Source organism: Streptomyces sp. NPDC039736 (assembly GCF_055596485.1).
The window spans coordinates 114617-228464 of record NZ_JBVIUQ010000008.1; the positions used below are offsets into that span (position 1 = coordinate 114617).

The window sequence follows — 113848 nt, forward strand, 5'->3', positions numbered from 1 at the left end:
CTGAGCCCGGAGAAGAACAAGCAGGTCCGCGCCGAACGCCGCCGCTACCACGAACGCTTCCGGGCCCTGGTGGAGGAGGGGCAGCACACCGGCGTCTTCTCCACCGCCACCCCCGCCGACCTGGTGGTGGACTACCACTTCGGCTCCGTGCACCACCTCTCCACGTGGTACCGCCCCGACGGCCCGCTGACCCCCCAGCAGGTCGCCGACCACCTGGCGGACCTCCTGCTGCGGGCCCTGCGCCCCTGAGGGGGCGCGGCGTCAGCCGAGCGGGAGGACCTTCCGGCCCCAGGTCTCGTTCGTGACCGTCGCGAACGACGTGTACCAGGCGCACACCGCGCACACCAGGCCCAGCCAGCCGCCGACGTGCCCCAGCGTCACGTTCTGCGCCAGGTCCCCGAGCGCCAGGAACAGGAAGGTCAGGGTCAGGGTGACGAAGACGGCCCGGTGCGCGAGGTCCAGCTTCAGCGCCGCCACCGTCATGTACAGCGTGAAGACGAACCACGCGATCAGGAACAGTCCCGTCGCCAGGTGCGCGTCCTCCTTCGGCAGCCCCGGCACGACGAACTTCACGTAACCGGCGAACGCCATCCAGAAGGCCCCGTACGACACGAACGCCGTCGCCCCGAAGGTGTTCCCGCGCCGGAACTCGAACAGCCCGGCCGCGAACTGCGCCAGCCCGCCGTAGAACAGCGCCAGCGGCAGTACCACCGCGCTCAGGGCGGTGTTCGAGACCAGGCCCGAGTTGAACGCGCTGAGCACGAACGTGGTCAGCGCGAACGCGGCCAGCCCGAGCGGACCGGGGTTGGCGACCGCGACGGCCGCGGGGGTGGTCACGGGGACGGCGGAAGCCGTGGGGGCATGAGACATGGGACGGAACCTTCGCGTGGACGGCCTCGCGGAAGGCTTCAGATGCGAGGCCGAACGAGGAATGAGCCATCGAATTTACCGGTCGATTCAGGCTCAAACCGACGAAAAGCGGCCCCTGTGGCCGGGATCTCAGTCCCGCCCCGCAGGGGCCGCCCGACCCTGCCGCCGCGCCACAGGTCCTCGGGTATGACCCGGGCCGAAGGACCCCGGCGGACTCCGGCGGGCCCCGGTCGGCCGGGGCCCGCCGAGGGAAGCCCGCTCGGCGGCCCCCGGCGCGGAGCCCTACAGGTACTTCTTCAGCTCCCGCCGCGCCAGCGACCTCTGGTGGACCTCGTCCGGCCCGTCCGCCAGCCGCAGGGTCCGCGCCGCCGCCCACAGCTCCGCCAGCGGGAAGTCCTGGCTGACGCCCCCGGCCCCGTACAGCTGCACCGCGTCGTCGATGATCCGGAGCACCGCACGCGGCGTCGCGATCTTGATCGCCTGGATCTCGGTGTGCGCGCCCCGGTTGCCGACCGTGTCCATCAGCCAGGCGGTCTTCAGCACCAGCAGCCGCAGTTGCTCGACGCTCACCCGCGCGTCCGCGATCCAGTTCTGCACGACGCCCTGCTGCGCCAGCGGCTTGCCGAAGGCGGAACGGGCCACCGCCCGGCGGCACATCAGCTCGACGGCCCGCTCGGCCATGCCGATCAGGCGCATGCAGTGGTGGATGCGCCCCGGGCCCAGCCGCGCCTGCGCGATCGCGAAGCCGCCGCCCTCCTCGCCGACCAGGTTCGCGGCGGGCACCCGTACGCCGTCGAAGACGACCTCCGCATGACCCCCGTGGGAGTGGTCCTCGTACCCGTACACCTGCATCGCCCGGCGGACCTCGACGCCCGGGGCGTCGCGCGGCACCAGGACCATCGACTGCTGACGGCGTACGTCGGCGCCGTCCGGGTCGGTCTTGCCCATCACGACGAAGACCGCGCAGTCGGGGTTCATCGCCCCGGAGATGTACCACTTGCGCCCGGTGACGACGTACTCGTCCCCGTCCCGCTCGATCCGCGTCTCGATGTTCGTCGCGTCCGACGACGCCACCTCGGGCTCCGTCATCGCGAAGGCCGACCGGATCTCCCCGGCCAGCAGCGGCTCCAGCCACTGCTTCTTCTGCCGCTCGGTGGCGAACTGCGCCAACAGCTCCATGTTCCCCGTGTCGGGCGCAGCGCAGTTCAGGGCCGTCGGCGCCAACTGCGGCGAGCGGCCGGTGATCTCGGCGAGCGGCGCGTACTGGAGATTGGTCAGCCCGGCCCCGTACCGCGCGTCCGGCAGGAAGAGGTTCCAGAGCCCCTGCCGCCGCGCCTTGGCCTTCAGCTCCGCCACCACCGCGGGGGTCTCCCAGGGCGAGTCGAGCCGTGCCCGCTGCTCGTGGGCCACCGCCTCCGCCGGGTACACGTGCTCGTCCATGAAGGCGAGCAGCCTGCCGCGCAGCTCCTCGGTCCGTGCGTCGTACGCGAAGTCCATGAATTCCTCAGCCCTTCCGCAGGGTCGACAGGCCGTGCTGGATGAAGACGGGGACGAGTTCGCCGATCCGGTCGAAACCGGCGCCGACCGTCTGCCCGAGCGTGTAGCGGCAGTGGATGCCTTCGAGGATCACCGCGAGCTTGAACCAGGCGAACGCCGTGTACCAGTGCACCGCCGACACGTCCCGGCCGGACGCGGCCGCGTAGCGCGCGACGATCTCGTCGGTCGTCGGGTGCCCGGCCGCCGAGGCGGTGGTGGAGACGGGGGAGCCGGGAATGCCCAGCTCCGTCCCGTACATCACCAGCAGTCCCAGATCCGTCAACGGGTCGCCCAGCGTGGACATCTCCCAGTCGAGGACCGCCCGGATCTCGTCGTCGGGACCGCCGATGAGGACGTTGTCGAGCCGGTAGTCGCCGTGCACGACGGTGGGCGCGGGGGAGTCGGGCAGCTCGCGCCCGAGTGCGGCGTGCAGTTCGTCGATGCCGGGCAGGTCGCGGTTGCGGGAGGCGTCCAACTGCTTCCCCCAGCGCCGCAGTTGCCGGTCGAGGAAGCCCTCGGGCCGGCCGAAGTCGCCGAGCCCGACCGCGCCGGGGTCCACGGCGTGCAGCTCCACCAGGGTGTCCACCAGACGGAGCACGGCGGCGTGCGTCCGCGCGGGGCCCAGGGACGCCAGCTCCTCCGCGGTCCGGAACGGCGTGCCCGCCACGAACTCCATCACGTAGAACGGCGCCCCGAGCACCTCCTCGTCCTCGCACAGCAGCACCGGCGCCGGTACGGGCACGCGCGTCGGATGGAGCCCGCTGATCACCCGGAACTCGCGCTTCATGTCGTGCGCCGTCGCCAGTACGTGGCCGAGCGGCGGCCGGCGCACCACCCAGCGGGCCTGCCCGTCCGTGACGTCGTACGTCAGGTTGGAGCGCCCTCCCTCGATCAGCCGCGCGGTCAACGGGCCACCGGCCAACCCGGGCCGCTCCCGGTCCAGGTACGCACGCAGCCGCACTGGGTCGAGGCCCGGGGGGCCGGGGGGGACGGTGCTCATGGGAGGTACCTCCAGCGCGTGCGGCGATCGGTCCCGCCCATGATGCCGACCAGTCGGTATGCCGTCTACCCCCGCCCCCGCCCCGCCCCCACCGGCCGCGCGCCACCGCCCCGGCTGCGCGCCGCACCCCGCCCCGGCGCACGCGCCACCCCGGCCCCGCCCTCGACGCTCACCACACCACCGCCACCCCGAACCCCGCCAGCGCCACCCCGCACCCCACCACCACCCACGCCCGCCCCACCCCCAGCCCCACCGGCCGCGCCTCCCCCAACTCCCGCATCCGCCCCTGCGCGACCACCAGGAACCCGATCCAGGCCAACGCGCTCAGCGCCGCCCCGAGCAGCGCCGCCCCCGTCGCCCCGTCCCGCACCGCCTGCTTCGCCGCCAGCACCGCCACCACCGTCGCCGACAGTGTCGTCCGCCGCCATGCCAGCCGTGTCCGCTCCGGCTGGAGCCCCGGATCCCGCGCTGCCCCGCCCGGCGACGACGCGCTCACCCCGCCCACCCGAACACCACGACCACCACCATCGCCACCGCGACCACCCCCACCAGCAGGCTCAGCACCGTCGGGAAGCGCGTCACCGGCAGGTCCTCGCCCCGCCGCATCGCCCGCTCGCACCGCACCCAGTGGTTCACCGCCCGCAGCGCGCACAGCGCCCCCGCCCCCAGCAGGGCGAGGGCGAGCCCGACCCGCACCCCCCACCGCAGGTCCGGCAGGAACTGGTCCACCGCGAACCCGGCCCCCACCAACGCCAGCGCCGTCCGTACCCAGGCCAGGAAGGTCCGCTCATTGGCCAGCGAGAACCGGTAGTCGGGCGTCTCGCCCTCCTCCTGCACCCGCCGCGGCGCCACCCACAGCCGCAACCCGTCCCACAGCCCGTCCCTCAGCCCGTCCTTCGGTCCGCCCCGGGGCCCGCTCACCGGCGCGCGAGGAGTTCGTACGCGGCCAGCCCGTCCGGTACCCACTCCCAGCCGTCGGCGCCCCCGCCGGTCCGCCGGGCCAGCTCCTCCTCCGTCAGGAAGGCGTACCAGGCGACCTCCTCGGCCTGCGGGTCCACCGGCAGCTCGCACCGCACGTCGTACACGGCGCTCCACCAGCTCTGCCCGTCGGCGCCCTCGTACAGGAACTTCGTCAGCGGCACGGGCTGCGCGAGCCCGGACACCCCGAGCTCCTCCTGCGCCTCGCGCAGCGCCGCCGCGTCGTAGGACTCGCCCGCGCCCACCACACCGCCCACGAACATGTCGTACAGCGACGGATAGACCAGCTTCGTGGCCGTCCTGCGGTGCACGAAGATCCGGCCGTCGGCGTCCCGCACCCGGACGAAGGTGCAGCGATGACGCAGGCCCCGCGCGTACACCTCACCGCGCGGGGCCTGCCCGACGACCTCGTCGCGTTCGTCGACGACGTCCAGGATCTCTTCACTGGGGTTCATGGACCCCATCCAACAACAAGCAGTGGATCACTGACCCATGACGTACTTCACGGTCGGACCGGTCGTCCAGCCGCCGTCCACCGCCAGCTCCGCGCCCGTGACGTAGGACGCCGCGTCCGACAGCAGGAAGACGACCGCGCCCGCGATCTCGTCCGCCTCACCCACCCGGCCCATCGGCGTGTTCGGGTAGTTGCCCTCACCCTGCCGGATGCCGACGGAGGCCGTCATCGGGGTGTACGTCATGCCCGGGTGCACCGAGTTCACACGGATCCTCTGGGTGCCCAGCTCCACGGCGCCGATCTTCGTCAGGCCGCGCACACCCCACTTGGACGCGCCGTACCCGGCGGTCAGCGCCAGGCCCATCAGGCCGGCCGCGGAGGAGATGTTGACGATCGAGCCGCCGCCGCTGTCCCGCATCGCCGGGATGACGGCCTTCATGCCGATGAAGACACCGGTCAGGTTGATGTCGAGGACCTTGCGGAAGTGCTCGACCGACTCGTCCGCGAGGAACTGGCCGGTGGATATCCCCGCGTTGTTCACCAGGCCGTCGATGCCGCCGAACTCGGCGACCGCGTACGCCGCCACCCGCGCCCAGTCCTCCTCGCTCGTCACGTCGTGGTGCTGGAACCGGGCCCGCTCGCCCAGCTCGGCAGCGGTCGCCGCGCCCTCCTCGTCGAGCACGTCGGTGATCACGACGTTCGCGCCCGCGGCGACGGCTTGCCGGGCGGCCGCCGCGCCCAGGCCCCGGGCGCCGCCGGTGATGACGACGGTCTTGCCGGTGAGGTCGTTGTTGCTCATGGTGTGTTCTTCTCTCACGAGTGTGCGGTTCAGGAGTGTTCCGGTACGTGGGTGTGGGGCGCCCGGAGCAGGGCCGTCGTCGTCTCCACGAGGTCGGCGAGGAACACGTTCACCGAGGTCAGCGGCTTCCGGTCGGTCAGCAGTTGGCGGGCCCGGTCGGCGAGGGCCGCTCCGACGAGCGTGAGGGCCAGGTCCAGGCGCTCCAGCCGCAGCGGTTCGGGCAGCCCGTCGCGTACGAGCGCGGCCTCGATCCGTTCGATCAGCCGCCAGTACGCGGTGCCCGCCAGCGTCGGGTGCGGAGTCCTGGTGCGCACCCCGCTCTCGTGGCTGAGCTGCGCCGAGATCCGCAGGCAGCGCAGCCCGCGCGGGTCGGCCAGCTCGGAGGCCTCCGCCGCGACGAGCGCGGTCAGCAGGTCCCGTACGGGAGCGGCTTCGGGAACCTGCGCCAGCAGCGGCGCGAGCACCTGCTCGGTGCGCGCCTGCCGGCCGGCCATGACGGCGTCCAGGAGCCCGGCGCGCGAGCCGAAGTGGTACTGCACGGCCGACGGGTTCGCCTGCCCGGCCCGCTGCACCACGTCCCGCAGTTGCGCGCCGTCCACGCCCTGCGCGGCGAAGACCTCCTCTGCCGCGCGGACGAGCTTCTCGCGGGTCTCGGGTCCTGATGTCCTTGCCATGCGACCACTGTAATACTGGCCATTATTAAATGGCAATGCCGGACATCAATCGATCAATGTCCGGCATCAGAGCGGCCGACCGAGGGTGCGGGGGCGGCGCGGAGGGGAAGCGGGCGCGGGCCGGCCGTCCGCTCGGCGGCCGGCCGACACCTTCTGGGCGGCGGCCGTGCCCACCGCCTCGGCCGCCCCGCCCGGCATCGCCGGACGCCGGTTCGGCAGCGCCGTGCCCGCGGCCGGGAAGCGTACGGCCGAACGGTTGACTAGTTACTGCCGCGTACCGAAGATCGGGCCATGGATGCCAAGGGGAACGACGCCACCGGCCAGGACGTCACGGGCGGCTCGGGCGAGGCGGGCCGTGCCGGCCGTGCGGGCGACTCCGGTGGCCCGGGCCGCCCGGGCGACCCGCACCGCGCCGGTTACGACGCGGACGTCATCGTCATCGGCGCGGGCCTCGCCGGTCTCGTCGCCACCGCCGAACTGGTGGACGCCGGCCGCACGGTGATCCTCCTGGACCAGGAGCCCGAGCAGTCCATCGGCGGCCAGGCGCACTGGTCCTTCGGCGGTCTCTTCCTCGTCGACTCGTCCGAGCAGCGCCGGATGCGCGTCAAGGACAGCCGCGACCTCGCCCTCCAGGACTGGCTGGGCACCGCGGGCTTCGACCGCGCGGAGGACGCCTGGCCCCGCAAGTGGGCCGAGGCGTACGTCGACTTCGCGGCGGGGGAGAAGCGCTCCTGGCTGCACCAGCAGGGCGTCCGCTTCTTCCCGGTGGTCGGCTGGGCGGAACGCGGCGGCTACGACGCGAACGGCCACGGCAACTCCGTGCCCCGCTTCCACATCACCTGGGGCACCGGCCCCGGTCTCGTCGCCCCCTTCGAGCGCAAGGTCCGCGAGGGCGTCGCCCGGGGGCTCGTGACCTTCCGCTTCCGGCACCGGGTGACGGGCCTGGCCCGTACCGGGGGAGCGGTCGACACCGTCACCGGGGAGGTCCTGGAGGCGTCCTCCGCCGAGCGCGGCACGGCCAGCTCCCGCACCGTCACTGGTGACTTCTCGCTGCGCGCCCAGGCGGTGATCGTCACCTCCGGCGGCATCGGCGGCAACCACGACCTGGTCCGCGCCCAGTGGCCCGAGCGCCTGGGCGCCCCGCCCGAGCACCTGCTCTCCGGCGTTCCCGCGCACGTCGACGGCCTGATGCTCGGCATCACGGAGGCAGCCGGGGCCAGCCACATCAACCGCGACCGGATGTGGCACTACACCGAGGGCATCCAGAACTGGAACCCGATCTGGGCCAAGCACGGCATCCGCATCCTGCCGGGCCCCTCCTCCCTGTGGCTGGACGCGCGCGGCAGGCGGCTGCCCGTCCCCCTCTTCCCGGGCTTCGACACGCTCGGCACGCTCGACCACATCATGAAGACCGGCTACGACTACACCTGGTTCGTGCTCGACCAGAAGATCATCGGCAAGGAGTTCGCCCTCTCCGGCTCCGAGCAGAACCCCGACCTGACGGGCAAGTCCGTGCGCGGCGTACTCGACCGGGCCAGGACCGCCGTCCCCGCCCCGGTCAAGGCGTTCATGGACCACGGCGCCGACTTCGTCGTCGAGAAGGACCTCGCCTCCCTGGTACGCGGCATGAACGCCCTCACCAAGGAACCCCTCATCGACGAGGCCGGCCTGCGCCGCCAACTCGTCGCCCGCGACCGCGAGATGGCCAACCCCTTCACCAAGGACCTCCAGGTCACGGCGATCCACGGGGCGCGCAAGTACCTCGGCGACAAGCTCATCCGCACGGCCGCCCCACACCGCGTCCTGGACCCGAAGGCGGGCCCGCTGATCGCGGTACGCCTGCACATCCTGACCCGCAAGTCCCTCGGCGGCCTGGAGACCGACCTCTCCTCCCGCGTCCTGACCCCGGACGGCACTCCGCTGCCCGGCGTGTACGCGGCGGGCGAGGCGGCGGGGTTCGGCGGCGGCGGCGTCCACGGCTACCGCTCGCTGGAGGGCACGTTCCTCGGCGGCTGCATCTTCTCCGGGCGGGCGGCGGGACGGGCGGCGGCCCGCGAGGTCGTGTAGCCCTGGGGGGCGTGCCCGCCCCTCGGCGCCGGGGGCGGCCGGTCCCGTCCCGTCCGGGCCCGCCCGCTCCCTAGGTGCCCAGCACCTCCACCACCCGGAACCTCTCCGCCACCACCATCGTGTCGTCGTCCACGACGAAGTCCGGGTCCCCCAGGGCCTCCCGCATCTCCTCGCCGTGCCAGAACGCCTCGTGCCCCGCCCGCCACTCGGCCACCGACGTGTGCCCCTCACCCTCGTCCAGCGCGTGCTGGAGGTCCACGTCGCCCAGCCTCAGCACCCGCACCTCCGTGATCTCCAGCACCGCCACCTCCCGCCCCGCCGAGTCGATCAGTGCCGAGCGCTCGCCCACCGGCGGCAGTTCCTCGTCCTCCGCCTCGAACTCGCACAGCAGGCCCGTCGTCGACACCTTCCGGCCCGCGAGCACCGCCGCCACCAACTGGTCCCGCAGCGGCCCCGGCATGGCCAGCAGATACGGCGGGAGCGGCGCGCGGACGCCGGCGGCACCGGCGGAATTCTGATGGTCGTCCATGCGCCCAGACTAGCCACGGCGACCGTGCGACGAGCCCCCTGCCTGGCCCGATGTCACCGACCGTCACCCCAACCGCCCTGCCGTCGCCGCCAGTTCGACATCGACCCGACATGATCCGGCTTGACGCGGAGCAACCCCTACCGCTTTGCTGTGCGTGATCAAAGGCTCACTTGTCGCGCGTCGTGGAGGTACCCCGCGGATGGCCCCTCCTCCGCCCCTTCTCCGTCGCCGTCGCGGCGAACAGCCGCCCGACCCTGCCCTCGACGACACCGAACTCATCGAAGCGCGCGAGCAGTTGGGTCAGGGCAGATGGACCCGGGTGCGCTCCCTCCTCGCCCGTACCGGCGACGACTGGGACCGCCGCGGCCACCGCCTCCTCGTCCTCGCCGCCCCCAAGGGCACCCTGGCCTGGGCGAAGGACTGGCTCATCGCCGAGCCCGAGAGCGCCGACGCCGCAGCCCTGCTGGCCTGTGCCGAAACCCAGGCCGCCCTGCTCGGCAAGGGCTGCCCCGACCGCGCCCGGCAGTCCTGCCGCAAGGCCGCCGGGCTGGTCCCCGAAGACCCCACGCCCTGGCTCGCCCAGCTCCTCCTCGCCCGCCACCTCGGCACCGAGGACGAGGTCACCCAGCTCTACGACCAGGTCAGACTGCGCCACCCCGACCACCACCACGCCCACCACCTGATCATCGCCCGCCTCGCCGAGCGCCGCCCCGACATAGGGCAGGACCCCCTCCACGAGGTGTACGACTTCGCCGCCTGGGCCGCCGAACAGGCCCCCGCCGACTCCCCGCTGGCCGTGCTGCCCGTGATCGCGCACGCCGAGCGCTACCGCGCGCTCGCCGTCGCCGGGCAGATCCCGGCGGAGCCGGAGCTGTCGGGGCACTGGTCGGGCCGCCGCGCCCGGCAGGCCATGAAGGCGGCCTTCGACTGGTGGCTGGAGTGGGAGCGCGAGGACCACCCCCGTTCCCGCGTCGACCTCAACTACCTGGCCCACGCGAAGTTCTGCGAGGGCCGCCACGCCGAGGCCGCCGCCCTGTTCCACCGGATCGGCCCGCACCGTACGGCCGCCCCGTGGTCCTACCCCGACCGGGACCCCTACCAGGCCTTCCGCGCCGCGCGCGGCGTCGTACTCGGAGACGCCTGACCCACCAGACGCACGTCCAGCACCACCGCACCCCCTCCACCCGCCTATCCCGAAGGGAAGACCCCGCGATGGCCACGGGCAGTTCACCCACCCGCACGACCCGAGAGACCGCCAGCGGCGACGCCGGAATCAACACCTACAAGGGCGAGGAGGGCGCCCTGCGCGCCGGCCGCCTCGGCACCCTCGGCCTCCTGCTGTCCGTCCTCGCCGCCAGCGCGCCCCTCATGGTCGTCGCCGGTGTCATGCCCACGATCTTCGGCGTGATGGGCGTGGTCGGCCAGCCGCTGCTCTTCCTGATCCTCGGCGCGGTACTCCTGCTCTTCAGCGTCGGGTACGCCGAGATGAGCCGCCACGTCCACAACGCCGGCGCGTTCTACGCCTACATAGCCCGCGGCCTCGGCGCCACCGCCGGCGCCGGAGCCTCCCTGGTCGCCCTCGTCGCGTACAGCGCGATGCAGGTCGGCATCTTCGGCATCCTCGGCTTCGAGCTCTCCGGCATCTTCGCCACCTACCTCGGCCTCAAGGTCTCCTGGTGGGTCTTCGCCGTGGTCTGCGTCCTCCTCATCGGCTTCCTCGGCTGGCTGAAGATCGACCTCAACGCCAAGGTCCTCGGCGTGCTCCTGCTCATCGAGTGCCTGCTCGTCGTCGTCTTCGACATCGCCGCCGTCGCCGAGCCCGCCAAGGCCACCGGCCTGTCCTTCGCGGCCTTCGACCCGTCCACCCTCACCGGCCCCGGCGTCGCGCTCGGCACCGCGCTCTGCTTCTCCATCGCCGCGTTCGTCGGCTTCGAGCAGGCCCCGGTGTACGCCGAGGAGACCCAGCGCCCGCACGTCATCGTCTCCCGGGTGATGTTCCTCGGCGTCGCCTACTCGGCGATCTTCCTGGCCCTCAGCTCCTGGGCCGTCAGCGTCGCCGCCGGACCCGACAAGGTCTCGAAGCTGGCCACCGACCAGGGGCCGGGCATGCTCTTCACCCTGGTCCAGGAACGCCTCGGCACCACCTTCACCGACGTCCTGCACATCCTCTTCGTCACCGGCATGTTCGCCGCGCTGCTCAGCTTCCACAACGTCGTCGCCCGCTACTCCTTCGCGATGGGCCGCGAAGGCCTCCTCCCGGCCGCCTTCGGCCGTACCAGCAAGACCAGCGGCGCCCCCGCCACCGGCTCCGTCCTCCAGTCCGTGATCTCCCTGATCGTGGTGCTGGCCTTCGCGCTCACCGACGACAAGCCGATCGACGACCCCACCACCCCCGTCCTCCACCTGTTCACCTGGATGGGCAACGTGGGCGCCCTCGGCGTGATCCTCCTCATGGCGGTCGCCTCGTTCGCCGTGATCGCCTTCTTCGTACGACGCGGGGCGGGCGCGGCCCAGAAGTGGCGGCTCCTGTGCTCCGGCCTCGCCGGAACCGCCCTGCTCGGCATCGCGGCCTACACGGTCAAGGACTTCGCCAAGCTGGTCGGCGCCGAGTCCGGCTCCGCGCTGACCTGGATCCTGCCCGCCATCATCGGCGTCACCGCGCTCGGCGGCCTCGCCTACGGAGCCGTCCTCAAGGCCAGGAAGCCCGAGGTGCACGCCCGCATCGGACTGGGCAACGAGGCCTTCCAGCTCGACAAGGCCGCCGGCACGGCCCCGGGGACCACGGGCCGCTGAGCCCACCGGGGCGGGGGCGGCGGCCCGCACACCGCCGCCCCCGCCGCGTCCGCCCGTCATGACGAAAGTCTGACGTCCGCGCGCGAACCTTTGCGCCCGGGACCCGCGAGTGCTCGAATCGAGGGGTGACCCCCCAACCACCGGACCGGCCCGCCCCGTTGCCACGGCCCGCACCCGGACCGCCCGCCGAGCCCGCGTCGCCCCCGACCGCACCGCCCGCGCCCGAGCCGTCCCGCGGCGCGCCCGTCGGCCGCCGCCTGGTCCTCGGCATGCTGGGCCTCGGCGCGGCGGGAGTGGCGGCTGCCCCGTACGTCCAGGAGGGCGTCGACTCCTTCCTCGGCGCGGCGGCGGGCAAGGACCCCACCGGCATCACCGGCCTCCTCCCGAACAGCAGCGGCTTCCGCTACTACTCGGTCGCCGACTCCGTCCCGAAGAAGACCCCCGCCACCTACCGCCTCGACATCGGCGGCCTGGTGGACCGCCCGGCCGCCTACACGCTGGCCCAGCTCCGCGCCCTGCCGCAGACCCGCGTCGTCCGCGACGTCCAGTGCGTCACCGGCTGGCGGGTCCCCGACACCCCCTTCGAAGGCGTACGCCTCTCCCACCTGCTGGACCTCGCCGGAGTCAAACCGGCCGGCCGGGCCCTGCGCTTCCTGTGTTTCGACGGCACGTACAGCGAGAGCCTCACCCTGGACCAGGTCCGCCGCGACGACGTACTGGTGGCCCTGAAGATGCAGGACAGGGACCTCCCGCACAGCCACGGCGGCCCGGTCCGCCTCTACGTCGCCCCCATGTACTTCTACAAGTCGGCGAAGTGGCTCTCCGGCATCAACGTCACCGACCGGGTGCTGCCCGGCTACTGGGAGGAGCTGGGCTATGACGTCGACGCCTGGGTCGGCAGGTCCAACGGACGCACCGACACCCCGACCGTCTGAACCCCCCGCCCGCGTACGGCGCTTCACCCGCGCCGAACGCCTCGTCCACCGCGCGACCGCCACCCTGGCCCTGCTGTGCGTCGCCACCGCCGCCTGCCTCTACCTCCCCTCCCTCGCGGAACTGGTGGGCCGCCGCCACCTGGTGGTCACCGTCCACATCTGGACCGGCCTGCTGCTCCCGGCCCCCTACCTGCTGGGCCTGGCCTCGCGCGCGTTCCGGGCCGACCTTGCGCTGCTGGCGCGCTTCACCGCGTACGACAGGGAGTGGCTGCGCGCGGTGCGCGGACGCCGCGGCCACCGGCCGGCGGGCAAGTTCAACGCGGGCCAGAAGCTGTACGCGGGCTGGATGGCGGGCGCGGGGCTGGTGATGCTCGGCACCGGGCTGCTGATGTGGTTCACCGGCCTGGCGCCGCTGAGCTGGCGCACCGGAGCCACCTTCGTCCACGACTGGCTCGCCCTCGCCGCGGGCGTCGTGATCGCCGGGCACCTGTGGATGGCCCTGACCCACCCCGAAGCCCGCACCGGCATGCGCACCGGCACGGTCGACCGATCCTGGGCCGAGGACGAACACCCGCACTGGGACCCCTGAGCCCACGGGGCCCGGCAGCCCCCCGCCCACCGGCGCCCCTCCCGCCCACCGGCGGCCCCCCTACAACTCCCGCAGCGCCTTCACCGCCCGCTCCACGACCTCCTCCGGCGTCCCCTCCACGCCCACCGTCACCCCGTACTCGTCGCGCCCGAGCCCCTCCAGCGCCGCGAACTGCGAATCCAGCAGCGCCACCGGCATGAAGTGCCCCCTGCGCTCCCGCATCCGCGCCCCGATCAGCTCCCGCGACCCCTCCAGATGGACGAACGCCACTCCCGGCGCCGCCCCCCGCAGCCGGTCCCGGTACGCCCGCTTCAACGCCGAACAGGTCACCACACCGCCCGCCGCGCCCCGTTCCCGGGCCCAGGCCCCCACCCGGTCGAGCCAGGGGAGGCGGTCCGCGTCCGCCAGGGGCACCCCGGCGGCCATCTTCGAGACGTTCGCCGCCGGATGGAAGTCATCACCCTCCGCGTACGCGACGCCCATCCTTTCCGCCAGTAATGTCCCGATTGTGGTCTTCCCTGTACCCGCCACACCCATGACCACTACCGCGTGTGAGAAATTCATCAGCGAGCCTCTTCCTGTCTGTTCACTCTTGACGCACCAGTAACAAGGTCCGAGCATTCTCCGCATGGTCTTGTCAGACAGCCGGACAACCCCCGGCGGAGTCCCCGCGGGCGGCGCCGCTGCCGACGGCGACCCCCTGCAAGGGCTTGTGCCCCGACGCGTCAGCGCCACCGACGTCGTCCTGGCGCAGTTGCGCGCCGCCATCGAGTCCGGCGAACTGGCCGTGGGCGACAAACTCCCCACGGAGGCGGAGATCGGCCGGCGCCACGACGTCAGCCGCTCCGTCGTCCGCGAGGCCCTGCGCACCCTCCAGGCCCTCGGCCTGACGGTCTCCCGCGCGGGCAAGGGCACCTACGTCCGCTCGTCCGGGCCGAACCCGGTCTTCGGCTCGTACTCGGCCCGTGACCTGCTGGAAGTACGCCGACATGTGGAGATCCCCGTGGCGGGGTACGCTGCTTCGCGCCGCACCCGGGACGACATCGACCAGCTGCTGAGGCTGGTCGAGAGCATGGAGCGCGAGACCGACCCCACCGCCTGGGTGGCGCTGGACTCCCTGTTCCACCTCACCGTCGCCGGAGCCTCGGGCAACCCCGTCTTCCAGAAGGTCATCGAAGAGATACGGGACGCCCTGGCGCGGCAGTCCAGCTTCCTCAACCAACTCGGAGACCGACGACGCCAGTCGGACGCCGAGCACCGGGCCCTGGTCGAAGCGATCGTCGAGGGGTCCGAGGGGGCAGCCGTGCACGCCATGGCCGCCCACCTCGAACGCGTCGAGTCCGCACTGCATTCGATCGTGCGCCCCGGTACCGCACATCCCCCACACGAAGGCGAAGCGATACATGAGTGACCGCACCCGCACTGCGGCAGTCGACACCGCCCCGCCGTCCCCTCCCTCGACGTCACGCCACGTCGACCCGGGTGACGAGGGTTACAGCAAGGACCTCAAGTCCCGGCACATCAACATGATCGCCATCGGCGGCGCCATCGGCACCGGCCTGTTCCTGGGCGCCGGCGGCCGCATGGCGGGCGCGGGCCCCTCCCTGGCCATCGCCTACGCCGTCTGCGGCGTCTTCGCGTTCTTCGTCGTCCGCGCCCTCGGCGAGCTGGTCCTCTACCGGCCGTCCTCCGGCGCGTTCGTCTCCTACGCCCGCGAGTTCATGGGCGAGAAGGGGGCGTACACGGCCGGCTGGATGTACTTCCTGAACTGGTCGACCACCGCCGTCGCCGACATCACCGCCGCCGCGACCTACGCGCACTTCTGGGCGATGTTCAGCGACATCCCGCAGTGGATCCTCGCCCTGATCGCCCTGTCCATCGTGCTGACCGCCAACCTCATCTCGGTGAAGTACTTCGGCGAGATGGAGTTCTGGTTCGCGATCGTCAAGGTCGCCGCCCTCGTGGTCTTCATGCTGATCGGCATCTACCTGGTGGTCACCCAGACTCCGGTCGACGGCCACACCCCGGGCTTCTCCACCATCTCCGACGGCGGCGGCATCTTCCCGATGGGCGTCCTGCCGATGCTGATCGTCATCCAGGGCGTCGTCTTCGCGTACGCCTCGGTGGAGCTGTGCGGCGTCGCCGCGGGCGAGACCGAGGAGCCGCACAAGGTGCTCCCCAAGGCGATCAACTCCATCATGTGGCGCGTCGGCATCTTCTACGTCGGCTCGGTCGCCCTGCTCGCCCTGCTGCTGCCGTACACGGCCTACAGCGACAAGCAGAGCCCCTTCGTCACCGTCATGGACAAGATCGGCGTGCCGGGCGCGGCGGGAATCATGAACCTCGTGGTCCTCACCGCCGCCCTCTCCAGCCTGAACTCCGGCCTGTACTCCACCGGCCGCATCCTGCGCTCGATGTCCCTGGCGGGCTCGGCCCCGAAGTTCACCGGCCGGATGAACAAGGGCCAGGTCCCCTACGGCGGCATCCTGCTCACCGCGGGCTTCGGCGTCATGGGCGTCGCGCTGAACTTCTTCGTCCCCAAGAACGCCTTCGAGATCGTCCTGAACTTCGCCTCGATCGGCATCCTCGGCACCTGGGCGATGATCATGATCTGCTCGCTGCTGTTCTACCGCCGCTCGAAGGAGGGCCTGGTCGAGCGCCCCTCGTACAAGCTGCCCTGGGCCCCGTACACCCAGATCGTCACGCTGGTCTTCCTCGCCTGCGTCCTGTTCCTGATGTGGTACGGCGGCGGGGACGGCCGCAAGACCGTGTACTGCCTGCCGGTCATCGCGGCGGCCCTGGTCGGCGGCTGGTTCGTCGTACGCCGCCGGGTCACGGCGATCGCGGCACAGCGCACCGAGGAGTCCGTGCCGCTGTCCGGGAAGCCCTGACCCCCACCCCTCGCCCCGCAGTCGGCCGTCTCTCCCCGGGGAGGCGGCCGATCCGCGTATCGTCGGACGTATTACGAGGTCAGCAGCCCAGAGGTCAGAAAGGACCCCAGATGCCACAGCAGGTGCGCGGCGTGATCGCCCCCGGCAGGAACGAGCCGGTGCGCGTCGAGACGATCGTCGTCCCCGACCCCGGCCCCGGCGAGGCCGTGGTGCGGATCCAGGCCTGTGGCGTCTGCCACACGGACCTCCACTACAAGCAGGGCGGCATCAACGACGACTTCCCCTTCCTCCTCGGCCACGAGGCGGCGGGCGTCGTCGAGTCCGTCGGCCCGGACGTCACCGACGTCGCCCCCGGCGACTTCGTCGTCCTCAACTGGCGCGCGGTCTGCGGCCAGTGCCGGGCCTGTCTGCGCGGCCGCCCCCAGTACTGCTTCGCCACCCACAACGCGAAGCAGCGGATGACCCTGCTCGACGGCACCGAGCTGTCCCCGGCGCTGGGCATCGGCGCCTTCGCCGAGAAGACCCTCGTCGCCGCCGGCCAGTGCACCAAGGTCGACCCCTCGGTCTCCCCGGCCGTCGCGGGCCTCCTGGGCTGCGGCGTCATGGCGGGCATCGGCGCCGCGATCAACACCGGCCAGGTCGGCCGCGGCGACTCGGTCGCCGTCATCGGCTGCGGGGGAGTGGGCGACGCCGCGATCGTCGGCGCCCGCCTCGCCGGCGCGGCGAAGATCATCGCCGTCGACATCGACGACCGCAAGCTCGCCACCGCGAAGTCCATGGGCGCCACCCACACGGTCAACTCGACCTCCGCCGACCCGGTCGAGGCCGTCCGCGAGCTGACCGGCGGCAACGGCGCCGACGTCGTCATCGAGGCGGTCGGCCGCCCCGAGACGTACAAGCAGGCGTTCTACGCCCGCGACCTCGCCGGCACGGTCGTCCTGGTCGGCGTCCCCACCCCCGAGATGACCCTCGAACTGCCCCTCCTGGACGTCTTCGGCCGCGGCGGCGCGCTCAAGTCCTCCTGGTACGGCGACTGCCTGCCCTCCCGCGACTTCCCGATGCTGATCGACCTGCACCAGCAGGGCCGCATCGACCTGGCCGCGTTCGTCACCGAGACCATCGGCCTCGGCGACGTGGAGAAGGCCTTCGCGCGCATGCACGAGGGCGACGTCCTGCGCTCGGTGGTGACCTTCTGATGGCCGTGCGCATCGACCACCTCACCACCTCGGGCACCTTCTCCCTGGACGGCGGCACCTGGGACGTCGACAACAACGTCTGGATCGTCGGCGACGACACCGAGGCGATCGTCATCGACGCCGCCCACGACGCGGACGCCATCCGCGCCGCCCTCGGCGGCCGCACCCTGCGCGCCATCGTCTGCACCCACGCGCACAACGACCACATCGACGCCGCCCCGGCCCTCGCCGAGGCCACCGGAGCGCCGATCCTCCTCCACGAGGACGACCTCCCGCTCTGGAAGCAGACCCACCCCGACCGCGCCCCGGACGGCTTCCTCACCGACGGCCAGGAACTCACCGTCGCGGGCGCCGCCCTCACGGTCCTGCACACCCCCGGCCACGCCCCGGGCGCGGTCTGCCTCTACTCCGAGCCCCTGGCCACGGTCTTCACCGGCGACACGCTCTTCCAGGGCGGCCCGGGAGCCACCGGCCGCTCCTTCTCCCACTTCCCGACCATCATCGACTCGATCCGCGACCGCCTCCTCACCCTCCCCGGGGAGACCGCCGTCCGCACCGGCCACGGCGACCCCACCACCATCGGCGCGGAAGCCCCGCAACTCGCCGACTGGATCGCCCGCGGCCACTGACGCCCGCACCCCACGACGGGGACCCGCCCACCCCGGCCGGCCCCCGTCGTGCCCCCGGCGCCCTCCGCGCCACGGCAACGCAAAAGGACCCCAGATCTCTCTGGGGTCCTTCGCTGGTGTCCGAGGGGGGACTTGAACCCCCACGCCCGATAAAGGGCACTAGCACCTCAAGCTAGCGCGTCTGCCATTCCGCCACCCGGACAAGGTGTCTGCCGTTCGGGGCCGTTCTGCGCTGTCCCGTTCCGACGTGGAAAACAATACCAGGGGTTTCGGGTGCTCGATCACCACCCCTCGCGACCCCTCCCACCTGCATGAACGCCGCATTGCGGGAGAGGACCCCCCTTGGGCGCGCGGGCCCGGGGCGGGAGGATGAGGGGGACCACCAGCAACGCAGTGGGAGGAAGCAGCGTGAGCGAGTCGAACACGACCCGGAAGGTGACCGGCGAGGACGAGGTCGTCGACCTCTGCCGGGATCTCATCCGCATCGACACCAGCAACTACGGCGACCACTCGGGGCCCGGCGAGCGCAAGGCCGCCGAATACGTGGCGGAGAAGCTCGCCGAGGTGGGCCTCGACCCCCAGATCCTCGAGTCGCACCAGGGGCGGGCCTCCACCGTCGCCCGCATCGAGGGCGAGGACCCGTCCCGGCCCGCGCTCCTCATCCACGGCCACACCGACGTCGTGCCGGCGAACGCGGCGGACTGGACGCACGACCCGTTCTCCGGCGAGATCGCCGACGGCTGCGTGTGGGGGCGCGGCGCGGTCGACATGAAGGACATGGACGCGATGACCCTCGCGGTCGTACGGGACAGGCTGCGCAGCGGCCGCAAGCCCCCGCGGGACATCGTGCTGGCCTTCCTCGCCGACGAGGAGGCCGGCGGCACCTACGGGGCCCGGCACCTCGTCGACAACCACCCGGACCTCTTCGAGGGGGTGACCGAGGCCATCGGCGAGGTCGGCGGCTTCTCCTTCACGGTGAACGAGAATCTGCGCCTGTACCTCGTGGAGACCGCCCAGAAGGGCATGAACTGGATGCGGCTCACCGTGGACGGCACCGCCGGCCACGGCTCCATGACCAACAAGGACAACGCCATCACCGAGCTCTGCGAGGCGGTGGGGCGCCTCGGCCGCTACGAGTGGCCGGTGAGGGTGACCAAGACCGTACGGTCCTTCCTGGACGAGCTCTCCGACGCCCTCGGCACCGAGCTCGACCCCGAGAACATGGACGAGACCCTGGCCAAGCTCGGCGGCATCGCCAAGATGGTCGGCGCCACCCTGCGCAACTCGGCCGCGCCGACGATGCTCGACGCCGGGTACAAGGTGAACGTCATCCCGGGACAGGCCAGTGCCCACGTCGACGGCCGCTTCCTGCCGGGGTACGAGGAGGAGTTCCACGCCGACCTCGCCCGCATCCTGGGCCCCCGCGTGAGGATCGACGAGGAGCGCTCGCACCGCGACAAGGCCCTGGAGACGGACTTCGACGGCAAGCTCGTGGACGCGATGCAGGTCGCGCTGCGCGCCGAGGACCCGATCGCCCGCGCCATTCCGTACATGCTCTCCGGCGGCACCGACGCCAAGCACTTCGACGACCTCGGCATCCGCTGTTTCGGCTTCGCGCCGCTCCAGCTGCCCCCGGAGTTGGACTTCGCGGGCATGTTCCACGGCGTCGACGAGCGGGTCCCGGTCGAGGGGCTGCGGTTCGGCGCCCGCGTCCTGGACCGGTTCATCGACCACTGCTGAACGGCATCGCCCAACTGGTCTCCCAACTATTCGCCCACGTGTACGAGGTGAATGAAAAGAGTGAATGGGCTCCTCGGGTCGTAGCCCCGCCGGTTTCTCTTCGTTACAGGTGGTGCGGTCCGCGGCTGGGATCGCACCTTTCAACTAGGAGGAACAATGATCAAGAAGGTCGTCGCTGCTGCGGCTGCTACGGGTGGCCTCGTTCTCGCGGGTGCGGGCATGGCTGTCGCCGACTCGGGTGCCCAGGGTGCTGCGCTGCAGTCCCCCGGTGTCCTCTCGGGCAATGTCGTCCAGGCTCCGATTCACATCCCCGTGAACGCCTGCGGCAACACGGTCTCCGTGATCGGTCTGCTGAACCCCACCTTCGGCAACACCTGCGTCAACCACTGAAGTTGAGCTTCAGGACCCCCTGAGGGTTTGAATTTCCCGGGCGGCCCCGGAGTGCGCGCCATGCACTCCGGGGCCGCTTGGGCTTTCGGCCCGCGGGCAAGCACGCCCGCGGGCTCTTCGGTAGGCAGAGGCAAGGAAATGATCCAATGCGTCAGGTCACCAAAAAAGGTCTGATCACCATGGCGGCCGCCGGTGGCGTGCTCGCTCTGAGCGGCGGTTCCGCGCACGCCGACTCGGGTGCGGAAGGGAACGCGTCGAACTCCCCGGGCGTGCTGTCCGGAAACTCGGTGCAGGTCCCGGTGCACGTCCCGGTCAACGCGTGCGGCAACGCCGTCAGCGTGGTGGGTGTCCTCAACCCCGCGTTCGGCAACGCCTGCGCCAACGCGTCCCGTCCGGCCGCGCCCGGCAAGCCCGGCCGTTCCGGCCCCGACAGGTCCGGCAAGCCCGGCACGCCCGGCAAGCCCGGCACGCGGACCGGCGGCGGTGCGACCGCCGACGGCGACACGAGCAATTCCCCCGGCGTCGGCTCCGGGAACAACGTCAAGGTGCCGGTGCACGTCCCGGTCAACGCGTGCGGCAACGGCGTCAGCGTCATCGGGCTCCTGAACCCGGTGTTCGGGAACGACTGCGCCAACGAGTCCACGCCCGTCACCCCGGAGAAGCCGCCGGTCACGCCCCCCACCCCGGTCGTGCCGCCCACTCCGGTCACCCCCGGCCAGCCGCACACCCCGGGCCGGCCGCACACCCCGCCGCCCGTCCGGACCGTCCCGAACACGCCCGTGCCCCAGCACGTCGCGCAGCCGGTGGCCTCCGAGGCGCTGGCGCAGACCGGTGCCTCCGACGCGCTCGGCACGGTGATCCCGGCGGGTGCGGGCCTGCTCGTCGCGGGCACGATGCTCTACCGCAGGGCACGCTCCCGGGCGTGACCCCGCGGCTGTACGACGCCGGAACGGGACCCGAGGTCCAGGGGCCCGTTCCGCCGGCGAACGCGCGGGAAGCGCGTGCACGCCGAAGACGCCCGGGACGGGGTTTCCCGCTGCCCGGCGTACGCGCCGGGCACCCGGTGACTCACGCGGTGACGCTCACCACGTGGCGCGCAGTTGACGGATGATCCGCCTGCGCAGCCGCACCCGACGACTGCCATCGCGGTGCAGGCTCAGACGGTCCAGCTCCCAGTGTCCGTACTCGGCATGGTCGGTCAGCAGACGGGTCGCTTCCGTGCGGGACACCCCGCGCGGAACGTACACGTCGACAAATTCGTATTCCGGCATCGCATCTATTGTGCGGGCAGAGGTCGTCTACGGATAGCGTCTGCACTATGTCTGATGCCGCTCAGCCCACCGCTGCCGAGGTACGCGCCGCCGCCGAGGCGGTGAAAACCGCGCTGGACCGCCACCTTGAGGCGGTCGAGCGCCGTTCCGGAGACGACGATCCCGCCGTCTACGACGCCTTCAACGAACTGGCCGCAGCCGCGGAGGACTACGACGAGCTGCTCTACGAGCGCTACGACGAGGTCACCCCCTTCGAGATCCCCAGCCCCGAGGACGCCGTGCCCACGCACAAGGGCCCGGTCGACGCGTTCAGCGTGCTGATCCGCCGCGACTACTCCGTCGCCCAGCCGCAGCGCCTGCTCGCCCAGGCCCAGCGGCTCGCCGACCTCGACCCCGACGTCACCGCCAACGGGCTGCCCGCCTCCGCCGGAGTCGTCGGGAGCAGCGCGCAGGCCGCGCTCGGGGTCCTCTTCGGCGAGTACGAACCCGACGAGATCGCCTCCCGGCACAAGGAGTTCGGCCTGGAGGAGGGCGACTCCACCCTGTGGGTGGCCGCCGTGGAGGAACTGCCCGAACCGGGGGAGTGGCTGAACGCCCCCTTCGACAGCGCCGACCAGCGCGACGTCGTGTGCCGCTTCGACGTCAGCTCGGTCTTCGACGACGACGAGATGGACGACTTCGAAGAGGTCTGAGCCCGTTGCGGCACGGCCGAGGGGGCGGACCGCACCGGTCCGCCCCCTCGGCCATGCCCGTGACGCCGTCCCCGTTACGCCGTCTCCTCGGCCGGAGCCGGGCGCAGCAGCTCCGCCAGGCGGGTCGTGCGCGGCTGCGGCACCGCCTCCGCGACGGCGCGCGGCAGCGCCGCGTCCACCCCGTGCACCACCGACAGATGCCGCTCGCCGCGCCCGAACGCCGTGTACACCCACGGCCTGGTCAGCGCCTGCGCCGCGTCGCCCGGCAGCACCACGACCACCGCAGGCCAGCGCATCCCGGCCGCCTGGTGCGCGGTCAGCGCCCACGCGTGCCGTACGGACGCCTCCACCCGCTCCTTCGGCACGACCACGGGCTCCCCGGCGCAGTCCAGGTGCAGCCCGTCCGCGTCCGCGCCCTGCACGACGCCCGGCACCGTGCGGCCCGGGAGGGGGACGTACGCGATCCGGTCGCCCGCGTCGAAGCCGCCGAAGCGGCCGGGGCCGGGGTTGAGACGCTGCTTGAGCGCCGCGTTCAGCGCCCGCGTCCCGGCCGAGCCGCCGTGGCCCGGGGTGATGACCTGGGTGTGCCCGGCCTCGATCCCGAAGGCGCGCGGCACCGAGTCCGCGACCAGCTGCACCGTGCGGTGCACGGCCTCGCCCGCGTCGCGCACCGGCACGATCACGACCTCCTTGCCGGGGGCCGCCACCTGGTTCAGCTCACCGATGCCGATGCCGGAGACCAGCTCGCCGATCGGGCCCGGGTCGGGCGTGCGGGAGGCCACCTGCGGGCAGGCGCGGGCGCTCAGTACGTCCGCGAAGACCTGCCCGGCACCGGCCGACGGCAGCACGTTCGGGTCGCCGCTGAGGACCAGACGGGCCCCGTCGGGCAGTGCCTCGACGAGCACCGCGCCGGTCTCCACGTCGAGCTGGGGCGCGTCGAACACCACCAGCAGGTCCAGGTCGAGCGCCCCGTCGGCGTCCCGGCCCGGCCCCTCCGCGCCGGACAGCAGACCGGCGAGGGTGACCGCCCAGGCGGTGTCCGCGCCCCCGTCCGCCTCGCGGGCGTGCAGCGCGGCGGCCACCCGGTCGCGGCCGTCGCGGCTGTGCGTGGCGGCGTAGGCCCGCAGACCCAGCCGGTGGGCGGCGCTCAGCAGGGCGGCGGCCTCGGCGCGGGACGCCTCGCCGCCGGTGTGGGCGACCAGGCCGTGGCCGGCCACCGCGCGCACCAGGTCACCGGCGGAGCCCGGCACCTGCTCCCACTCCCCGGCGTCCTCCACGGGGGAGTTCACCAGACGGGCCAGGCCGTCGGCGAGGCTCTCCTCGGCCATCGCGTACCGGTCGAGGCCGAGCAGGGCCGGGGCGGGCTCCGCCGGCTCCTCCGCCGGTTCGGGGGAGTCCTCGTCGTGCTCCGCCTCCGGTTCCTCCGCGGTCCCGTCCTGGAGGGCGAGCGCGACGCCCTCGGCGAGCGCGTGCGCCACCGCCTCCTCGGGGTCCGGCACCGAGAACCCGGCGAGGGCCTTGCACACCTGCTCCGCCGTGACCGCCGTGTGGCCCTTGAGCGCGGCCCGCTCCAGCAGCCAGCCCACCAGCGCGGCGGCCCGGCGCCCGTCGGCGGGACCGCACTCCGCGCCGAGCAGCGCCCGGGCGAACCCGTCGGCCTGCTCGGGCGCCGTCCCGGGCACCGACAGCAACTGCCAGGGATCGGCGCGCAGCACCTGCGCGGCCTGTTCGCCGAGCACCCGGGCGACCTCGCCCGCGAGCGCCTCGGGGGCACCGCCCGCGGTCAGGACCTCCGTCACGTCCGCGACCGTCTCCGGCGCGGCGGCGGCCTGCGACGGCACGGCCGAGGGGGCGGCCGGGGCGGGGGCGGCGACCGGAGCGGAAACGGCACGCGGCGGCGCGGGCGCGGGCTCCGGCACGAACGCGGTGGCCGGCCTGGCGCCGCTCTCCACCGCCTTGACGGCAGCCATCAGATCGGCCGCCGTGCCGCTGAGCTTGGCCCCGGCGGAGATGGCGGCCTTCTCCGCCTTGCGCTGCTCGATCTTCGCCCGGAGCTCGCGCTGCGCGGCCAGTTCGGCCTCGGCCTCGGAGAGCTGCGGCGCGGCCGGGGCGTCCCCGGCATCGGCCTGCGCGTCGTTCGCGGTGTCTGCCCGCGCGTCATTCGTGGTGTCGGCCTGCGCGTCGCTCGCGGCTTCTGCCCGTGCGTCGGCCGACGCGTCGTCCGCGGCGTCCTCCGTCTCGGGGTGGTCGTCCGCCGTGTCCGTCTGCTCCACCGGCCCGGTGTCCTCGTGCTCCTCGGCCCGTGCGGCCGGTGTCGTGGCGGCTGTGTCGTCGTCCGGTGTCCCGGCCGCCGGGTCGGCGGCGGGGTCGGCCGGGGGGACGGGGGTCTCCCCCCGGGGGTGCGCGGTCACAGCGTGCTCCAGTCCTGGTCGGGATAGCGGTGCACGGGCGCGGACACGTCGTCCAGCGCTCGGCAGATCTCGTCAGGAAGACTAAGCGCCTCCACTGACAACGCCGCCGCGAGCTGCTGCGCGTTGCGCGGCCCGATGATCGGCGCGACCACCCCGGGCCGGTCCCTGACCCAGGCCAGCGCCACCTGGAGCGAGGTCGTGGCCAGCCCGTCGGCGGCGATGGCGACGGCGTCGACGATCCGGTCCGCCGCGTCGTCGAGGTAGGGGGCGACGAACCCCGAGAGGTGGTCGCAGGCCCCGCGCGAGCCGGGCGGCAGCCCGTGCCGGTACTTGCCGGTCAGCACGCCCCGGCCGAGCGGCGAGGAGGGCAGCAGTCCGATCCCGAGGTCCATCGCGGCGGGCAGCACCTCGCGCTCCACGCCCCGCTGGAGCAGGGAGTACTCCATCTGCGTGCTGGCCAGCCGGGTCCGTGTCCCGGGAGCCGCCAACTGCCAGGTGCCCGCCTTCGCCAACTGCCAGCCGCAGAAGTTGGACACCCCCGCGTAGCGCGCGCGGCCGCTGGAAACAGCGAGGTCCAAGGCCTGGAGCGTCTCGTCGAGCGGGGTGCCGGGATCGAAGGCGTGGACCTGCCAGATGTCCACGTGGTCGGTTCCCAGCCGCTCCAGCGAGGCGTCCAGGGCGGCCAGCAGGTGCCCGCGCGAGCAGTCGAAACGGCGGTCCGGGTCGAGCACGCTGCCCGCCTTGGTCGCGATCACCAGGTCCCGGCGCGGAACCAGACGTTCCAGGAGCCGCCCGACCACGTACTCGGCGTCGCCGTCCCCGTACACGTCGGCGGTGTCGACGAGCGTGCCGCCCGCGTCCCAGAAGGCCTTCAACAGACCGGCGGCGTCGTGCTCGTCGGTGTCCCGGCCCCAGGTGAGGGTGCCCAGCCCGATTCTCGATACGCGCAGGCCCGTGCGGCCGAGGTGCCTCTGCTCCATGGCCGCGAGATTACTGGTCCCCCCGCCCGCTCGAAGGAGGCCTGTGGACAACCCGCCGACGGCGTGGCGCGGGACCCCGGGGACAACCCGCCGAACGATACGCCGCGAGGCCCGGCGGACGACCCGCACTGACGTATCGCCCGCCGGCGCGCTAGAGTCCGCCCCACCACAACGTTACCGGTGAGTAAGGGAGCGACGCATGCAGCTCGGGATCAACCTCGGCTACTGGGGAGCGGGCATGGACGGCGACAACCTCGCCGTCGCCAAGGAGGCCGACCGCCTCGGCTACGCGGTCTGCTGGGCCGCCGAGGCCTACGGCTCGGACGCCCCCACCGTGCTCTCCTGGGTCGCCGCCCGGACCGAGCGCATCGACATCGGCTCCGCGATCATGCAGATCCCGGCCCGCCAGCCCGCCATGACCGCGATGACCGCCGCCACCCTCGACTCGCTCTCCGGCGGCCGCTTCCGGCTCGGTCTCGGCGTGTCGGGGCCGCAGGTCTCCGAGGGCTGGTACGGCGTGAAGTTTGACAAGCCGCTCGCCCGCACCCGCGAGTACGTGGAGATCGTCCGCCGGGCCATGTCCCGCGAGCGCCTGACGTACGAGGGACAGCACTGGACCCTGCCGCTGCCCGACGGTCCCGGCAAGCCCATCAAGCTGACCGTGCACCCCGAGCGCGAGACCATCCCGCTCTACATCGCCGCCATCGGCCCCAAGAACCTGGAGCAGACCGGCGAGATCGCCGACGGCGCCCTGCTGATCTTCCCCTCCGCCGAGCACCTCGAGGAGACCGCGATCGCCCCGCTGCGCGCGGGCCGCGAGAAGGCCGGGAAGACGATGGACGGCTTCGACGTCTGCCCCACCCTGCCGCTCGCCGTCGGCGACGACGTGGACGCGCTGGCCGACATGTTCCGCCCGTACACCGCGCTCTACGTCGGCGGCATGGGCAGCCGCAGGCAGAACTTCTACAACAGCCTCGCCCGGCGCATGGGATACGAGAAGGAGGCCGCCGAGATCCAGGACAAGTACCTGGGCGGCGACAAGGACGGCGCGGCCGCCGCCGTGCCGCACCGGCTCATCGACCAGACCACCCTGCTCGGCCCGGTCGAGCGGATCGCCGAGCGGATGCAGGCGTACGCCGCCGCCGGAGTCACCACGCTGACGCTGGCGCCCGCCGGGTTCACGCTGGAGGAGCGGATCACCGCACTGCGGGCGGGCACCGAGGCGCTGGAGCGCGCCGGACTGGCCTAGTCCGTGAGGAACTGAACGGGCCTGGTGCACAAGGGAGTTGAGAAGTCCGCGGCCGTGGTGGGGGCTCGGGGGTCTTCCCCGCCACGGCCGTCACGGAGCACAACGCGCCGACGTCCGCTCGGTTACGCCCCGCGGGGGGATTCGGCGGGATCGCCCGCCCCCGCACGCGGACGACGCGGGGGAGCGCCCGCCGCTCCCGCCGCCCCCACGGCCCTCACAGCCAGCCGCGCCGCTTGAACAGCCGGTACAGACCCAGCTCGGCGACCACCATCACGATCAGCACCGCGTAGTAGCCCCACGCCCACTTCAGCTCCGGCATGTGCTCGAAGTTCATGCCGTAGACACCCGCCACCATCGTCGGCACGGCCGCCATTGCCGCCCACGCCGAGATCTTGCGCATGTCGTCGTTCTGCCGCACCCCCATCTGCGCCAGATGCGCCGACAGGATGTCCGACAGCAACCGGTCCAAACCCTCCACCTGCTCGTTCACCCGGGTCAGGTGGTCGCTGACATCGCGGAAGAAGGGCTGCGCGTGCTCGTGCACGAACGGCAGCCCGGGGCTGGTGAGCCGCAGCATCGGCTGTGCCAGCGGCCCCGTCGCCCGCCGGAACTCCAGCACCTGCCGCTTGAAGGTGTAGATGCGCCCCGCCGTGCCCTTCGCCTGGCCGCTCTGCGGCTGGAAGACCTCCGCCTCCAGCTCCTCCAGGTCCGTCTGGAGCTCCGCCGCGACCAGCAGGTAGTGGTCCACGACCACGTCGCTGATCGCGTACAGCACCGACGTCGGACCGTGCGCCAGCAGCTCCGGATTGGCCTCCAGGCGCTTGCGCACGTCCTTCAGCGGGGTGCTCGCCCCGTGCCGCACGGTCACCACGAAGGAGTCACCGACGAAGACCATCAGCTCGTCCGTGCTCACCGCGTCGCTCTCCGGCTCGTAGAGCACCGGCTTGAGCACGGCGAACAGGGAGTCCTCGTACACCTCCAGCTTCGGCCGCTGATGCGCCGACAGGGAGTCCTCCACGGCCAGCGGATGCAGCCCGAACTCGGAGGTGACCATGTCGAACTCCTTCTCCGTCGGCTCGTGCAGCCCGATCCACAGGAACCGGTCCTGGGAGGAGCGCGCCTCCTCGAGCGCCTCGGAGAAGTCGGTGGGGCCCTCGGTCCTGCGGCCCTCGCGGTAAATGGCGCAATCGACGATCACGGCGTGCATTCTCCTTGCATACGGGGTCCCACGCACCCGGAAGCGGTCGTCGGCCTAGGCTGAGGGGCATGGCCACGCTGATCCTCGTACGGCACGGACGTTCCACCGCCAACACTGCCGGGCTCCTCGCCGGGCGCACCCCCGGGGTCGCGCTCGACGAACGCGGCGCCGAACAGGCCGCGGCGCTGCCCGGACGGCTCGCCGCCCTGCCGCTCGCGGCGGCCGTCACCAGCCCGCTGCAACGCTGCGACGAGACCCTGCGCCCGCTCCTCGCCGCCCGCCCCGAGCTGCCCCTGCACACCGAGGAGCGCATCAACGAGTGCGACTACGGCGACTGGTCGGGGCGCAAGCTCGGCGAACTCACCGACCACCCCCTCATGGACGTGGTGCAGCGGCACGCGTCGGCCGCCGCGTTCCCCGGCGGCGAGTCGATGCGCGCCATGCAGGCCCGCGCCGTGGACGCCGTACGCGACTGGAACGCGCGCATCGAGGCCGAGCACGGCCCCGACGCCCTGTACGTGATGTGCTCGCACGGCGACATCATCAAGTCCCTCGTCGCGGACGCGCTCGGCCTGCATCTCGACCTCTTCCAGCGCATTCACGTCGATCCGTGTTCCCTGACGGTGATCCGTTACACGAGGCTGCGGCCCTTCCTCGTACGCCTGGGCGACACCGGCGACCTCTCAGGACTCGCACCGGCCCCGGGCGACGCGGGCGCCCGCAGCGGAGACGACGCAGCCGTGGGGGGCGGAGCGGGAGCACCGTGATCTCCGCGCGCAGTAGGGTGGTCGCGCCGTAAACCATTTACGCCGCTGCACCCCCAGCCCCTCGAACCGATGGAGATCAGGACGTGTCCCGTCAGGTGTTCCTCTACGACCCGCCGGAGCGTTTCGTGGCCGGTACGGTCGGGCTGCCTGGCCGCCGTACCTTCTTCCTCCAGGCCTCGGCGGCCGGCCGTGTCACCAGCGTCTCCCTGGAGAAGGCCCAGGTCGAGGCGCTGGCCGAACGCATCGACGAGCTCCTGGACGAGGTCGTGCGCCGCACCGGCGGCAACGCCCCCGTCCCCGCCGTCGCCCCCGCCGACGTGCACGACACCGCCCCCCTGGACGCCCCCGTCGAGGAGGAGTTCCGGGTCGGCACCATGGCGCTCGCCTGGGACGGCGACGACCAGCGCATGATCGTCGAGGCGCAGGCCCTCGTGGAGCTCGACGTCGACACCGACGAGGACCTCGCCGAGGCCGAGGAGCGCATGCTCCAGGACGAGGAGAACGGGCCGCCCATGCTGCGCGTGCGCCTCAGCGGAGCCCAGGCCCGCGCCTTCGCCAAGCGCGCCCTGGACGTCGTGAACGCGGGCCGCCCGCCGTGCCCGCTGTGCAGCCTGCCGCTCGACCCGGAGGGACACGTATGCCCGCGCCAGAACGGATACCGGCGGGCCCTGTGACGGACCCCGCGACGCTGCTGGCCAAGGGCGACCTCAAGGTGCTCGGCCAGGTCCGCGAGGCCTCCAACGCGGTCCTGTACTGCGAGATCGCCTCCGAGGGCGAGACGGCCACCTGCGTCTACAAGCCGGTCGCCGGCGAGCAGCCCCTGTGGGACTTCCCCGACGGCAACCTGGCCCGCCGGGAGGTCGCCGCGTACGAGATCTCCGAGGCGACCGGGTGGGGCCTGATCCCGCCGACCGTGCTGCGCGACGGCCCGTACGGCGAGGGCATGTGCCAGCTGTGGATCGAGGGCGACCCGGAGGCGGGCGGCGCGCTGCTGGCCCTCGTCGAGGACGAGGAGGCGGCGGACGGCTGGAAACCGGTGGTCCTCGCCGAGGTCGAGGAGGGCCGCACGGCCCTGCTCGTGCACGCCGACGACGCCCGCCTGCGCCGCCTCGCGGTCCTGGACGCGGTGATCAACAACGGTGACCGCAAGGGCGGCCACCTGCTGCCCTCGGGCGACGGCCGCCTCTACGGCATCGACCACGGCGTCTCCTTCCACGTCGAGGACAAGCTGCGCACGCTCCTGTGGGGCTGGGCGGGCGAACCCCTGACGCCGGAAGCCCTGGACGTGCTGGAGGAACTGTCCGCGCGGCTCGCCGACGGCACCCCGCTGGCCACCCGGATGGCCGAACTGATCACACCGGCGGAACTGGCCGCACTGCGGGAACGGGTCGCCGCCCTGCGCACGTCCGGCGTGCACCCCGCCCCGAGCGGCCAGTGGCCCGCGATCCCGTGGCCGCCGGTGTGAGCGCCTGCCGCACGGGCGCGGGAGGGCACAAGACGGCGTAATCGGTCAAGATCCCGATCCGGCTCGTAACCGGAACATGCGTCCGGTTACGCTCGTGACATGCATGCCTGGCCCGCTTCTGAGGTCCCCGCCCTGCCCGGCAAGGGCCGCGACCTCCAGATCCACGACACCGCGACCAACGGGTTGATCACCCTCGACCCCGGTCCCGTCGCCCGTATCTACGTGTGCGGCATCACGCCGTACGACGCGACCCACCTCGGGCACGCGGCGACCTACAACGCGTTCGACCTCGTACAGCGCGTGTGGCTCGACACCAAGAGGCAGGTCCACTACGTCCAGAACGTGACGGACGTCGACGACCCCCTGCTGGAGCGCGCGATCCGCGACGGCGTCGACTGGACCGGTCTCGCCGAGCGCGAGACCGCCCTCTTCCGCGAGGACATGACGGCCCTGCGCATGCTGCCGCCGCAGCAGTACGTGGGCGCGGTCGAGGCGATCCCGGGCATCGTGCCGCTCGTGGAACGCCTCCGGGACGCGGGCGCCGCCTACGAACTCGAGGGCGACGTCTACTTCTCCGTCGCCGCCGACCCGCACTTCGGCGAGGTCTCCGGGCTCGACGCCGAGGCCATGCGGCTGCTGTCCGCCGAACGCGGCGGCGACCCGGACCGGCCGGGCAAGAAGAACCCGCTGGACCCGATGCTGTGGATGGCCGCCCGCGACGGCGAGCCGAGCTGGGACGGGGCCTCGCTCGGCCGCGGCCGCCCCGGCTGGCACATCGAGTGCGTCGCCATCGCCCTGGAACACCTGGGCATGGGCTTCGACGTGCAGGGCGGCGGCTCCGACCTCGCCTTCCCGCACCACGAGATGGGCGCCTCGCACGCGCAGGCCCTGACGGGCGAGCACCCCTTCGCCAAGGCGTACGTCCACGCGGGCATGGTCGGCCTGGACGGCGAGAAGATGTCCAAGTCGCGCGGCAACCTGGTCTTCGTCTCCACCCTCCGCCGCGAGGGCGTCGATCCGGCCGCCATCCGGCTGGCCCTGCTCTCCCGCCACTACCGCTCCGACTGGGAGTGGACCGACCAGGTACTCGCCGACGCGGTGGCCCGCCTCGGCCGCTGGCGCGCGGCGGTCTCGCGCCCGGACGGCCCGTCGGCGGACGCGCTGGTGGAGGAGATGCGGGAGGCCCTCGCGCACGACCTCGACGCCCCGGCGGCCCTCGCGGCGGTGGACCGCTGGGCCGACCTCCAGACCTCCGCCGGCGGCACGGAGGAGGGCGCTCCGGGCGTCGTCTCCCGTGCGGTGGACGCGCTGCTGGGCGTCGCGCTGTAGTTCCCGTCGGTTACGTACGCGGGTCGGGGCCCCGGTGGGCCCCGGCCCGCGTTCTCGTGGCCCGGGGGCGCGGCCGGCCACCGGCGCGTTCCGGCCGGAGCCCGCGTGCGGCGGGGGAGATGTGAGGGGGTGGTCGCGTTCTCCTGTTCCCAGGGACACGTGTCGGAAGCGGGCCCGGGCACGAGGAAGCGGACTTCGGGCGCGAGCAAGCGGATTCCGGACGCGAGCAAGCGCGTCCGGTGACGAAGAGGCGCGTCCGGGCGCGAACCAGCGCGTCCGGTGACGAGAAGCCGTGTCCGGACGCGGGTGAGGGGCGGCATCCAGGATGCCGCCCCTCACCCGTCCCGCCGCCCTACGGCTTCACTCTCCGCCGCCGGAGTCCCCGGACCCCGGCCCCGCCGAGGAACCGTCCGCGCCGCCGTCGTCACCGCCCCCGCCGTCCGGACCGCTCTCGTCCGTGCCCGTGCGGGGCTTCTTCGGCGGCCTGCTGCGGCCGCCGGAGGCGTCGCGCAGGTACGCCGCACCGCCGGTCGCCGTCTCACCGCCCTCCGTCGCGTGGGCGGCGCCGCCCGGTCCGGCCCCGGGGTCGCGCCGGCGCAGATACCGCTCGAACTCGCGGGCGATGGCCTCGCCGGAGGCCTCCGGCAGGTCCGCGGTGTCCCGCGCCTCCTCCAGCGACTGCACGTACTCCGCCACCTCGCTGTCCTCGGCCGCGAGCTGGTCCACGCCCAGTTGCCAGGCCCGCGCGTCCTCGGCCAGCTCGCCGAGCGGGACGCGCAGCCCGATCAGGTCCTCCAGGCGGTTCAGCAGGGCCAGCGTCGCCTTCGGGTTCGGCGGCTGCGACACGTAGTGCGGCACCGCCGCCCACAGGCTCACCGCCGGAACCCCGGCGTGCGTGCACGCCTCCTGGAGGATGCCGACGATGCCCGTGGGGCCCTCGTAGCGGGTCTCCTCCAGGTCCATCGTCCGTGCCAGGTCCGGGTCGGAGGTCACCCCGCTGACCGGCACCGGGCGGGTGTGCGGGGTGTCGCCGAGCAGTGCGCCCAGGACCACCACCATCTCCACGCCCAGTTCGTGCGCGAAGCCCAGGATCTCGTTGCAGAACGAGCGCCAGCGCATGGACGGTTCGATGCCCCGCACCAGCACCAGGTCGCGCGGTTTGTCGCCGCCGGTGCGCACCACGGAGAGCCGGGTCGTCGGCCAGGTGATCTTGCGTACGCCGTTCTCCAGAAAGACGGTCGGCCGGTTGACCTGGAAGTCGTAGTAGTCCTCGGCGTCGAGCGCCGCGAACACCTCGCCCTTCCACTCCCGGTCGAGATGGGCGACCGCTGCCGAGGCGGCGTCACCTGCGTCGTTCCAGCCTTCGAACGCGGCCACCATGACCGGGTCGACCAGCTCGGGAACTCCGTCGAGCTCGATCACCCAGCGCCTCCTTCATCCGTCTTCCTACGCTTCATACGGCGTTTCCCCCGTCCGAATCCCCCCACCTTACGCATGCGGGAAGCGTGCCCTCCGGGCACCGAATCAATCGAAATCGGCCAGATTGGAGACGTCCGATCTTCCTCACCGGAAGCAGACACTCCGCTTCTGTCACGCGCCGCACCGGAGGTCCGCGCGGCCCGTGCGGCACCCGGGCCGGGCCCCTACAGCGTCGACCTGAGCCACTGCTCCACGCTCGCGATGTGCACCGTCGCCCACGACCGCGCCGCCTCCGCGTCCCGGGCCCGCAGCGCCCCCAGGATCGCCCGGTGCTCGTGCAGGGTGCGGCTGATCGCGTCCTCCTGGGTCAGCCCGCGCCACACCCGCGCCCGGGTGGTCGGCCCGGACAGCCCGTCCAGCAGCGAGCACAGCACCGAGTTCCCCGCACCCCGTACGATCGCGCGGTGGAACTCCAGGTCGGCGGCGACCAGTTCCTCCACCGACGGCGCGTCGCCCAGCGCGTCGAGCTGCTCCTCCAGGGCGTCCAGCGCCGCGTCGTCGAGCAGCCCGCACGCCATCGCCGTCGCGGCCGGCTCCAGGATTCTGCGTACGGCCAGGAACTCCAGCACCGTGTCGTCGCGGTGGAAGTCCACGACGAAGCTCACCGCCTCCAGCAGGAGCTGCGGATCGAGGCTGGTCACGTACGTGCCGTCGCCCTGGCGGACGTCCAGGATCCGTATCAGGGACAGCGCCCGGACCGCCTCGCGCAGGGAGTTGCGCGACAGGCCCAGCTCGGCGGCGAGCACGCTCTCCTTGGGCAGCCGGTCGCCGGGACGCAGCGCACCCGAGACGATCATGCCCTTGATACGCTCGATGGCCTCGTCGGTGACGGCCATGGCCCGACCTCCTGCTCCGGCCCGGCCCACCGCCAGACATCCGACCTATGCTCGCACGCCGGACGCGGCCCCGGAGGCGGTATCACCGCGGGCCCGGAACACGACGGCGGGCGGACCCCCGAAGGAGCCCGCCCGCGCCGCCCGCCCGTGCGGCGGTGCCTACGCCTCCCGGCGCAGCACCCGCTCGACCTTCTCCCGTACGTCGTCCGTGGCCAGGCCCCGGATCGTCAGGGTGGTCCGGCGGCGCAGCACGTCGTCCGCGGTCTCCGCCCACTCGTGGTCGCGCGCGTACACCACCTGCGCCCAGATCTCCGGGGCGTCCGGGTGGATCCGCTCGGCCAGCGCGGGGTCGTCGGCGGCCAGGCGCGCGATGTCGAAGGACAGCGAACCATAGTGCGTGGCCAGGTGCCGGGCGGTCTCCGGGGCCATCCGCGGGCCGGGCGTCCCACCGTCCACCAGCAGCCGGTGCGCGACCGCGTTCGGGTTCGCGATGCCCGGCAGCGGCAGCTTCTTCGGCAGCTCGGAGATCGGCTCCATGTCCTCGCCCAGCGGGTGGCCGGGCAGCGAGGCCAGCTTGTTCATCACGGTGCGGCCGATGTGGCGGAAGGTCGTCCACTTGCCGCCGGCCACCGACAGCATCCCGCCGCGGCCCTCGGTCACGACGGTCTCGCGCTTGGCCTTCGAGGTGTCGCCGGGCCCGCCGGGCAGCACGCGCAGACCCGCGAAGGAGTACGTGATCAGGTCCCGCGACAACTGCTGGTCGCGGATGGAGAACGCGGCCTCGTCCAGGATCTGGGTGACGTCGCGCTCGTTGACGGCCACGTCCGCCGGGTCGCCCTCGTACTCCTCGTCGGTGGTGCCCAGCAGGAGCTGGTCCTCCCACGGCAGCGCGAAGGTGATCCGGTACTTGTCGATGGGGGTGGCCAGCGCCGCGTTCCACGGCGAGGTGCGCTTGAGCACCAGGTGCGCGCCCTTGGACAGGCGGATCGAGGGCGCGGAGTTGGGGTCCTCCAGCTTGCGCAGGTGGTCCACCCACGGGCCCGTGGCGTTCAGCACCAGCCGGGCGTCGACGCCGAACTCGGTGCCGTCCATGCGGTCCCTGAGCTCCGCGCCCGTCACCCGGCCGTGCGTGAAGCGCAGCCCCGTGACCTCGGCGTGGTTGAGGACGGTGGCTCCCGACGCGACGGCGGCGCGCACCGTCATGAGGGCCATCCGGGAGTCGTTCATCTGGTCGTCGCCGTAGACCGCGACGGCCTTCAGGTTGTCCGTGCGCAGCTCCGGCACGTCCTTGGCGGCGCGCGCCGGCGATATCACGTGCCCGACGCCGTCACCGAAGGCGGACAGCGCCGAGTACGCGAAGACGCCCGCACCCAGCTTGGCCGCGCCGTGCGGGCCCCCCTTGTACACGGGGAGGTAGAAGGTCAGCGGGTTCGACAGGTGCGGGGCCACGTCGCGCGAGACCGCACGCCGCTCGAAGTGGTTCTCCGCGACCAGCTTCACCGCACCGGTCTGGAGGTACCGCAGCCCGCCGTGCAGGAGCTTGGAGGAGGCGGAGGAGGTGGCCCCGGCGAAGTCGCCGGCGTCCACCAGCGCCACCCGCAGCCCGGACTGCGCGGCGTGCCAGGCGGTGGAGATGCCCAGGATGCCGCCGCCGATCACCAGGAGGTCGTACGTCGCCTTGGAGAGCCGCTCCCGGGTCTCGGCACGGCTCGCGGTGGAGCCGTCGTCCGGTCGCGCCCCGTGGGTCGGGCCGCTGTGCAGGGTGGTCATGTCGCTCGCTCCTCTTCGCAGACACTGCTTCAGATCTCGTTGCGCGGACCGCGGCGGATCCCTGTCGATCCGCCGCGCACCCGCCCGACCTGCGCAGTCGTGTCAGTTCTCGTCTTCTTCGAGCCAGCCCATGGTCCGCTCGACGGCCTTGAGCCAGCTCTTGTACTCGCGGTCCCGGGTGTCCGCGTCCATCCGCGGCGTCCACTCGGCGGCCCGGCGCCAGTTGGCGCGCAGCTCGTCGGTGGAGGACCAGAAGCCGACCGCGAGACCGGCCGCGTACGCCGCGCCCAGACACGTGGTTTCGGCGACCATCGGACGGACGACCGGGGCGTCCAGGAAGTCCGACAGGGTCTGCATCAGCAGGTTGTTGGAGGTCATGCCGCCGTCGACCTTCAGCGCCGTCAGCTCGACACCGGAGTCCTTGGTCATGGCGTCGGTGATCTCACGGGTCTGCCAGGCGGTCGCCTCCAGCACGGCGCGCGCGATGTGCGCCCGGGTGACGTACCGGGTCAGACCCGCGATCACGCCGCGGGCGTCGGAGCGCCAGTACGGGGCGAACAGACCGGAGAACGCGGGCACGAAGTACGCGCCGCCGTTGTCCTCCACGCTGGAGGCCAGCGTCTCGATCTCCGCGGCGGTCTTGATCATGCCCATCTGGTCGCGCATCCACTGCACCAGCGAACCGGTGACCGCGATGGAACCCTCCAGCGCGTAGACCGGCTTCTGCTCGCCGATCTGGTACCCGACGGTCGTCAGCAGCCCGTTGTAGGAGTTGACGGGCTCCTCGCCGGTGTTCATCAGCATGAACGTGCCGGTGCCGTACGTGGACTTTGCCTCGCCCTCGGAGAAGCAGGTCTGGCCGAACAGGGCCGCCTGCTGGTCGCCGAGCGCGGAGGCGACCGGCACGCCCTGGAGGACGCCGGACGCGGCGTGGCCGTACACCTCGGCGGAGGACTTGATCTCCGGGAGGACGGCGGCCGGGATGTCCATGGAGTGCAGGATCTTCTCGTCCCACGCCATCTTGTGCAGGTTCATCAGCAGGGTGCGCGAGGCGTTGGTGACGTCGGTGACGTGCACGCCGCCGTTCACGCCGCCGGTGAGGTTCCAGATGACCCAGGAGTCCATGGTGCCGAAGAGGATGTCGCCGGCCTCGGCCTTCTCGCGCAGGCCCTCGACGTTGTCCAGCAGCCAGCGGATCTTCGGGCCCGCGAAGTAGGACGCCAGCGGCAGGCCGGTCTCGCGGCGGAAGCGGTCCTGGCCGACGTTGCGGCCGAGCTCCTTGCACAGGGCGTCGGTGCGGGTGTCCTGCCAGACGATGGCGTTGTGGACGGGCTGACCGGTGTTCTTGTCCCAGAGCAGCGTGGTCTCGCGCTGGTTGGTGATGCCGATCGCCTTGACGTCGGCGGCGGAGATGCCCGCCTTGACGACGGCCCCGGCGACGACCTCCTGGACGTTCTCCCAGATCTCGGCGGCGTCGTGCTCCACCCAGCCCGGCTTCGGGAAGATCTGCTCGTGCTCCTTCTGGTCGACCGCGACGATGCGGCCGTCCTTGTCGAAGACGATGCAGCGACTGGACGTGGTGCCCTGGTCGATCGCGGCGATGAAGGGCCCTGCGGTGTGTGCGTCGGTCACGGTGTGCTCCTCGAAGTCTTGTGTCGTACGGCTCGGCAGGTCGGGCGCGGGGTCAGACGAAGGCGAGCTGGTGGATACCGCCCGCGATCGCCCCGCCGAGCAGCGGGCCGACCACCGGGACCCAGGCGTACCCCCAGTCGGAGCCGCCCTTGTTCGGCAGCGGGAGCAGCGCGTGCACGATGCGCGGCCCCAGGTCGCGGACCGGGTTGATGGCGTACCCGGTGGGACCGCCCAGCGAGAGGCCGATGCCGACGACCACGAACGCGGTGATCATCGCGCCCAGCACGCCCGGACCCTTGGGGTCGTCGGGGGACACGCCCGGGATCATCGACTGGGTGAGGATCGCCAGGACCAGCACGACCGTCGCTATGACCTCGGTCAGGAGGTTCTGCGCGGCGTGCCGGATCTCGGGACCGGTGGAGAAGACACCGAGCACCGGGCCGGCCTTCGGGGCGGTCTTCTGGTCGACCATGCCGTCCTCGGTGGGCTGCGCCGCGAGGATCTCCGGGTCGGTGAGGTGGGCGCGGAACTGGCCCGCGTACGTCGCCCAGACCAGCAGGGCGCCGATCATCGCACCGAGCAGCTGACCGGCGAAGTAGACGGGCAGGTCGCTCCAGGGGGTGGCGCCCTTGACCGCGAGGCCGACCGTGACGGCCGGGTTCAGGTGCGCACCCGAGAGACCGGCGGAGATGTACGCGGCGGTCAGCACCGCGAAGCCCCACCCGAAGGTGATGGCGAGCCAGCCGGCGTTGAACGCCTTCGAGCGCTTGAGCGTGACGGCCGCACAGACGCCGCCGCCCAGCAGGATGAGCACGGCGGTACCGATGGTCTCGCCGGTGAAGATGTCGAGGCTGGACACCCGCGACTCCTTTGTCCTTCGTCCAGGTTTCAAGGTCCTCGATGAGGGCCCCGTCGGTGCCTGGCTTGTCCCCACCCTAACTCTTATGCCGTTAGGTGTTCGACAATGCCGACCGATGAACGGCAGTTTTCACCCCCGTTACCGGCCCGTCAAGGGTTCTGTGAGGACCGTCCCAGACGGGGCCCCTCCGGGGGAAGGATCGGGGCCGTCCGGCGGTACGGACCGGAGCCGCCCGGCGGGGCGGGTGGGGGCCTATGGGCGGTGCGGGTCGGGGTCGCCCCGTGGGGCGGGTGGGGCCTCCGAGCGGCACGGGTCCGGGCTGCCCCGTGGGGCAGGTGGGGACCTCCGGGCGGCACGGGCCGGGGCTGCCTCATGGGGCGGGTGGGGGATTGCGGGCGGTGCGGGCCGGGGGCGCCCCGTGGGGCAGGTGGGGGCCTGTCGGCGGGGCGCGTCCGGGTGCCTTCCGTGCCGCCCCGCCCGCCGCGGGCCGGCTTCCCCCGCTGCCCGCCCCGCCCGCCGCGCGCCGGCGGCTCTCCGCGCCACCCGGCCGCCCTCCGCTCAGAAGCGCCCGGCGCCCAGGTCCCGCGACACCGCACGCGCGCAGTCCCGTACCGCCGCCACCAGCTCGGGCTTCAACTCGCCCCCGGGGCAGACCCGTTCGACCGCGCCCGTGATGCCGACCGCACCCACCGGCATCCGCCGCCGGTCGTGGATGGGCGCCGCGATCGACGCCACGCCCTCCCAGGTCTCCTCCACGTCACCGGCCCAGCCGCGCGCCCGCGTGAGGTCGAGCACCGCCTCGAAGTCCTCCGCCGAGGTCAGGGTTTGCGCGGTGAACGCCTCCCGGTCGTTGTCCGCGGCCTCGGTGTGCGCCACCGGGTCGTACGCGGACAGCACCTTGCCCAGCGCCGTGCTGTGCAGCGGCTGCATCGCCCCCACCTCCAGCACCTGACGGCTGTCGTCGGGCCGGAAGACGTGGTGCACGATCAGCACGCCCTGCTGGTGCAGCACCCCCAGGTACACGCTCTCGCCGCTGGAGCGGGCCAGGTCGTCCGTCCACACCAGGGCCCGGGCCCGCAGCTCGTGCACGTCCAGATAGCTGTTGCCGAGCCGCAGCAGCTCCGCCCCGAGCTGGTAGCGGCCCGAGGCCGCGTCCTGCTCCACGAAGCCCTCGTGCTGCAAGGTGCGCAGGATGCCGTGCGCGGTGCCCTTGGCGAGCCCCAGCGCGGCCGCCACCTCCGTCAGGCCCAGCCGTCGCTCACCGCCCGCCAGAAGGCGCAGCATCGCTGCCGCCCGTTCCAGCGACTGGATATTGCGAGCCATCGCCCGATCACCTCCACTGGGATTCGGCGGTCCCACAGTTGATACGTGCCGACGTTCGTCAATGCCGAACAGTATCGGCCGTTACCGACCCCTGTCACCGGGACGCCGGTCCCGCCATCAGCAGCGGACGGCCCCCGCCACCGGAGCCGACGGACCCCGCCGCCAGGAGTCGTCGTACCCCGCCGCCCGGAAGCCGGTGCGCCCCCCACGCACCCGCGGACCCACTCGTACCCGCACCCGCGGCCCGCCCCCGGACGCGCCCCGGCTCCCCGGGCCCGTCCGCCGACCGGGACAGCCGCGCATTTTCCCGGCCGTCCCGGCTACCCTGACCCGGTGCGCCCGCCGCCGGGCAGGCGCAAAGCCGACAGCCGTCGCAACCCTGGGAGCTCAACCATGGCCTCGTTGCCGAACCCGACGCTTGACGCCCGCAGCCGCGCAGAAGCCCTCCGCGAGGCACTCGCCACGCGGGTGGTGGTCGCCGACGGAGCGATGGGCACCATGCTCCAGGCACAGGACCCCACCCTCGAGGACTTCCAGGACCTCGAAGGCTGCAACGAGATCCTCAACCTGACGCGCCCGGACATCGTCCGCAACGTGCACAAGGAGTACTTCGCCGTCGGCGTCGACTGCGTCGAGACCAACACCTTCGGCGCCAACCACTCCGCCGCCAACGAGTACGAGATCGCCGACCGCATCGTCGAACTCTCCGAGTCCGGCGCCCGCATCGCCCGCGAGGTCGCCGACGAGTTCACCGCCGCCGACGGCCGCCAGCGCTGGGTGCTCGGCTCCATCGGCCCCGGCACCAAGCTGCCCTCCCTCGGCCACACCACGTACGACGTCCTGCGCGACGGCTACCAGCAGAACGCCGAGGGCCTCCTCGCCGGCGGCGCCGACGCCCTCATCGTCGAGACCACCCAGGACCTCCTCCAGACCAAGTCGAGCCTCGTCGGCGCCCGCCGCGCCATGGACGCCCTCGGCTTCCAGGTCCCCCTCATCTGCTCGCTCGCCTTCGAGACCACCGGCGTCATGCTGCTCGGCTCCGAGATCGGCGCCGCGCTCACCGCCCTGGAACCCCTCGGCATCGACCTCATCGGCCTCAACTGCTCGACGGGGCCCGAGGAGATGAGCGAGCACCTGCGCTACCTGGCCCGCCACTCGCGCACCCCGCTGATGTGCATGCCGAACGCGGGCCTGCCCGTACTCACCAAGAACGGCGCCCACTTCCCGCTCGGCCCCGAGGGCCTCGCCGACGCCCAGGAAGCCTTCGTCAACGACTACGGCCTCTCCCTCATCGGCGGCTGCTGCGGCACCACCCCCGAGCACCTGCGCCAGGTCGTCGACCGCGCCCGCGGCCTGACCCCCGCCGTCCGCGACCCGCGCCCGGAGCCCGGCGCCGCCTCGCTCTACCAGACGATGCCCTTCCGCCAGGACACCTCGTACCTCGCCATCGGCGAGCGGACGAACGCCAACGGATCGAAGAAGTTCCGCGAGGCCATGCTGGACGGGCGCTGGGACGACTGCGTGGAGATGGCCCGCGACCAGATCCGCGAGGGCGCCCACATGCTCGACCTCTGCGTCGACTACGTGGGCCGCGACGGCGTCGCCGACATGAAGGAACTCGCCGGCCGCTTCGCCACCGCCTCCACCCTCCCCATCGTCCTGGACTCCACCGAACTGCCCGTGCTGCGCGCCGGACTGGAGAAGCTGGGCGGACGCGCCGTCATCAACTCCGTCAACTACGAGGACGGCGACGGCCCCGAGTCCCGCTTCCAGCAGGTCACCAAGCTGGCCGTCGAGCACGGCGCCGCCCTCATCGCCCTCACCATCGACGAAGAGGGCCAGGCCCGCACCGTCGAGCACAAGGTCGCCATCGCCGAGCGCCTCATCACCGACCTCACCACCAACTGGGGCGTGCGCGAGTCGGACATCCTCATCGACGTCCTCACCTTCACCATCTGCACCGGCCAGGAGGAGTCCCGCGGCGACGGCATCGCCACCATCGGCGCCATCCGCGAACTCAAGGCACGCCACCCCGACGTGCAGACCACGCTGGGCCTGTCCAACATCTCCTTCGGCCTCAACCCCGCCGCCCGCGTCGTCCTCAACTCCGTCTTCCTCGACGAGTGCGTCAAGGCGGGCCTGGACTCCGCGATCGTGCACGCCTCCAAGATCCTGCCCATCGCCCGGCTGGAGGAGGAGCAGGTCAAGGCCGCCCTCGACCTCGTCTACGACCGCCGCGCCGAGGGCTACGACCCCCTCCAGAAGCTCATGGAGCTGTTCGAGGGCGTCAACATGAAGTCCATGAAGGCCGGCCGCGCCGAGGAGCTCATGGCGCTGCCGCTCGACGAGCGCCTCCAGCGCCGCATCATCGACGGCGAGAAGAACGGCCTGGAGGCCGACCTCGACGAAGCCCTCCAGGACACCCCCGCCCTGGACATCGTCAACAACACCCTGCTCGAAGGCATGAAGGTGGTCGGCGAACTCTTCGGCTCCGGCCAGATGCAGCTGCCGTTCGTCCTCCAGTCCGCCGAGGTCATGAAGACCGCGGTCGCGTACCTGGAACCCCACATGGAGAAGTCCGACGACGAGGGCAAGGGCACCATCGTGCTCGCCACCGTCCGCGGCGACGTCCACGACATCGGCAAGAACCTCGTCGACATCATCCTCTCCAACAACGGCTACACCGTCGTCAACCTCGGCATCAAGCAGCCCGTCTCCGCGATCCTGGAGGCCGCCGAGGAGCACAAGGCCGACGTCATCGGCATGTCCGGCCTGCTGGTCAAGTCCACGGTGATCATGAAGGAGAACCTGGAGGAGCTCAACCAGCGCAAGATGGCCGCCGACTTCCCGGTCATCCTGGGCGGCGCCGCCCTCACCCGCGCCTACGTCGAGCAGGACCTCCACGAGATCTACGAGGGCGAGGTCCGCTACGCCCGCGACGCCTTCGAGGGCCTGCGCCTCATGGACGCCCTCATCGGCGTCAAGCGCGGCGTCCCCGGCGCCGTCCTCCCCGAACTCAAGCAACGCCGCGTGCCCAAGCGCGACACCCCCCTCCCGGAGGTGGAGGAGCAGCCCGAGGGCCCGGTCCGCTCGGAGACCGCCACCGACAACGCGATCCCCGAGCCGCCCTTCTGGGGCACCCGCGTCATCAAGGGCATCCCGCTCAAGGAGTACGCCTCCTGGCTCGACGAGGGCGCCCTCTTCAAGGGCCAGTGGGGCCTGAAGGAAGCCCGCAAGGGCGGTCCCTCGTACGAGGAGCTCGTGGAGAGCGAGGGCCGCCCGCACCTGCGCGGCTGGCTCGACAAGCTCCACACCGAGGGCCTCCTGGAAGCCGCCGTCGTCTACGGGTACTTCCCCTGCGTCTCCAAGGGCGACGACCTCGTCCTGCTCAACGAGGACGGCAGCGAGCGCACCCGCTTCTCCTTCCCCCGCCAGCGCCGCGGCCGCCGCCTGTGCCTCGCGGACTTCTTCCGCCCCGAGGAGAGCGGCGAGGTAGACGTCGTCGGCCTCCAGGTCGTCACCGTCGGCTCCCGCATCGGCGAGGAGACCGCCAAGCTCTTCGAGGCCAACGCCTACCGCGACTACCTGGAACTGCACGGCCTGTCCGTCCAGCTGGCCGAGGCCCTGGCCGAGTACTGGCACGCCCGGGTCCGCTCCGAGCTCGGCTTCGCCGGCGAGGACCCCTCGGACGTCCAGGACATGTTCGACCTGAAGTATCGCGGCGCCCGCTTCTCGCTCGGCTACGGGGCCTGCCCCGACCTGGAGGACCGCGCCAAGATCGCCGAGCTCCTGCAGCCCGAGCGCATCGGCGTCCACCTCTCCGAGGAGTTCCAGCTCCACCCCGAGCAGTCCACCGACGCCATCGTCATCCACCACCCCGAGGCGAAGTACTTCAACGCACGGTAAGCCGGGACACCCGAACAGGGAAACGCACGTTCACCGGGCCGGACGTACACTGGTCGGCCCAGTGCAGGCCGGTCGCCCCTCCCACTCGGAGGGCGGCCGGCCTTCTCGTCCCTCCAGGAGGTGTGCCCGAATGACCAGCACGGTCCCCGCGCCGACGACCACCACGGCCGAAGACTCCGCACTCCAGGCGGTCTTCCTGGACATGGACGGCACCCTCGTCGACACCGAGGACCTCTGGTGGGACGCCGAGAAGGCGGTCTTCGCCGGCCTCGGGCACCAGCTCGACGAGTCCTGGCGGAGCGTCGTCGTCGGCGGCCCCATGACCCGCAGCGCCGGCTTCCTCATCGAGTCCACCGGCGCCGACATCACCCTCCCCGAACTCACCGTCGCCCTCAACGACAGCTTCGAGGCCCGCATCGGGCGCGGCGTGGCGCTCATGCCGGGCGCGGCCGCCCTGCTGGCCGAGCTGCGGGCGTACGACATCCCCACGGCCCTCGTCTCGGCCTCCCACCGGCGCATCATCGACCGCGTCCTGGAGTCGGTGGGCCCCGACGCGTTCGCCCTGACCGTCGCGGGCGACGAGATCGCCCGCACCAAGCCGCACCCCGACCCCTACCTGCACGCCGCCGCCCGGCTCGGCGCCGACCCCGCCCGGTGCGCCGTCGTCGAGGACACCGCGACGGGAGTGGCCTCCGCCGAGGCGGCCGGCTGCCGGGTCGTCGCCGTCCCCTCCATCGCGCCGATCGCCCCCGCCGACGGCCGGGTCGTCGTCGGCTCGCTGGAAGAAGTGAATCTTGCATTTCTCCGCACACTGTTCCCGGCAAGCCACTGAACCGGCCATCCGGAGCGTCCCGCCGGAAATGCGGAAACACAGCGGAACGGCACGTGCGGCATGAGTGAGATCAGGGATGAGGAATTCACTCCTCCGTAAATGTATTCATGAGGTGAGGTTGGTCACCAGACGGCCCGCCGACAGGGGCCCCGGCACGGGAGAATCCCCATCGGCGGGCCGTTTCACGTTCCCTTGTGTCCGGATTCATTGATCCATGTACGAAAAATTCACCGCTTCCGCGCCCACCGGCACCCCTTGCCCCCGCACCGCACAGCGGTCGGCCCCGGGCCCGCACCGCACTAATCTCGACGCGAGAACTTCGCCGCAGATCATCGCGGTTCGGCAACCGGCCCGGGCCGCCCGCCCCAACAAGCGGAAATAGGCGAAGTGTTCGTACAAAGCCGCATGACGGTGCCGGTCGAGGGAGAACTTCCAGGATGAACCGCAAGACTCTGGTGCTGCCGGCAATAGCCGTACTGGTCACCCCCGTACTGGCCGCATGCGGCGGTCCGGACTCTGCCGAGAACGCGGGCAAGCCCATCGTCGTGGGCACCACGGACAGCTTCGTCGCCACCAAGACCGCCCCGGCCCCCTTCGACCCGGCCCACGCCTACGACGTCGGCGCCTGGAACGTCCTGCGCCAGACCCACCAGACCCTCATGCGCGTCCCGCGCGGCGGCGGCGAACCCGTCACCGAGGCCGCCGAGTCCTGCGGCTTCACCGACACCAAGAACACCAGCTACCGCTGCAAGCTCCGCGGCGGGCTCACCTTCTCCGACGGCCAGGCGCTCAACGCCGCCGACGTGAAGTTCTCCGTCGAACGCTCCCTGAAGATCCAGGACAAGAACGGCCCGGTCTCCCTCCTCACCAACATCGACCTGGTCGAGGCCAAGGGCGAGAACGAGGTGGTCTTCCACCTCAAGACCCCCGACGCCACCTTCCCCTACAAGCTGGCCACCCCCGCCGCCGCCATCGTCGACGACAAGACGTACGCCCGCGACAAGGTCCGCGCCGGCTTCGAGGTCAGCGGCTCCGGACCGTACACCGTGCGCATCGACCACAGTGGCGACACCTTCACCAAGGCCGTCTTCACCAAGAACCCCCGCTACCAGGGCGGCGTCAAGCTCAACAACGAGAAGGCCGAGATCCGCTCCTACAAGGACTCCGAGTCCATGGAGAAGGCCCTCAAGAGCGGCGAGATCGACATGATGTCGCGCACCATCACGCCCCAGCAGATCAAGGACCTCGCCGACAAGCAGGACGGGGACATCAAGCTCGTCGAACTCCCCGGCCTGGAGATCCGCTACCTCGGCTTCAACACCGAGGACCCGGCCGTCAAGAACAAGGCCGTACGCCAGGCGATGGCCACCGTCCTCGACCGCACCGCCCTCGCCCGGAGCGTCTACGGCGAGACCGCCGAGCCGCTCTACTCGATCATTCCCACGACCATCGCCGGCCACAAGAACTCCTTCTTCAACAAGTACCCGGCAGGCGACGTGAAGAAGGCCGCCGAAACGCTGCGCGCCGCACGTGTCAACGGCCCCGTCAAGCTCACGCTGACGTACACCACCGACCACTACGGCTCCGCGACCAAGAAGGAGTTCGAGGTCCTCCAGAAGCAGCTCAACGACTCCAAGCTCTTCGCCGTGGACATCAAGGGCGTGCCCTGGAGCACCTTCAGCGAGGACCAGAAGGCCAACAAGTACGCCGTCTACGGCATGGGCTGGTTCCCCGACTTCACGGACGCCGACAACTACGTCGCCCCCTTCCTCGACAAGGCGAACTTCCTCAACAGCCCCTACGCCAACGACGAGATCCGCTCCACCCTCATCCCGCAGTCCCGCCGCGAGCAGGACCGCGGAGCCGCCACCCAGGCCTTCGAGCAGATCCAGGACATCGTCGCCCGGGACGTCCCGCTGCTCCCGCTCTGGCAGGGCAAGCAGTACATCGCTGCCCGCAGCGACATCACCGGCACCGAATGGGCCGTCAACTTCGCCGCCGACCTCCAGCTCTGGGAACTCGGCCGCGGCGTCGCCTGACCCCGGCCCTTCCCCCTCGCCCTCTCCCCGTACGACCACCCCCCCCACGAAAGTCTGAGACACGCGGTGCAGATACGTAACTGGCCGACGGCCCTCCTCACAGCGGGACTGTCGGCCGGCCTCCTGACCGGTTGCGGCTCCACCAGCGGCACCGACGGCGGCTCCACCAGCGGCACCGGACAGCCCGTCACCATGGGCATGTCCGACGAGATCAAGGCCACCGACCCGGCCTCCGGCTACGACCCCGGCTCCTGGCTGCTCTTCAACAACGTCTTCCAGTCCCTGATGGCCTTCCCCAAGGGCGGCTCCGAACCCCAGCCCGAAGCCGCCCAGAACTGCGCCTTCGACAAGGGCAACACCGTCTACCGCTGCACCCTGCGCGAAGGACTCGCCTTCAGCAACGGCAACCCGCTCACCTCCAAGGACGTCAAGCACTCCTTCGAGCGCACCCTGAAGATCAACGACCCCGCCGGCCCGGCCGTCATGCTCTCCAGCATCAAGAGCATCGACACCCCCGACGCCACCAAGGTCGTCTTCTACCTCAAGGTCCCCGACGCCACCTTCCCCAGCAAGATCGCCTCCGGCGCGGGCTCCATCGTCGACCACCGCACCTACCCGGCCGACAAGCTCCGCACCGACGGCAAGGCCGATGGCTCCGGCCCCTACCGGCTCGACACCTTCGACAAGAGCAAGGCCGTCTTCGCCGTCAACGACCGCTACCGCGGCGCCGCGAAGATCAACAACACCGGCATGACCGTCAAGCTCTTCCACGACGACCGGGCCGCCCTCGCACAGTCGCTCAAGAAGGGCGAGATCGATTTCGCCTACCGGGGCCTCACTGCCAAGAACATCTCCACCGCCGAGGCCGAGGCCCTCGGCGGCGACCAGCGCCTGGACCCCGTCGAAGGCAGCAGCGCCGAGGTCCACCACCTCGTCTTCAACGTCAAGGACCCCGTCGCCGGCAAGCCCGGCGTCCGCCGCGCCATCGCCCACCTCATCGACCGCGAAGCCCTCGTCCGCGACGTCTACCGGTCGACGGCCACCCCGCTGTACTCGATCGTCCCCGCGGGCGTCACCGGCCACAACACCGCCTTCTTCAACCGGTACGGCGGCCGCCCGCAGCCCGCCAAGGCCCGCCAGGCCCTGCGCGACGAAGGCATCACCACCAAGGTCAAGCTCACCCTCTGGGCCACCCCCAGCCGCTACGGCCCCGCGACGGTCGAGGAGTTCAAGACCCTCGCCAAGCAGCTCAACCGCAGTGGCCTCTTCGACGCGAACGTCAAGACGGTCGAACAGGGCCAGTACGAGAAGGACATCGCCGCCGGGAAGTACGGCGTCTACGTCAAGGGCTGGGTCCCCGACTACCCCGACCCCGAGAACTTCACCCAGCCGTTCTTCGGCAAGGGCAACGTCGTCTCCAACAACTACGAGAACACCGAGATCACCGACAAGCTGCTCCCCGGCACCGCGGCCGCCGCCGACCGCGGCTCCACCGCCGAGGCGTTCGACCGCCTCCAGAACATCGTCGCCGAGGACGTCCCGCTGCTCCCGCTCTGGCAGGGCAAGCAGTACGCCGTCGCCCGCTCCAACATCTCCGGCCTGGAGTGGACCCTCGACACCTCGACGGTCTTCCGCTTCTGGGAGATCAGCAAGAGCTGACGCCTTCCGGGACACGGGAGCGGGGCCGGGCGGAACACACTCCGCCCGGCCCCGCCCCCGTACCGCCAGTACCTGCCGTGCTCGTGCGGCAGCGCGTGCCGTTCCTACTGCGCGCCCGGCCGCACCAGGCCGCTCTCGTACGCGAACACCGCGGCCTGCACCCGGTCGCGCAGCCCCAGCTTCGTCAGCACATGACCGACGTGCGTCTTGACCGTCGTCTCGCTCACGAACAGGTCCGCCGCGATCTCCGCGTTCGACAGCCCGCGCGCCACCAGCTTCAGGACCTCCACCTCACGGTCGGTCAGCGTGTGCAGGGTGTCCGGCATCTCGTCCTCACCCGACGGCAGGTGGTCCGCGTACTTGTCCAGCAGGCGGCGCGTGATGCTCGGCGCCAGCATCGCCTCACCGGCCGCCACCACCCGGATCGCCTGCACCAGCTCGTGCGCGGGGGCGTCCTTCAGCAGGAAGCCGCTGGCTCCCGCCCTGAGGGCCTCCACCACGTACTCGTCCAGGTCGAACGTCGTCAGCACGAGCACCTTCGCCGGACCGTCCCGGCCCGGCCCGGTGATCTGCCGGGTCGCCTCCACCCCGTCCATCCGCGGCATCCGGATGTCCATCAGCACCACATCGGGCTGCAAGGCCCGCACCTGATCGAGCGCCTGCAAACCGTCACCGGCCTCGCCGACGACCGCAAGATCCTGCTCGGCCTCCAAAATCATCCGGAAACCGGTGCGCAGCAGAGGCTGGTCGTCGACCAGTAGGACGCGGATCGCCACAGGAACTCCTTCATTAGACCGGCCCCATTCTGCCCTGTGCGCGGATCGGTGCGTCCGGGCGCGGGTGCTGGGGGGGGGAGTCGCGGGCGGGTGCGTGGCGCATGTCACGTGCGGGTGCGTCGTGGCGGGTGCGCGTCCTGTGCGGGTGCCTCATGGCCGGCGGGCATTCGGTGCGGGTGCGTCGTGGCTGGTCGCGCAGTTCCCCGCGCCCCTGATGGCCTGCCGTGCGGGCAGCCGTCCCCTGCGGCGCGGCCGCCCCCCTCCCGGCGAGTGCCTGCGCCGGTCGCCCTACTCCGCCAGCGCCTGCCTCGGCACCACCGGCAACGGATACACCGGGGGAGTGCCCCCGAAGTCCGGACACACCGCCTGGTGATCACACCACCCGCACAGCTTCGTCGGCCGCGGCCGCCATTCCCCCGTCTCCGTCGCCTCCACGATCGCCTCCCACAGCGCGTGCAGCTTGCGCTCCATCCGCTCCAGATCCGCCTCGTTCGGGTCGTACGTCAGCACGTCTCCACTGCCCAGGTACACCAGCTGAAGCCTGCGCGGCACGATCCGCTTCCACCGCCAGATCACCAGCGCGTAGAACTTCATCTGGAACAGCGCGCCCTCCGCGTACTCCGGACGCGGCGCCTTCCCCGTCTTGTAGTCGACGATCCGCACCTCACCCGTCGGCGCGACGTCCACCCGGTCGATCACCCCGCGCAGCCGCAGCCCCGACTCCAGCTCCGTCTCCACGAAGAGCTCCCGCTCGGCCGGCTCCAGACGCGTCGGATCCTCCAGCGTGAACCACTTCTCGACCAGGTCCTCCGCCTGCCCCAGCCACCGAGCCAGCCGCTCGCCCTCGGCGTCGTCCGCGAACAGCCCGGCCAGCTCGGGCTTCGACTCCAGCAGCCGGTCCCACTGCCCCGGCACCATCGCCCGCGCCCGCGGCGCCGTCCGCTCCACCGCGGGGTCGTCGAACAAGCGCTCCAGGACGGCATGGACCAGCGTGCCCCGGGTAGCAGCCTCACTCGGCTTCTCCGGCAACTTGTCGATCACTCGGAACCGGTACAGCAGCGGACACTGCATGAAGTCGCTCGCCCGCGACGGGGACAACGACGCGGGCCGCCTCGCCACGTCCGCAGGACCGCTACTCGTATTCATGACTCAGACCCTACGACCCACCACTGACAACGCCCGCCTACCATCGACGGCAGACCCCGTCGCACTGCATGATCGGGGCATTGCCCCGCACAACGGCACCAGGTCGACACAGGCTTCAACAAAGATTTACCCGACGGCGCAGCACCCGGCACCACCGACGAGACGCCAGCCAACGAAGGGACACCGTGGACGAGAGCGGCGACAGCGGACGCCCCCACATCGGCGCGGACGACACCCGCCCCGACGCCACCCGCCCCCCGGGCCCGGACGCCACCCACGCCTCCGACCCCACCGGCACCCGCGTCCCCGGCCCCGACACCACCGGCACCCCCGGCCCCGACGGCAGCCGCGCCTCCGGTCCCGGCGGCAGCCACGTCTTTGGCCCCGACGGGCCCCGGGCCTCCGGCCCTGACGGCAGCCGTGCCCCCGGTTCCGAGGCCACCCGCGCCTCCCACCCTGACGGCAGCCGCGCCCCCGGCTCCGAGGCCACTCGCGTCTCCGGTTCCGGCGGCACTCGGACGCCTGGCTCCGACGGCAGCCGCGTCCCCGGCCCCGACGCCACCGGTACCCCCAGTCCCCGCGTCCCCGGCCCCGACACCACCGGCACCCCTGGCCCCGACGGCAGCCGCGCCCCCGGTCCCGACGGCATCCGTACGCCCGGTTCCGATGGCACCCGCGTCTCCGGCCCCGACGCCGTCGGCACCCCTGGTCCCGAAGGCCCCCGCGCCTCCGGTCCCAGCGGCACTCATACGCCCGGCCTCGACGACACCCGCGCCCCCGACGCCACCGGCACCCCCGGTCCCGACGGCCCCCGCGCCCCCGGTCCTGACGGCAGCCGCACCCCCGACCCCGCCCCCACCCCCGGCGGCCCGACCAGCACGGGCGCAGCCCCCGCCCCGTCGGCGTCCGCCGAGCGGTCCAGCAATCCCGGCGGCGGTCTTCTCATGGGCCGTCCCTTCGGGGTGCCCGTCTACGTCGCCCCGAGCTGGTTCCTCGTCGCCGCCCTCATCACCTGGGTCTTCGGCGGCCAGCTCGACATCGTCCTGCCCGAGCTCGGCGCGGCCCGCTACCTCGTCTCCCTCTTCTTCGCCGTCGCCTTCTACGCCTCCGTACTCGTCCACGAACTCGCCCACACCGTCGCCGCCCTCCGCTTCAAACTCCCCGTACGGCGCATCCAGCTCCAGTTCTTCGGCGGCGTCTCCGAAATCGAGAAGGAGACCGAGACCCCGGGCCGCGAATTCGTCCTCGCCTTCGTCGGACCCCTCCTCTCCCTCGCCCTCGCCGGACTCTTCTACTGGGCCATGGACCTCGTCGAAGCGGGCACCGTCCCCGGCGTCCTGCTGGCCGGCCTGATGATCTCCAACCTCATCGTCGCCGCCTTCAACCTCCTCCCCGGCCTCCCCCTCGACGGCGGCCGCATGCTCCGCGCCGTCGTCTGGAAGATCACCGGCAACCCCATGACCGGCACCGTCGCCGCCGCCTGGGTCGGCCGCGCCCTCGCCGTCGCCGTCCTCATCGGCCTCCCCCTCCTCACCCACACCGGCGCCCTGGGCAACAAGACCCAGGACATCACCGGCATGGACACCGTCCTCGACGCACTCCTCGCCGCGATCCTCGCCGCCATCATCTGGACCGGCGCCGGAAACAGCCTCCGCATGGCCCGCCTGCGCCAGCACCTCCCCGACCTCCGCGCCCGCACCCTCACCCGCCGCGCCGTCCCCGTCGAACCCGCCACCCCCCTCTCCGAAGCACTCCGCCGCGCCAACGAAGCAGGCGCCCGCGCCCTCGTCGTCGTCGACGGACACGGCACCCCCACCGCCGTCGTCCGCGAAACCGCCATCGGCAACGTCCCCGAACACCGACGCCCCTGGGTCGCCGTCAGCGGCCTCGCCGCCGACCTCACCGACGACATGCGCATCCCCGCCGAACTCGCCGGCGAAGCCCTCCTCGACCGCCTCCGCGCCGCCCCCGCCACCGAGTACCTCGTCATCGAGGAGACCGGCGAGATCTACGGGGTCCTCTCCACCGCCGACGTCGAGCGCGCCTTCGTCAAGGCCATGGCCCGCCCCCGCCCGTGACCACCGCGGTGAGAAGGCATCCCAGCAGCCGGTAGGCTGGTCACATGTCCGAACCGACCGGTGCCGCCCGCCGACGCGGGCCCTTCAAGGTCGGGGACCAGGTCCAGCTCACTGACCCCAAGGGCCGCCACTACACGTTCACGCTCGAAGCCGGGAAGCAGTTCCACACCCACAAGGGTGCCTTCTCGCACGACGAGCTGATCGGGGCGTCCGAGGGCAGTGTTGTCCGAACCACGGGAAACGTCGCCTACCTGGCGCTGCGCCCCCTGCTCCCCGACTACGTCCTGTCCATGCCCCGCGGCGCCGCCGTGGTCTACCCCAAGGACGCGGGGCAGATCCTGGCCTTCGCCGACATCTTCGCCGGCGCCCGCGTCGTCGAGGCGGGAGTGGGCTCCGGAGCGCTCAGCGCCTTTCTCCTGCGCGCCATCGGCGACCACGGAATGCTGCACTCCTACGAGCGCCGCCAGGACTTCGCGGACATCGCCCGGGGCAACGTCGAACGCTACTTCGGCGGCCCCCACCCGGCCTGGACCCTCACCGTCGGCGACCTCCAGGACAACCTCTCCGACACCGAGGTCGACCGCGTCGTCCTCGACATGCTCGCCCCCTGGGAGACCCTGGAGGCCGTCTCCAAGGCCCTGGTCCCCGGCGGCATCCTCTGCGCGTACGTCGCCACCACCACCCAGCTCGCCCGGACCGTCGAGTCCATCCGCGAGATCGGCTGCTTCGCCGAACCCCAGCCCTGGGAGTCCATGGTCCGCAACTGGCACGTCGAAGGACTCGCCGTCCGCCCGGACCACCGCATGATCGGCCACACCGGCTTCCTCGTCACCGCCCGGCGCCTCGCCGACGGCGTCGAGCCCCCCATGCGCCGCCGCCGCCCCTCCAAGGGCGCCTACGGCGACGACTACGAAGGCCCCAACAAGGAGCGCGGCTCCAGCGAGGCCCAGGGCTGAGCCCAGGCACCGCACCCGCAGCCGCCCCAACAGACCGGCGCCGCCGTCCCGTTCCCGTACCGACACGGAAACGGGACGGCGGCGTCTTTTCGTTGCCCGCCCCCACCGATCCGTTCTCTGTACGAAGTCCCACCCCCGGCATTCCCACCCCCCGCCCCGTGTGGCACGATTCCGGCACCCCTCCCGTCGCCGGCGCCCCTCCCGGCACAGCCCCACAGGAGACCCCCGCGTGCCGAACACCGCGCTCCCGGACCTCGCACACACCCGGCCCCGCGCGATGCACTGGCTCGCCACCGCAGCCGCCACCGCAGCCGTCGTGGCCCTCGCCGGACTCCTCCAGCCCACCGCCGCCACCGCCTCCCAGACGGCGGCCGGCAACGCACCCCAGGCCCCGGCGGCGGCCCGCCCCGCCCCCGACCCGGCCACCGCCACCTACCCCCTGCGCTGCCGCGCCGGCAAGCCCGTCGTCGTCCACCGGGCAACCGGCGACCTCGACGGCGACAACGCCCCCGAAACCGTCGCCGCCGTCCGCTGCGAGACCGGCATGGGCACCCCGTCCACGGGCATCTACGTCCTCACCGGAGCCGGAAGCGATGCCGGAGCCGCAGCGGAAAACGGAACCGGCGGCCGCGTCGTCGCCACCCTCCTCGACCCCGCCGACCAGCAAAACGCCACCGGCCTCACGATCACCGGGCGCGCCGTCACCGCGACCCTCCTCGGCTACTCCTCCGAAGCCGTCGCCCGCTGCTGCCCCGACACCAGGCAGCGCACCACATGGCAGTGGCGGAACGGAAAATTCCTCCGCTCCGCCACCACCGACGCCCGCAGCGTCTGAGGACCGGTCCCCGCCTACTCGGCGTCCGGCCCGTACACCTCGACCCTGTCCGAAACCCGACGCACATGAATGCAGTCGCCCGGGCACTCCTTCGCCGAATCCACGACATCGTTCAGCAAGGTGAGCGGAACCGGCGTCGTCGCACCGGGCGACTGCAGCAACTCGTCGTCACCGCTCTTCACATACGCCAGACCGTCGATGTCGAGCTCGAAGACCTCCGGCGCGTACTGCGCGCAGATCCCGTCGCCGGTGCAGAGGTCCTGATCGATCCACACCTCGAGAGGGTCGCCGACCTGGGCGCCGTCCGCGGTGGGAGCCTCTTCCTGCACGGTCATATCTCCTGCCGTTTCCTGCGCGGTATGCACCAATTGAAGCCAGCCCTGACGGGTGTTGAACACTTCGAAGATACAACCGCCCGCTTTCCGATGTTGCTGGGTGGGTATCCCCCCACTGTGAGGGAGTACGCAAGGGTGAAGATCAGACACTCCGCGATCCGGTTTGTGATCTAGGGGTTTCAACCAGCACCCACCCAGGTAGGGTCAGGAAGCGTCCAGCTCCCCCTGGAGGAGGTGAGGACCGTGGCAGCCCACGACGACGACATCAACCGCGGCATCCGGCCCGCGCGAGGGTCCGAGGACCCCGCCGGACAGGTTGCCTATCTAGAGCAGGAAATCGCCGTCCTGCGACGCAAGCTCGCCGACTCTCCGCGTCACACGAGGATTCTCGAAGAGCGGATCGTCGAGCTGCAGACCAACCTGGCAGGCGTGTCCGCCCAGAACGAGCGGCTCGCCAACACACTCCGCGAGGCCCGCGACCAGATCGTGGCCCTCAAGGAAGAAGTGGACCGGCTCGCACAGCCGCCGGCCGGCTTCGGAGTGTTCCTGGAAGCCAAAGAGGACGGCACGGCCGACATCTTCACCGGCGGGCGCAAGCTCCGGGTGAACGTCAGCCCCAGCGTCGAGCTCGACGAGCTCCGACGCGGCCAGGAAGTGATGCTCAACGAAGCACTCAACGTGGTCGAAGCCATGGAGTTCGAGCGCGCCGGGGACATCGTCACCCTCAAGGAGATCCTCGAGGACGGCGAACGCGCCCTGGTCACCGGGCACACCGACGAGGAGCGGGTGGTCAGGCTCGCCGAGCCCCTGCTGGACGTCACCATCCGCCCCGGCGACGCCCTGCTCCTCGAACCCCGCTCCGGCTACGTCTACGAGATCATCCCCAAGAGCGAGGTCGAGGACCTGGTCCTCGAAGAGGTCCCGGACGTCGACTACGAGAAGATCGGCGGCCTGGGCGACCAGATCGAACTGATCCGCGACGCGGTCGAACTGCCCTACCTCTACCCCGACCTCTTCAAGGAACACGAACTGCGTCCCCCGAAGGGCATCCTGCTCTACGGCCCGCCCGGCTGCGGCAAGACGCTCATCGCCAAGGCCGTCGCCAACTCCCTCGCCAAGAAGGTCGCCGAGGTCACCGGACAGCCCCAGGGGAAGTCCTACTTCCTCAACATCAAGGGCCCCGAACTCCTCAACAAGTACGTCGGCGAAACCGAGCGCCACATCCGGCTCGTCTTCCAGCGCGCACGCGAGAAGGCCAGCGAGGGCACCCCCGTCATCGTCTTCTTCGACGAGATGGAATCCCTCTTCCGCACCCGCGGATCCGGCGTCAGCTCGGACGTGGAGAACACCATCGTCCCCCAGCTCCTCGCCGAGATCGACGGCGTGGAAGGCCTGGAGAACGTCATCGTCATCGGCGCCTCCAACCGCGAGGACATGATCGACCCGGCGATCCTCCGGCCCGGCCGGCTCGACGTCAAGATCAAGATCGAGCGCCCGGACGCCGAAGCCGCCAAGGACATCTTCGCCAAGTACCTCAAGGCCAGCCTGCCCCTGCACGCCGACGACCTCTCGGAGCACACCGGCTCCAAGGACGCCGCGGTGCACGGCATGATCCAGACGGTCGTCGAGCGGATGTACGCCGAATCCGAGGAGAACCGCTTCCTCGAAGTCACGTACGCCAACGGCGACAAGGAAGTCCTCTACTTCAAGGACTTCAACTCCGGCGCGATGATCCAGAACATCGTCGACCGGGCCAAGAAAATGGCGATCAAGGCCTTCCTCGACCACAACCAGAAGGGCCTGCGGATCGCACACCTCATCCAGGCCTGCGTGGACGAGTTCAAGGAAAACGAAGACCTGCCCAACACCACCAACCCCGACGACTGGGCCCGCATCTCCGGAAAGAAGGGCGAGCGGATCGTCTTCATCCGCACCCTCGTCACCGGAAAACAGGGCGCGGACACCGGACGCTCCATCGACACGGTGGCCAACACCGGCCAGTACCTGTAAGGCGCAACCCGGCTGCGGATGCCGGCGGACACCCCGCCCGGCATCCGCAGCCGACGCATTCCCCCCCCACCGCTCCCACCGCTTCACCCCCATCCCGAAGCCATTCCGGAGCAAACACGCAATCGTTCTCCCCACCAGCGCAAAGGCGTTCTAGGCTCTTCCGTACCGCCACCGCCGGTCGCACAGTGCGGGGACGGGACCGCACACGCACCCGAAAGAACCAGCGGTACTTGAGCCCGCCCCAGAACAGGGGCGGCGCCGGGCAAGGAGGGCCGCATGACCGTACGTCGAGTAATGGGCATCGAGACGGAATACGGAATCTCCGTCCCCGGCCACCCCAACGCCAATGCCATGCTCACCTCGTCCCAGATCGTCAACGCCTACGCCGCCGCGATGCACCGGGCCCGCCGCGCCCGCTGGGACTTCGAAGAAGAGAACCCCCTGCGCGACGCCCGAGGCTTCGACCTCGCCCGCGAAGCAGCCGACTCCAGCCAGCTCACCGACGAGGACATCGGCCTCGCCAACGTCATCCTCACCAACGGCGCCCGGCTCTACGTCGACCACGCACACCCCGAGTACAGCTCCCCGGAGATCACCAACCCGATGGACGCCGTCCTCTGGGACAAGGCCGGTGAACGCATCATGGCCGAAGCCGCCGACCGCGCCGCCCAGCTCCCCGGCGCCCAGCCGATCCTGCTCTACAAGAACAACACCGACAACAAGGGCGCCTCCTACGGCACGCACGAGAACTACCTGATGAAGCGGGAGACCCCCTTCTCGGACATCGTGCGCCACCTCACCCCCTTCTTCGTCAGCCGCCAGGTCATCACCGGCGCGGGACGCGTCGGCATCGGCCAGGACGGCAACGAACACGGCTTCCAGATCAGCCAGCGCGCCGACTACTTCGAGGTGGAAGTCGGCCTGGAGACCACCCTCAAGCGCCCCATCATCAACACCCGTGACGAACCCCACTCCGACGCCGAGAAGTACCGCCGCCTCCACGTCATCATCGGAGACGCCAACCTCTCCGAGATCTCGACGTACCTGAAGCTCGGCACGACGGCACTCGTCCTCTCCATGATCGAGGACGACTTCATCAACGTCGACCTCGCCGTCGACCAGCCCGTCCGCACCCTCCACCAGGTCTCTCACGACCCCGGTCTCCAGCAACTGGTCACGCTGCGCAGCGGCCGGTCACTGACCGCCGTACAGCTCCAGATGGAGTACTACGAGCTGGCCAGGAAGTACGTGGAGGAGCGGTTCGGGGCGGACGCCGACGACCAGACCAAGGACGTCCTCACCCGGTGGGAGGACGTGCTCAACCGCCTGGAGAACGACCCGATGAGCCTGTCCGGGGAACTGGACTGGATCGCCAAACGAGAACTCCTGGAGGGCTACCGCCGGCGCGACAACCTCGACTGGGACGCACCCAGGCTCCACCTGGTCGACCTCCAGTACGCGGACGTACGCCCCGACAAGGGCCTCTACAACCGCCTGGCGGCCCGGGGCAGGATGAAGCGGCTCCTGGACGAGAGCGCGGTGGAGCGGGCCGAGACGAAGCCCCCGGAGGACACCAGGGCCTACTTCCGCGGCCGCTGCCTGGAGCAGTACGCGGACGACGTCGCGGCGGCCTCCTGGGACTCGGTCATCTTCGACCTCCCGGGCCGCGACTCCCTCCAGCGCGTCCCGACCCTGGAACCGCTGCGGGGCACCAGGAACCACGTCAAGGAGCTGCTCGACCGGTGCCGGTCGGCGGAGGATCTGGTCCGGGTGCTCTCGGGCGGCTGAAATGCGGCCCAAGTGGGAATCACACAAGTGCGAGGCGAATGTCGGACCCGGGTTATAGGGTCGGATCAGGGGTCGGACAAACGGCCCGCAGGAAAAACATCTAACCGAGCGGGGTGAGGTAGAGATGGCGACCAAGGACACCGGCGGCGGACAGCAGAAGGCGACGCGTTCCACCGAGGAGACCGAGGAGCAGACTGCGGAGGCGCAGGGGTCGGAAGACCTCAAGGAACGCCAGGAAAAGCTTTCGGATGACGTGGACTCCGTCCTCGACGAAATCGATGATGTGCTCGAGGAAAACGCCGAGGAGTTCGTGCGTGGATTTGTTCAGAAGGGTGGAGAATAGGCGTAAATGTCCGATTCTCTTCCGGTCAAGAAATGCTCACGCTGTCAGCGTCTTTTGTCGCGGGATGCTTTTGCGCGGAACAAGGCATCCCGCGACGGCTTTCAGGCATACTGCCGTGAATGCTGGGCCGCGTATTACCAAGAGCGTCAAATTGCTCGGGGCAAGAATGTGCGGCCGAGGGTGCAAACGCCTGAGGGGCATAAGTACTGTCGAGCTTGCGGGCAAGTCAAGCCGCACAGTGAATGGCACAAAAACGCATCGGCATCAGATGGGTTGGCCACACGTTGCAAACCGTGTCGGGCGGAGGAGAGTCGAGCGCATCACCTCAAGCGCGCCTACGGCATCACCGAAGCCCAGCGCGACGAAATGGTCGCCTCGCAGCAGGGGGTCTGCACGATCTGCTTGAAGGCCCCCGCCGTGCATGTGGATCACTGCCACGAGACGGGTAGGGTCCGAGGCGTACTGTGCTTCAACTGCAATGCGGCCCTCGGCCAGTTGGGAGACGATCCCGACACCTTCAACCGGGCCATCGCATACCTGGAGGGAAACGCGTGGAAGCCAACACTCGTAGCACCGGGCGTCTACCAGCTGCCTTCCTGACGCCCGGGTCGTCCTCGTTCATGGACTTCCTCGGCGAGCACTCGCCCGAGCTGCTCCCCGGCAACCGGGTGCTGCCGCCCGTGCAGGGCGTCGTCGAAGCGCCGCACGGGACGACCATCGTGGCCGCGGCCTTCCCCGGTGGGGTCGTCCTTGCCGGCGACCGCCGCGCGACCATGGGGAACATGATCGCCCAGCGCGACATCGAGAAGGTCTTCCCAGCCGACGAGTACTCGGCGGTCGGGATCGCGGGCACGGCGGGGCTCGCGGTGGAGATGGTGAAGCTCTTCCAGCTGGAGCTGGAGCACTTCGAGAAGGTCGAGGGCGCGCAGCTCTCGCTCGAGGGCAAGGCGAACCGCCTGTCGACGATGATCCGGTCGAATCTCGGAATGGCGATGCAGGGGCTGGCCGTCGTGCCGCTGTTCGCGGGGTACGACCTGGACCGGGAGAAGGGCCGCATCTTCTCGTACGACGTCACGGGCGGCCGTTCCGAGGAGGCCGCCGGTTACGCGGCGACCGGTTCGGGTTCCGTGTTCGCGCGCGGTTCGATGAAGAAGCTGTACCGGAAGGACCTGTCGGAGCAGGAGACGACCACGCTGGTCATCCAGGCGCTCTACGACGCGGCGGACGACGATTCGGCGACCGGTGGGCCCGATGTGGCGCGGCGCATCTATCCGATTGTGACCGTCATCACGGAGGACGGTTTCCGCCGGTTGTCGGACGACGAGTCCGCCGAACTGGCGCGGGCGATTCTGGAGAAGCGTCTGGAGCAGCCCGACGGCCCGCGTGCCGCGCTCCTCTGATTTTCCCGAGCTTCTTTCATGTTTTCGCCTCTGACAGAAAGGGACGGATAGCCGGTGTCGACGCCGTTCTATGTCTCACCCCAGCAGGCCATGGCCGACCGGGCGGAATACGCCCGGAAGGGCATCGCCCGTGGACGCAGCCTGGTTGTGCTGCAGTTCGCCGACGGCATTGTCTTCGTCGGCGAGAACCCGTCCCGTGCGCTGCACAAGTTCAGCGAGATCTATGACCGGATCGGCTTCGCGGCCGCCGGTAAGTACAACGAGTACGAGAATCTGCGGATCGGTGGCGTCCGGTATGCGGACATGCGTGGGTACACGTATGACCGTGACGACGTGACGGCGCGGGGTCTGGCGAACGTGTACGCCCAGACGCTCGGTTCGATTTTCTCCAGCAGTGCGGAGAAGCCGTACGAGGTGGAACTGGTGGTCGCCGAGGTCGGCACCGAGCGGGAGGGCGACCAGATCTACCGGCTGCCGCACGACGGGTCGATCGTGGACGAGCACGGTTCGGTCGCGGTGGGCGGCAACGCGGAGCAGATCAGCGGTTTCCTGGATCAGCGGCACCGTGACGACATGAGTCTGGCGGAGGCGTTGAAGCTGGCCGTGCAGGCGTTGTCGCGGGACACCAACGGTACGGAGCGGGAGATTCCGGCGGAGCGGCTGGAAGTGGCGGTGCTGGACCGTACGCGGCCGCAGCAGCGGAAGTTCAAGCGGATCGTGGGGCGGCAGTTGTCGCGTCTGCTGGATGCCGACGGTGATGCGTCGGCGCCGACCGAGGTGCCTTCGGACACCGAGGAGGAGTAGCGCCGAGAGTTCTGCGGGTGGCCCCGGACTGCGTGGATGCGGTCCGGGGCCACTGGTGTGTCAGGGCTTGGCCGGTGCTGCCGTGGAGCCGCGGGTGACGAGTTCGACGGGGAGCTCGGTGTTGTCGGGGGTGTGTCCTTCGAGGACGGCGAGGAGGGCGGCCATGCCGCTTCTGCCGACCTGTTCGGCGGGGAGGCGGACGGTGGTGAGTTCGGGTTCGACGGCGGTGGCGAGGGCGAGGTCGTCGAAGCCGGTGACGGAGATGTCGTCGGGGACGCGCAGGCCGAGGCGGCGCAGGGCCTTGCAGGCGCCGGCGGCGAGGACGTCGTCGTCGCAGATGACGGCGGTGGGGCGGTCGGTGCCGGTGGTGAGGGCGTTTTCGAGGGCGGTGCGGGCGCTGTGCACGTCGAGGGCGGAGTGGACGGTGTGCAGGGTCGTGGTGCCGGGTGGGAGGGTCTCGGCGAGGGCGCGGGCGCGGGCGTGGAAGGTCCAGGTGTCGACGGCGGAGGCGAGGTGGAGGAAGCGGCGGTGGCCGAGGCCGAGGAGGTGGTGGGCGACCTGGTGCATGCCGTCGGCGACGGCGAGGTTGACGTGGGCGGCGGCGTGGCGGCCGGTGGCGTGCGTGGCGGTGGCGTCTGTGCCGTCGGCGTCCGGGCCGGTGGTGTCCGCCGGGTCGTGGGTGTCGGTGGGGTCGCTGTCGAGCATGACGAGGGGGAGTCCGGTGCCGCGGAGTGCGCCGAGGGCGTGGGTGGCCATGGAGGAGGCGATGACGCCGTCGAGGGCGGTGCGGGCGGAGGCGAAGGGGTCGCGGGCAGGTCCGGTGCCGTCGGGGGAGGGGTAGAGGACGACGCCGAAGCCGTGTTCGGCGGCGGTGGCGGCGGCGCCGGTGTAGACACGGGCGAAGAATTCGTTGGTGAGGGCGGGGACGACGAGGAGGGCGGTGCGGGTGTTGCCGAGGCGGAGGCTGCGGGCGGCCTGGTTGGGGCGGTAGCCGAGGTCGTCCGCGGCGCCGCGGACGAGGGCGGCGGTGCGGGGGGAGACGCGGCCCTGCCACTTGTCGCCGAGGACGAGGGAGACGGTGGCCTGGGAGACTCCGGCGGCCCGGGCGACGTCCCTGCTGGTGGGGGCGGTGCGGGCGGGGTGTGCGGGGGTGGGCACCGGGTTCTCCGTAAGGGTGGGCGCTGGGGGTGCGGGGTGGACCGCGGGGTTGGGCTCATGGTACGTATGACGGCGGTAGTTATACGTAAAACCCCTTCGCCCGGCGGGCGGCTCCGGGGGAAGAAGGGCGGGACGGATGGCCGCGGGATACGGCGAGCTGCTCAGGACGCGCCATGCGGCGCGCCTGTTGGCCGGGACGCTGGTGGGGCGGCTGCCGAACGCGACGGCGCCGATCGCCATCATGCTGTTCACGCGTGCGGAGGGCGGTTCGTACACGCTGGGCGGCGCCCTGGCCGCGGTGTACGGGGTCTCCAACGCGGTCGGGCAGCCGCTGCTGGGCCGGGCGGTGGACCTGAAGGGGCAGCCGAGGGTGCAGTTGCCGGCGGCGTTCCTGTCGGCGCTGGGGATGCTGCTGCTGTGCCTGTCCGGGATCGGGCACCCGGTGCTCGCGTACCTGGCCGTCGTGGTGGCGGGTCTGTTCACGCCGCCGCTGGAGGGCGGGCTGCGGGCGCTGTGGCCGAGCGTGCTGGGCGACGGGGACAAGGTGCACCGGGCGTACGCGATGGACGCGGTGGCCCAGGAGGTCATGTTCACGGTGGGTCCGCTGCTGGTGACGGTGCTGGTCTCGCTGTGGTCGCCGGCGGCGGCGCTGCTGGTGATCAACGGGATCGGTGTGCTGGGCGCGTTGTCGGTGGTGGTGTCGGAGCCTTCGCGGGTGTGGCGTTCGGCGCCGCGCGAGGCGCACTGGCTGGGGGCGCTGCGTTCGCCGGGGCTGCTGGCGTTGCTGGGGTCGTTCTTCTTCGTCGGGGTGGCGCTGGGTTCGATCACGGTGGCGGGGGTGGCGTACGGGGACGACCACGGGAAGTCGTGGGTGTACGGAGTGCTGATGGCGGCGCTGGGGCTGGGTGCGCTGGTGGGGGGTCTCGGGTACGGGGTCCGGCGGTGGGCGGGGGCTCCGGAGCCGCGGCTGCTGGTGATCGTGGCGTTGCTGGCGGTGGGGTATCTGCCGTTGCTGCTGACGCCGGGAGTGGTGGCGATGACGGTGCTGGCGGGTGTGGCGGGGGTGTTTCTGGCGCCGGCGTTGGCGTGTGCGTTCATCGTGGTGGACCGGCACGCGCCGCGGGGGACGGTGACGGAGGCGTTCTCGTGGCTGGTGACGACGTTCGGTGTGGGGTCGGCGGTGGGGACGGGTGCGGCGGGGCCCGCGGTGGAGCTGGGGGGTACGGCGGCGAGTTTCGGGGTGGCGGCGGTCGGCGGGGTGCTGGCGCTGCTGGTTCTGGTGGCGACGCGCCGGGTGCTGACGGTTCCTCAGGTCGGGGAGGGCGCCGTAAACATGGCGGCGGCTTCCGAAAATGATCGAATCGGTGAGGTCGAACCCGGTTTCAGCTCGGGCCATCAGGCGTAATGTTCAGACATGGACCGCCGCATTTTCGGGCTGGAGAACGAGTACGGCGTCACGTGCACGTTCAGGGGACAGCGCCGACTGTCTCCTGACGAAGTGGCGCGCTACCTCTTCCGCCGTGTTGTGTCATGGGGCCGCAGCAGCAACGTCTTCCTGCGGAACGGCGCCCGCCTGTACCTCGACGTGGGATCGCATCCGGAATACGCGACACCCGAGTGCGACAACCTGACCGAGCTGGTCACCCACGACAAGGCCGGGGAGCGCATTCTCGAAGGCCTGCTCGTCGACGCCGAACGACGCCTGCACGAGGAGGGAATCGCGGGCGACGTCTATCTGTTCAAGAACAACACCGATTCCGCCGGGAACTCCTACGGCTGCCACGAGAATTACCTGGTGGCGCGGCACGGTGAGTTCTCCCGGCTCGCGGACATTCTCATTCCGTTCCTGGTGACGCGTCAGTTGATCTGCGGAGCGGGCAAGGTGCTCCAGACGCCCCGGGGCGCGGTGTACTGCGTCAGCCAGCGTGCCGAGCACATCTGGGAGGGCGTCAGCTCCGCGACGACGCGTTCGAGGCCGATCATCAACACGCGTGACGAGCCGCACGCGGACGCGGAGCGCTACCGGCGGCTGCACGTCATCGTGGGCGACTCGAACATGTCCGAGACGACGATGCTGTTGAAGGTCGGCGCGACGGACCTGGTGCTGCGCATGATCGAGGCGGGCACGGTGATGCGGGACCTGACGCTGGAGAACCCGATCCGGGCGATCCGCGAGGTGTCGCACGACATCACGGGCCAGCGGAAGGTGCGGCTGGCCAGCGGCCGGGAGGCTTCGGCGCTGGAGGTGCAGCGCGAGTACTACGAGAAGGCCGTGGACTTCGTCGACCGTCGCGAGATCCGCGAGGGCAACGTGGCGAAGGTGCTGGAGCTGTGGGGCCGGGCGCTGGACGCCATCGAGGCGGAGGACCTGGACCGGATCGGCACCGAGATCGACTGGGTCATGAAGTACAAGCTGATCGAGCGGTACCGGGCGAAGCACAACATGACGATGTCGCACCCCAGGGTCGCGCAGATAGACCTCGCGTACCACGACATCCACCGGCGTCGCGGGCTGTACTACCTGCTGGAGAAGAAGGGGCAGGCGGCGCGGGTCTGCAACGACCTGAAGATCTTCGAGGGCAAGTCGGTGCCGCCGCAGACGACGCGGGCGCGCCTTCGGGGCGACTTCATCCGGCGGGCGCAGGAGCAGCGCCGGGACTTCACGGTCGACTGGGTGCATCTGAAGCTGAACGACCAGGCGCAGCGGACGGTGTTGTGCAAGGACCCCTTCCGGTCGGTGGACGACCGGGTGGAGAAGCTGATCGCGGGCATGTGAGCGGGCGCGGCCGTACGGTCGCGGGCGGGCCGCCGGATTTCCGGTGGCATGCGGCTCAGTGCGTGTCACTCGTGGGGCCTCATGGACGGTGTGTCCGTGGGGCCCCCTCGCACGCCCTCCGCCGCACGGAGCGGGGCGGGCCGTAGAGTGGCGGCCACTGGCCATCAGTCCCCCCAACCCCCGAGGACACTTGTGCGACGCCGACTTGCAGCCTTTCTGATCGTTCCGGCCCTGGCTCTGACCGCGTGCGGGGGCGGTGAGTCGAAGGAGCCGACGGACGGGAAGAGTTCCTCGGCGAGTCCGGACAAGCCGGCGAAGCAGCCGGAGGCGCCGAAGCCGGTGGAGTCGGCGGACCCGATGCCCACGGTGAAGGGCGAGGTGGGCAAGCAGCCCGAGGTGACGATCCCCAAGGGCGACCCGAGCGGCAAGTTCGTGGTGAACACCCTGAAGGAGGGTGACGGCGCGGAGGTCAAGAAGGGCGACCAGGTGATCACCGGGTACGAGGCGAAGATCTGGAAGGGCGGCAAGGCGCTGGGCGGCTCGTACGGCGAGAAGGCCGCTCCGCCGCAGATCATCTCGGCGGGTTCGCCGACGGTGATTCCGGCGTTCTCGCAGGCGGTGCTGGGCAAGAAGCTGGGCAGCCGGCTGCTGGTGGTGGCGCCGCCGGCCGCCGCGTTCGGTGCGCAGGGGCAGCCGCAGATGGGTGTCGGCCCCACGGACAACCTGGTCTTCGTGCTGGACCTGCAGAAGGTCATGCCGAAGATGGCCGAGGGCAAGCAGAAGGACACCGCCGCCGACCAGCCGAAGATCGTCGCGGACAAGCCGGAGCCGGCCACGATCACGATTCCGAAGAACGACCCGCCGAAGAAGCTGGTCTCGGAGACGCTGATCGAGGGCGACGGCCCCGAGGTGAAGAACGGCCAGACCGTGTACATGCACTACAGCGGTGCGGCCTGGGAGCTGAACAAGGGCAAGCCGAAGGCGGAGCTGTTCGACTCGAGCTGGAAGCGGGGCGAGCCGTTCAACACGGCCATCGGCGCCGGTCAGGTCATCGAGGGCTGGGACAAGGGTCTGGTCGGCAAGAAGGTCGGCAGCCGGGTCATGCTGATCGTTCCGGCGGCGCAGGCGTACAAGGACCAGGCCCGTGGCGAGGCCCTGCCGGCCAATTCCACGCTGGTCTTCGTGGTGGACATCCTCGCGGCAATGTAAGACTGTCCCGTTGTCCGACATGTACGAAGTAGGAGCAGACCTGTGAGCATCGAGAAGCCCGAGATCGACTTCCCCGAGGGCCCCGTTCCCACGGACCTGGAGATCGTCGACATCTGGGAGGGCGACGGTCCCGAGGCGAAGGCCGGTGCCTACGTCAAGGTCCACTACGTGGGCGTGGCGTTCTCCACCGGCGAGGAGTTCGACGCCTCGTGGAACCGCGGCACCCCGCTGGAGTTCCAGCTCGGCGCCGGTCAGGTCATCAAGGGCTGGGACCAGGGCGTGCAGGGCATGAAGGTCGGCGGCCGCCGCCGGCTGACGATCCCGGCGAACCTGGCCTACGGCGACCGCGGCGCGGGCGGCGGTGTGATCGCCCCGGGCGAGACGCTGATCTTCGTCTGCGACCTGGTGTCCGTCTGATCGCAGCGTGTGTACGCCGCCGCCGTGTGCGGTGCGAGGGCCCCCGCCTCCCCGGCGGGGGCCCTCGGCGTCCTCCCGGGGTCCCGGCGCCCTCTCGGGCCCTCTGGGTCTTCCCCGGGGTCCGGGGGCGGGCGGGGGGCCTGCCGGAGGGGCCCTCGGCTTTCGCGGCGACACCCCGGGGCGGTACGGTCGACGGTCGTAGCGCCCGGACGGTTGGTGGCGCGCATCTGGGGAGAGAGGGCGTCGATGGCGATTGCCAAGGCCGAGCGTTTGATGAACCTGGCGCTGTGCCTGCTGGGGACGCGGCGCCCGCTCAGCAAGCGTGAGCTGAAGGAGTCCATCGAGGCCTATCTGGAGGCGGGCAACGAGGAGTCCTTCAACCGGATGTTCGAGCGCGACAAGGACGATCTGCGCGAGCTCGGCCTGGTCATCGAGACGGTGGAGAACCTGGACGGCGACGCCGGGTACCTGGCCCGCCGGGACAGCAACCGGCTGCCCGCGATCCAGCTGGACGCCGAGGAGGCCGCCGCGCTGGGGCTCGCCGCGAAGGTGTGGCAGCAGGCCCGGCTCGCGGGAGCGGCCTCGGGCGCGCTGCAGAAGCTGCGCGCGGCGGGGATGCCGGAGGCGGAGGACCCGTACGCCGCCCAGCCGCCCAGTGCGCTGGAGCCGAGGATTCCGGTGCACGAGGCGGCGTTCGAGCCGTTGATGCTGGCCTGCCGGGACCGGCGGCCCGTGGTCTTCGACTACCGCAAGGCGACGGCGGCGCGGCCGGAGCCGCGGCAGGTGGAGCCGTGGACGCTGGAGTGCTGGCGGGGCCACTGGTATCTGGCGGGCTGGGACCGCGACCGGGGTGCGGAGCGGGTGTTCCGGCTGTCGCGGATCACCGGGAAGGTGCGGTCCAGGACGGGGCGGTTCACCGCGGAGGTGCCGGACGTGGTGACGGTGCGGGAGACGGTGGAGAGCTGGGCGGGGGAGACCGCGACCCGCAGCGCGCTGATCAAGCTGCGGGCCGGGGCCGGGTATCCGCTGCGCGAGCGGGCCACCGCGGCGCGGGAGCTGGGCGACGGCTGGGACGAGCTGGCGATTCCGTACGGGCACGGCCTGGACGCGTGGCTGGTGGAGTTCGGGCCCGACGTGGTGGTGCTGGAGCCCGCGGACCTGCGGGCGGATGTCGTGGACCGGCTGCGCGCCGTGGCCAAGGGCTGAGGGGCGGGAGCTTTCTTCATGGCGACGAATGCCATTGACCAGACGCGGCGGATGCTGTCGCTGGTGACGTATCTGCGGGAGCGGCCCGGCGCGTACATCGAGGACGTGGCGCGGGCCTTCGGGATCACCCAGGACGAGCTGATCTCGGACCTGGACGTGCTGCCGATGTGCGGGACCAGTTTCCGGGGCGGTGACCTGCTCGACATCGACACCGACGGCGAGCGCATCTGGTGGCACAACCCCGACGACGTGGCGGAGCCGCTGCGGCTGGCCGCCGACGAGGCGACGGCGCTGCTGGTGGCGGCGCGCGCGGTCTCCACGCTGCCGGGGCTGCGCGAGGGCGACCGGCAGGCGCTGCTGCGGGCGACGGCGAAGCTGGAGGCGGCGGCCGGTGAGGCGGCGGGGGCGAGCTCCCGGCTCTCGGTGACGTTCGAGTCGGAGGGCGGGGTCTTCGCGGACGTCGACCGGGCGATCTCGGAGCGGCGCCGGCTGTGGCTGCGCTACTACTCGCCCGCCCGGGACGAGCTGACCGAGCGCGAGGTGGACCCGATCCGCCTGTTCGCGGTGGGCCACACGTACATGGAGGCGTGGTGCCGCCTGTCGGAGGCGCGGCGCACCTTCCGTCTCGACCGGGTCGCGGAGATCAAGCTGCTCGACGAGCCGTCCGCGCCGCCCCGGATCGAGCTGCGGGACCTGTCGGAGGGGCTGGTGCAGCCCGCGGCGGAGGACCCGGAGGTCGTGGTGGAGGTCGGGCCGGGCGGACGCTGGGTCGCCGAGTACTACCCGCACGACAGCGCCGAGGAGCTGCCCGACGGCGGCCTGCGGGTCACGCTGCGCACCCCCGACCCGGCGTCCCTGCGCCGGCTGGCGCTGCGGCTGGGCCGAGACGGGCGGATCGTGTCGCCGGCGGGTCTCGCGGTGAGCGCCCGGGAGGCGGCGCGGGAGGCGCTGGCGGCGTACGAGGCGCAGCCGGGCGGGCCCGCGTAGCGGCATCGGGGGAGCGCGGGGGCGGGACGGGTGCGGGCGGGCGCGTGGGGGCGGGCCCGCCCGGTGTGACGGAACCACCAAGGAGAGCTGGGACATGTCAGTGATGTCTGGTCCTTATCCAGCGGCCGCCGCACCGGAGGCGGTCCTCTTCAAGGCGGCCTGCCCGGACTGCCGGGCCCGCTTCGAGCTGGACGCCGGCGGGCTGCGGCTGGCGATCGGCGGCAGCCGCCGCACCACCTTCTACTCCTTCACCTGCCCGGAGTGCGGGAACGCGGTCCGCAAGCCGGCCGGGGAGCGGATCGTGGAACTCCTCACCCGGGGCGGGGTGCGGACGCTGCGCCTCCACTCGGCGCTCTGACGTCCCGGCCGCGCCGCCTCCGCGCGGCGTTGCGACCGCGTGCGACCCCTTAGGCTCCTTCCATGTTCTGGCCCATGCTCGCCATCGCCCTCGGTTTCCTCGGACTCGCCGTGCTCGGCGTGCTGGCGGTCCGGGTCTTCGTCGAAGTCCGTCGTCTGGGGCGGCAGGTCGCCGAGTCCTCGCAGCGGATCACGGTGGCGGCGGAGGACCTGGAGCGGTCGGCGGAGGGGCTGGCGCGCACGGGGGACGCCCTGCGGTAGCCGGGGGCCTCCTCCGCGCTGGACTCCTCCACAGGAGGTTCGGGCGGTACGCTCGGCGGCGTGCGGTACGGGCTCCGGCCGTGGACCGCAACCGGGAGTACGCACGGTCATTGCCCCGCGTTTACCCCCGGGGGTTACGATCGCTTGAGTACGAAGCCGGACATCAGTCCGACCTGGAAGCCCCTCCGGAACCTCGTCCCCTGTTCCGCCCCAGCCGTCTCAGTGAGAAGGAAGTTGCACATGATCGGCAATATGAAGCCCCTTGAGATCATTCTGATCATCGCGGTCATCTTGCTGCTCTTCGGTGCCAAGAAGCTCCCCGACATGGCTCGCTCCCTGGGCAAGTCGGCCCGCATCCTCAAGAGCGAGGCGAAGGCGATGAAGAAGGACGACGAGTCCGCCGCCCCGGCCCAGTCCGCCGACGCCGCCGCGGACCAGGTCGTCACTCCCACCCGTACGATCAAGGCTGCTCCCGGTGACACCACCGGCGCCCGTCCGGTCAACGACCCGACGCGCACCGCCCAGAACTGAGCTGACACCACGGCTGCCGGCTGACTCCGGACACGGACGGCGTCGGCCTTCGCACGAGACGAGGGAAGTGGGTTGCTCAAGTCTGCCCGCAAGCAGGAGAAGAACGACGAAGGCCGGATGCCCCTTCTCGACCACCTGCGCGAGTTGCGCAACCGGTTGCTGAAGGGCGTCCTGGCGATCCTCGTCGTGACGGTGGTGGCGTCGTTCTACCAGAAGGAAATCTTCGAGTTCCTGATGCGGCCGATCCTCAGCTCGGTCGGCTGCACCGACGGACGGATCGTCGCGGTCAACGGCGAGCCCTGCGCGATCATGAAGACCGACAACCTCCTGTCGCCCTTCATGATCGCGCTCAAGGTCTCGCTGATGTCCGGTGTGCTGGTCGCCGCCCCGGTCTGGCTGTACCAGGTCTGGGCGTTCGTCGCGCCGGGACTGCACAAGAACGAGAAGCGGTACGCGTACACCTTCGCCGCCGCCGGTGCCCCGCTCTTCGCGGGCGGCGCCTACCTCGCGTACTCGATCCTGCCGCAGACCGCGGAGATCATGCTCAGCTTCACCCCGGCCGATGTGCAGAACCAGATCAATCTGGACGACTACCTCGACCTGATCGTGCGCATGGTCGTCGTCTTCGGTCTCGCCTTCGAGCTGCCGCTGCTGCTGATCCTGCTGAACATGACGAAGGTGCTCAGCGGTGCGCGGATGCTGCGCTGGTGGCGCGGCATGATCGTCGGCCTGACCTGCTTCGCCGCGATCGCCACCCCGGGCGGTGAGCCGCTCTCCATGCTGCTCCTGGCCGGACCGCTCGTCGTCCTGTACTTCATCGCCGTCGGCTTCGCCCTCCTCAACGACAGGCGCAGGCGCCGCAACGACCCCGACGCGGAACTCTCCGACGACGAGGCGGCCCCGCTCGACCTGGCCCCCAGGCCCCTGGACCACGCGATCGAACCGGTCACGGCGTCCCGCATGCTGCCGGGACAATCCGACGGCGAACGCAAACAGCTCAACGGCTACGACGACATCACCTGATCGCACAGGCCCCCCGGACGACGTCCGGGGGGCCTCTTCGTGCCGGGCGCCGGAGTGCGGGGCCCCGCTCCCGGGCCCACGTGTCCCGGACGGCGACGCCGCTGACGCCCGGGGCGGGGCGGCCGTGTCCGTCGGTCATTAAAGATCGGGCTGACTGTCACAGGTGACGGGTAGGCTCGAAGACAAGATGACAGAGGACCTCTCACCAGCCGAGCGATACGCCGCCTCCCGGATCCGCGCCGCCGAGGAGGCCACCGCGCTCCACCCCTTCCGCGCCATGTACGACTTCGACCTGGACCCCTTCCAGATCGAGGCCTGCGAGGCGCTGGAGGCGGGCAAGGGAGTGCTGGTCGCGGCGCCCACCGGCTCGGGCAAGACGATCGTCGGCGAGTTCGCCGTGCACCTCGCCCTCACGCAGGGCGGCAAGTGCTTCTACACCACGCCCATCAAGGCGCTGTCCAACCAGAAGTACCAGGACCTCGTGAAGCGCTACGGTGCCGACAAGGTCGGGCTGCTGACCGGTGACAACAGCGTCAACTCGGACGCGCCCGTGGTGGTCATGACCACCGAGGTGCTGCGCAACATGCTCTACGCGGGCTCCCAGTCGCTGCTGGGCCTGGCCTACGTGGTCATGGACGAGGTGCACTACCTCAGCGACCGTTTCCGCGGGGCCGTGTGGGAGGAAGTGATCATCCACCTCCCCGAGTCGGTGACGCTCGTGTCGCTGTCGGCGACCGTGTCCAACGCGGAGGAGTTCGGCGACTGGCTGGACACCGTGCGCGGCGACACCGCCGTCATCGTCTCCGAGCACCGGCCCGTGCCGCTGTGGCAGCACGTGCTGGCCGGGCGCCGGATGTACGACCTCTTCGAGGAGTCCGACGACGGGCGCGGCGGCCGCCGCGAGGTCAACCCCGACCTGCTGCGCATGGCCCGCATGGAGAACCAGAGGACGTACAACCCGCGCGACCGCCGCAAGGGCAAGACGGTCCGCGAGGCCGACCGGGAGCGCGAGCGCCGCCAGCGCACGCGGATCTGGACACCGGGCCGCGCCGAGGTCATCGAACGCCTGGACTCCGCCGGGCTGCTGCCCGCGATCACGTTCATCTTCAGCCGGGCCGGCTGCGAGGCCGCCGTCCAGCAGTGCCTGTACGCGGGACTGCGGCTCAACGACGAGGACGCCCGGCAGCAGGTCCGCGAGATCGTCGAGGAGCGCACGGCGTCCATTCCCGGCGAGGACCTGCACGTACTGGGGTACTACGAGTGGCTGGAGGCCCTGGAGCGGGGCATCGCGGCCCACCACGCGGGCATGCTGCCGACCTTCAAGGAAGTCGTCGAGGAGTTGTTCGTACGGGGTCTGGTGAAGGCGGTCTTTGCGACGGAGACCCTGGCCCTCGGCATCAACATGCCCGCCAGGTCCGTGGTGCTGGAGAAGCTGGTCAAGTGGAACGGCGAGCAGCACGCCGACATCACCCCCGGCGAGTACACGCAGCTCACCGGCCGGGCCGGGCGGCGGGGCATCGACGTCGAGGGGCACGCGGCGGTGCTGTGGCAGCGCGGCATGGACCCGCAGGCCCTGGCGGGACTCGCCGGCACGCGCACGTATCCGCTGCGCTCCAGCTTCAAACCGTCGTACAACATGGCGGTCAACCTGGTCCAGCAGTTCGGCCGGCACCGGTCGCGGGAGCTGCTGGAGACGTCGTTCGCGCAGTTCCAGGCGGACAAGTCGGTCGTCGGCATCGCCAAGCAGGTGCAGCGCAACGAGGAGGGCCTGGAGGGGTACGAGCAGGGCATGACCTGCCACCTCGGGGACTTCCAGGAGTACGCGGCGATGCGGCGCGACCTCAAGGACCGCGAGACGGAACTGGCCAAGCAGGGCGCGGCACAGCGGCGGGTGGCGGCGGCCGACTCGCTGGAGAAGCTGAAGGTCGGCGACATCATCCACGTGCCGACGGGGAAGTTCGCGGGCCTCGCGCTGGTCCTGGACCCGGGGGTCCCGGCGGGACGCACGAACGGCCACCGGCGGGGCCTGGAGCACCACGACGGGCCGCGCCCGCTGGTGCTCACCGCCGAGCGGCAGGTCAAGCGGCTGGCGGAGATCGACTTCCCGGTGCCGGTGGAGGCCCTGGAGCGGATGCGCATCCCGAAGTCCTTCAACCCGCGCTCCCCGCAGTCGCGCCGGGACCTGGCGTCCCAGCTCCGCACCAAGGCCGGGCACATCACGCCCGAGCGGCACCGCAGGGGGCGGGCGGCGGCGGCCGACGACCGGGAGATCGCCCGGTTGCGGGCCGCGCTGCGCGCCCACCCGTGCCACGGGTGCGACGAGCGCGAGGACCACGCCCGGTGGGCGGAGCGGTACTACCGCCTCCAGCGGGACACCCGGCAGCTGGAACAGCGCATCGAGGGCCGGACGAACACCATCGCCCGCACCTTCGACCGCATCTACGCGCTGCTCACCGAACTGGACTACCTGCGCGGTGACGAGGCGACGGAGCACGGCAAGCGACTGGCCCGCCTGTACGGGGAGCTGGACCTGCTCGCGTCGGAGTGCCTGCGGGACGGGGTCTGGGAGGGCCTGAACCCCGCTGAACTGGCGGCGTGCGTCTCGGCGTTGGTGTACGAGGCGCGGCAGGCGGACGACGCGGTGGCGCCGAAGGTGCCAGCCGGGGCGGCCAAGGAGGCGCTCGGCGAGATGGTCCGCATCTGGGGGCGGCTCGACGCCCTGGAGGAGGACCACCGGATCAACCAGACCGAGGGCGTCGGCCAGCGCGAGCCCGACCTCGGGTTCGCCTGGGCGGTGTACCTGTGGGCCTCCGGCAAGGGCCTCGACGAAGTGCTGCGCGAGGCGGAGATGCCGGCCGGTGACTTCGTGCGCTGGTGCAAGCAGGTGATCGACGTGCTCGGCCAGGTCGCGGCCGCCGCGCCCGCTTCCAGCGGGGGCAGCACGGTGGCGAAGAACGCCCGCAAGGCGGTGGAAGCGGTGCTGCGGGGCGTGGTGGCGTACAGCTCCGTGGGCTGACGCCTTCGGACAGTGCCCGCAGCGTGCGGTGCGTGGGTCCCGGTCGGGAGGGTTCTGACCGGGGCCCTTCGTCCGTCAGGGGGCGGGCTGCCGCGGGCCGGCGGCCCAGCCCTCGGGGTCGGTCCACGCCTGGAGGGTGCGCCGGGACTCGAAGCGGTGCCGGGCGCCCGTGATCGGGTCGGTGAACTCCAGGGTGCGGGCGAGGAGTTGCAGCGGCTTGCTGAAGTCGTCCGGGGCGGGGTTGGTGAGGGCGGGGAAGTAGGGGTCGCCGAGGATCGGCAGGCCCAGGGCGTTCATGTGGACGCGGAGCTGGTGCGTGCGGCCGGTGTGGGGGGTGAGGCGGTAGCGGGCGAGGCGGGCCCGGTGCTCGACGAGCTCGATGTGGCTCTCGCTGTTGGGCTCGCCGGGGACCTCGCGGGCGGCGACGACACCGGGGGTCTTCTCGATGCGGCTGCGGAGGGTGCGGGGCAGGCCGACGGCCGGTTCGTACGCCGCCAGCGCCTCGTACCGCTTGCGGACCCGGCGGTCGCGGAAGAGGTTCTGGTACGCGCCGCGGGCGGCCGGGTCGACCACGAAGAGGACCAGGCCGGCGGTGAGCCGGTCCAGGCGGTGCGCCGGGCTGAGGGCGGGCAGGCCCAGGTCGTGGCGGAGCCGGGCCAGGGCGGTCTGGGCGATGTGGCTGCCGCGGGGGGTGGTGGCGAGGAAGTGCGGCTTGTCGGCGACCAGGATGCGGGCGTCCTGGTGGAGCACGTCGACCGGATACGGGACCGGGGTTTCCGGAGCGAGTTCGCGGTGGAACCACAGGTGGAGGCCGGGGACGTAGGGGGCGTCCGGGGGGAGCGGAGTGCCGTCGGCGGTGACGAACGCGCCGTCGGCGAACATGCGGTCGACGGTGCCGGGGCCCGCCGCGGCGAGGCGGGTGAGGAGGTGGGCGCGGACGGTGGACGGGGCGGCGCCCTGGAGACCGCTCCGGGCGTCGCCGGGGGCGGGCGGGAGCTTCAGGTGGACGGGGTCGATGCCCAGGTGCTGGGGGAGGGGCGAGGGGGGTGTGGTGCGGGGGCGGGGTCTGCGGGTCATGGTGGGAGCAAGGGTATGGGGGCCGGGAGGCGACGCGACGGGCGTCCCCCGCCCTGCTCCCTCCCGCGCACGGGACGCGCCCTCCGAGCCGGTGCTCGGAGGGCGCGTCCCGTGCGTCGTCCGCGGGGCGGACGTACCGGCCGTAGGTCAGGCCTTCGGCATCAGGACGGTGTCGACGATGTAGACGGTCGCGTTGGCCGTGGGCACGTTGCCGCAGACCACGGAGGACGCGTCGTTGACCTTGTACGACTCGCCGGAGCCGGCCGTGGTCAGGGTGGACTTCTGGAGGGTCGGGTAGGTGCCCGACTCCAGCTGCTTCGGGGTCAGCTTCTGGCCGACCACGTGGTAGGTGAGGATGCTGGTGAGCTTGGCCTTGTCGGCGAGGACGGCGTCCAGGTCGGCCTTGGGGAGCTTGGCGAAGGCGTCGTTGGTCGGCGCGAACACCGTGATGTTCTCGGCGTTGTTGAGGGTGTCGACCAGGCCGGCCTTCTTCACCGCGGTGACCAGGGTGGACAGGGCCGGGTTGTTCGACGCGGCGGTCGCGACCGGGTCCTTGGCCATGCCGTCGAAGCTGCCCTTGCCCTCCTTGGGGACCCCGGCACAGCCCGGGCCGAACGGGCCGCTCATCGGCGCCGCGTCGGACGGGGTGGAGTCCATGCTGGCCTCCTTGGTGGGCGTCGCCTTGGAACCGGTGGCGTCGGCGGACTTGCCGCCGTCCGAGCAGCCGGTCAGGGCGAGCGGGAGGATCGCCGCCGCCGACACGGCGAGGGCGGCGCGACGGGCGATGGTGGTGCGGATGCTGCTCATGACGTTCTCCTTGAAGGGTGCTTGCGAAGGGGGTGTGAAAGGTGGTCGGTGCGGTGGTGGCGGTGTCAGGTCACGGAGACCACCACCGAGTGCAGGCCGGTCGCGCCGTCGGGGACCGTCCCGACGCGGCGCTCCGTCTGGGTGTCGCCCTCGCGGTCCGTCGCGCGGACTTCGAGGGAGTGGCTTCCGGGAGCCGCCTGCCACGGCCAGCTCCACTGCCGCCAGGTGTCGCGGCTGGTCTCGGCGGCCAGTGAGGCGTCCTGCCAGGGGCCGCCGTCGACCCGCACCTCCACCCGGGCGATGCCCCGGTGCTGGGCCCACGCCACTCCGGCGACCATGATCCGGCCCGCCTTCGGCGAGGCGAACGGGCGCGGCGTGTCGATCCGCGACTGCGTCTTGATCGGCGCCTCGCGGGCCCAGTCGCGGCGCACCCAGTACGCGTCGAACGTGTCGAAGGTGGTGAGTTCGAGGTCGCGGAGCCACTTGCAGGCCGATACGTATCCGTACAGGCCGGGCACCAGCATCCGCACCGGGAAGCCGTGGTCGAAGGGCAGCGGCTCGCCGTTCATGCCGACGGCGAGGAGGGCGTCGCGGCCGTCCATCACCGTCTCGACGGGGGATCCGAGCGTCATGCCGTCGACCGAGCGGGCGACGAGCTGGTCGGCCGGTCCGCCGTCGGAGGGCGGCCGCACCCCGGCCTCGCGCAGGAGGTCGGCCAGCCGGACCCCGAGCCAGCGGGCATTGCCCACGTAGGGGCCGCCGACCTGGTTGGAGACGCAGGTCAGGGTGATGTCGCGTTCGACGAGCGGGCGGCGCAGCAGGTCTTCGTAGGTGTACGTCAGCGGCTTGGCGACGCCGAGGCCGTGGAGGGTGAGACGCCACCGGGCGGGGTCGGGGCGCGGGACCACCAGCGCGGTGTCGACGCGGTAGAAGTCACGGTTGGGGGTGGTCAGCGGGCCCAGGCCCGGGACGCGGAGCTCGGCTCCGGCCGGGACGGGGCGGGCCCGGTCGGCGGGGGCGGGCAGCGCGATGCGGGAGCGGGCCGCGGCGGCGTCGGCCTGGCGGCCGGAGTTCAGCCGGCGGCCGAGGAGACCGGCACCGGCCGACACCGCGACGGCGGTGGACGCGGTGAGGACGAAGCCACGCCGGTTGAAGGGACGCAGGGCGGCCGCCCGGAGGCCCTCCGCTCCGGTCGCGGAGCGGGAGGGGGAAGCCGGGGGCGCGCCGTCCGTGTCCGCGGTGCCGGCGCGGGGCGTGGGGGTCCCGTGCGGGTGCATGTTGTGCGGTTGCGCGGCATCGGGGCGGGCCGGGGCGGGCGTCGGGGTGCCGGGTGCCGGCTCCGGGGCGGGGGTCGGGGTGCCGGGTGCCGGCTCCCCCTCGGGTCCGCCGGCGCCCTGCCCCGGCTTCCGCGCGGGACCCGCAGTGTCCCGCGCGGGGAGCCGGGCGGCGGCCGGGAGGTTTTCCTCCGACGGGCTCCCGGCCGCCTCGGGCCGGGCCGGGGCCGAGGGCGGGGAGCCCACGTTCCCCGGGTCGGCGTCCGGCCCGGTCCGGGGCTCCGCGTCCTGCTCCCCAGCCGCGGGAGACGGACGCGTGCCCGGCTGTGCGGCGAGCGCGTCGGGCCCGGACGCGACGTCCGCCCCCGGTCCCCGCGCCGCGCCGAGCTGTGAGGTGAGCAGCAGGAGTACGCCCGCGCCCGCCAGTCCGCCCAGCAGCGACGGCAGCGCGTCCAGCGGGCGGCCTTCCGGCCGGGACACCGCCGCCCACGCGCCGAGCGCGCCGAAGGCGAAGACCAGCAGGGCCGCGGTGCGCCGGTGGCGGGCCGACAGGAGCCCGACGGCCAGTGCGAACACCGCCAGCAGCGTCAGGATGCCCAGCTGGAGGACCAGCTTGTCGGCCGTGCCGAAGGTACGGACCGCGAAGTCCTTCACCGCGGAGGGGGTGCGGTCCACGACCGCCCCGCCGACCGCCGTCACGGGCCCGGCCTCGGGCCGTACCGCCGCAGCCGCCAGTTCGGCGGCGCACAGCGACGCGAAGGCGGCGACCAGGCCGCCGGCCGCGCTTGCGATGGTGCGTGCTTTTCCGCTCACGCAACCTATTCGGGGCTGTGGGGGCGGGCGGATTGGTCAGAAGATTCTCTTCCTCCTTTCGGGGGGACGGACCAATCCAGCGGGTTCGCGGCTCCGAATGAACCGGGGTTCGTCGCCCGGTCGACGCGTGCGGGACCGGCGCCGCCGTCACCGGCGCGGTGGCGGTCAGGCGGCGGAGTCCGGTCCCTCGCCGACCCGGTAGCCGACGCCCGGCACCGTGTGGATCGCCCACGGGGGGCCGAGGCGCTTGCGCAGGGTCGAGATGGTGATGCGCACCGCGTTGGTGAACGGGTCGGCGTTCTCGTCCCACGCCTTCTCCAGCAGGACCTCCGCGCTGACCACCCCGCCCCGGGCGGCCATCAGCACCTCCAGCACCGCGAACTGCTTGCGGGTGAGCGAGATGTAGCGCCCGGCCCGGAACACCTCCCGGCGGAACGGGTCGAGCCGCAGGTCCCCGGTCTCCAGCACCGGCGGTGTGCTCGCCTTGGGGCGGCGGGCCAGCGAGCGCAGCCGTACGACCAGTTCCTTCAGGTCGAAGGGCTTGGTGAGGTAGTCGTCCGCACCCAGCTCGAACCCGGTGACCTTCTCGTCCAGGTGGGCCGCCGCCGTCAGCATCAGCACCCGGCAGCCGAGCTCGCGCGCCACGATCGTGCGGCACACCTCGTCGCCGTGCGTGCCGGGGATGTCGCGGTCCAGGACGACCACGTCGTACGTGTGCACGTCGAGGCGTTCCAGGGCCGTGTCGCCGTCGCCCGCGATGTCGGAGGCGATGGCCTCCAGGCGCAGCCCCGCCTGCACCGCCTCCGCCAGGTACGGCTCGTCCTCGACAATCAGCACCCGCATCTGCGGCCTCTCCTCGGTCGGCGCACTCCGGTCCATTGAACGACGCGGGGCCTGTCGAAAACGTATCGGGAATCCGAGACGCCCCGGCGACACCGCGACGACTGCACTGGAGCCCTACGACGACGGCTCGACGGAGGACGGCATGCGCGAGACGGATCGGGGACGGGCGGGCTGGACGGCGGCCGGGGCACTGGCCCTCGCGGCGGCCCTGGGCGTGAGCGGAGTGGTGGCCCTGTCGGCGACGTCCGACGGCGGCACCGGGGTGCGCGAGAAGGGGCGGGGGGCGGTGGCGGCCCCGCCGCGCGTGCCCGGCTCCGTGGGGCCGAACGGCGACGGGGCGGCCGACGCGGGCGACGGGTCCATACCCGTGGCCCGTCAGCTCACCCCGTTCGACACCGGGCACTCGGCGCTGCGCCGCCTGGACCCGGTGCTGCTGGCGGCGGTGCAGTCGGCGGCGAAGGACGCCGAGCAGGACGGGGTGGACCTCTTCGTGACGTCGGGCTGGCGCAGCAGGGGGTACCAGCAGCGGCTGCTCGACGAGGCGGTGCGGAAGCACGGGAGCGTGGCGGAGGCGCGGAAGTTCGTGGAGACGCCGGACGGGTCGCGGCACGTGCGGGGGCAGGCGATCGACATCGGTCCGGCGCGGGCGGACGAGTGGCTGATCAGGGAGGGGGCGCGGTACGGGCTGTGCCAGATCTACGCGAATGAGCCGTGGCACTTCGAGGTGCGGGAGGTGGGGGGCGGGCGGTGCCCGGAGATGCGGGGGGACGCGGCGGGGCAGGGGTGAGGCCCGAAGCGGTCGGGTCGGGGGCGGGAGGGGCCGCCCCCTGTCGGCCGGGTCCCGCCCCCGGTGGAGCGGGGGCCGTCAGGGGCGGGAGGACAGGAACCGGGCGCGGGCCTCCGAGAGGTCGACGATCGGGTCCGGATAGTCCAGGCGGGCGCGGTCCGGGCCCGCCAGGTGCCAGGGCTGGTGGACGGCGGAGCCCGGCAGGGAGGCCAGTTCCGGAACCCACCGGCGGACGTAGTCGCCGTGCGGGTCGAAGCGCTTGGCCTGGGCGAGCGGGTTCAGGATGCGGTTGGGGCGGGTGTCGGTGCCGGTGCCCGCCGCCCACTGCCAGTTGAGCTGGTTGTTCGCCAGGTCGCCGTCGACGAGCAGCGACAGGAAGTGGCGGGCGCCGATCCGCCAGTCCACGTACAGCGTCTTGGTGAGGAAGCTGGCCACCAGCAGTCGGCCCCGGTTGTGCATCCAGCCCTCGTGCGCGAGCTGCCGCATCGCCGCGTCCACCACCGGAAAGCCGGTCCGGCCGGCCTTCCAGGCCTCGATCTCCCGGGTGTCCGTGCGCCAGCGGTCGTGCCGGTCGCGGTAGTCGGTCCGCGCGACGGCCGGGCGCGCGGCGAGGACCTGGTGGTGGAAGTCCCGCCAGGCGAGCTGCCGTACGAACGCCTCCGCACCCGCGTCCGCCTTCCGCCGCGCCCGGTGCACCGCCTCCAGCGGGGAGAGCGCGCCGAAGTGGAGGAAGGGCGAGAGACGGGAGGTCGCGTCGCCCGGCAGGTCGTCGTGGCGGTCCTCGTAGCCGGAAACGCCGTCGGCCAGCCAGGCGGAGAGGCGTTTGCGGGCCGCCTTCTCGCCGCCGCGGGCCAGCCCCGGCGAGGTGTCCGCCACCGCGTCCCGCGACGGCAGCGGATCGCCCGCCACCCACTCCGGCACCCGCACCGCCCTCGGCGCACCCAGCACCGTACGCAGCTTCACCGCCTCCCACCTGCGCAGATACGGGGTGAAGACGGCGAAGTGGTCGCGTCCGGCGCCCGAGGGGACCTCCGCGCCCGGCGGGACGACGGTGATCACCGCGTCGTGGACGGTCAGCTCGCAGCCCTGCGCGGCGAGTGCCTTGCGCAGCCGCTCCTCGCGGCGCTGCGCGTAGCCGCTGACGCCGCCCGCCACGTGCACGGCGGTCGCGCCCGTCTCGGTCACTAGGCGGGCGACCTCGTCGACGACCTCCCCGGTACGGAGCACCAGCCGCCCCCCGCGCTCGCGCAGGGCGGCGTCCAGGCCGGCCAGGCAGTCGGCGAGGAAGGCCCGCCGGTTCGGCGCGGTGAAGCCGGCGCGCCGCACCCCGTCGTCCAGGACGAACAGCGGAACCACCTCGTCCGCCCCGTGCAGCGCGGACCGCAGCACGGGCTGGTCGTGGACGCGCAGGTCGGAGGTGAACAGGGCGACGGCGATGCGCGGGGAGGCGGGGGCGGACGTACGGGACGTACGGGCCGTGCGGGTCGTGCGGGTCATGCCGGGAACTTCATGAGGGCGACGGGGTCGGAGGTGGGTGCGGGCGAGCCGCCGGACGGCTCGACGGTGATGCCCATGCCGGAGGCCTTGCCGACGGGGCCGTCGAGCAGGACGGCGCCGGTGGTGGCCGCCGGGTCCAGCAGACCGGCGGAGCGCATCGTTCCGGCGTCGTTGAACCAGAGCTGATAGGTCTTGCCGGGCGGCGGAGTCGGCATGCCGGAGGCCACGAACGCGGCCCGGTCGCGGCTGCGCGAGACGACCACCGTCGCCGAGGCCCCGTCGCCCACTCTGCCGGTGGTCGTTCTGGCGTCCGGCGCGGCGAGCACCGCGGCCAGCGCCTCCGTCTGCCGCTGCGCGGTCTGCGCCTGCTGCTGGGCGTCCTCGGCCACCTGGTGCTGCCAGGCGGCGATCCCGCCGAACGTGGCCGCGGCGGCCAGGCACGCGGCGAGGGCGAAGCGGGTCGCGGCCCGCCCGTACCGGCCCCGGACGCGGCCCTGGCGTACCGTCAGAGGGCCTTCCTGGCGCTCGGTGGTGATCCGCCGCAGCACTTCCGTCTTCATCCGGACCGGCGGGTTCTCGGTCATCGCACGGCCCAGCCGGGCGGCGGTGGCGGCCAGTTCGGTCACCTCCTGGGCGCAGGAGGGGCAGTCGACGAGGTGGCGTTCGAAGGAGAGACGCTCGTCGTCGGGGAGCGCGTGCAGCGCGTACGCCCCGGTCAGCGTGTGCAGTTCGGCGGTGCTCATGCGCCCACCCCCAGGCAGTCGCGCAGCCGGATCAGTCCGTCGCGCATACGGGTCTTTACCGTCCCCAGCGGGATGCCGAGGAGTTCGGCGACCTCGCGGTAGGCGAGGCCGCGGTAGTACGCGAGGGTCACCGACTGGCGTTGCAGCTCGGTGAGGGTGCGCAGACAGCGGCGCACCTGCTCGCGCTCCAGACGGGCCTCCACCTGCTCGGTGACCTCGTCGTACGCGGGGGTGCGGTCCAGCAGCGCGGCCCGCTGCTCGCGGTCGGCGGAGGCCTGCGCGGAACGCACCCGGTCCACGGCCCTGCGGTGCGCGAGGGTCAGCACCCAGGTCATGCCGCTGCCCCGGGCCGGCTGGTAGCGGGCGGCGGTGCGCCACACCTCGACCAGCACCTCCTGGGCGACCTCCTCGGACTGCGCCGGGTCGCGCAGGACGCTGCGGACCAGCCCCAGTACCGGCCCGCTGACCAGGTCGTACATCCGGCCGAAGGCCTCCTGGTCGCCCCTGGCCACCCGGCCGATGAGCTCCTGGAGGCCGTCGGGCCCGGGCGCGGGCGCCCCTTGGAGGTGGACGGCTTCTTTCACGCGGGTTTCCTTCGCTGGTGCTGGGGCGGGCGGTCGACTCCCCACGGTCCCACCGGATATTCGGAGGTGTGGGACCTGCGGATTGGTGTCGTCGGCCGGGGGTGTTACGCGCGTGCCCCCGCGCCGCGCCCGCGCGGTCGCAACCGGTGCCGGGCGGTACGCACGTCACCCGTCCGGTCCCGTGCCGCGCGGGCCGTGTGCGCCGCCCGGACCGTGCGGAAGCCGCTCAGGCCGCGAGCTCCCTGTCGGACCGGCCGGACCGGCCGCGACGGGCGGGCCCGGGGCGCAGGGCGAGCAGGACACCCGCCGCGGTCGCCACCGCCAGGGCCGCCGCGGCGACGAGCGTCATGGCGTCGGGCCGGACGAGGGCCTGCCCGCGCAGGGCCTGCCAGGTGACCAGGCCGAGGAGTGCGGCGTACGAGGCACAGGCGACGGCGGTCAGCCGCAGCCGGACGAGGGGGTCGGCGAACCGGGCGAAGCGCGGGGCCAGGGCCAGGAGCAGCAGGGCCAGCAGCGGCAGGAGTTGCAGCGAGTGCATGCCCACGAAGTGCGGTATGCGCAGGTCGCCGCCGGTGGTGGCCCAGCCGGTCACCGGCATGGCCGGGCCGCCGTCGGCGACCCCCACCCCGTGTGCCCCGACCGTGTCGGTGATCCCGGCCTCGCGCTGGGCGGGGGTGGGCCGCGTCATCAGGAAGCCGAGTCCGGTCCCGGCGAGGGCGAGCACGGCGCCGGCCTTCACGGCGAGCGAGGTGGCGCGCTCCAGGATCCTGGTGCGCAGCAGCAGGACGGCTGCCACCAGGCTGCCCACCCACAGCACCACGATGGTCAGGCCCATCGCGGCGAACACGGCCGAGTCGAAGGCGGTTTCGAGATTGAAGTGGCTGCGCCTGCCCCGGGCGGCCTGGCCCAGGATCAGCACCATCTCGCCGGCGCTCGCCGCGGCGACGACGGTCCCGGCCAGCCGGCCGGCCGTGCCCGCCCGCCCCTTCGGCAACAGCGACAGCATCCAGGCCAGGGACAGCCCGTACGCGGCGAACGACACGGAGAACTTGAACGGCTTGAACCAGACCGGCGAGCCCGCGACCGTGCGGTCGTCGGCCACCAGCCCGATGCCGGTCAATACGGTGGAGGCGATCATCAGGACCGAGAAGACCACCAGAGGACGGTGCCAGGCACGCCAGGCTGCGGGCATGGGAGACTCCCAACGGAGAACGGATAGTGGCACTGGCCGCTATCGGATAGTTGAACTATCCGTCCGGGCCCGCGAGTTGGCAAGGCCCCTCCTCGGACCGAAAGGTGAACAGGCAGTGCGCATAGGCGAGTTGAGCCGCAGGACCGGAGTGCCGGTCCCGACCATCAAGTTCTACGTCCGCGAAGGGCTGCTCCCGGCGGGGGAGCTGACCAGCCCGAACCAGGCGACGTACGGGGACGGGCACGAGCGGCGGCTGCGCCTGATCCGTTCGATGCTGGGCGTGGGCGGCCTGTCGCTGGCCCGGATCGCGGAGATCCTCGCGGTGGTGGACGACACCTCGCAGCCGGTGTTCGAGCTGATGGGCGAGGTGGCCGGCACGGTGGCGGCGCCGCGCCCGGCCGGCAGCGGCGAACCCTCGGCGCGGGCCCGCGCCGAGGTGGCCGCCCTGGTCGAACGCCGGGGCTGGCACGTCCCGGCCGGCCACCCCGACGGCGAGGCCCTGGCCCGCACGCTCACCGAGGCGGAACGGCTGGGCCACGAGGGGTTCGCGGTGACGCTGGACGCGTACGCGCAGGCGGCGGAGCGGGTGGCGGAGGCGGACCTGTCGTACGTGCGGGGGCTGGGGGCGCGGGACGACGTGCTGGAGGGCGTGGTGATCGGGATGATGCTGGGCGACGCGGTGTTCGGCTCGCTGCGGCGCATCGCCCAGGCGGAGGAGGCGGGCCGCGTCTACGGCAGGGGGCGGCGCGGGGACGAGGAGTAGGCGCGGGGCGCGGGGGGACGCGGCCGGGGTTCACCGCGAAGGTGCGCCCAAGGTTCACCGGAGGTCTGCAACCGTCGGCGTATGTGCCCCCGAGGGGTCTCCGTCAGCTTTCTGACCGGCCGCAGGAGCTGCCCGAAGGGGCGCGGCTCCGGGGCCCGGCGAGGAAGTTCCGTTCCGTGACCAGCAGGGGGAACGCCATGAATCCGACCCGCACCCGTGCCGCCCGGCTCGCCGCCCTCCTCGGCGGAGTGGGCCCGGCCCTCACCGCGATGACCGCCCCGGCGAGCGCGGCGGACGTCATCAAGCAGGGGCGCGAGGGGTACGAGGTCGCCTGCGTGCAGCGCGGGGTGAACATCGTCCAGAACCCGAACGTCGCGGTGGACTCCGACTTCGGCCCGGCCACCCGTGCGGCCTTGGTTCGCCACCAGAAGGCGGAGCGGATCAGCGCCGACGGCCAGGTCGGTCCGACCACCGGCAGCCACCTGATCAGCGACGTCCAGCGCATCCGCCAGAACGACATCCGCGCGGGCGGCACCGGCGCGTTCTGCCCGGACTGGCTGCGGGACTGCACCGGGAGCATCCCGCACCGAGCCGGACATGTGCCAGGGGCCGGTCCTTCGCGGGACCGGCACTGAGCCACGCACCGCGTCAGGGCCGGTCCTCTGCAGGGCCCGCACCGAGCCGGGCACGCGTCAGGGGCCGGTCCTTCGCGGGACCGGCCCCTGACGCGTGCGCCGTGACTCAGGCCGAAGCCTGCTCCTGCTCGCGCTCCACCTGCTCGTTCCACTCGCGCTTGACCGCGCGCCACGCGTCGTCGTCCTGGCCCAGCCGCCAGTAGCCCGAGACGGACAGCCGCTCGCGCGGGATCTGGCGCTCCACCCGCAGCAGCCGCCGCAGGTCCTTCACGAAACCGGCCTCGCCGTGCACGAACGCGTGGACGTCACCGGCGGGGAACTCCAGGTCCCGTACCGCCGCGACCAGTTGTTCGCCGACCGGCGCGGAGCCCCGGTGCAGCCACGTCACCTCGACGCCCGCCGGGGACTCGATCTTCTGCTCCTCGGCGGCGTCCGCCACCTCCACGAAGGCGTGCACCCGGGCGCCCTCGGGCATCCGCTCCAGGGCCGCCGCGATCGCGGGCAGCGCGCTCTCGTCACCGACGAGCAGGTGCCAGTCGGCGGCCGGGTCCGGGGCGTACCCGCCGCCCGGGCCCAGGAAGCGGACCGTCTCGCCGACCTGGGCGCGGGCCGCCCACGGACCGGCCAGACCCGCGTCGCCGTGCACCACGAAGTCGATGGCCAGCTCGCGCGCCGCCGCGTCCCAGCTACGGATCGTGTACGTCCGGTTCGCCGGCCACTGCTCCGCGGGGAACTCCTCGCGGATGCGGGCCATGTCGAAGGGCTCCGGGTAGGTCACCCCGGGCGCAGGGAAGAGCACCTTGACGTAGGCGTCGGTGAACTCGTCGGCGGCCAGGCCCGCGAGAGCCTCGCCGCCCAGGACGACGCGCACCATGTGCGGGGTGATCCGCTCGGTGCGCACCACCTTGGCCTCGTGGGCTCGCGGTGCCTTGCGTGCCGGTCGTTCTGCCACGGTGCTCTCCCCAAACTGCGACTCAGGTACTTAGGTATACCTAAGCTAACAGCTCACCCCTGGAGCACCGAGAGCAGTCGCTGCAAAGATCCGCCCAAGCCCCACTTCCCGGCCAGCGCCTCCAGTGCCGCCGGATCGCGCGGCGCGTGCGGCAGGGCCGCGTCGAACCGCGGCACCGGGACGTCGTCCGCGACCCGCACGACCTTCGGGGCGACCGCGAGGTAGGGCCGGGCCGCGTCCAGCTTCGCGCGCTGGGACGGCGTCAGCTTCGCGGCGGGGTCGTCGACGGCGGCCATGATCCCGGCCAGGTCCCCGTACGCGTCGAGCAGCTTGGCTGCGGTCTTCTCGCCGATGCCCGGCACGCCCGGCAGGCCGTCGCTCGGGTCGCCGCGCAGCAGGGCCAGGTCCACGTACCCCGGGCCGTCCACCCCGTACCGCTCGCGCAGCCAGGACTCGTCGGTGACCTGGAGGGTGCCGACGCCCTTGATCGGATAGAGGATGCGGCGCCCGCGGGCGTCGTCGACGAGCTGGAAGAGGTCGCGGTCGCCGGTGACGACGTCGACCGGGCCGGTCGCGCGGGCGGTCAGGGTGCCGATCACGTCGTCCGCCTCGTACCCGTCGACCCCGACCCGGGCGATGCCGAGCGCGGCGAGCACCTCCTCGATCACCGGGACCTGCGGCGTGAGGGTGTCCGGGGTCTCCTCGGCGTCGGGGGCGCCCTCGATCTCCTCGGCGACGCGGTGCGCCTTGTAGGAGGGGATGAGGTCGACCCGCCACTGCGGGCGCCAGTCGTTGTCCCAGCAGGCCACCAGGTCGTCGGGCCGGTGGTCCTGCACCAGGCGGGCGATGAAGTCGAGCAGGCCCCGCACCGCGTTGACGGGGGTGCCGTCGGGGGCGCGGACCGAGTCCGGGACTCCGAAGTAGGCCCGGTAGTAGAGGGAGGCGGTGTCGAGGAGCATCAGGCGTCGGGTCACCTTCCTGATGATGCCGTACGGCACCGACAGCGACCGGGCGAGCTGGGGGCACCCCTTGCCCGGTGGAAGAGGCCACGCCCTGCCCGGTGAAAAAGAGGACAAAACCGGGCCGAACGTCATCTTTGAAGTGAACTGGGTCACTTTTCGTTTGGTTGATCCCGACTTGGGAAGCAGCGCACTCGGAGCGGACCTCGTCCGAAGTTCAACTTCTTGATGTCAATTGCATCTTGTGGGGCGGGCTTCCGGGCGGGCGCAGCGGGCCGACTCCGCACCGCTCCACGACCTGTCCACGGGGGTGACGGGTCGTCTTCGTCCAACCCGTGAGGTGTATGTGTCCAGGCTCCAGGCCGAGAACCTGTACAAGGTGTTCGGCAGACGACCCGGCGAGGCGGTCCGCAAGCTCCAGGGCGGTGCGGACCGTGAGGAACTGCGCGCCGACGGAACGACCGCCGCGGTGATCGACGCCTCGTTCAGCGTCGAGCCCGGCCAGATCTTCGTCGTGATGGGCCTCTCCGGCTCCGGAAAGTCCACCCTGCTGCGCATGCTCAACGGGCTGCTGGAACCGACCTCGGGCCGCGTCCTGTTCGACGGACAGGACGTGACCGCCCTGTCGCCGAAGGACCTGCGCGACGTGCGGGCCAAGAAGATCTCGATGGTCTTCCAGCACTTCGCCCTCTTCCCGCACCGCAGTGTGCTGGAGAACGCCGCCTACGGCCTCGAAGTGCAGGGCGTCCCGCGCGCCGAGCGCGAGAAGCGCGCCCACGAGGCCCTGGAGATGGCCGGCCTCAAGGGCTGGGAGAAGTCCTGGCCCGACGAGCTGTCCGGCGGCATGCAGCAGCGTGTGGGCCTGGCCCGAGCGCTCGCCACCGACGCCGACGTCCTGCTGATGGACGAGTCCTTCTCGGCGCTCGACCCGTTGATCCGCCGCGACATGCAGGACCAACTGCTCGAACTCCAGAAGACCCTGAAGAAGACCATCGTCTTCATCACCCACGACCTCAACGAGGCCATGCGCCTCGGCGACAGCATCGCCGTGATGCGGGACGGCCGTATCGTCCAGCTCGGCACCGCCGAGGACATCCTCGTCACTCCCGCCAACGAGTACGTCGCCTCCTTCACCCAGGACGTGGACCGCTCCCGCGTGCTGACGGCCGGCGCCGTCATGGCCGAGCCGCACACCGCGATCGGCGGCCTGGACGACGCGGGCCGGGAGCTGCGCACCCCCGAGGACGTGCTCGACGCCGCCCCGGCGAAGGTCGGCGCGGACACCCCGATCATCGAGCTGTTCACGCCGTGCTCGACGAGCGGTGTGCCCGTCGCCGTGACCGACGCGAAGGGCTCCCTGATCGGCGTCGTCCCGCGCGCGCGGCTGCTGGCCGTACTGGGCGAGCCGATGGAGCCCGCCGTGCCCGCGCCCGTACCGGACGCGCAGGCCGCGACGGCGAACGACGCAGACCAGGCGAACGAGGGCACCGAGAACGTGAAGAAGGTGTCCGCCGGTGCCTAGGCTCCCGCTCGGCCAGTGGGTCGACTCCGCCGTCGACTGGCTCATGGCCAACGTCAACTGGCTCTTCGACTTCGTCTCCACCGTCATCGGCGGCATGCAGGAGGGCATCTACGCCGTCCTCGGCGCCCCGAACGCGCTGCTCATGGCGGGCATCCTCGCCGTCGTCGCCTTCTGGCTGCGCGGCCTGACCGCCGGCGTGGCCTCCTTCGCGGGCTTCGCGCTGATCGACTCCATCGAGCTGTGGGACGACGCCATGTCGACCCTCTCGCTGGTCCTCGTCGCGACCGTCGTCACGATGGTCATCTCGATCCCGCTGGGCATCTGGGCGGCGCGCTCCGACAAGGTCAGCGCCGTGGTGCGGCCCGTCATGGACTTCATGCAGACCATGCCCGCCATGGTCTACCTGATCCCCGGCGTCCTCTTCTTCGGCGTCGGCCCGGTCCCCGGCATCATCGCCACGATCATCTTCTCGCTGCCCCCGGGCGTGCGCATGACCGAGCTGGGCATCCGGCAGGTCGACGCCGAACTGGTCGAGGCGGCGCAGGCGTTCGGCACCAAGCCGGGCAACATCCTCCGGCGCGTCCAGCTCCCGCTGGCCCTGCCCACCATCATGGCGGGCATCAACCAGAAGATCATGCTCTGCCTCTCCATGGTCGTCATCGCGGGCATGGTCGGCGCCGGCGGCCTCGGCGGCGCGGTCTACCGCGCGATCGGCAACGTCGACATCGGCCTCGGTTTCGAGGCGGGCATCTCCATCGTCATCCTGGCGATGTACCTGGACCGCATGACCAGCGCGCTCGGCACCGCCGTCTCCCCGCTGGGCCGCCGCGCCCTGGCCAAGGCGCGCGCCATGACGACCGGCGCCGCCAAGTTCTGGTCGTACCGTCCGCAGCCCGTGGTGGCGATCGCGGGCGTCGTCGTCCTCGCGCTCGTCGCGGGCGGCATGAGCCTGTTCGGCGGGAAGAAGGCCGACACGGCCGCCGACCCGTCGCAGATCGGCAAGGGCAAGAAGATCTCCATGGGGTACATCCCGTGGGACGAGGGCATCGCCTCCACCTTCCTCTGGAAGGAGATCCTGGAGCGGCGCGGCTTCACCGTCGACGCCAAGCAGTACGAGGCGGGCGCGCTCTACACCGGCCAGTCCACGGGGCAGATCGACCTGAACACCGACGCCTGGCTGCCCACCACGCACGCCCAGTACTGGGACAAGTACCAGGACAAGCTGGAGGACATGGGCGCCTGGTACAGCCCGACCTCCCTGGAGCTGACCGTCCCGGCGTACCTGGAGGACGTCAACACCCTGGAGGACCTCAAGGGCAGGGCCGACAGGTTCGGCGGCAAGATCGTCGGCATCGAGCCGAGCGCCGGCGAGATGGGCCTGCTCAAGGACAAGGTCCTGCCCGCGTACGGCCTCGACAAGGAGTACAAGCTCATCGAGGGCTCGACGCCCGGCATGCTCGCGGAGCTGAAGCGCGCGTACGCCAAGAAGGAGCCGATCGTCGTCCCGCTCTGGTCGCCGCACTGGGCGTACAACGACTTCGAGCTCAAGAAGCTCAAGGACACCAAGGGCGCCTGGGGCAAGGGCGACGGCGTCCACACGCTGGCCGCCAAGGACTTCTCGAAGAAGAACCCCGAGGTCGCCCAGTGGATCAAGGACTTCAAGCTGGACGAGAAGCAGCTCACCAGCCTTGAGGCGCAGATCCAGAAGTCCGGCAAGGGCAAGGAGCAGGACGCCGTCCGCACCTGGCTGAAGGACAACCCGGGCATGGTCGACGAGCTCGCCCCGGTCGCCGGGGCCGCCAAGAACGCCGACGGCAAGGACGAGCGGACCCGCGCGGTCGAGATGGGCTGGTTCCCCTGGGAGGAGGACATCGCCGCCACATACCTGTGGAAGAACGTCCTGGAGCAGCGCGGCTACAAGATCAACCTCAAGCAGTTCGAGGTCGGCCCGATGTACGCGGCCCTCGCCGCCGGTGACGTCGACGTCCAGCTCGACGGCTGGCTGCCGTACACACAGAAGAACTACTGGGACAAGTACCAGGACAAGCTGACCGACGTCGGCTCCTGGTACGGACCCACCTCCATCGAGGTCGCCGTCCCCTCCTACGTCAAGGACGTCAAGACCCTGGAGGACCTCAAGGGCAAGGCGGACCGGTTCAAGGGCCGGATCGTCGGCATCGAGGCGGGCACCGCCACGATGAAGAACCTCAAGGAGAACGTCCTGCCGCAGTACGGCCTGGACAAGGAGTACCAGGTCGTCGACAGCTCCACGCCGGGCATGCTCGCGGAGCTGAAGCGCGCCTACGCCAAGAAGGAGCCGGTCGCGGTCCTGCTGTGGACGCCCCACTGGGCGTACAACGCGTACGACCTGACCAAGCTCAAGGACTCCAGGAAGGCCTTCGGCGAGGGCGACCGCCTGCACGTCATCGGCAACAAGGACTTCGGCAGGAACTACCCGCAGCTCACCAAGTGGTTCAAGGACTTCAAGCTGAGCGAGAAGCAGCTCGCCGGCCTGGAGGACGAGATCCAGAAGCGCGGCACGGGCCACGAGCCGGAGGCCGTGGAGGCCTGGATGAAGGAGAACCCGGGCATCGCGGAGAAGATGGCCCCGGTCACCGGCTGACCCCCGCGAACCCCGCGCCGGGCCCCGCCGTTCGTCACGAACGGCGGGGCCCGGCGTTCGTGCGTGGCGCGGCGCAAGGACCCGGGCCGACGCCTCCCACCTGCGTTCTTTGCTTAGACTTTGCGGTCGTGCGAACGACAGCGAGCACACCTCGCCCGCCCCTGCCCGCTTCCGGCCGTGGTCCGCGCCCGGCCGGCGGCCCGCCCCCTGCCCGGCCTCGGCACGCCCCGGCCGCCGGGCCCCGAGTGGACCGGCGGTCCCCGCGGTTGTGCCGCCCAGGTGTGACATGTGTACGAAACCGGGGCGTGAAGCTGCGTAGTCTGCTGTGCGTCGGTGGAAAGAACGAGTTGGGGAAGGGAGACGAGCCGTGTCGACGACCGGGGAACACGAGCGGTACACGAAGGACGACAAGAAGGACGACAAGGAAATCCTCCGGGTCGGCACCGCCGTCCGGAGGCGGCGCCGCGCCCTGGCGCTCACCCTCGCCGTGGTGGCCGAGCGCAGCGGCCTCTCGGTGCCCTTCCTCAGCCAGATCGAGAACGAGCGGGCCCGCCCCAGCCCGCGTTCCCTCCAGCGGGTCGCCGACGCCCTGGAGACCACCGCCCAGCAACTGCTCGCCGCCGCCGACTCGGCGCTCTCGGTCGGCCTGGTGCGCGCCGAGGACGACCCGGGACTCGAACCCGGCTCGGGGGTGCGTCCCCTGGTGCGCGGCCACCACCAGTTGCACGCGCTGGAGTTCACCGGCATGCAGGACGCGGGACAGGAGTACCAGCACCGCAACGACGAGCTGATGTACGTCGCGGAGGGCGCCGTCGAGGTCGAGGCGGAGGGCCGCGCCTACCGGCTCTCGCGCGGCGACGCGCTGCACCTCTCCGGGGGAGTGCGGCACCGGTGGCGGGCCACCGGTCCTGACACCAGGATCCTGGTGGTGGCGGTGGCCGAGCACATCGACGCCGCCGACGAATCGAGGCGGTGAGACGCGGTGCGGGTCGTCTCCCTCGTCCCGTCGCTGACCGAGGCGGTCGCGGTCACCGCGCCCGGCGTCCTGGTCGGCGCGACCGACTGGTGCACCCACCCCGCCGAGCTCGGGCCCGGCGTCGTCCGCGTCCGGGGCACCAAGAACCCCGACCTGCCCGCGATCCTCGCGCTGCGCCCCGACCTGGTCGTCGCCAACGAGGAGGAGAACCGCGCACCCGACCTCGCCGCCCTGCGGCAGGCGGGCCTGAACGTCCTGGTCACCGAAGTGCGCACCCTGGAGCAGGCGTTCGCCGAGCTGGCGCGGGTGCTGCGCGCCTGCGGCACGGACGGGCGCCCGCCCTGGCTGGCGGCGGCGCGCACGGCGTGGTCGGACCTGCCCGCTGTGCCGCCGCGCCGGGCCGTCGTGCCGGTCTGGCGCAAGCCCTGGATGGTCCTCGGCCGGGACACCTTCGCCGGTGACCTCCTGCGCCGGCTCGGCGTGCGGAACGTGTACGCCGGGCACGCGGAGCGGTACCCGCGCGTGGATGCGGCGCAACTGGCCGCGTGCGGCGCCGAGCTGGCGGTCCTGCCCGACGAGCCCTACCACTTCACCGCCGACGACGGACCTGAGGCGTTCCCGGGCGTTCCCGCCGCGCTCGTCGACGGGCGGATGCTCACCTGGTACGGCCCCTCGCTCGCCCAGGCCCCTACGCTGCTGGGCGGGGCGCTGCGAGCAGCACACCGCTGAGCAGGCCCCGTACCGTACGGAAAGCGGTCACGGCCCAGGCCGCCACGAGCAGGACGAACAGGGCGGCGGCCAGTCCGCCCAGCGCGTCCAGGCCGGTGTGCCGGGCGAGGCCCGCCGCGCCGGTGACGCAGGTGCCGACCGGGAAGGTGAAGCCCCACCAGGTCATCGCGAAGCCCATCCCGGCGCGGGCGGCCCGGACGACCAGCGCCGCGGCGAGGGCCAGCCACAGCAGGGCGAAGCCCAGCACCGGCACCCCGTAGACCACCGCGAACGCCTGGAAGCCGTGCGCGTACGCGGGCCCGATCGCGCCGTCCGCGACGTCCGCGAGCTGGTTGACGGCGGTGGTCGACTGGCCGAGCGGCCCCAGGACCAGGAAGAGGGTGGGGGTCAGGGCCGACGGCGGCGGACCGTGCAGCAGCAGCCGGGCGAAGATCATCGGCAGCAGGAGCAGGGTGGCGAGCAGGCTCAGCCCGAACATCGCGTAGCAGGCGAGCAGCATCGTGGCCCTGGCCTGCCCCTCGGGCAGGTGCGGTATGAGCTGGGGGCCCAGCGCCGCCGCCACCATCGGCGCCACCACGGGCAGCAGCCACACGGGCGAGGCGCTGGACGGCCCGTCGATCCGGTGCCGCACGACCATGAGGTACGGAACGACCAGCGCGGCCAGCAGGGACAGGACCGTGCCCGCGGTCCACAGCACCCAGGCGACGGCGAGGGCCGCGGGCTCGCCGATCACGTCCTGCCCGGCGGCCGCGGTCGCGCCGCCCACGGCCAGCACGCCCATCGCGAAGCAGCCGTAGAAAGGGGCGACCGACGCGTCCAGGAGGTGCGCGCGGGCCTGGTCGCGATGGTGGCGCCAGTGCAGCGACCTGGCCGCCAGGAGGACCAGGAGGGCGACGGCGGACAGGGCCCAGGCCGCGCAGAGCAGCGCGCGGGGCGGGGTGAAGGGGGCCGGGAGGGAGTGTCCGGCGGTGGCCAGGATCGCGGTGCCCATCACGGAGGCGTACCAGTTGGGGCCGAGGTGGCGGGTGAGGGGGGCCAGGGGGCGTGCGGTGGTGACCATGGATCTCATGGTCGGCCGCTCGGATCGTCCCTGGTAGAGGGCGGTTCGCGATGGCGGCATAAGCTGGGGTTATGAGCCAGGAGCCGTGGATACCGCTGTCCCACCGGGTGCCGGAGCTGGGCGCGCTGGAGCTGTTGCTCGCCGTGGCCCGGCTGGGGAGTCTGGGGCGGGCCGCCAAGGAACTCGGCATCACCCAGCCCGCCGCGAGCGGGCGGATCCGGTCGATGGAACGGCAGCTCGGAGTGACCCTGGTCGAGCGCTCCCCGCGCGGGTCGCGGCTGACGGCCGCCGGGGCGCTGGTGACGGACTGGGCGGGACGGATCGTGGAGGCGGCGGAGGCCTTCGACGCGGGGGCGCGGGCGCTGCGCGGGCGGCGGGATTCGCGGCTGCGGGTGGCGGCGAGCATGACCATCGCGGAGTACCTGCTGCCGGGGTGGCTGGTGGCGTTGCAGGCGGAGCGGCCGGGGACGGCGGTGTCGCTGCTGGCCGGGAACTCGGCCGCGGTGGCCCGGCGGCTGCTGGCGGGGGAGGCGGACCTCGGGTTCGTGGAGGGGCTGGCGGTGCCGGAGGGGCTGGACGGGGTGGTGGTCGCGCGGGACCGGCTGATCGTGGTGGTGGCGCCGGGGCACCCGTGGGCGCGGGCCGGGCGGGCGGTGACCGCCGGGGAGCTGGCGGCGACGCCGCTGATCCTGCGGGAGGAGGGGTCGGGGACCCGGCAGGTGCTGGACGCGGCGCTCGCGTCGTACGGCGGGCTGTCGGCGCCGCTGCTGGAGCTGTCCTCGACCACGGCGGTCAAGGCGGCCGCGGTGAGCGGGGCGGGGGCCGGCGTGCTGAGCGAGTTGGCGGTGGGGGAGGAGGTGGGGGCGCGGAGGCTGGTGCGGGTGGAGGTGGCGGGGGTGGCCCTCGCCCGGGACCTGCGGGCGGTGTGGCCCACGGGGCCGGGACCGGCCGGGCCGGGGCGTGATCTGCTGGCGCTGACGCGGAGGGGAGACGCCGTTTACGGCGCTCACTAGCGGTTACCCGATGGCCATGACTGCACAGAACGCCAACGCCAAGTCCACTGCCGCCACGGCGAAGAAGACCGCGGCGAGCGCCACCGACCAGGCCAAGGAGGCCACGGGCACGGCGAAGGACGCCACGAAGGACGCCACGACGGACGTCGCGTCCAAGGCGTCCGCCGCCGCCCAGACGGCGACCTCGGCCGGCCTCAAGGGGGTCCAGGCCGGGAAGCAGGCCCTGGAGTCCGCCTCGGGCAAGGTCGTCTCGTCGGCCACCACCGCGTGGACCCTCATCCAGAACCGCAAGGCGATCGTCGCCGGGGCGGGCGCGGGAGTGGTCGCCATCGGCGCGATGTCCTTCGCGATGGGCCGCAGGGTGGAGCAGCAGAGCAGGGGCCCCCTGACCAAGATGCTGGCCGGCACTCGTTTCTGAGCTCGGGCCAGGGCTTCTGAGCTGTTGCGGGGCGGGGCGCGGGCACCGTCGCGGTGGGTTCCACCGCGGCCGGGGCTCGCGCCCCTCGCTGCTTGCCCGGACCGCGCCCTTCGCCCCTGCCCGGACCGCGCCCCTCGCTGCTTGCCCGGACCGCGCCCCTCGCCCCTGCCCGGACCGCGCCCCTCGCCCCTGCCCGGACCGCGCCCGCGCGTCCTCCACCGCCGGACCGCCGAGTGGGCCGCATCGCTCGCCCCCGGTTACGGAACATGCCCCAGGGGCGCGGGGAACCGCGCGACCAGCCACCCACGCACCCGCACGGAACCCCGAGCCCCGGCACCGGACGCCGACCACCGAGCCCGCATCCCACCGGCCCCACCCGAACGCCCCACGCCCTAGTGCCCCGCCGCGGCCGCGATGTTGCGCACCATCCCCCCGAACACCACCCCGTGGAACGGCGCCACACTCCACCAGTACGCGTGCCCCAGCAGCCCGTGCGGATAGAACACCGCCCGCTGGTGGTACACCGTGCGCCCCTTCTCGTCCTGACGGACCCCCAGCTCCAGCCACGCCAGCCCCGGCACCCTCATCTCCGCCCGCAGCCGCAGCAGCGCCCCCGGCTCGATCTCCTCGACGCGCCAGAAGTCCAGCGAGTCCCCGACCCGCAGCCGCGCCTTGTCCCGGCGCCCGCGGCGCAGGCCCACCCCGCCGACCAGCCGGTCCATCCAGCCCCGTACCGCCCAGGCCAGCGGGAACGAGTACCAGCCGTTCTCACCGCCGATGCCCTCCACCACCCGCCACAGCCGTTCGGGTGACGCGTCCACCACCGCCTCCCGGACGTCCGTGTAGAGGCTGCCGCCCGCCCAGTCGGGGTCGGTGGGCAGCGGGTCGCTCGGGGCGCCCGGCACCGAGGCGGACGACCACCGGGTGGTGACGTTGGCGTCCTGGACCCGGCGCAGGGCCAGTTCCACGGCCCGCTCGAAGCCGACGGGGGCGTCCGGCGGAGTCGCGACGTACGTCTCGATGTCGTGCTCCGAGCACACCACCTCGTGCCGCAAGGACTCCGAGAGCGGGCGCGCGAGAGCGGCGGGAACGGGCGTGATCAGCCCGACCCAGTGGCTGGACAGACGGGGGGTGAGGAGCGGAACGGGCAGGATCAGCCGCTTCGGGAGACCCGCCACCCGGGCGTAGCGCTGCATCATGTCGCGGTACGTGAGGATGTCGGGGCCGCCGACGTCGAAGGTGCGGCTGACGTCGGCGGGCAGCTCCGCGCAGCCGACCAGGAAGCGCAGGACGTCCCGCACGGCGATGGGCTGGATGCGGGTACGGACCCAGCTCGGCGTCACCATGAGCGGCAGCCGCTCGGTCAGGTACCGCAGCATCTCGAACGAGGCCGAGCCCGAGCCGATGATCACCGCGGCGCGCAGGACGGCCGTCGGCACGCCGGAGTCCAGCAGGATGCGGCCGACCTCGGCGCGCGAGCGCAGGTGCGGGGAGAGCTCCCGCTCCGGCACGCCGGAAGGGGTCAGCCCGCCGAGGTAGACGATCCGGCCGACCCCGGCCCGCTTCGCCTCCGCGCCGAAGACCCGGGCGGCCCGGCGGTCGGTCTCCTCGAAACGGCTGCCGGTGCTCAGGGCGTGCACGAGGTAGTACGCCACGTCCGTGCCCTCCATCGCCCGCCCCGTCGACTCGGGGTCGGTGACGTCGCCCTGGACCACCTCGACCTGGTCCGACCAGGGGAAGTCGCGCAGTTTGGCGGGGGTGCGGGCGAGGCAGCGGACGCGGTGGCCGGCGGCGAGGAGCTCGGGGACGAGCCGGCCGCCGATGTAACCGCTGGCTCCGGTCACCAGACAGTGCATGCGGGCTCCTTCGGTGGGGCGATGTCTCCACTGTGCTCCACTGTGGTCGATGCGACGCGCCCCCGCCGCTCCTGGCCCCGCCGCCCGGGTGGGCGTGCGGCGTCCGGCGCACCCCGGGAAATGCCTTGCCCGGGGTGCGGACGGGGCCCGAACATGAGCCATGGAGACATCGCCCCCGCAGTTCACCGCCCCGCCCGCGACCGGCGTCCGCCTGGACTGGCACGCCGTCCCGGCCGCCGTCCGGGCCCGCGTCGAGCACGACATCCTCGGCTCGCCCGTCGTCGGGGCGCGCACCCAGGCCGGTGGTTTCTCCCCGGGCGTCGCCGCCCGCCTCACCCTCGCCGACGGCACCCGCGCCTTCGTCAAGGCGGTCAGCGCCGACGCCAACCCCCACTCCCCGGAGCTCCACCGCCGCGAGGCCCGCAACACCGCGGCCCTGCCGCCCGGCGTCCCCGCCCCGCGCCTGCTCGGTTCGTACGACGACGGCACCTGGGTCGTCCTCGTCCTGGAGGACGTCGAGGGCGTCCAGCCCCGCATCCCCTGGCGGCGCGACGAACTCGACCGCGTGCTGGCCGCCCTCGCCGGCCTGAGCGCGGCTCTCACGCCCGCCCCGTACGACGCGCCCCGTACCGAGGAGGCCGACGCCCAGACCTTCCGGGGCTGGCGGCAGCGGCTGGAGTCGGGGGAGTGGGACGGGCTCGACCCATGGGCGGCGGCCAACCTCCGCCGGCTCGTCGAACTCTCCTCCCGGTGGGCCGAGTTCGCCCACGGCGACACCCTGTGCCACGCCGATCTGCGCGCCGACAACATCCTGCTCACCCCGGACGGCGGCGCCGTCTTCGTGGACTGGCCGCATGCGGTGCGCGCCGTGGCGTGGTTCGAGCTGCTGGTGATGCTGCCGAGCGTGGCCGCGCAGGGCGGGGGTGACCCGGAGGAGATCTTCGCCGCGCATCCGTCCGCGGCGGGTGCGGATCCGGACGGTGTCACCTGCGTGCTGGCCGCCCTCGCGGGCTACTTCGTCCACCACTCCCTGCTGCCGGCCCCACCGGGGCTGCCCACGCTTCGCCCCTTCCAGGGGGTGCAGGGAGCGGTGGCGGTGGCGTGGCTGCGGCGCAGGCTGGGGGAGTGAGCCCGTTCGGGCGGGGGTCTGCCGGGTGGGTCTCGCCGCGATCCGACCCCGCGCCGAGCAACCCCCTGGCCCAGCGGGTACCTCTCCCCCTCCCGCTTCCCCGCCCCCTTGGGCGACGGGGCCGCCCTTCCCACTCCCCCAGCCCCTTGGGCGACGGGGCCGCCCTTCCCACTCCCCCAGCCCCTTGGGCGACGGGGCCGCCCCAAGGGGGCGGGACGGGCGGGCAAGGGGGCGGCCCCCTCCCGTTCCCGGCCCACCCGGGTGCTGCCCCCTGCGCAAGCGCCTGTGCCGGACGCGCGACCTCGCCAAGGCCGTAGCTCAGCCCCGGCACCGGACGCCTCAGCCCCGTTCTGCTCACGCAGAAGAGGCCCCGGACCCGCCCCTTTCCCTGAAGCGCTCGCCGCGCGGCTGCCTCCGGTTCACTGCGGGTGCGTCGTGGCCGGTCGCGCAATTCCCCGCGCCCCTGGAGGGGCGCTGCCCCCGGTGGGAAAGGTGTGGGTGCGTCGTGGTTGGGCGTGTCCCTGGAGGGGAGGGCGTCAGGAGAGGCTTGGTTGGGGGAGGGGGGAAAGGGGGGTGGCCGCCGTCAGGAGGGAGTGCATCAGGCGCAGGTCCTGGCCCATCTCCGGATGCCACTGCACCCCCAGCACCCACCCCGCCCCCGGAAGCTCGACCGCCTCGACCGTTCCGTCCTCGGCGTACGCCGACACCCGCAGACCCGTGCCGAGGCGGTCCACCGCCTGGTGGTGGTAGGCGGGCACCACGTCGACGTCCGGCACCACGGAGGCGTACAGCGTTCCCGGCACCGGCTTCACCGGGTGCTCCCCGAAGACCCCCACCGTCTCGCTGTGCCCCTCCACGTGCTGCACGAGCGTCCCGCCCAGCGCCACGTTCAGCAGTTGCATGCCCCGGCAGATCCCGAGCAACGGCGTCCCGGACTCCAACGCCGCCCGGATCAGGGCGAGTTCCCACGCGTCCCGCTCCGGTGCGGGCGGCCCGGTGCGCGGGTCGCGCTCGGCCCCGTACCGTACGGGATCCACGTCGGGCCCGCCCGCGATCACCACGGCGTCCAGCCGGGCCACCACCTCCGCCGCCTCCTCGGGGTCGTCCGGCGGCAGCAGTGCCGCATGGCCGCCCGCCGCCCGCACCAGCCGTGGGTACCCCGCCGGGACCATCGCCGCGGGCAGGTTCCACACCCCCCAGGCCACGGACTGCTCCAGATACGTGCTGACGCCGACGAGGGGCTTGCGGGACACCGGTGGTTCCTCCAGGGGCGGGGGTGGGTGAGGCAGTGGGGTCACGGACGTTCGAGTTCGGCCTCGGCCGCGGCGAGTGCCGCGAATTCCTCCTCCGGCGCCGACGCCACGAGACGGTGCCGAGAGTAGAGGGCGAAGTAGCCGAGCGCGACGACGTACACGACCAGGGCGATGACGGCCGCGGTGACGTCCACCAGGAACGTCGCGACCAGCGCGAACAGTGCCAGCACGAGGGCCGTGCCCGAGGTCGCGACTCCGCCGGGCGTGCGGTAGGGGCGCGGGAGTTCGGGCTCGCGGCGGCGCAGCACCACGTGCGAGAGGGCCATCAGCGCGTACGAGATGGTCGCGCCGAAGACGGCGATGTTGAGCATGCGCGCGCCGTTGCCGGTCGAGGCGGCGAGCGCGAAGCCGATCGCGCCCGGGATGAGCAGCCCCAGGTAGGGGGCCTTGCGGCGGCTGGTGAGGGAGAGGAAGCGGGGCAGGTAGCCCGCCCGGGAGAGCGCGAAGAGCTGCCGGGAGCCCGCGTAGATGAGGGAGAAGAAGGAGGCGACGAGTCCGGCGAGGCCCGCGTAGTTCACGAAGCGGCTCAGACCGGTGGCCGCCCCGTCGCCCTGGAGCGCCACCACCAGCGGGTTGCCCGCGTCCTGCACCGCCGCCGCGCCGCGGGCGCCGGTCGCGGCGAAGAACGTCAGCATGGCGAGCAGGACGAGGACGCCCATCGCGATGGAGAGGGCCCTCGGCATCGAGCGCACCGGGTCCTTCGCCTCCTCGGCCGCCAGCGGCACCCCCTCCACGCCCAGGAAGAACCACATGCCGAAGGGGAAGGCGGACCAGATGCCCAGCAGTCCGAACGGCAGCCAGGAGTTCGCCCCCAGTGCGCCCTCGTCGACCGGGATGTCGTTGAGGCCGTCCGCGCTGAACTCCGTGAACGCGCCCACCGCGAAGATCAGCAGCGCGGCCACCGCGATCGCCGTGACCACCAGGCTGAAGCGCAGCGCCTCGCCGACGCCCCACAGATGGATGCCGATGAACAGGACGAAGCAGGCCAGGTAGACCGGCCAGCCCGAGGTCAGGCCGAAGAGGTCGAGCGACTCCACGTAGTCGCCGATGAAGATCGAGATCGCGGCGGGCGCGAGGATGTACTCGATGAGGATCGCCGTGCCGGTGAGGAAACCGCCCCAGGTGCCCAGCGCCCGCCGGGCGAAGCCGTAACCGCCGCCCGCGGTCGGCAGGATCGCGGAGAGCTCCGCGAGGGCGAAGACCAGGCAGGCGTACATCACGCCCATCAGGAGCGTGGCGATCGCGAGGCCGCCGAAGCCGCCCTTGGACAGGCCCACGTTCCAGCCGGAGAAGTCCCCGGAGACGACGTACGCGACGCCGAGTCCGGTGAGCAGCAGCCAGCCCGCGCTGCCGCGGCGCAGGGCGCGCCGTTTGAGGTAGTCGGAGTCGTGGGTGGAGGGGGGCGGGGGCGTCGTCCCGCCCGCCGGCGGCGCTCCGGGTGCCGCCGTTGCCTCGTGTGCCGTTGGTCCGTCCGTGGCCATGGGCCGCTCCCGCCGTCGCCTGGCAAAGGTGTGGCTCCACACCATTGCGGCCGCGTGGGCGGTTGGCAACCCCCCGGTGACGACCGGCGGACCGCGTCTGCGGTGGGCAAGCTCCCACAGCGGCACGGGAGTTGAGTCCACGGCTCAGGTCAGGAAGCCGCGCAGCAGGGCCGCCGTGCCCGAGCAGTGTTCCCGCATCGCCGCGCGCGCCGCGTGCGCGTCCCCGGCCAGTACAGCGTCCACGAGGGCCGTGTGCTGGGACTGGGAGTGCTCCAGGTTCCGCACCAGCAGCGGTATGCAGTCCAGGAGTTCGTTCACCTCGGCGCGCACCGCCGCGTACTGCGCGGCCAGCCGCGGCGACCCCGACAGCTCGGCGAGGGTCAGGTGCAGCAGGGTGTCCCGCCTGCGGTACTCCGCGAGCGGGGCGTCGTGCGTGGCGGCCAGCGCGTCGCGCAGCCGGTCGGCCTCCGGCCCGTGCAGTCCGCGTGCGGCGCAGAGCCCGGCGGCCCCGACCTCCAGCACCTCCCGGAAGCGCAGCGCGTCCTCCACGTCCGACTCGCCCACCCGGCGCCGCAGTTCCGCCCCGCCCGGGGTCTCCGGGCGGCGGCGCACGAACGTGCCGCCGTAGCGGCCGCGCCTGCTCTCCACCAGGCCCTGCTCCTGGAGCACCTTGAGCACCTCGCGCAGGGTGACCCGGCTGATGCCCATCCGGTCGGCCAACTCCCGCTCGGAAGGCAGCCGTTCACCTGCCGGCACCAGACCCAGCCGCAGCACCTGGAGCACCTGCTCCAGCGCCTCCTCGAAGCCGTTGCCCGCCCGGACGGGCCGGAGCACGGCCGTCAGCCGGTCCCGCTCCCGATCCCGCGCCCCCTCGTCCGACACGCGCCCGAACCCCCTTCCCAATCAATGGTCTTGGGCCATACCTTAGGGCTCCCGGTGGCTTCCGGCTGACCCAAGGAGGAACTTCCCGTGGCAGACCGCACACCCCCGCTCCCGCTCGACGAGCTGCGCGCCCTGGTGGCGGACGGAGAGATCGACACCGTCGTCCTGGCCTTCCCCGACATGCAGGGCCGGCTGACGGGCAAGCGGTTCGCCGCCCCCTTCTTCCTCGACGAGGTCCTGGAGAACGGCGCGGAGGGCTGCAACTACCTCCTCGCCGTCGACGTCGACCTCAACACCGTCGACGGCTACGCCATGTCCTCCTGGGAGAGCGGCTACGGCGACTTCGGGATGCGCCCCGACCTCGGCACACTGCGCCGGGTGCCCTGGAACGCCGGCACCGCCATGCTGATGGCCGACCTGACCTGGCAGGACGGCTCACCCGTCGTCGCCGCGCCCCGGCAGATCCTGCGCCGGCAGATGGAACGGCTGGCCGAACTGGGCTACACCGCGCACGCGGGCACCGAACTCGAATTCATCGTCTTCAAGGACACGTACGAGGAGGGCTGGGACTCCGGCTACCGGGACCTCACGCCGGTCAATCAGTACAACGTCGACTACTCCATCCTGGGGACCGGCAGGGTCGAGCCGCTGCTGCGGCGCATCCGCAACGAGATGGCGGCGGCAGGGCTCGTCGTGGAGTCGGCCAAGGGCGAGTGCAACCCCGGGCAGCACGAGATCGCGTTCAAGTACGACGAGGTGCTGAGGACCTGCGACCAGCACGCCGTCTACAAGAACGGGGCGAAGGAGATCGCCGCGCAGGAGGGCGTCTCCCTCACCTTCATGGCGAAGTACAACGAACGGGAGGGCAACTCCTGCCACATCCACCTCTCGCTGCGGGACGCGGAGGGCCGCAGCGCGATGGCGGGGGAGGGGCCCGAGGGCATGTCGCCGCTGATGCGGCACTTCCTCGCGGGACAGCTGGCGGCGCTGCGGGACTTCTCGCTGCTGTACGCCCCCAACATCAACTCCTACAAGCGTTTCCAGCCGGGTTCCTTCGCGCCGACCGCCGTCGCCTGGGGCCTCGACAACCGGACGTGTTCGCTGCGGGTCGTCGGGCACGGGGCGTCGATGCGGTTCGAGAACCGGCTGCCGGGCGGGGACGTCAACCCGTACCTGGCGGTGGCGGGGATGATCGCGGCGGGGCTGCACGGGGTCGAGCACAAGCTGGAGCTGCCGGAGGCGTGCGGGGGGAACGCGTACACGGCCGCGTACGAGCGCGTGCCCAGCACGCTGCGGGAGGCGGCGGAGCTCTGGGAGGCCAGTCCCATCGCGCGGGAGGCATTCGGGGAGGAGGTGGTGGCGCATTACGGGAACATGGCGAGGGTGGAGGTGGGGGCGTTCGATGCGGCGGTGACGGACTGGGAACTCCGCCGCTCCTTCGAACGCATGTAATCCCCTCACCCTTCCTCCCCTCACCCTCTCGCCCCTTCCTCCCTTCACCCTTACCTCCTCCACCTCCGTCCCCTTGTTCCCCTTCCCCCCAGCCTCCTTGGGCTTTCGCAGCCGTCCTACCACCCCCATCCCTTGGACTTCGTCCCAAGGCCCCTTGGGCGACGGGGCCGCCCCAAGGGGGCGAGGGGGGCACCCCCTGCTCGAGCGAAGCCGAGAGCTTGGGGGAGGGCGGGCAAGGGGGCGGCCCCTCCCGCTCCCGGCCCGTCCGGGTGCCGCCCCTGCCCGAGCGCCTGCGCCGGGCAAGCTCCTCCGCCAAGGCCGAGAGCTCAGCCCCGGCACCGGACGCCTCAGCCCCGCCCGGCTCGGGCAGGAGAGGCCCCGGACCCGCCCCTCCACCTGAAGCGCTCGCCGCGCAGCCGTGCACGGTTCCGTGCAGGAGCGTCGTGGTTGAGCGCGCAGTTCCCCGCTCCCCTGAAAGGGGCACGGGACACGTCCCCCGTAGCCCGGAAGCCAGCCCACCCGACAAGGACCCCCGTGGACATCCTCAACCCCGCCACCGGCGACCTCCTCACCACCGTCCCCGCCGCCACCCCCGCCGACGTCGACACCGCCGTCGCCCGCGCCACCCGCGCCCAGCGGGCCTGGGCCGCCGCCGCGCCCGCCACCCGCGCCCGCCACCTCCACCGCTTCGCCGCCCTCGTCGACGACCACGTCGAAGAACTCGCCCGGCTGGAGGTCGACGAAGCCGGCCACACCCTCGGCAACGCCCGCTGGGAAGCGGGCAACGTCCGCGATCTCCTCACCTACTCCGCCGGCGGCGCCGAACGCCTCAACGGCCGCCAGATCCCCGCCCCCGGCGGCCTCGACATCACGATCCACGAACCCCTCGGCGTGATCGGCGTGATCGCCCCGTGGAACTTCCCCATGCCGATCGCCGCCTGGGCCACCGCCCCCGCCCTCGCCGCCGGCAACGCGGTGATCCTCAAACCCGCCGAGACCACCCCCCTCACCGCCCTGCGCCTCGCCGAACTCGCCCTGGAGTCCGGCCTCCCCGAGCACCTCTTCCAGGTCCTGCCCGGCGAGGGCCCGGTGGCGGGCAACGCCCTGGTCGAACACCCCGGCGTCGCCAAGATCGTCTTCACCGGCTCCACCCGCGTCGGCAAGCAGATCATGGCCGCGTGCGCCGACCGCGTGAAGCGCGTGACCCTGGAACTCGGCGGCAAGAGCCCCAACATCGTCTTCGCCGACGCCGACCTGGCAGCCGCAGTGGCCGCCACCCCCATGTCGTTCCTCGACAACTCCGGGCAGGACTGCTGCGCCCGCACCCGCATCCTCGTCCAGCGCAGCGTCCACGACCGGTTCCTGGAGCTGCTCGCCCCGCTCGTCGAGGCGGTCGTCGTGGGGGACCCGTACGACGAGAAGACCCAGATGGGGCCGCTGATCTCGCAGGCCCAGCTCGATCGCGTACGGACGTACGTCGACGAGGACGCGCCCGGCATCCGGGGCACGGCCCCCGAAGGGCCCGGGTTCTGGTTCCCGCCCACCGTGCTCACCGGGCTGGACCCCGACCATCCCGCCGCCGTCGAGGAGATCTTCGGGCCCGTCGCCGTCGTCCTCCCCTTCGAGGACGAGGCGGACGCCGTCCGTCTCGCCAACGCCACCGAGTACGGGCTGTCCGGGTCGATCTGGACCCGCGACGTGGGGCGCGCGCTGCGCGTCTCGCAGGCCGTGCGGGCGGGCAACCTGTCCGTCAACTCCCACAGCAGCGTCCGCTACTGGACGCCCTTCGGCGGCTACCGCCAGTCGGGTCTCGGGCGCGAGCTCGGACCCGACGCCCTGACCGCGTTCACCGAGACCAAGAACGTCTTCATCAGCACGGAGGCCTGACCAGCATGAGCACCGAGCACATCGAGAGCGCCGAGAGCGCCGCGGACGCCGAGGCCGTCTGCCGGCGCCTCGTCGGCCGCACCGCCGTCATCACCGGCGCCGGCAGCGGCATCGGCCTCGCCGCCGCCCGGCGTCTCGCCTCCGAGGGGGCGAACGTCGTCTGCGGCGACATCGACGAGACCGCGGGCAAGGCCGCCGCCGAAGCCGTCGGCGGGACCTTCGTCCGCGTCGACGTCACCGACGCCGAGCAGGTCGACGCCCTGTTCAAGGCCGCGTACGACACGTACGGCAGCGTCGACATCGCCTTCAACAACGCGGGGATCAGCCCGCCCGACGACGACTCCATCCTCACCACCGGGCTGGAGGCCTGGAAGCGCGTCCAGGACGTCAACCTCACCTCCGTCTACCTGTGCTGCAAGGCGGCCCTGCCGTACATGCGGCGGCAGAAGCGCGGCTCGATCATCAACACCGCGTCGTTCGTCGCCGTCATGGGGGCGGCCACCTCCCAGATCTCGTACACCGCCTCCAAGGGCGGCGTCCTCGCCATGTCGCGCGAACTGGGCGTGCAGTTCGCCCGGGAGGGCATCCGGGTCAACGCACTGTGCCCGGGGCCCGTCAACACCCCGCTGCTCCAGGAGCTGTTCGCCTCCGACCCCGAGCGCGCCGCCCGCCGCCTGGTGCACATCCCGCTCGGCCGGTTCGCCGAGGCGAAGGAGATCGCGGCGGCCGTCGCCTTCCTCGCCAGCGACGACGCCTCCTTCGTCAACGCGACCGACTTCCTGGTCGACGGCGGGATCTCCGGCGCGTACGTCACTCCGCTCTAGGCGTCCGCTCCGGGCCTGGACGCGTGCCGCACGCCGTCTAAGGTGTGCCGCATGAGCATGACGACCCCGCCCGGCTGGTACCCGGACCCCAGCGCTCCCACCCAGGAGCGCTGGTGGGACGGCACCGCCTGGAGCGCGCACACCCGGGCCCCCGGCCGGCCGCCGCAGGCCCCGCAGACTCCTCAGTACGGCTACCCGCAGCAGCCGCCGCAGGGGTACGGGTTTCCGCCCGCCCAGCCCCAGGCCGGCGCCCCGGCGCCGCCGTCGTCCCCTCCCGGCGCAGGCGGCGGGGGGCTGGGCAAGGGCGGCCTGATCGCCGTGATCACCGCCGGGGCCGTCCTGGTCGCGGCCATCGTCACCGGTGTCGTCGTCCTCGGCGGCGAGGACGACCCCGAGCCGCCGCCGGTTGCCGCCACCACGCAGCCCGTGCCCGGCGGCAGCGGCGCCCCCACCCCGCCGCCCGTCACCCCCGGCCCCTCGGCGGGCGCGACCGTCCTCGCCGACCAGCTCAACGGCATCACGCTGCCGGTCCCCGACGGCTGGGAGATCCCCGAGTTCGGCGGCGACCGCGAGGCCGCGTCCATGCAGACCGAGGAGACGTACGACTGCCCCGCCGAGGGCGGCTACTGCCACCACGGCACGGTCAGCTCCCGCACCGCCCCGGCCGGCCAGACCACCCCCGAGGCCGTGGCCAAGGCCGACATCGCCAAGGCCGCCGAACTCGCCTACGGCAAGGACGTCCTGGACCGCCAGAAGCACGGCGGCATCACCTCCCACCAGGAGGTCAAGGCCGAGACCGTCACCGTCGCCGGCAAGCAGGGCCACCTGGTCCGCTGGAAGGTCGTCACGGGCAAGGGCCCCGGCGGGTACGTCCAGTCCCTGGCCTTCCCCAGCAACATGGGCCCGGCCTCGATCGTCCTCGTGCGGTTCGCCTTCGACGCGGGCCCCGACGGGCCGCCCCTGGACGGCATGGACAAGATCACCCAGGGCATCCGCAACGCCGGCTGACCGCTACAGGAAGGTGTGCCCCTCACCCCGGTACGTCGGCGCGGCGCCCGTCACCCGGTCGCCCTCGATGAGCTGCAACTGGGCGAACCGCTCGCACAGTTCGCCCGCCTTGGCGTGCCGGAACCACACCTTGTCGCCGACCAGCAGGTCGTCCGCCGCCGCCCCCAGCAGCGGCGTCTGCACCTCTCCCGCGCCCTCCTGCGCGTCATAGCGCAGGCCCTCCGGCAGGTAGGGCACGGGGGAGCGGTCCGGCCCGGCGACCCCCGACGCCGGGTAGCCGCCGCCGAGCACCGTCACCACGCCCACGCCCGGACGGCGGACGACCGGCATCGCGAACAGCGCCGCCGGACGCCCGTCGAAGGCCCGGTAGTGGTCGAACAGCCGCGGCACGTACAGCCCCGACCCGGCTGCCACCTCCGTCACCGCGTCCTCCGCGACCGTGCTCTCCACGCTCCCGGTCCCGCCGCCGTTCACGAACTCCAGATCCGGTACGACACCGCGCACGGCCCGCACCACGGCCGCCCGCCGCACCGCCAGCTCCTTGCGCGCCGCACCCTGCATCGCCCGCACCACCCGCGAGCGCACCGGTCGCCCGGGCACCAGGTCGCCGACACCGGCCACGTGTCCCTCGTACGCCATGATCCCGACGAGCCGGAAACCCGGCCTGCGGTCGACCGAACGGGCCAGCTCGGCCAGTTGCTCCGGCTCGCGCAGCGGCGAGCGCAGGGCGCCGATCCGCACCCGCCCGCCGAGCATCCGCAGCGAGGTGTCCATCTCCAGACAGACCCGGATCTCCTGCGTCCCGCCGTCCCGCGCCCGGTCGATGAGCTCCAACTGCGCGACGTCGTCCACCATCACGGTCACCGCGGCCGCCAGCTTCGGGTCCGAGGCCAGCTCGGCGTAGCCCGCGCGGTCCGGCGACGGATAGGCCAGCAGGACGTCCGCGAAGCCGGACCGGGCCAGCCACAGGGATTCCGCGAGCGTGTACGACATCACGCCCGCGAAGCCGTCCCGCGCCAGCACCCGCTCCAGCAGCGCCCGGCACCGCACCGACTTGCTCGCCACCCGGACGGGCTTGCCGCCGGCCCGGCGCACCAGGTCGGCCGCGTTGTCGTCGAACGCCTCCAGGTCGACCACGGCGAGGGGGCCGTCCAGATGCGCGGTCGCACGGTCGTAGCGGGCACGGTCGGCGGCCCGGGGGGCCTGGGCGTGAGCGGCACGGAGAGTCATGGGCGCAGCTTGCCAGAGAGGATTACCGACCGGTAGGGCCTGTTCGGAGGTCGGCCCCGGAAGGGCGGCACCTGTACCGGTCGGCGGATCCCGGAGGGACGTTCCGGTCAGATCCGTCCCACGCCGCGCACCGGTTCCCGCCCGGGCGCGGCCAGCCCGTAGAGTGACGGAATTCCGCTGGAGGCCCCGGGTGCCGGGAGTGCGGCGGGGTACGTGCCGGGAGTACCACAAGAGACGGACCTGGGGGCCGGATGACCACCGAACCACACTGCCCCCGCATCCCTCCCCGCCCCTCCGCCCCACCCCCCGCGGCCCCTCCCCGCCCCGCGCCCGCTCCGTCCGCCCGGCCCGCCGGTGCGCCCCCGGCCGCGCCCGTGGCGCCGTCCAGCTCCTGGGCCGGGCCCGGTGCTTCCGGGAGCGGGTCCACCGGCGCGGCTCCCGCGGCGCCCCCGCACCCGGCGCCGTCCGGCCCGGGGGCCCTCGCACCCGCCGGCACGATCGCGGACCCCGCCCCCTCGGCCGGCCCCCGGCGCCCCGGGGGCGGGCCGGGGCCCGCGGGCGACGCCCTGGCGACCGCGCCCGCCGTGGGCCGGGAGCCCGCACCGGCCGCGGCCGGAGAGACCGGGGGCCGTGCGCCGGCCCCGCGCGGGGCCGGGCAGGCCGATCCGACGCCTTGGGCGGACGGGGCCGCGCCCCCGGTCTTCGCCCCGCCCCAGCACTGGGCGCGCGAGGACGAGCAGAGTCCCGCCGGGCGCACTGCCCGGCCGCGGCCCCCCGGCAGCCGAAGTCCCGCCCGTATCGCGGCGATTGCCGTCTGCGCGGTCCTCGGCGCCGGGCTCCTCGGCGGTGCCGCCGCCGGGAGCCTGCTCGCCGTCGACACCCCCGCGGCCGTCACCCCCGAGAGCCGCTTCCAGGACGCCCGCACCGCCTGGCACAGCACCCCCGTCGACACCCTCTTCCCCCGCACCCTCAAGGGCCGGGGCGCGGGCCCCGGCGGCGCGGACCGGGCCTGGACCCGGGTCGCCGTCGCCCCCGACGGGCCCTGCGCGGACGCCCTCGACCCGCTCTTGCTCACGGCACTGGGGCCGGTCGGCTGCGCCCGGCTGCTGCGGGCCACCTACACCGACGCCACCGCCAGCAGCGTCACCACCGTCGGCCTGGTCTTCACCCAGGGCGACCGGGCCGCGACGAACGCCCTGCGCACCCGGTTCGTCCGCGAGAAGCTGGCCGAGCGCGCCGACCTGATGCCGCGCGCCTTCCCGGTGCCGAAGACCGTCGCCGCCGGGTTCGGCGACGCGCAGCGGGCGAGCTGGACGGTCCGCGTGCTCGGGGACGCGCCCGTCGTGGTGTACGCGGTGTCCGGCTTCGCCGACGGACGCGCCGTCACCGACCCCCAGCCCGCCCCCCGCGCCACCGCCGACGGCGCGACGAGCGCCCCCGCCCAGTCCGGCCTCGGCCACGAGGCCAAGGGCATCGCCGACCGGGTCGAACGCGGCCTGCGCACGACCGTCCAGAAGCCCACGGAGACGCCCGGATGAACCGCCGCCCCGCTCTCGCGGGCGCCGCCGCCGCCCTGCTGGTCGCGCTGTCCGCCGCTCCCGCCCGCGCCGACACCGTCCGCGACAAGCAGTGGGGCCTGGCGGCGATGCACACGCAGGAGGCGTGGCGCACCACCAAGGGGGCGGGCGTGACGGTCGCCGTCCTGGACACCGGCGTCGACGACCAGCACCCCGACCTGACCGGCAACGTCCTGCCCGGCCGTGACCTGGTCGGCTTCGGCGCGAAGAGCGGCGACCGCTCCTGGGCCCGGCACGGCACCGCGATGGCGTCCATCATCGCGGGCCACGGGCACGGCCCCGCCCGGGGCGAAGGAGTGCTGGGCGTGGCCCCGGAGGCGAAGGTGCTTCCGGTACGGGTCATCCTCGAAGGCACGGACCCCTCCCGGGACAAGGCCCGCGAGTCCCGGGGCAACGCCCTCGCCGAGGGCATCCGGTGGGCCGTCGACCAGGGCGCCGACGTCATCAACCTCTCCCTGGGCGACGACAGCGAGTCCGCGCACCCCGAGGCGGAGGAGGACGCCGCCGTCCAGTACGCGCTGCGCAAGGGCGCGGTGGTCGTCGCCTCCGCGGGGAACGGCGGCGAGAAGGGCGACCACATCTCCTACCCGGCGGCCTACCCGGGCGTCATCGCGGTGACGGCCGTGAACGCGGCAGGCACGCACGCCTCCTTCTCCACCCGCCGGTGGTACGCGACGGTGGCCGCGCCCGGCGTCGACGTCGTGATCGCGGACCCCGACCGCAGCTACTACGAGGGCTGGGGGACCAGCGCCGCGTCCGCCTTCGTGTCGGGGGCGGTGGCACTGGTCCGCGCCGCCCACCCGGACCTCCCCCCGGCCGAGATCAAGCGCCTCCTGGCCCGCACGGCCCGCGACGCCCCCTCCGGCGGCCGGGACGACTCCCGGGGACACGGCATGGTGGACCCGGCGGCGGCGATCGCGGCGGCGACCCGTGGCCGCACCCCCGTCCACTCCACGGCGGCGGGCCACTCGGCCCCCTACTTCGGTCCCGGCCCGACGGCCCCCGCCCCGGCCGCGACGGGCCCGGAGACCTGGTCCCTGGCCGCGGGCGGCGCCGGCCTGCTGCTCCTCGCCACGGCCGCCACCCTCTGGCACACCTCCCGCCGCCGCTGACCCGGCGGGCACCCCGGCCGACGTACCGCCCGCAGACAGGCATCCCGACGGGCCGCACCCCCGGCCGTCACACCGCCCGTAGGGCAGGCATGCAGGGGCGCGGGGAACTGCGCGACCAGCCACGACGCACCCGCACGGAAAAGCCCCCCGGCGCCGCCCCTCGACAACCCACCCCGCACCGCGCCCGAGCGGCCCGCGCCCAAGCGGCCCGCGCCCGAGCGGCCCGCGCCCGAGCGCCCCGCCCCCACCGACTACCCTCGACCCCGTGCAGCTCAAGAACATCCCGGACCCCGGCTTCTCCGACGACGACGGCACCGCCCACCCCGCCCTCGCCTCCGCCCTCGCCGCCTGGGCGGCGGGCCCGCAGGACGCGCGAGCCCATCAGCGCGTCATCGAGGCCCTCCCCGGCGCCCGGCTCCTGGTCCCCGTCGTCGCCGTCCTCGGCGAGGTCGAGACCGACCCCGAGACCGGGCTCAAGCGCGAGAAGACCAGCGACATGGCCGTGCCCACCCTCCGCGCGGGCGAGCGCAAGGCCCTCCCGGCGTTCACCTCCACCGAGGCCCTCGCCCTGTGGGACCCCGCCGCCCGCCCCGTCGCCGTCCCGCTGCACCAGGCCCTCCAGGCCGCCGCCCACGAGCAGGCCGACACCGTCGTCCTCGACCTCGCGGGCCCCGTCCCCTTCCAGCTCACCGGGCCCGCGCTGCGCGCCCTCGCCGAGGGGCGCACCAGTACCCGCCCGTTGGACGACCCGGCCGTGGTCGAAGCGGTCCGCGCCCTGGTCGCCGCCGAGCCCGCCGTGCTCCGCGCCCACCTCGGCCCCGGTGAGGCCGACGGCACCCTCGCGCTGGCACTGGCTCCCGACGCCGCCCCCGCCGAGGTCGCGCGCCGCATCGCGAACGCCCTCGCGCAGGACGACGTCCTGCGCGCCCGTCTCGTACGAGGACTGGACCTGGCCCTGCTGCCCCCCGGCAGCACGCCGCCCGGAGAGCCGCTCCTCGCACGCTGAACGGCTCCCCGGGCGGTCACCGGTCCCGCGACCGGCCCGGCTCAGCCGTAGACCGGTCCGGTGTACTTCTCGCCCGGGCCCTGACCCGGCTCGTCCGGTACGACCGAGGCCTCGCGGAAGGCGAGCTGCAGGGACTTCAGGCCGTCCCGCAGCGGGGCCGCGTGGAACGAGCTGATCTCCGTGGCGCTGGCCGTGATCAGGCCGGCCAGCGCCTGGATCAGCTTGCGGGCCTCGTCCAGGTCCTTCTGGTCCTCGCCGCCCTCGGCGAGTCCGAGGTTCACGGCGGCGGCGCTCATCAGGTGCACGGCCACCGTGGTGATCACCTCGACGGCGGGCACGTCCGCGATGTCGCGGGTGAGGTCGTCGAAGCCGGGGTTCTGGCCTTCGGTGGTGGTGCCGGTGGTGCCGGTGCTGCTGGTCGCGTCGCTCATGCCGTCAACGATAGGTCCCGGCCGGCCCGGCTTCGCACACCGGACCGGTTCGCCCGTTCCGCCTCCCCCTGGTAGGCTGGTCGAGCGACCGGCCGGACACATCTGTGCCCGGCCCACAAGTGGAGGCTCCGTTTCTCCCACCTGACCGTCCCCCGGGACGGTGGGTCACCGGTCAGAAGACGGTCACCATCGTTCCGTACGGACGATGGAACTGTCCGATGTGCGCGCCCCGCGGTTTCAGACGCGGCGGTGCTCCGGTACATCCAGGAGCCCTGCCTGTGTCCCGTCCGGGGCATTTTTTGCGTTCCCGCGCGGTTGGTCCGAAGACATAAGACGTCTCGCGGCTGTCTGCCAGACAGTCGTGTGGTGCTACTGAGGAGGATCCATCAGCGCCGAGCCCCGCATCAACGACCGGATTCGCGTTCCCGAGGTGCGACTTGTCGGACCCAGCGGCGAGCAGGTGGGCATCGTCCCGCTCGCGAAGGCCCTGGAACTGGCGCAGGAGTACGACCTCGACCTGGTCGAGGTCGCGGCGAACGCCCGTCCGCCCGTGTGCAAGCTCATGGACTACGGGAAGTTCAAGTACGAGTCGGCCATGAAGGCCCGTGAGGCGCGCAAGAACCAGGCGCACACGGTCATCAAGGAAATGAAGCTCCGCCCGAAGATCGACCCGCACGACTACGACACCAAGAAGGGTCACGTCGTCCGGTTCCTCAAGCAGGGTGACAAGGTCAAGATCACGATCATGTTCCGTGGTCGTGAGCAGTCCCGTCCCGAGCTTGGCTTCCGGCTGCTTCAGCGACTCGCCTCCGACGTGGAGGACCTGGGCTTCATCGAGTCCAATCCGAAGCAGGACGGCCGGAACATGATCATGGTTCTTGGCCCGCACAAGAAGAAGACCGAGGCGATGGCCGAGGCCCGCGAGGCCCAGGCCGCCCGCAAGGCGGAGCGTCAGGGCGTTGCCCAGGACGACGAGCCGGCGGCAGCCGAGGTCGTCGCCGAGGCTCCGGCCGAGGCACCTTCCGAGGCGTGATCCTCGGGGCCGCCATCCAGGCGGCCCCCGGGTCCCGGACCGGAAACCCCCAACCAAAGATCTGACGCTTCCGTTGAGTACCGGTGCCCGCACCGGGGGCCGGGGGGAGCGGCACTGACGAGGAGATACGGCGCTATGCCGAAGAACAAGACGCACAGCGGTTCCAAGAAGCGCTTCAAGATCACCGGCTCCGGCAAGGTGCTCCGCGAGCGCGCCGGCAAGCGCCACCTGCTTGAGCACAAGTCGTCCCGCGTGACGCGCCGCCTCACCGGCACCGCCGAGATGGCCCCGGGCGACGCCGCGAAGATCAAGAAGCTTCTCGGCAAGTAATTCCACTGCTCCCGGCCCACCCGCCGGAGCACTGGAACGAGACCGGGACCAATTCGTTTTCGGGTCGTGTGAACTCCCCCACGGCCCCGCTACAAGGAGTCAAAAGTGGCACGCGTCAAGCGCGCAGTAAACGCCCACAAGAAGCGCCGGGCAATCCTCGAAGCCGCCAAGGGTTACCGCGGCCAGCGTTCGCGCCTGTACCGCAAGGCCAAGGAGCAGGTCACCCACTCCCTGGTCTACAACTACAACGACCGCAAGAAGCGCAAGGGCGACTTCCGTCAGCTGTGGATCCAGCGCATCAACGCCGCTGCCCGCGAGAACGGCATGACGTACAACCGCCTCATCCAGGGTCTGAAGGCCGCCAACATCGAGGTGGACCGCAAGATCCTCGCCGAGCTGGCCGTCAACGACAGCAACGCGTTCGCCGCGCTCGTCGAGGTCGCCCAGAAGGCGCTTCCGAGCGACGTCAACGCCCCGAAGGCCGCCGCCTAGTCCTCCCCGGACAGGCAGAAGCCCTTCTTGGCTCGAAGCCGGACCCGCAGGCGCACCAAGCGCCTGCGGGTCCGGTTGTTTCCCGGCTCGTCTCCCGGCCGGGGGCCCGGGGGCCGTCCCCGGGAAGACGCAGTCGCCCCCCTCGTACGCACGTCATGGAAGTGAGCCGCACACCCATGGGCACCCCCGAGCTGATCTCCCCGCGTTCCCCCCGTGTCGCCGCCGCCAAGCGGCTGGCCAAGCGCAGCTTCCGGGGCAAGGAGCGCCGGTTCATCGCCGAGGGGCCGCAGGCCGTGCGCGAGGCCGTCGGACACCGGGGCCCGGACGGGACGCCGACGCTGATCGAGCTGTTCGCGACC

The 113848-nt window shown here is 72.2% G+C and carries 105 protein-coding genes and 1 tRNA gene (2 of these 106 cut by a window edge); 64 read left to right on the forward strand and 42 right to left on the reverse strand.

Annotation, left to right across the window (positions count from 1 at the left end):
• Window positions 1–249, forward strand: partial view of a TetR/AcrR family transcriptional regulator gene (locus tag ACZ56L_RS24755; protein WP_471066425.1) — the end only. The gene continues 345 nt to the left of window position 1, outside the view; only the last 249 of its 594 coding nucleotides appear in the window; its start codon lies beyond the left edge, outside the window; it ends in the stop codon at window positions 247–249.
• Window positions 250–261: 12 nt separating this feature from the next.
• On the opposite strand, the gene ACZ56L_RS24760 is transcribed toward ACZ56L_RS24755, so the two are convergent.
• From ACZ56L_RS24760 to ACZ56L_RS24795, 8 genes are all read right to left on the reverse strand, one after another.
• Window positions 262–870: an acetate uptake transporter gene (locus ACZ56L_RS24760; RefSeq protein WP_471066427.1), complete on the reverse strand. Its 609-nt coding sequence runs from the start codon at window positions 868–870 to the stop codon at window positions 262–264.
• Between the two features lie 282 nt (window positions 871–1152).
• Entirely contained in the window at window positions 1153–2367 is a 1215-nt protein-coding gene (locus tag ACZ56L_RS24765; RefSeq protein ID WP_471066429.1) for an acyl-CoA dehydrogenase family protein, read from the reverse strand.
• 7 nt (window positions 2368–2374) lie between these two features.
• On the reverse strand, window positions 2375–3406 hold the full coding sequence (locus tag ACZ56L_RS24770; protein WP_468689442.1) for a phosphotransferase family protein: 1032 nt from the start codon (window positions 3404–3406) through the stop codon (window positions 2375–2377).
• Window positions 3407–3575: 169 nt separating this feature from the next.
• Window positions 3576–3902: a DUF202 domain-containing protein gene (locus ACZ56L_RS24775; protein ID WP_468689444.1), complete on the reverse strand. Its 327-nt coding sequence runs from the start codon at window positions 3900–3902 to the stop codon at window positions 3576–3578.
• Complete coding sequence (locus ACZ56L_RS24780) at window positions 3899–4327, reverse strand: YidH family protein (RefSeq protein ID WP_345224559.1); 429 nt, start codon at window positions 4325–4327, stop codon at window positions 3899–3901. Before ACZ56L_RS24780 ends, ACZ56L_RS24775 begins: the two co-directional genes overlap by 4 nt.
• Window positions 4324–4839 (reverse strand): NUDIX hydrolase, encoded by a 516-nt coding sequence (locus tag ACZ56L_RS24785; RefSeq protein WP_471066432.1) that lies wholly within the window; start codon window positions 4837–4839, stop codon window positions 4324–4326. Before ACZ56L_RS24785 ends, ACZ56L_RS24780 begins: the two co-directional genes overlap by 4 nt.
• Before the next feature lie 27 nt (window positions 4840–4866).
• On the reverse strand, window positions 4867–5637 hold the full coding sequence (locus tag ACZ56L_RS24790; protein ID WP_345224563.1) for a glucose 1-dehydrogenase: 771 nt from the start codon (window positions 5635–5637) through the stop codon (window positions 4867–4869).
• Between the two features lie 29 nt (window positions 5638–5666).
• Window positions 5667–6311, reverse strand: a complete 645-nt coding sequence (locus ACZ56L_RS24795) for a TetR/AcrR family transcriptional regulator (RefSeq protein WP_401760901.1) — start codon at window positions 6309–6311, stop codon at window positions 5667–5669.
• Between the two features lie 291 nt (window positions 6312–6602).
• Here ACZ56L_RS24795 and ACZ56L_RS24800 point away from each other — a divergent pair, with 291 nt between their 5' ends.
• A complete protein-coding gene (locus ACZ56L_RS24800) occupies window positions 6603–8378 on the forward strand; it encodes an FAD-binding dehydrogenase (protein ID WP_471066435.1) in 1776 nt (591 codons plus the stop codon).
• Window positions 8379–8448: 70 nt separating this feature from the next.
• Here the strand turns inward: ACZ56L_RS24800 and ACZ56L_RS24805 are convergent, their stop codons facing one another.
• Window positions 8449–8907 carry an ASCH domain-containing protein gene (locus tag ACZ56L_RS24805; RefSeq protein ID WP_345224568.1) on the reverse strand — a complete coding sequence of 153 codons (459 nt, stop codon included), beginning with the start codon at window positions 8905–8907 and terminating at the stop codon, window positions 8449–8451.
• A gap of 199 nt (window positions 8908–9106) precedes the next feature.
• Between ACZ56L_RS24805 and ACZ56L_RS24810 the strand changes: the two genes are divergently transcribed.
• The 4 genes from ACZ56L_RS24810 to ACZ56L_RS24825 all read left to right on the forward strand — a co-directional run bounded on the left by ACZ56L_RS24810 (window position 9107) and on the right by ACZ56L_RS24825 (window position 13224).
• Entirely contained in the window at window positions 9107–10051 is a 945-nt protein-coding gene (locus ACZ56L_RS24810) for a hypothetical protein (RefSeq protein ID WP_345224570.1), read from the forward strand.
• Window positions 10052–10119: 68 nt separating this feature from the next.
• Window positions 10120–11700: an APC family permease gene (locus tag ACZ56L_RS24815; RefSeq protein ID WP_471066439.1), complete on the forward strand. Its 1581-nt coding sequence runs from the start codon at window positions 10120–10122 to the stop codon at window positions 11698–11700.
• Between the two features lie 269 nt (window positions 11701–11969).
• Window positions 11970–12635 (forward strand): molybdopterin-dependent oxidoreductase, encoded by a 666-nt coding sequence (locus tag ACZ56L_RS24820; protein WP_401761029.1) that lies wholly within the window; start codon window positions 11970–11972, stop codon window positions 12633–12635.
• Window positions 12577–13224: a cytochrome b/b6 domain-containing protein gene (locus tag ACZ56L_RS24825; protein WP_471066442.1), complete on the forward strand. Its 648-nt coding sequence runs from the start codon at window positions 12577–12579 to the stop codon at window positions 13222–13224. Before ACZ56L_RS24820 ends, ACZ56L_RS24825 begins: the two co-directional genes overlap by 59 nt.
• A gap of 60 nt (window positions 13225–13284) precedes the next feature.
• Here the strand turns inward: ACZ56L_RS24825 and ACZ56L_RS24830 are convergent, their stop codons facing one another.
• A complete protein-coding gene (locus tag ACZ56L_RS24830; RefSeq protein WP_401760893.1) occupies window positions 13285–13788 on the reverse strand; it encodes a gluconokinase in 504 nt (167 codons plus the stop codon).
• A gap of 64 nt (window positions 13789–13852) precedes the next feature.
• Between ACZ56L_RS24830 and ACZ56L_RS24835 the strand changes: the two genes are divergently transcribed.
• From ACZ56L_RS24835 to ACZ56L_RS24850, 4 genes are all read left to right on the forward strand, one after another.
• On the forward strand, window positions 13853–14635 hold the full coding sequence (locus ACZ56L_RS24835) for a FadR/GntR family transcriptional regulator (protein ID WP_345224579.1): 783 nt from the start codon (window positions 13853–13855) through the stop codon (window positions 14633–14635).
• Window positions 14628–16115, forward strand: coding sequence for an amino acid permease (locus ACZ56L_RS24840; RefSeq protein WP_468689459.1), 1488 nt, complete (start codon window positions 14628–14630; stop codon window positions 16113–16115). The genes ACZ56L_RS24835 and ACZ56L_RS24840 overlap by 8 nt, the downstream gene beginning before the upstream one ends.
• A 110-nt stretch (window positions 16116–16225) precedes the next feature.
• The gene (locus ACZ56L_RS24845; protein ID WP_401760889.1) at window positions 16226–17311 is read left to right on the forward strand and encodes an S-(hydroxymethyl)mycothiol dehydrogenase; all 1086 of its coding nucleotides are present in this window, start codon (window positions 16226–16228) and stop codon (window positions 17309–17311) included.
• Window positions 17311–17940, forward strand: coding sequence for an MBL fold metallo-hydrolase (locus ACZ56L_RS24850; protein ID WP_345224585.1), 630 nt, complete (start codon window positions 17311–17313; stop codon window positions 17938–17940). The genes ACZ56L_RS24845 and ACZ56L_RS24850 overlap by 1 nt, the downstream gene beginning before the upstream one ends.
• Window positions 17941–18054: 114 nt before the next feature.
• On the opposite strand, the gene ACZ56L_RS24855 is transcribed toward ACZ56L_RS24850, so the two are convergent.
• Window positions 18055–18142, reverse strand: a tRNA-Leu gene (locus ACZ56L_RS24855).
• 206 nt (window positions 18143–18348) lie between these two features.
• Between ACZ56L_RS24855 and ACZ56L_RS24860 the strand changes: the two genes are divergently transcribed.
• The 3 genes from ACZ56L_RS24860 (at window position 18349) to ACZ56L_RS24870 (ending at window position 20996) form a co-directional block, all read left to right on the forward strand.
• Window positions 18349–19680, forward strand: a complete 1332-nt coding sequence (locus tag ACZ56L_RS24860) for a M20/M25/M40 family metallo-hydrolase (protein ID WP_345224587.1) — start codon at window positions 18349–18351, stop codon at window positions 19678–19680.
• Window positions 19681–19836: 156 nt separating this feature from the next.
• The gene (gene chpH, locus ACZ56L_RS24865; RefSeq protein ID WP_345224589.1) at window positions 19837–20070 is read left to right on the forward strand and encodes a chaplin ChpH; all 234 of its coding nucleotides are present in this window, start codon (window positions 19837–19839) and stop codon (window positions 20068–20070) included.
• Between the two features lie 146 nt (window positions 20071–20216).
• Window positions 20217–20996 (forward strand): chaplin, encoded by a 780-nt coding sequence (locus ACZ56L_RS24870; RefSeq protein WP_468689464.1) that lies wholly within the window; start codon window positions 20217–20219, stop codon window positions 20994–20996.
• A gap of 156 nt (window positions 20997–21152) precedes the next feature.
• Here ACZ56L_RS24870 and ACZ56L_RS24875 read toward each other — a convergent pair whose 3' ends face one another.
• Window positions 21153–21341, reverse strand: coding sequence for a DUF5703 family protein (locus tag ACZ56L_RS24875; RefSeq protein WP_345224593.1), 189 nt, complete (start codon window positions 21339–21341; stop codon window positions 21153–21155).
• Between the two features lie 47 nt (window positions 21342–21388).
• Here ACZ56L_RS24875 and ACZ56L_RS24880 point away from each other — a divergent pair, with 47 nt between their 5' ends.
• On the forward strand, window positions 21389–22033 hold the full coding sequence (locus ACZ56L_RS24880) for a hypothetical protein (RefSeq protein WP_345224595.1): 645 nt from the start codon (window positions 21389–21391) through the stop codon (window positions 22031–22033).
• 74 nt (window positions 22034–22107) lie between these two features.
• Here the strand turns inward: ACZ56L_RS24880 and ACZ56L_RS24885 are convergent, their stop codons facing one another.
• Both ACZ56L_RS24885 and ACZ56L_RS24890 read right to left on the reverse strand, forming a co-directional pair.
• Window positions 22108–24444: a helix-hairpin-helix domain-containing protein gene (locus ACZ56L_RS24885; RefSeq protein ID WP_471066446.1), complete on the reverse strand. Its 2337-nt coding sequence runs from the start codon at window positions 24442–24444 to the stop codon at window positions 22108–22110.
• Window positions 24441–25424: an aldo/keto reductase gene (locus tag ACZ56L_RS24890; protein WP_345224599.1), complete on the reverse strand. Its 984-nt coding sequence runs from the start codon at window positions 25422–25424 to the stop codon at window positions 24441–24443. The genes ACZ56L_RS24885 and ACZ56L_RS24890 overlap by 4 nt, the downstream gene beginning before the upstream one ends.
• 199 nt (window positions 25425–25623) lie before the next feature.
• On the opposite strand from ACZ56L_RS24890, the gene ACZ56L_RS24895 reads away from it, so the two are divergent.
• Window positions 25624–26673: an LLM class F420-dependent oxidoreductase gene (locus ACZ56L_RS24895; RefSeq protein ID WP_471066448.1), complete on the forward strand. Its 1050-nt coding sequence runs from the start codon at window positions 25624–25626 to the stop codon at window positions 26671–26673.
• Between the two features lie 214 nt (window positions 26674–26887).
• Here the strand turns inward: ACZ56L_RS24895 and corA are convergent, their stop codons facing one another.
• Window positions 26888–27880 (reverse strand): magnesium/cobalt transporter CorA, encoded by a 993-nt coding sequence (gene corA / locus ACZ56L_RS24900; RefSeq protein ID WP_401760880.1) that lies wholly within the window; start codon window positions 27878–27880, stop codon window positions 26888–26890.
• 59 nt (window positions 27881–27939) lie between these two features.
• Between corA and ACZ56L_RS24905 the strand changes: the two genes are divergently transcribed.
• From ACZ56L_RS24905 to mshC, 4 genes are all read left to right on the forward strand, one after another.
• Window positions 27940–28638 carry a histidine phosphatase family protein gene (locus tag ACZ56L_RS24905; RefSeq protein WP_345224606.1) on the forward strand — a complete coding sequence of 233 codons (699 nt, stop codon included), beginning with the start codon at window positions 27940–27942 and terminating at the stop codon, window positions 28636–28638.
• 83 nt (window positions 28639–28721) lie between these two features.
• A complete protein-coding gene (locus ACZ56L_RS24910; protein WP_401760878.1) occupies window positions 28722–29312 on the forward strand; it encodes a DUF3090 domain-containing protein in 591 nt (196 codons plus the stop codon).
• Complete coding sequence (locus tag ACZ56L_RS24915; RefSeq protein WP_471066450.1) at window positions 29276–30103, forward strand: SCO1664 family protein; 828 nt, start codon at window positions 29276–29278, stop codon at window positions 30101–30103. The genes ACZ56L_RS24910 and ACZ56L_RS24915 overlap by 37 nt, the downstream gene beginning before the upstream one ends.
• A 99-nt stretch (window positions 30104–30202) precedes the next feature.
• Window positions 30203–31432 carry a cysteine--1-D-myo-inosityl 2-amino-2-deoxy-alpha-D-glucopyranoside ligase gene (gene mshC, locus ACZ56L_RS24920; protein ID WP_345224613.1) on the forward strand — a complete coding sequence of 410 codons (1230 nt, stop codon included), beginning with the start codon at window positions 30203–30205 and terminating at the stop codon, window positions 31430–31432.
• A 360-nt stretch (window positions 31433–31792) separates the two neighbouring features.
• Here the strand turns inward: mshC and ACZ56L_RS24925 are convergent, their stop codons facing one another.
• The 6 genes from ACZ56L_RS24925 to ACZ56L_RS24950 all read right to left on the reverse strand — a co-directional run bounded on the left by ACZ56L_RS24925 (window position 31793) and on the right by ACZ56L_RS24950 (window position 39331).
• Window positions 31793–32854 (reverse strand): PAC2 family protein, encoded by a 1062-nt coding sequence (locus ACZ56L_RS24925; RefSeq protein ID WP_471066453.1) that lies wholly within the window; start codon window positions 32852–32854, stop codon window positions 31793–31795.
• A 221-nt stretch (window positions 32855–33075) separates the two neighbouring features.
• Window positions 33076–33747, reverse strand: a complete 672-nt coding sequence (locus ACZ56L_RS24930; RefSeq protein ID WP_345224617.1) for a FadR/GntR family transcriptional regulator — start codon at window positions 33745–33747, stop codon at window positions 33076–33078.
• Window positions 33748–33906: 159 nt separating this feature from the next.
• On the reverse strand, window positions 33907–35517 hold the full coding sequence (locus ACZ56L_RS24935) for a glycerol-3-phosphate dehydrogenase/oxidase (protein ID WP_345224619.1): 1611 nt from the start codon (window positions 35515–35517) through the stop codon (window positions 33907–33909).
• A gap of 102 nt (window positions 35518–35619) precedes the next feature.
• Entirely contained in the window at window positions 35620–37149 is a 1530-nt protein-coding gene (gene glpK, locus ACZ56L_RS24940; RefSeq protein WP_345224622.1) for a glycerol kinase GlpK, read from the reverse strand.
• A 52-nt stretch (window positions 37150–37201) separates the two neighbouring features.
• Window positions 37202–38008 (reverse strand): MIP/aquaporin family protein, encoded by an 807-nt coding sequence (locus ACZ56L_RS24945; protein WP_345224624.1) that lies wholly within the window; start codon window positions 38006–38008, stop codon window positions 37202–37204.
• 558 nt (window positions 38009–38566) lie between these two features.
• Window positions 38567–39331: an IclR family transcriptional regulator gene (locus tag ACZ56L_RS24950; RefSeq protein WP_471066456.1), complete on the reverse strand. Its 765-nt coding sequence runs from the start codon at window positions 39329–39331 to the stop codon at window positions 38567–38569.
• A gap of 393 nt (window positions 39332–39724) precedes the next feature.
• On the opposite strand from ACZ56L_RS24950, the gene metH reads away from it, so the two are divergent.
• The 4 genes from metH (at window position 39725) to ACZ56L_RS24970 (ending at window position 47767) form a co-directional block, all read left to right on the forward strand.
• Window positions 39725–43237, forward strand: coding sequence for a methionine synthase (metH, locus tag ACZ56L_RS24955; protein ID WP_471066458.1), 3513 nt, complete (start codon window positions 39725–39727; stop codon window positions 43235–43237).
• A gap of 130 nt (window positions 43238–43367) precedes the next feature.
• A complete protein-coding gene (locus ACZ56L_RS24960; protein WP_345224632.1) occupies window positions 43368–44069 on the forward strand; it encodes an HAD family hydrolase in 702 nt (233 codons plus the stop codon).
• Window positions 44070–44506: 437 nt separating this feature from the next.
• Complete coding sequence (locus ACZ56L_RS24965; RefSeq protein WP_471066461.1) at window positions 44507–46108, forward strand: ABC transporter substrate-binding protein; 1602 nt, start codon at window positions 44507–44509, stop codon at window positions 46106–46108.
• Window positions 46109–46174: 66 nt separating this feature from the next.
• Window positions 46175–47767: an ABC transporter substrate-binding protein gene (locus ACZ56L_RS24970; RefSeq protein ID WP_401760868.1), complete on the forward strand. Its 1593-nt coding sequence runs from the start codon at window positions 46175–46177 to the stop codon at window positions 47765–47767.
• Window positions 47768–47871: 104 nt separating this feature from the next.
• On the opposite strand, the gene ACZ56L_RS24975 is transcribed toward ACZ56L_RS24970, so the two are convergent.
• Window positions 47872–48543: a response regulator transcription factor gene (locus tag ACZ56L_RS24975; RefSeq protein WP_345224640.1), complete on the reverse strand. Its 672-nt coding sequence runs from the start codon at window positions 48541–48543 to the stop codon at window positions 47872–47874.
• A gap of 288 nt (window positions 48544–48831) precedes the next feature.
• Window positions 48832–49689, reverse strand: coding sequence for a RecB family exonuclease (locus ACZ56L_RS24980; protein WP_471066463.1), 858 nt, complete (start codon window positions 49687–49689; stop codon window positions 48832–48834).
• A gap of 185 nt (window positions 49690–49874) precedes the next feature.
• Here ACZ56L_RS24980 and ACZ56L_RS24985 point away from each other — a divergent pair, with 185 nt between their 5' ends.
• The 3 genes from ACZ56L_RS24985 to ACZ56L_RS24995 all read left to right on the forward strand — a co-directional run bounded on the left by ACZ56L_RS24985 (window position 49875) and on the right by ACZ56L_RS24995 (window position 53558).
• Window positions 49875–51767, forward strand: a complete 1893-nt coding sequence (locus ACZ56L_RS24985; RefSeq protein ID WP_471066465.1) for a site-2 protease family protein — start codon at window positions 49875–49877, stop codon at window positions 51765–51767.
• Window positions 51768–51811: 44 nt separating this feature from the next.
• On the forward strand, window positions 51812–52723 hold the full coding sequence (locus tag ACZ56L_RS24990) for a tRNA (adenine-N1)-methyltransferase (RefSeq protein WP_345224645.1): 912 nt from the start codon (window positions 51812–51814) through the stop codon (window positions 52721–52723).
• A gap of 229 nt (window positions 52724–52952) precedes the next feature.
• The gene (locus ACZ56L_RS24995; RefSeq protein ID WP_471066467.1) at window positions 52953–53558 is read left to right on the forward strand and encodes a hypothetical protein; all 606 of its coding nucleotides are present in this window, start codon (window positions 52953–52955) and stop codon (window positions 53556–53558) included.
• A gap of 14 nt (window positions 53559–53572) precedes the next feature.
• Here ACZ56L_RS24995 and ACZ56L_RS25000 read toward each other — a convergent pair whose 3' ends face one another.
• A complete protein-coding gene (locus tag ACZ56L_RS25000; protein WP_189828463.1) occupies window positions 53573–53893 on the reverse strand; it encodes a ferredoxin in 321 nt (106 codons plus the stop codon).
• A gap of 243 nt (window positions 53894–54136) precedes the next feature.
• Between ACZ56L_RS25000 and arc the strand changes: the two genes are divergently transcribed.
• From arc to prcA, 6 genes are all read left to right on the forward strand, one after another.
• The gene (arc, locus tag ACZ56L_RS25005) at window positions 54137–55903 is read left to right on the forward strand and encodes a proteasome ATPase (RefSeq protein WP_471066469.1); all 1767 of its coding nucleotides are present in this window, start codon (window positions 54137–54139) and stop codon (window positions 55901–55903) included.
• A 276-nt stretch (window positions 55904–56179) separates the two neighbouring features.
• Window positions 56180–57691: a depupylase/deamidase Dop gene (dop, locus tag ACZ56L_RS25010; RefSeq protein WP_345224653.1), complete on the forward strand. Its 1512-nt coding sequence runs from the start codon at window positions 56180–56182 to the stop codon at window positions 57689–57691.
• Window positions 57692–57815: 124 nt separating this feature from the next.
• Complete coding sequence (locus ACZ56L_RS25015; RefSeq protein ID WP_189828432.1) at window positions 57816–58034, forward strand: ubiquitin-like protein Pup; 219 nt, start codon at window positions 57816–57818, stop codon at window positions 58032–58034.
• 6 nt (window positions 58035–58040) lie between these two features.
• Window positions 58041–58634, forward strand: coding sequence for an endonuclease VII domain-containing protein (locus ACZ56L_RS25020; RefSeq protein ID WP_468689491.1), 594 nt, complete (start codon window positions 58041–58043; stop codon window positions 58632–58634).
• Window positions 58586–59434, forward strand: coding sequence for a proteasome subunit beta (gene prcB / locus ACZ56L_RS25025; protein WP_345224660.1), 849 nt, complete (start codon window positions 58586–58588; stop codon window positions 59432–59434). The genes ACZ56L_RS25020 and prcB overlap by 49 nt, the downstream gene beginning before the upstream one ends.
• A gap of 54 nt (window positions 59435–59488) precedes the next feature.
• A complete protein-coding gene (prcA, locus tag ACZ56L_RS25030; RefSeq protein ID WP_345224663.1) occupies window positions 59489–60238 on the forward strand; it encodes a proteasome subunit alpha in 750 nt (249 codons plus the stop codon).
• A gap of 60 nt (window positions 60239–60298) precedes the next feature.
• Here the strand turns inward: prcA and ACZ56L_RS25035 are convergent, their stop codons facing one another.
• A complete protein-coding gene (locus ACZ56L_RS25035) occupies window positions 60299–61396 on the reverse strand; it encodes a LacI family DNA-binding transcriptional regulator (protein ID WP_345224665.1) in 1098 nt (365 codons plus the stop codon).
• A 136-nt stretch (window positions 61397–61532) separates the two neighbouring features.
• Between ACZ56L_RS25035 and ACZ56L_RS25040 the strand changes: the two genes are divergently transcribed.
• The 11 genes from ACZ56L_RS25040 (at window position 61533) to ACZ56L_RS25090 (ending at window position 73179) form a co-directional block, all read left to right on the forward strand.
• Complete coding sequence (locus tag ACZ56L_RS25040; protein WP_471066475.1) at window positions 61533–62801, forward strand: MFS transporter; 1269 nt, start codon at window positions 61533–61535, stop codon at window positions 62799–62801.
• Between the two features lie 9 nt (window positions 62802–62810).
• A complete protein-coding gene (pafA, locus tag ACZ56L_RS25045; protein ID WP_345224669.1) occupies window positions 62811–64172 on the forward strand; it encodes a Pup--protein ligase in 1362 nt (453 codons plus the stop codon).
• 192 nt (window positions 64173–64364) lie between these two features.
• Window positions 64365–65381 carry an FKBP-type peptidyl-prolyl cis-trans isomerase gene (locus tag ACZ56L_RS25050; RefSeq protein ID WP_345224671.1) on the forward strand — a complete coding sequence of 339 codons (1017 nt, stop codon included), beginning with the start codon at window positions 64365–64367 and terminating at the stop codon, window positions 65379–65381.
• Window positions 65382–65423: 42 nt separating this feature from the next.
• Window positions 65424–65798: an FKBP-type peptidyl-prolyl cis-trans isomerase gene (locus ACZ56L_RS25055; protein WP_345224673.1), complete on the forward strand. Its 375-nt coding sequence runs from the start codon at window positions 65424–65426 to the stop codon at window positions 65796–65798.
• Window positions 65799–66044: 246 nt separating this feature from the next.
• Window positions 66045–67004 (forward strand): helix-turn-helix transcriptional regulator, encoded by a 960-nt coding sequence (locus tag ACZ56L_RS25060; RefSeq protein WP_345224676.1) that lies wholly within the window; start codon window positions 66045–66047, stop codon window positions 67002–67004.
• 18 nt (window positions 67005–67022) lie between these two features.
• Window positions 67023–67991 (forward strand): helix-turn-helix transcriptional regulator, encoded by a 969-nt coding sequence (locus ACZ56L_RS25065; RefSeq protein ID WP_345224678.1) that lies wholly within the window; start codon window positions 67023–67025, stop codon window positions 67989–67991.
• A 94-nt stretch (window positions 67992–68085) separates the two neighbouring features.
• Window positions 68086–68349, forward strand: coding sequence for a CpXC domain-containing protein (locus ACZ56L_RS25070; protein ID WP_345224679.1), 264 nt, complete (start codon window positions 68086–68088; stop codon window positions 68347–68349).
• 62 nt (window positions 68350–68411) lie between these two features.
• Window positions 68412–68609, forward strand: coding sequence for a hypothetical protein (locus ACZ56L_RS25075; protein ID WP_345224680.1), 198 nt, complete (start codon window positions 68412–68414; stop codon window positions 68607–68609).
• 240 nt (window positions 68610–68849) lie between these two features.
• Window positions 68850–69140: a Sec-independent protein translocase subunit TatA gene (gene tatA, locus ACZ56L_RS25080; protein ID WP_471066479.1), complete on the forward strand. Its 291-nt coding sequence runs from the start codon at window positions 68850–68852 to the stop codon at window positions 69138–69140.
• A gap of 72 nt (window positions 69141–69212) precedes the next feature.
• Entirely contained in the window at window positions 69213–70163 is a 951-nt protein-coding gene (gene tatC, locus ACZ56L_RS25085; protein WP_471066481.1) for a twin-arginine translocase subunit TatC, read from the forward strand.
• 187 nt (window positions 70164–70350) lie between these two features.
• Complete coding sequence (locus ACZ56L_RS25090; RefSeq protein WP_468689504.1) at window positions 70351–73179, forward strand: DEAD/DEAH box helicase; 2829 nt, start codon at window positions 70351–70353, stop codon at window positions 73177–73179.
• Window positions 73180–73254: 75 nt separating this feature from the next.
• Here the strand turns inward: ACZ56L_RS25090 and ACZ56L_RS25095 are convergent, their stop codons facing one another.
• From ACZ56L_RS25095 to ACZ56L_RS25110, 4 genes are all read right to left on the reverse strand, one after another.
• A complete protein-coding gene (locus ACZ56L_RS25095; protein ID WP_471066483.1) occupies window positions 73255–74256 on the reverse strand; it encodes an RluA family pseudouridine synthase in 1002 nt (333 codons plus the stop codon).
• Window positions 74257–74403: 147 nt separating this feature from the next.
• Complete coding sequence (locus tag ACZ56L_RS25100) at window positions 74404–75063, reverse strand: fasciclin domain-containing protein (RefSeq protein WP_345224684.1); 660 nt, start codon at window positions 75061–75063, stop codon at window positions 74404–74406.
• Between the two features lie 65 nt (window positions 75064–75128).
• Complete coding sequence (locus ACZ56L_RS25105) at window positions 75129–76583, reverse strand: molybdopterin-dependent oxidoreductase (RefSeq protein ID WP_468689544.1); 1455 nt, start codon at window positions 76581–76583, stop codon at window positions 75129–75131.
• A gap of 732 nt (window positions 76584–77315) precedes the next feature.
• Window positions 77316–77993, reverse strand: a complete 678-nt coding sequence (locus ACZ56L_RS25110; RefSeq protein WP_345224687.1) for a response regulator transcription factor — start codon at window positions 77991–77993, stop codon at window positions 77316–77318.
• A 142-nt stretch (window positions 77994–78135) separates the two neighbouring features.
• Between ACZ56L_RS25110 and ACZ56L_RS25115 the strand changes: the two genes are divergently transcribed.
• Window positions 78136–78780, forward strand: a complete 645-nt coding sequence (locus ACZ56L_RS25115) for a M15 family metallopeptidase (protein WP_471066486.1) — start codon at window positions 78136–78138, stop codon at window positions 78778–78780.
• A 78-nt stretch (window positions 78781–78858) separates the two neighbouring features.
• Here ACZ56L_RS25115 and ACZ56L_RS25120 read toward each other — a convergent pair whose 3' ends face one another.
• The 4 genes from ACZ56L_RS25120 to ACZ56L_RS25135 form a co-directional block, all read right to left on the reverse strand.
• Window positions 78859–80277, reverse strand: coding sequence for a cryptochrome/photolyase family protein (locus ACZ56L_RS25120; RefSeq protein ID WP_471066488.1), 1419 nt, complete (start codon window positions 80275–80277; stop codon window positions 78859–78861).
• The gene (locus ACZ56L_RS25125) at window positions 80274–81020 is read right to left on the reverse strand and encodes an anti-sigma factor (RefSeq protein ID WP_471066490.1); all 747 of its coding nucleotides are present in this window, start codon (window positions 81018–81020) and stop codon (window positions 80274–80276) included. Before ACZ56L_RS25125 ends, ACZ56L_RS25120 begins: the two co-directional genes overlap by 4 nt.
• A complete protein-coding gene (locus ACZ56L_RS25130; RefSeq protein WP_401760842.1) occupies window positions 81017–81604 on the reverse strand; it encodes a sigma-70 family RNA polymerase sigma factor in 588 nt (195 codons plus the stop codon). Before ACZ56L_RS25130 ends, ACZ56L_RS25125 begins: the two co-directional genes overlap by 4 nt.
• Window positions 81605–81830: 226 nt before the next feature.
• Window positions 81831–82796: a hypothetical protein gene (locus ACZ56L_RS25135; RefSeq protein ID WP_471066492.1), complete on the reverse strand. Its 966-nt coding sequence runs from the start codon at window positions 82794–82796 to the stop codon at window positions 81831–81833.
• A gap of 115 nt (window positions 82797–82911) precedes the next feature.
• Here ACZ56L_RS25135 and ACZ56L_RS25140 point away from each other — a divergent pair, with 115 nt between their 5' ends.
• Window positions 82912–83559, forward strand: coding sequence for a MerR family transcriptional regulator (locus ACZ56L_RS25140; protein WP_471066494.1), 648 nt, complete (start codon window positions 82912–82914; stop codon window positions 83557–83559).
• Window positions 83560–83735: 176 nt separating this feature from the next.
• A complete protein-coding gene (locus ACZ56L_RS25145) occupies window positions 83736–84194 on the forward strand; it encodes a peptidoglycan-binding domain-containing protein (protein WP_471066496.1) in 459 nt (152 codons plus the stop codon).
• 106 nt (window positions 84195–84300) lie between these two features.
• Here the strand turns inward: ACZ56L_RS25145 and ACZ56L_RS25150 are convergent, their stop codons facing one another.
• On the reverse strand, window positions 84301–85146 hold the full coding sequence (locus ACZ56L_RS25150) for a siderophore-interacting protein (RefSeq protein ID WP_471066498.1): 846 nt from the start codon (window positions 85144–85146) through the stop codon (window positions 84301–84303).
• A 53-nt stretch (window positions 85147–85199) separates the two neighbouring features.
• The gene (locus ACZ56L_RS25155) at window positions 85200–86105 is read right to left on the reverse strand and encodes a 5'-3' exonuclease (RefSeq protein WP_471066700.1); all 906 of its coding nucleotides are present in this window, start codon (window positions 86103–86105) and stop codon (window positions 85200–85202) included.
• A 346-nt stretch (window positions 86106–86451) separates the two neighbouring features.
• Here ACZ56L_RS25155 and ACZ56L_RS25160 point away from each other — a divergent pair, with 346 nt between their 5' ends.
• The 4 genes from ACZ56L_RS25160 (at window position 86452) to ACZ56L_RS25175 (ending at window position 91955) form a co-directional block, all read left to right on the forward strand.
• Window positions 86452–87627: a quaternary amine ABC transporter ATP-binding protein gene (locus ACZ56L_RS25160; protein WP_471066500.1), complete on the forward strand. Its 1176-nt coding sequence runs from the start codon at window positions 86452–86454 to the stop codon at window positions 87625–87627.
• Between the two features lie 43 nt (window positions 87628–87670).
• Complete coding sequence (locus ACZ56L_RS25165) at window positions 87671–90250, forward strand: ABC transporter permease/substrate binding protein (RefSeq protein ID WP_471066702.1); 2580 nt, start codon at window positions 87671–87673, stop codon at window positions 90248–90250.
• Between the two features lie 427 nt (window positions 90251–90677).
• A complete protein-coding gene (locus ACZ56L_RS25170; RefSeq protein ID WP_401761023.1) occupies window positions 90678–91226 on the forward strand; it encodes a helix-turn-helix domain-containing protein in 549 nt (182 codons plus the stop codon).
• A 6-nt stretch (window positions 91227–91232) separates the two neighbouring features.
• The gene (locus tag ACZ56L_RS25175; protein WP_468688200.1) at window positions 91233–91955 is read left to right on the forward strand and encodes a helical backbone metal receptor; all 723 of its coding nucleotides are present in this window, start codon (window positions 91233–91235) and stop codon (window positions 91953–91955) included.
• Here ACZ56L_RS25175 and ACZ56L_RS25180 read toward each other — a convergent pair.
• Window positions 91915–93015, reverse strand: coding sequence for a TDT family transporter (locus ACZ56L_RS25180; RefSeq protein WP_471066502.1), 1101 nt, complete (start codon window positions 93013–93015; stop codon window positions 91915–91917). The genes ACZ56L_RS25175 and ACZ56L_RS25180 overlap by 41 nt on opposite strands.
• A 71-nt stretch (window positions 93016–93086) precedes the next feature.
• Here ACZ56L_RS25180 and ACZ56L_RS25185 point away from each other — a divergent pair, with 71 nt between their 5' ends.
• Together ACZ56L_RS25185 and ACZ56L_RS25190 are read left to right on the forward strand one after the other, a co-directional pair.
• Complete coding sequence (locus tag ACZ56L_RS25185) at window positions 93087–94028, forward strand: LysR family transcriptional regulator (protein ID WP_468688197.1); 942 nt, start codon at window positions 93087–93089, stop codon at window positions 94026–94028.
• A 16-nt stretch (window positions 94029–94044) separates the two neighbouring features.
• The gene (locus ACZ56L_RS25190) at window positions 94045–94446 is read left to right on the forward strand and encodes a hypothetical protein (RefSeq protein ID WP_345224717.1); all 402 of its coding nucleotides are present in this window, start codon (window positions 94045–94047) and stop codon (window positions 94444–94446) included.
• A gap of 392 nt (window positions 94447–94838) precedes the next feature.
• On the opposite strand, the gene ACZ56L_RS25195 is transcribed toward ACZ56L_RS25190, so the two are convergent.
• Complete coding sequence (locus tag ACZ56L_RS25195; RefSeq protein ID WP_380837854.1) at window positions 94839–96302, reverse strand: SDR family oxidoreductase; 1464 nt, start codon at window positions 96300–96302, stop codon at window positions 94839–94841.
• A gap of 160 nt (window positions 96303–96462) precedes the next feature.
• Here ACZ56L_RS25195 and ACZ56L_RS25200 point away from each other — a divergent pair, with 160 nt between their 5' ends.
• On the forward strand, window positions 96463–97431 hold the full coding sequence (locus ACZ56L_RS25200; RefSeq protein WP_468688193.1) for a phosphotransferase: 969 nt from the start codon (window positions 96463–96465) through the stop codon (window positions 97429–97431).
• Window positions 97432–97967: 536 nt separating this feature from the next.
• On the opposite strand, the gene ACZ56L_RS25205 is transcribed toward ACZ56L_RS25200, so the two are convergent.
• From ACZ56L_RS25205 to ACZ56L_RS25215, 3 genes are all read right to left on the reverse strand, one after another.
• Window positions 97968–98684, reverse strand: coding sequence for a gamma-glutamyl-gamma-aminobutyrate hydrolase family protein (locus ACZ56L_RS25205; RefSeq protein ID WP_345224722.1), 717 nt, complete (start codon window positions 98682–98684; stop codon window positions 97968–97970).
• 41 nt (window positions 98685–98725) lie between these two features.
• Window positions 98726–100225 carry an ethanolamine permease gene (gene eat / locus ACZ56L_RS25210; protein ID WP_468688190.1) on the reverse strand — a complete coding sequence of 500 codons (1500 nt, stop codon included), beginning with the start codon at window positions 100223–100225 and terminating at the stop codon, window positions 98726–98728.
• A gap of 144 nt (window positions 100226–100369) precedes the next feature.
• Window positions 100370–101107 (reverse strand): FadR/GntR family transcriptional regulator, encoded by a 738-nt coding sequence (locus ACZ56L_RS25215; RefSeq protein WP_471066505.1) that lies wholly within the window; start codon window positions 101105–101107, stop codon window positions 100370–100372.
• Window positions 101108–101194: 87 nt separating this feature from the next.
• Between ACZ56L_RS25215 and ACZ56L_RS25220 the strand changes: the two genes are divergently transcribed.
• The 4 genes from ACZ56L_RS25220 (at window position 101195) to ACZ56L_RS25235 (ending at window position 106278) form a co-directional block, all read left to right on the forward strand.
• A complete protein-coding gene (locus ACZ56L_RS25220) occupies window positions 101195–102559 on the forward strand; it encodes a glutamine synthetase family protein (protein ID WP_345224729.1) in 1365 nt (454 codons plus the stop codon).
• Between the two features lie 534 nt (window positions 102560–103093).
• Window positions 103094–104446, forward strand: a complete 1353-nt coding sequence (locus ACZ56L_RS25225; protein WP_468688187.1) for an aldehyde dehydrogenase family protein — start codon at window positions 103094–103096, stop codon at window positions 104444–104446.
• Between the two features lie 5 nt (window positions 104447–104451).
• Window positions 104452–105270 (forward strand): 3-oxoacyl-ACP reductase, encoded by an 819-nt coding sequence (locus tag ACZ56L_RS25230; RefSeq protein WP_471066507.1) that lies wholly within the window; start codon window positions 104452–104454, stop codon window positions 105268–105270.
• A gap of 51 nt (window positions 105271–105321) precedes the next feature.
• A complete protein-coding gene (locus ACZ56L_RS25235; RefSeq protein ID WP_471066509.1) occupies window positions 105322–106278 on the forward strand; it encodes a DUF2510 domain-containing protein in 957 nt (318 codons plus the stop codon).
• 3 nt (window positions 106279–106281) lie between these two features.
• Here the strand turns inward: ACZ56L_RS25235 and ACZ56L_RS25240 are convergent, their stop codons facing one another.
• Complete coding sequence (locus ACZ56L_RS25240; RefSeq protein WP_471066511.1) at window positions 106282–107508, reverse strand: amino acid deaminase/aldolase; 1227 nt, start codon at window positions 107506–107508, stop codon at window positions 106282–106284.
• Between the two features lie 584 nt (window positions 107509–108092).
• Here ACZ56L_RS25240 and ACZ56L_RS25245 point away from each other — a divergent pair.
• The 3 genes from ACZ56L_RS25245 to ACZ56L_RS25255 all read left to right on the forward strand — a co-directional run bounded on the left by ACZ56L_RS25245 (window position 108093) and on the right by ACZ56L_RS25255 (window position 111203).
• On the forward strand, window positions 108093–109046 hold the full coding sequence (locus ACZ56L_RS25245; RefSeq protein WP_471066513.1) for a hypothetical protein: 954 nt from the start codon (window positions 108093–108095) through the stop codon (window positions 109044–109046).
• Entirely contained in the window at window positions 109043–110197 is a 1155-nt protein-coding gene (gene mycP / locus ACZ56L_RS25250; RefSeq protein ID WP_471066515.1) for a type VII secretion-associated serine protease mycosin, read from the forward strand. Before ACZ56L_RS25245 ends, mycP begins: the two co-directional genes overlap by 4 nt.
• A gap of 265 nt (window positions 110198–110462) precedes the next feature.
• Entirely contained in the window at window positions 110463–111203 is a 741-nt protein-coding gene (locus ACZ56L_RS25255; protein ID WP_401760810.1) for an SseB family protein, read from the forward strand.
• 41 nt (window positions 111204–111244) lie between these two features.
• On the opposite strand, the gene ACZ56L_RS25260 is transcribed toward ACZ56L_RS25255, so the two are convergent.
• A complete protein-coding gene (locus ACZ56L_RS25260) occupies window positions 111245–111634 on the reverse strand; it encodes a DUF1844 domain-containing protein (RefSeq protein WP_345224746.1) in 390 nt (129 codons plus the stop codon).
• Window positions 111635–112019: 385 nt separating this feature from the next.
• On the opposite strand from ACZ56L_RS25260, the gene infC reads away from it, so the two are divergent.
• From infC to ACZ56L_RS25280, 4 genes are all read left to right on the forward strand, one after another.
• Window positions 112020–112667: a translation initiation factor IF-3 gene (infC, locus tag ACZ56L_RS25265; RefSeq protein WP_345226640.1), complete on the forward strand. Its 648-nt coding sequence runs from the start codon at window positions 112020–112022 to the stop codon at window positions 112665–112667.
• Between the two features lie 135 nt (window positions 112668–112802).
• Window positions 112803–112997: a 50S ribosomal protein L35 gene (gene rpmI, locus ACZ56L_RS25270; RefSeq protein WP_030387121.1), complete on the forward strand. Its 195-nt coding sequence runs from the start codon at window positions 112803–112805 to the stop codon at window positions 112995–112997.
• 105 nt (window positions 112998–113102) lie between these two features.
• On the forward strand, window positions 113103–113489 hold the full coding sequence (gene rplT / locus ACZ56L_RS25275; protein ID WP_189827453.1) for a 50S ribosomal protein L20: 387 nt from the start codon (window positions 113103–113105) through the stop codon (window positions 113487–113489).
• Between the two features lie 176 nt (window positions 113490–113665).
• Window positions 113666–113848, forward strand: the beginning of a protein-coding gene (locus ACZ56L_RS25280; RefSeq protein ID WP_401761021.1) for a TrmH family RNA methyltransferase. 657 nt of this gene lie beyond the right edge of the window; 183 of the gene's 840 nt are visible here — the first part of the coding sequence; the start codon lies at window positions 113666–113668; its stop codon lies off the right edge, out of view.

Bases quoted from the DNA above. Each gene is read 5' to 3' on its own strand.
- ACZ56L_RS24760 (WP_471066427.1), bottom strand. From the start codon at position 870: ATGTCTCATGCCCCCACGGCTTCCGCCGTCCCCGTGACCACCCCCGCG.
- ACZ56L_RS24765 (WP_471066429.1), bottom strand. From the start codon at position 2,367: ATGGACTTCGCGTACGACGCACGGACCGAGGAGCTGCGCGGCAGGCTG.
- ACZ56L_RS24770 (WP_468689442.1), bottom strand. From the start codon at position 3,406: ATGAGCACCGTCCCCCCCGGCCCCCCGGGCCTCGACCCAGTGCGGCTG.
- ACZ56L_RS24785 (WP_471066432.1), bottom strand. From the start codon at position 4,839: ATGAACCCCAGTGAAGAGATCCTGGACGTCGTCGACGAACGCGACGAG.
- ACZ56L_RS24790 (WP_345224563.1), bottom strand. From the start codon at position 5,637: ATGAGCAACAACGACCTCACCGGCAAGACCGTCGTCATCACCGGCGGC.
- ACZ56L_RS24795 (WP_401760901.1), bottom strand. From the start codon at position 6,311: ATGGCAAGGACATCAGGACCCGAGACCCGCGAGAAGCTCGTCCGCGCG.
- ACZ56L_RS24800 (WP_471066435.1), top strand. From the start codon at position 6,603: ATGGATGCCAAGGGGAACGACGCCACCGGCCAGGACGTCACGGGCGGC.
- ACZ56L_RS24805 (WP_345224568.1), bottom strand. From the start codon at position 8,907: ATGGACGACCATCAGAATTCCGCCGGTGCCGCCGGCGTCCGCGCGCCG.
- ACZ56L_RS24810 (WP_345224570.1), top strand. From the start codon at position 9,107: ATGGCCCCTCCTCCGCCCCTTCTCCGTCGCCGTCGCGGCGAACAGCCG.
- ACZ56L_RS24815 (WP_471066439.1), top strand. From the start codon at position 10,120: ATGGCCACGGGCAGTTCACCCACCCGCACGACCCGAGAGACCGCCAGC.
- ACZ56L_RS24820 (WP_401761029.1), top strand. From the start codon at position 11,970: ATGCTGGGCCTCGGCGCGGCGGGAGTGGCGGCTGCCCCGTACGTCCAG.
- ACZ56L_RS24825 (WP_471066442.1), top strand. From the start codon at position 12,577: ATGACGTCGACGCCTGGGTCGGCAGGTCCAACGGACGCACCGACACCC.
- ACZ56L_RS24830 (WP_401760893.1), bottom strand. From the start codon at position 13,788: ATGAATTTCTCACACGCGGTAGTGGTCATGGGTGTGGCGGGTACAGGG.
- ACZ56L_RS24835 (WP_345224579.1), top strand. From the start codon at position 13,853: ATGGTCTTGTCAGACAGCCGGACAACCCCCGGCGGAGTCCCCGCGGGC.
- ACZ56L_RS24840 (WP_468689459.1), top strand. From the start codon at position 14,628: ATGAGTGACCGCACCCGCACTGCGGCAGTCGACACCGCCCCGCCGTCC.
- ACZ56L_RS24845 (WP_401760889.1), top strand. From the start codon at position 16,226: ATGCCACAGCAGGTGCGCGGCGTGATCGCCCCCGGCAGGAACGAGCCG.
- ACZ56L_RS24850 (WP_345224585.1), top strand. From the start codon at position 17,311: ATGGCCGTGCGCATCGACCACCTCACCACCTCGGGCACCTTCTCCCTG.
- chpH (WP_345224589.1), top strand. From the start codon at position 19,837: ATGATCAAGAAGGTCGTCGCTGCTGCGGCTGCTACGGGTGGCCTCGTT.
- ACZ56L_RS24870 (WP_468689464.1), top strand. From the start codon at position 20,217: ATGCGTCAGGTCACCAAAAAAGGTCTGATCACCATGGCGGCCGCCGGT.
- ACZ56L_RS24875 (WP_345224593.1), bottom strand. From the start codon at position 21,341: ATGCCGGAATACGAATTTGTCGACGTGTACGTTCCGCGCGGGGTGTCC.
- ACZ56L_RS24880 (WP_345224595.1), top strand. From the start codon at position 21,389: ATGTCTGATGCCGCTCAGCCCACCGCTGCCGAGGTACGCGCCGCCGCC.
- ACZ56L_RS24890 (WP_345224599.1), bottom strand. From the start codon at position 25,424: ATGGAGCAGAGGCACCTCGGCCGCACGGGCCTGCGCGTATCGAGAATC.
- ACZ56L_RS24895 (WP_471066448.1), top strand. From the start codon at position 25,624: ATGCAGCTCGGGATCAACCTCGGCTACTGGGGAGCGGGCATGGACGGC.
- corA (WP_401760880.1), bottom strand. From the start codon at position 27,880: ATGCACGCCGTGATCGTCGATTGCGCCATTTACCGCGAGGGCCGCAGG.
- ACZ56L_RS24905 (WP_345224606.1), top strand. From the start codon at position 27,940: ATGGCCACGCTGATCCTCGTACGGCACGGACGTTCCACCGCCAACACT.
- ACZ56L_RS24915 (WP_471066450.1), top strand. From the start codon at position 29,276: ATGCCCGCGCCAGAACGGATACCGGCGGGCCCTGTGACGGACCCCGCG.
- mshC (WP_345224613.1), top strand. From the start codon at position 30,203: ATGCATGCCTGGCCCGCTTCTGAGGTCCCCGCCCTGCCCGGCAAGGGC.
- ACZ56L_RS24930 (WP_345224617.1), bottom strand. From the start codon at position 33,747: ATGGCCGTCACCGACGAGGCCATCGAGCGTATCAAGGGCATGATCGTC.
- ACZ56L_RS24935 (WP_345224619.1), bottom strand. From the start codon at position 35,517: ATGACCACCCTGCACAGCGGCCCGACCCACGGGGCGCGACCGGACGAC.
- ACZ56L_RS24950 (WP_471066456.1), bottom strand. From the start codon at position 39,331: ATGGCTCGCAATATCCAGTCGCTGGAACGGGCGGCAGCGATGCTGCGC.
- metH (WP_471066458.1), top strand. From the start codon at position 39,725: ATGGCCTCGTTGCCGAACCCGACGCTTGACGCCCGCAGCCGCGCAGAA.
- ACZ56L_RS24960 (WP_345224632.1), top strand. From the start codon at position 43,368: ATGACCAGCACGGTCCCCGCGCCGACGACCACCACGGCCGAAGACTCC.
- ACZ56L_RS24965 (WP_471066461.1), top strand. From the start codon at position 44,507: ATGAACCGCAAGACTCTGGTGCTGCCGGCAATAGCCGTACTGGTCACC.
- ACZ56L_RS24980 (WP_471066463.1), bottom strand. From the start codon at position 49,689: ATGAATACGAGTAGCGGTCCTGCGGACGTGGCGAGGCGGCCCGCGTCG.
- ACZ56L_RS24990 (WP_345224645.1), top strand. From the start codon at position 51,812: ATGTCCGAACCGACCGGTGCCGCCCGCCGACGCGGGCCCTTCAAGGTC.
- ACZ56L_RS25000 (WP_189828463.1), bottom strand. From the start codon at position 53,893: ATGACCGTGCAGGAAGAGGCTCCCACCGCGGACGGCGCCCAGGTCGGC.
- dop (WP_345224653.1), top strand. From the start codon at position 56,180: ATGACCGTACGTCGAGTAATGGGCATCGAGACGGAATACGGAATCTCC.
- ACZ56L_RS25015 (WP_189828432.1), top strand. From the start codon at position 57,816: ATGGCGACCAAGGACACCGGCGGCGGACAGCAGAAGGCGACGCGTTCC.
- ACZ56L_RS25020 (WP_468689491.1), top strand. From the start codon at position 58,041: ATGTCCGATTCTCTTCCGGTCAAGAAATGCTCACGCTGTCAGCGTCTT.
- ACZ56L_RS25040 (WP_471066475.1), top strand. From the start codon at position 61,533: ATGGCCGCGGGATACGGCGAGCTGCTCAGGACGCGCCATGCGGCGCGC.
- pafA (WP_345224669.1), top strand. From the start codon at position 62,811: ATGGACCGCCGCATTTTCGGGCTGGAGAACGAGTACGGCGTCACGTGC.
- ACZ56L_RS25060 (WP_345224676.1), top strand. From the start codon at position 66,045: ATGGCGATTGCCAAGGCCGAGCGTTTGATGAACCTGGCGCTGTGCCTG.
- ACZ56L_RS25065 (WP_345224678.1), top strand. From the start codon at position 67,023: ATGGCGACGAATGCCATTGACCAGACGCGGCGGATGCTGTCGCTGGTG.
- ACZ56L_RS25070 (WP_345224679.1), top strand. From the start codon at position 68,086: ATGTCAGTGATGTCTGGTCCTTATCCAGCGGCCGCCGCACCGGAGGCG.
- ACZ56L_RS25075 (WP_345224680.1), top strand. From the start codon at position 68,412: ATGTTCTGGCCCATGCTCGCCATCGCCCTCGGTTTCCTCGGACTCGCC.
- tatA (WP_471066479.1), top strand. From the start codon at position 68,850: ATGATCGGCAATATGAAGCCCCTTGAGATCATTCTGATCATCGCGGTC.
- ACZ56L_RS25090 (WP_468689504.1), top strand. From the start codon at position 70,351: ATGACAGAGGACCTCTCACCAGCCGAGCGATACGCCGCCTCCCGGATC.
- ACZ56L_RS25095 (WP_471066483.1), bottom strand. From the start codon at position 74,256: ATGACCCGCAGACCCCGCCCCCGCACCACACCCCCCTCGCCCCTCCCC.
- ACZ56L_RS25100 (WP_345224684.1), bottom strand. From the start codon at position 75,063: ATGAGCAGCATCCGCACCACCATCGCCCGTCGCGCCGCCCTCGCCGTG.
- ACZ56L_RS25110 (WP_345224687.1), bottom strand. From the start codon at position 77,993: ATGCGGGTGCTGATTGTCGAGGACGAGCCGTACCTGGCGGAGGCGGTG.
- ACZ56L_RS25115 (WP_471066486.1), top strand. From the start codon at position 78,136: ATGCGCGAGACGGATCGGGGACGGGCGGGCTGGACGGCGGCCGGGGCA.
- ACZ56L_RS25120 (WP_471066488.1), bottom strand. From the start codon at position 80,277: ATGACCCGCACGACCCGCACGGCCCGTACGTCCCGTACGTCCGCCCCC.
- ACZ56L_RS25125 (WP_471066490.1), bottom strand. From the start codon at position 81,020: ATGAGCACCGCCGAACTGCACACGCTGACCGGGGCGTACGCGCTGCAC.
- ACZ56L_RS25135 (WP_471066492.1), bottom strand. From the start codon at position 82,796: ATGCCCGCAGCCTGGCGTGCCTGGCACCGTCCTCTGGTGGTCTTCTCG.
- ACZ56L_RS25155 (WP_471066700.1), bottom strand. From the start codon at position 86,105: ATGCTCCTCGACACCGCCTCCCTCTACTACCGGGCCTACTTCGGAGTC.
- ACZ56L_RS25165 (WP_471066702.1), top strand. From the start codon at position 87,671: ATGGCCAACGTCAACTGGCTCTTCGACTTCGTCTCCACCGTCATCGGC.
- ACZ56L_RS25180 (WP_471066502.1), bottom strand. From the start codon at position 93,015: ATGGTCACCACCGCACGCCCCCTGGCCCCCCTCACCCGCCACCTCGGC.
- ACZ56L_RS25185 (WP_468688197.1), top strand. From the start codon at position 93,087: ATGAGCCAGGAGCCGTGGATACCGCTGTCCCACCGGGTGCCGGAGCTG.
- ACZ56L_RS25190 (WP_345224717.1), top strand. From the start codon at position 94,045: ATGACTGCACAGAACGCCAACGCCAAGTCCACTGCCGCCACGGCGAAG.
- ACZ56L_RS25195 (WP_380837854.1), bottom strand. From the start codon at position 96,302: ATGCACTGTCTGGTGACCGGAGCCAGCGGTTACATCGGCGGCCGGCTC.
- ACZ56L_RS25200 (WP_468688193.1), top strand. From the start codon at position 96,463: ATGGAGACATCGCCCCCGCAGTTCACCGCCCCGCCCGCGACCGGCGTC.
- eat (WP_468688190.1), bottom strand. From the start codon at position 100,225: ATGGCCACGGACGGACCAACGGCACACGAGGCAACGGCGGCACCCGGA.
- ACZ56L_RS25230 (WP_471066507.1), top strand. From the start codon at position 104,452: ATGAGCACCGAGCACATCGAGAGCGCCGAGAGCGCCGCGGACGCCGAG.
- ACZ56L_RS25235 (WP_471066509.1), top strand. From the start codon at position 105,322: ATGAGCATGACGACCCCGCCCGGCTGGTACCCGGACCCCAGCGCTCCC.
- ACZ56L_RS25240 (WP_471066511.1), bottom strand. From the start codon at position 107,508: ATGACTCTCCGTGCCGCTCACGCCCAGGCCCCCCGGGCCGCCGACCGT.
- mycP (WP_471066515.1), top strand. From the start codon at position 109,043: ATGAACCGCCGCCCCGCTCTCGCGGGCGCCGCCGCCGCCCTGCTGGTC.
- ACZ56L_RS25260 (WP_345224746.1), bottom strand. From the start codon at position 111,634: ATGAGCGACGCGACCAGCAGCACCGGCACCACCGGCACCACCACCGAA.
- rpmI (WP_030387121.1), top strand. From the start codon at position 112,803: ATGCCGAAGAACAAGACGCACAGCGGTTCCAAGAAGCGCTTCAAGATC.